The 112,481-nt window shown below is 66.2% G+C and carries 109 protein-coding genes and 1 tRNA gene (2 of these 110 cut by a window edge); 36 read left to right on the forward strand and 74 right to left on the reverse strand.

Annotated elements, in window-relative coordinates; translation table 11 throughout:
- A protein-coding gene (locus BZF59_RS07360; RefSeq protein WP_086607607.1) for an acyl-CoA dehydrogenase family protein crosses the window boundary here: on the reverse strand, positions 1-987 show its 5' portion. Its footprint begins 177 nt before the window's first position; the window shows 987 of its 1,164 coding nt (coding positions 1-987); its start codon is at positions 985-987; the stop codon falls past the left edge of the window.
- A 141-nt stretch (positions 988-1,128) separates the two neighbouring features.
- Between BZF59_RS07360 and BZF59_RS07365 the strand changes: the two genes are divergently transcribed.
- Positions 1,129-2,343 (forward strand): MFS transporter, encoded by a 1,215-nt coding sequence (locus BZF59_RS07365; RefSeq protein WP_086607608.1) that lies wholly within the window; start codon positions 1,129-1,131, stop codon positions 2,341-2,343.
- Here the strand turns inward: BZF59_RS07365 and BZF59_RS07370 are convergent.
- The 4 genes from BZF59_RS07370 to grxC form a co-directional block, all read right to left on the reverse strand.
- Positions 2,338-2,414 (reverse strand) — tRNA-Arg (locus BZF59_RS07370). The two genes, BZF59_RS07365 and BZF59_RS07370, sit on opposite strands and share 6 nt — an antisense overlap.
- A gap of 33 nt (positions 2,415-2,447) precedes the next feature.
- Entirely contained in the window at positions 2,448-2,912 is a 465-nt protein-coding gene (locus BZF59_RS07375; RefSeq protein WP_086607609.1) for a DUF1178 family protein, read from the reverse strand.
- Entirely contained in the window at positions 2,909-3,739 is an 831-nt protein-coding gene (locus BZF59_RS07380; protein ID WP_086607610.1) for a carbon-nitrogen hydrolase family protein, read from the reverse strand. The genes BZF59_RS07375 and BZF59_RS07380 overlap by 4 nt, the downstream gene beginning before the upstream one ends.
- Positions 3,739-4,002: a glutaredoxin 3 gene (grxC, locus tag BZF59_RS07385; RefSeq protein WP_086607611.1), complete on the reverse strand. Its 264-nt coding sequence runs from the start codon at positions 4,000-4,002 to the stop codon at positions 3,739-3,741. Before grxC ends, BZF59_RS07380 begins: the two co-directional genes overlap by 1 nt.
- 162 nt (positions 4,003-4,164) lie before the next feature.
- On the opposite strand from grxC, the gene BZF59_RS07390 reads away from it, so the two are divergent.
- Complete coding sequence (locus BZF59_RS07390) at positions 4,165-4,638, forward strand: Hsp20 family protein (protein WP_211277369.1); 474 nt, start codon at positions 4,165-4,167, stop codon at positions 4,636-4,638.
- Positions 4,639-5,123: 485 nt separating this feature from the next.
- Here BZF59_RS07390 and BZF59_RS07395 read toward each other — a convergent pair whose 3' ends face one another.
- From BZF59_RS07395 to tpiA, 3 genes are all read right to left on the reverse strand, one after another.
- A complete protein-coding gene (locus BZF59_RS07395; RefSeq protein ID WP_086607612.1) occupies positions 5,124-6,761 on the reverse strand; it encodes a CTP synthase in 1,638 nt (545 codons plus the stop codon).
- A 115-nt stretch (positions 6,762-6,876) separates the two neighbouring features.
- Positions 6,877-7,281, reverse strand: coding sequence for a preprotein translocase subunit SecG (gene secG / locus BZF59_RS07400; RefSeq protein WP_425429564.1), 405 nt, complete (start codon positions 7,279-7,281; stop codon positions 6,877-6,879).
- 124 nt (positions 7,282-7,405) lie between these two features.
- Positions 7,406-8,179 (reverse strand): triose-phosphate isomerase, encoded by a 774-nt coding sequence (gene tpiA / locus BZF59_RS07405; protein WP_086607613.1) that lies wholly within the window; start codon positions 8,177-8,179, stop codon positions 7,406-7,408.
- Positions 8,180-8,427: 248 nt separating this feature from the next.
- Between tpiA and BZF59_RS07410 the strand changes: the two genes are divergently transcribed.
- The 11 genes from BZF59_RS07410 (at position 8,428) to lexA (ending at position 19,198) form a co-directional block, all read left to right on the forward strand.
- On the forward strand, positions 8,428-10,362 hold the full coding sequence (locus BZF59_RS07410) for a peptidylprolyl isomerase (protein WP_086607614.1): 1,935 nt from the start codon (positions 8,428-8,430) through the stop codon (positions 10,360-10,362).
- 30 nt (positions 10,363-10,392) lie between these two features.
- Entirely contained in the window at positions 10,393-11,916 is a 1,524-nt protein-coding gene (gene trpE / locus BZF59_RS07415; protein WP_086607831.1) for an anthranilate synthase component I, read from the forward strand.
- Positions 11,913-13,013 carry an alpha/beta fold hydrolase gene (locus tag BZF59_RS07420; RefSeq protein ID WP_086607615.1) on the forward strand — a complete coding sequence of 367 codons (1,101 nt, stop codon included), beginning with the start codon at positions 11,913-11,915 and terminating at the stop codon, positions 13,011-13,013. Before trpE ends, BZF59_RS07420 begins: the two co-directional genes overlap by 4 nt.
- Complete coding sequence (locus BZF59_RS07425; RefSeq protein WP_169712057.1) at positions 13,013-13,888, forward strand: phosphodiester glycosidase family protein; 876 nt, start codon at positions 13,013-13,015, stop codon at positions 13,886-13,888. Before BZF59_RS07420 ends, BZF59_RS07425 begins: the two co-directional genes overlap by 1 nt.
- Before the next feature lie 10 nt (positions 13,889-13,898).
- On the forward strand, positions 13,899-14,222 hold the full coding sequence (locus BZF59_RS07430) for a hypothetical protein (RefSeq protein WP_086607616.1): 324 nt from the start codon (positions 13,899-13,901) through the stop codon (positions 14,220-14,222).
- Between the two features lie 18 nt (positions 14,223-14,240).
- The gene (locus tag BZF59_RS07435; protein WP_086607617.1) at positions 14,241-14,852 is read left to right on the forward strand and encodes an anthranilate synthase component II; all 612 of its coding nucleotides are present in this window, start codon (positions 14,241-14,243) and stop codon (positions 14,850-14,852) included.
- Entirely contained in the window at positions 14,849-15,841 is a 993-nt protein-coding gene (gene trpD / locus BZF59_RS07440) for an anthranilate phosphoribosyltransferase (RefSeq protein ID WP_086607618.1), read from the forward strand. The genes BZF59_RS07435 and trpD overlap by 4 nt, the downstream gene beginning before the upstream one ends.
- A 4-nt stretch (positions 15,842-15,845) precedes the next feature.
- A complete protein-coding gene (gene trpC / locus BZF59_RS07445; protein ID WP_086607619.1) occupies positions 15,846-16,640 on the forward strand; it encodes an indole-3-glycerol phosphate synthase TrpC in 795 nt (264 codons plus the stop codon).
- 3 nt (positions 16,641-16,643) lie between these two features.
- A complete protein-coding gene (gene moaC / locus BZF59_RS07450) occupies positions 16,644-17,117 on the forward strand; it encodes a cyclic pyranopterin monophosphate synthase MoaC (RefSeq protein WP_086607620.1) in 474 nt (157 codons plus the stop codon).
- Entirely contained in the window at positions 17,114-18,313 is a 1,200-nt protein-coding gene (locus BZF59_RS07455; RefSeq protein WP_086607621.1) for a molybdopterin molybdotransferase MoeA, read from the forward strand. The genes moaC and BZF59_RS07455 overlap by 4 nt, the downstream gene beginning before the upstream one ends.
- Positions 18,314-18,508: 195 nt before the next feature.
- Complete coding sequence (lexA, locus tag BZF59_RS07460) at positions 18,509-19,198, forward strand: transcriptional repressor LexA (RefSeq protein WP_086607622.1); 690 nt, start codon at positions 18,509-18,511, stop codon at positions 19,196-19,198.
- On the opposite strand, the gene BZF59_RS07465 is transcribed toward lexA, so the two are convergent.
- Positions 19,192-21,480, reverse strand: a complete 2,289-nt coding sequence (locus tag BZF59_RS07465) for a ComEC/Rec2 family competence protein (protein ID WP_086607623.1) — start codon at positions 21,478-21,480, stop codon at positions 19,192-19,194. The genes lexA and BZF59_RS07465 overlap by 7 nt on opposite strands.
- A gap of 41 nt (positions 21,481-21,521) precedes the next feature.
- Between BZF59_RS07465 and gltX the strand changes: the two genes are divergently transcribed.
- The 3 genes from gltX to BZF59_RS07480 are packed head-to-tail and all read left to right on the forward strand — an operon-like array spanning position 21,522 to position 24,503.
- Complete coding sequence (gene gltX / locus BZF59_RS07470) at positions 21,522-22,958, forward strand: glutamate--tRNA ligase (RefSeq protein ID WP_086607624.1); 1,437 nt, start codon at positions 21,522-21,524, stop codon at positions 22,956-22,958.
- Positions 22,959-23,001: 43 nt separating this feature from the next.
- Positions 23,002-24,288 (forward strand): citrate synthase, encoded by a 1,287-nt coding sequence (locus tag BZF59_RS07475; protein WP_086607625.1) that lies wholly within the window; start codon positions 23,002-23,004, stop codon positions 24,286-24,288.
- A gap of 14 nt (positions 24,289-24,302) precedes the next feature.
- Positions 24,303-24,503: a hypothetical protein gene (locus BZF59_RS07480; RefSeq protein ID WP_086607626.1), complete on the forward strand. Its 201-nt coding sequence runs from the start codon at positions 24,303-24,305 to the stop codon at positions 24,501-24,503.
- Here BZF59_RS07480 and BZF59_RS07485 read toward each other — a convergent pair whose 3' ends face one another.
- The 4 genes from BZF59_RS07485 to BZF59_RS07500 all read right to left on the reverse strand — a co-directional run bounded on the left by BZF59_RS07485 (position 24,504) and on the right by BZF59_RS07500 (position 28,501).
- Positions 24,504-25,901 carry a sensor histidine kinase gene (locus BZF59_RS07485; protein WP_086607627.1) on the reverse strand — a complete coding sequence of 466 codons (1,398 nt, stop codon included), beginning with the start codon at positions 25,899-25,901 and terminating at the stop codon, positions 24,504-24,506.
- A 5-nt stretch (positions 25,902-25,906) separates the two neighbouring features.
- Entirely contained in the window at positions 25,907-26,797 is an 891-nt protein-coding gene (locus BZF59_RS07490) for a hypothetical protein (protein WP_086607628.1), read from the reverse strand.
- Between the two features lie 57 nt (positions 26,798-26,854).
- A complete protein-coding gene (locus BZF59_RS07495) occupies positions 26,855-28,051 on the reverse strand; it encodes a hypothetical protein (RefSeq protein WP_086607629.1) in 1,197 nt (398 codons plus the stop codon).
- A 114-nt stretch (positions 28,052-28,165) separates the two neighbouring features.
- On the reverse strand, positions 28,166-28,501 hold the full coding sequence (locus tag BZF59_RS07500) for an Hpt domain-containing protein (RefSeq protein ID WP_086607630.1): 336 nt from the start codon (positions 28,499-28,501) through the stop codon (positions 28,166-28,168).
- 28 nt (positions 28,502-28,529) lie between these two features.
- Here BZF59_RS07500 and BZF59_RS07505 point away from each other — a divergent pair, with 28 nt between their 5' ends.
- Positions 28,530-31,124 (forward strand): coiled-coil domain-containing protein, encoded by a 2,595-nt coding sequence (locus tag BZF59_RS07505; protein WP_245806060.1) that lies wholly within the window; start codon positions 28,530-28,532, stop codon positions 31,122-31,124.
- Here BZF59_RS07505 and BZF59_RS07510 read toward each other — a convergent pair.
- From BZF59_RS07510 to BZF59_RS07625, 25 genes are all read right to left on the reverse strand, one after another.
- Positions 31,121-31,408, reverse strand: a complete 288-nt coding sequence (locus BZF59_RS07510) for a DUF1467 family protein (protein WP_086607632.1) — start codon at positions 31,406-31,408, stop codon at positions 31,121-31,123. The genes BZF59_RS07505 and BZF59_RS07510 overlap by 4 nt on opposite strands.
- Positions 31,408-33,063: a ribonuclease J gene (locus tag BZF59_RS07515; protein WP_211277370.1), complete on the reverse strand. Its 1,656-nt coding sequence runs from the start codon at positions 33,061-33,063 to the stop codon at positions 31,408-31,410. Before BZF59_RS07515 ends, BZF59_RS07510 begins: the two co-directional genes overlap by 1 nt.
- Positions 33,064-33,086: 23 nt before the next feature.
- Complete coding sequence (locus BZF59_RS07520; RefSeq protein ID WP_086607634.1) at positions 33,087-33,881, reverse strand: type III pantothenate kinase; 795 nt, start codon at positions 33,879-33,881, stop codon at positions 33,087-33,089.
- A gap of 17 nt (positions 33,882-33,898) precedes the next feature.
- The gene (locus tag BZF59_RS07525; RefSeq protein WP_086607635.1) at positions 33,899-34,609 is read right to left on the reverse strand and encodes a biotin--[acetyl-CoA-carboxylase] ligase; all 711 of its coding nucleotides are present in this window, start codon (positions 34,607-34,609) and stop codon (positions 33,899-33,901) included.
- Positions 34,606-36,087: an NADH-quinone oxidoreductase subunit NuoN gene (gene nuoN / locus BZF59_RS07530; RefSeq protein WP_086607636.1), complete on the reverse strand. Its 1,482-nt coding sequence runs from the start codon at positions 36,085-36,087 to the stop codon at positions 34,606-34,608. The genes BZF59_RS07525 and nuoN overlap by 4 nt, the downstream gene beginning before the upstream one ends.
- Positions 36,087-37,640, reverse strand: a complete 1,554-nt coding sequence (locus BZF59_RS07535) for an NADH-quinone oxidoreductase subunit M (protein ID WP_086607637.1) — start codon at positions 37,638-37,640, stop codon at positions 36,087-36,089. Before BZF59_RS07535 ends, nuoN begins: the two co-directional genes overlap by 1 nt.
- A gap of 14 nt (positions 37,641-37,654) precedes the next feature.
- A complete protein-coding gene (gene nuoL, locus BZF59_RS07540) occupies positions 37,655-39,712 on the reverse strand; it encodes an NADH-quinone oxidoreductase subunit L (protein ID WP_086607638.1) in 2,058 nt (685 codons plus the stop codon).
- 7 nt (positions 39,713-39,719) lie between these two features.
- Complete coding sequence (gene nuoK / locus BZF59_RS07545) at positions 39,720-40,025, reverse strand: NADH-quinone oxidoreductase subunit NuoK (protein WP_086607639.1); 306 nt, start codon at positions 40,023-40,025, stop codon at positions 39,720-39,722.
- Entirely contained in the window at positions 40,022-40,645 is a 624-nt protein-coding gene (locus BZF59_RS07550; protein ID WP_086607640.1) for an NADH-quinone oxidoreductase subunit J, read from the reverse strand. The genes nuoK and BZF59_RS07550 overlap by 4 nt, the downstream gene beginning before the upstream one ends.
- 132 nt (positions 40,646-40,777) lie before the next feature.
- On the reverse strand, positions 40,778-41,266 hold the full coding sequence (gene nuoI / locus BZF59_RS07555) for an NADH-quinone oxidoreductase subunit NuoI (RefSeq protein ID WP_086607641.1): 489 nt from the start codon (positions 41,264-41,266) through the stop codon (positions 40,778-40,780).
- Entirely contained in the window at positions 41,263-41,739 is a 477-nt protein-coding gene (locus tag BZF59_RS07560) for a hypothetical protein (protein WP_086607642.1), read from the reverse strand. The genes nuoI and BZF59_RS07560 overlap by 4 nt, the downstream gene beginning before the upstream one ends.
- On the reverse strand, positions 41,736-42,782 hold the full coding sequence (gene nuoH, locus BZF59_RS07565) for an NADH-quinone oxidoreductase subunit NuoH (RefSeq protein WP_086607643.1): 1,047 nt from the start codon (positions 42,780-42,782) through the stop codon (positions 41,736-41,738). Before nuoH ends, BZF59_RS07560 begins: the two co-directional genes overlap by 4 nt.
- A complete protein-coding gene (locus BZF59_RS07570) occupies positions 42,779-43,051 on the reverse strand; it encodes a hypothetical protein (RefSeq protein WP_086607644.1) in 273 nt (90 codons plus the stop codon). Before BZF59_RS07570 ends, nuoH begins: the two co-directional genes overlap by 4 nt.
- The gene (nuoG, locus tag BZF59_RS07575; protein WP_086607645.1) at positions 43,048-45,063 is read right to left on the reverse strand and encodes an NADH-quinone oxidoreductase subunit NuoG; all 2,016 of its coding nucleotides are present in this window, start codon (positions 45,061-45,063) and stop codon (positions 43,048-43,050) included. The genes BZF59_RS07570 and nuoG overlap by 4 nt, the downstream gene beginning before the upstream one ends.
- Positions 45,064-45,261: 198 nt before the next feature.
- Positions 45,262-46,554, reverse strand: coding sequence for an NADH-quinone oxidoreductase subunit NuoF (nuoF, locus tag BZF59_RS07580; protein ID WP_086607646.1), 1,293 nt, complete (start codon positions 46,552-46,554; stop codon positions 45,262-45,264).
- Complete coding sequence (locus tag BZF59_RS07585; RefSeq protein ID WP_143738122.1) at positions 46,544-46,939, reverse strand: hypothetical protein; 396 nt, start codon at positions 46,937-46,939, stop codon at positions 46,544-46,546. Before BZF59_RS07585 ends, nuoF begins: the two co-directional genes overlap by 11 nt.
- Positions 46,936-47,124 (reverse strand): hypothetical protein, encoded by a 189-nt coding sequence (locus BZF59_RS07590; protein ID WP_086607648.1) that lies wholly within the window; start codon positions 47,122-47,124, stop codon positions 46,936-46,938. The genes BZF59_RS07585 and BZF59_RS07590 overlap by 4 nt, the downstream gene beginning before the upstream one ends.
- On the reverse strand, positions 47,121-47,264 hold the full coding sequence (locus BZF59_RS16300; protein WP_169712058.1) for a hypothetical protein: 144 nt from the start codon (positions 47,262-47,264) through the stop codon (positions 47,121-47,123). The genes BZF59_RS07590 and BZF59_RS16300 overlap by 4 nt, the downstream gene beginning before the upstream one ends.
- A gap of 1 nt (position 47,265) precedes the next feature.
- Entirely contained in the window at positions 47,266-47,934 is a 669-nt protein-coding gene (nuoE, locus tag BZF59_RS07595; RefSeq protein WP_086607649.1) for an NADH-quinone oxidoreductase subunit NuoE, read from the reverse strand.
- On the reverse strand, positions 47,934-48,854 hold the full coding sequence (locus BZF59_RS07600) for a hypothetical protein (protein ID WP_143738123.1): 921 nt from the start codon (positions 48,852-48,854) through the stop codon (positions 47,934-47,936). Before BZF59_RS07600 ends, nuoE begins: the two co-directional genes overlap by 1 nt.
- Positions 48,851-50,062: an NADH-quinone oxidoreductase subunit D gene (locus BZF59_RS07605; RefSeq protein ID WP_086607651.1), complete on the reverse strand. Its 1,212-nt coding sequence runs from the start codon at positions 50,060-50,062 to the stop codon at positions 48,851-48,853. Before BZF59_RS07605 ends, BZF59_RS07600 begins: the two co-directional genes overlap by 4 nt.
- Positions 50,059-50,850 carry an NADH-quinone oxidoreductase subunit C gene (locus BZF59_RS07610; protein ID WP_086607652.1) on the reverse strand — a complete coding sequence of 264 codons (792 nt, stop codon included), beginning with the start codon at positions 50,848-50,850 and terminating at the stop codon, positions 50,059-50,061. Before BZF59_RS07610 ends, BZF59_RS07605 begins: the two co-directional genes overlap by 4 nt.
- Positions 50,851-50,856: 6 nt before the next feature.
- Positions 50,857-51,435, reverse strand: coding sequence for a NuoB/complex I 20 kDa subunit family protein (locus tag BZF59_RS07615; protein WP_245806061.1), 579 nt, complete (start codon positions 51,433-51,435; stop codon positions 50,857-50,859).
- Complete coding sequence (locus BZF59_RS07620; protein ID WP_086607834.1) at positions 51,432-51,806, reverse strand: NADH-quinone oxidoreductase subunit A; 375 nt, start codon at positions 51,804-51,806, stop codon at positions 51,432-51,434. The genes BZF59_RS07615 and BZF59_RS07620 overlap by 4 nt, the downstream gene beginning before the upstream one ends.
- A gap of 137 nt (positions 51,807-51,943) precedes the next feature.
- A complete protein-coding gene (locus BZF59_RS07625) occupies positions 51,944-53,395 on the reverse strand; it encodes a coniferyl aldehyde dehydrogenase (protein WP_086607653.1) in 1,452 nt (483 codons plus the stop codon).
- Positions 53,396-53,538: 143 nt separating this feature from the next.
- On the opposite strand from BZF59_RS07625, the gene BZF59_RS07630 reads away from it, so the two are divergent.
- Entirely contained in the window at positions 53,539-54,735 is a 1,197-nt protein-coding gene (locus BZF59_RS07630; RefSeq protein WP_086607654.1) for an acetyl-CoA C-acyltransferase, read from the forward strand.
- 24 nt (positions 54,736-54,759) lie between these two features.
- Here the strand turns inward: BZF59_RS07630 and BZF59_RS07635 are convergent, their stop codons facing one another.
- Positions 54,760-55,254 carry an SH3 domain-containing protein gene (locus BZF59_RS07635; RefSeq protein ID WP_086607655.1) on the reverse strand — a complete coding sequence of 165 codons (495 nt, stop codon included), beginning with the start codon at positions 55,252-55,254 and terminating at the stop codon, positions 54,760-54,762.
- Positions 55,255-55,363: 109 nt separating this feature from the next.
- Here BZF59_RS07635 and BZF59_RS07640 point away from each other — a divergent pair, with 109 nt between their 5' ends.
- Complete coding sequence (locus BZF59_RS07640; RefSeq protein WP_086607656.1) at positions 55,364-56,371, forward strand: 2-hydroxyacid dehydrogenase; 1,008 nt, start codon at positions 55,364-55,366, stop codon at positions 56,369-56,371.
- A 42-nt stretch (positions 56,372-56,413) separates the two neighbouring features.
- Entirely contained in the window at positions 56,414-56,917 is a 504-nt protein-coding gene (locus BZF59_RS07645; RefSeq protein ID WP_086607657.1) for a YkgJ family cysteine cluster protein, read from the forward strand.
- A 210-nt stretch (positions 56,918-57,127) separates the two neighbouring features.
- Here BZF59_RS07645 and BZF59_RS16040 read toward each other — a convergent pair whose 3' ends face one another.
- From BZF59_RS16040 to BZF59_RS07675, 7 genes are all read right to left on the reverse strand, one after another.
- A complete protein-coding gene (locus tag BZF59_RS16040; protein WP_143738124.1) occupies positions 57,128-57,754 on the reverse strand; it encodes a hypothetical protein in 627 nt (208 codons plus the stop codon).
- A 1-nt stretch (position 57,755) separates the two neighbouring features.
- On the reverse strand, positions 57,756-59,195 hold the full coding sequence (locus tag BZF59_RS07650; protein WP_086607658.1) for an NAD(P)H-dependent flavin oxidoreductase: 1,440 nt from the start codon (positions 59,193-59,195) through the stop codon (positions 57,756-57,758).
- A 73-nt stretch (positions 59,196-59,268) separates the two neighbouring features.
- The gene (locus BZF59_RS07655) at positions 59,269-59,961 is read right to left on the reverse strand and encodes a class I SAM-dependent methyltransferase (RefSeq protein WP_086607659.1); all 693 of its coding nucleotides are present in this window, start codon (positions 59,959-59,961) and stop codon (positions 59,269-59,271) included.
- Positions 59,962-60,003: 42 nt separating this feature from the next.
- The gene (gene prfB / locus BZF59_RS07660) at positions 60,004-61,131 is read right to left on the reverse strand and encodes a peptide chain release factor 2 (protein ID WP_086607660.1); all 1,128 of its coding nucleotides are present in this window, start codon (positions 61,129-61,131) and stop codon (positions 60,004-60,006) included.
- A gap of 75 nt (positions 61,132-61,206) precedes the next feature.
- Positions 61,207-61,767, reverse strand: coding sequence for a peroxiredoxin (locus tag BZF59_RS07665; RefSeq protein WP_086607835.1), 561 nt, complete (start codon positions 61,765-61,767; stop codon positions 61,207-61,209).
- A 50-nt stretch (positions 61,768-61,817) separates the two neighbouring features.
- Complete coding sequence (locus BZF59_RS07670) at positions 61,818-64,364, reverse strand: penicillin-binding protein 1A (RefSeq protein WP_211277371.1); 2,547 nt, start codon at positions 64,362-64,364, stop codon at positions 61,818-61,820.
- Positions 64,365-64,432: 68 nt separating this feature from the next.
- Positions 64,433-65,332: an N-acetylmuramoyl-L-alanine amidase family protein gene (locus tag BZF59_RS07675; RefSeq protein ID WP_086607661.1), complete on the reverse strand. Its 900-nt coding sequence runs from the start codon at positions 65,330-65,332 to the stop codon at positions 64,433-64,435.
- A 427-nt stretch (positions 65,333-65,759) separates the two neighbouring features.
- Between BZF59_RS07675 and BZF59_RS07680 the strand changes: the two genes are divergently transcribed.
- Positions 65,760-68,522, forward strand: coding sequence for an Rne/Rng family ribonuclease (locus BZF59_RS07680; RefSeq protein WP_086607662.1), 2,763 nt, complete (start codon positions 65,760-65,762; stop codon positions 68,520-68,522).
- A gap of 4 nt (positions 68,523-68,526) precedes the next feature.
- A complete protein-coding gene (locus BZF59_RS07685; RefSeq protein WP_086607663.1) occupies positions 68,527-69,585 on the forward strand; it encodes a tetratricopeptide repeat protein in 1,059 nt (352 codons plus the stop codon).
- Here BZF59_RS07685 and BZF59_RS07690 read toward each other — a convergent pair whose 3' ends face one another.
- Positions 69,586-70,221 carry a class I SAM-dependent methyltransferase gene (locus tag BZF59_RS07690; protein WP_086607664.1) on the reverse strand — a complete coding sequence of 212 codons (636 nt, stop codon included), beginning with the start codon at positions 70,219-70,221 and terminating at the stop codon, positions 69,586-69,588.
- 87 nt (positions 70,222-70,308) lie between these two features.
- Between BZF59_RS07690 and BZF59_RS07695 the strand changes: the two genes are divergently transcribed.
- Entirely contained in the window at positions 70,309-70,632 is a 324-nt protein-coding gene (locus BZF59_RS07695) for a hypothetical protein (RefSeq protein ID WP_086607665.1), read from the forward strand.
- On the opposite strand, the gene BZF59_RS07700 is transcribed toward BZF59_RS07695, so the two are convergent.
- Positions 70,629-71,375, reverse strand: coding sequence for an SDR family NAD(P)-dependent oxidoreductase (locus BZF59_RS07700; protein ID WP_086607666.1), 747 nt, complete (start codon positions 71,373-71,375; stop codon positions 70,629-70,631). The two genes, BZF59_RS07695 and BZF59_RS07700, sit on opposite strands and share 4 nt — an antisense overlap.
- A gap of 226 nt (positions 71,376-71,601) precedes the next feature.
- Here BZF59_RS07700 and BZF59_RS07705 point away from each other — a divergent pair, with 226 nt between their 5' ends.
- The 3 genes from BZF59_RS07705 to zapE are packed head-to-tail and all read left to right on the forward strand — an operon-like array spanning position 71,602 to position 73,979.
- A complete protein-coding gene (locus BZF59_RS07705) occupies positions 71,602-72,381 on the forward strand; it encodes a succinate dehydrogenase iron-sulfur subunit (protein WP_086607667.1) in 780 nt (259 codons plus the stop codon).
- Between the two features lie 4 nt (positions 72,382-72,385).
- Positions 72,386-72,853, forward strand: a complete 468-nt coding sequence (locus tag BZF59_RS07710; protein ID WP_086607668.1) for a PaaI family thioesterase — start codon at positions 72,386-72,388, stop codon at positions 72,851-72,853.
- A gap of 4 nt (positions 72,854-72,857) precedes the next feature.
- Positions 72,858-73,979 (forward strand): cell division protein ZapE, encoded by a 1,122-nt coding sequence (gene zapE / locus BZF59_RS07715; RefSeq protein WP_086607669.1) that lies wholly within the window; start codon positions 72,858-72,860, stop codon positions 73,977-73,979.
- Here the strand turns inward: zapE and BZF59_RS07720 are convergent.
- From BZF59_RS07720 to BZF59_RS07775, 12 genes are all read right to left on the reverse strand, one after another.
- A complete protein-coding gene (locus tag BZF59_RS07720) occupies positions 73,976-75,871 on the reverse strand; it encodes an XrtA/PEP-CTERM system amidotransferase (RefSeq protein ID WP_086607670.1) in 1,896 nt (631 codons plus the stop codon). The genes zapE and BZF59_RS07720 overlap by 4 nt on opposite strands.
- A 13-nt stretch (positions 75,872-75,884) precedes the next feature.
- Complete coding sequence (gene xrtA / locus BZF59_RS07725) at positions 75,885-76,892, reverse strand: exosortase A (RefSeq protein WP_086607671.1); 1,008 nt, start codon at positions 76,890-76,892, stop codon at positions 75,885-75,887.
- Positions 76,882-78,102 carry a TIGR03087 family PEP-CTERM/XrtA system glycosyltransferase gene (locus BZF59_RS07730; protein WP_086607672.1) on the reverse strand — a complete coding sequence of 407 codons (1,221 nt, stop codon included), beginning with the start codon at positions 78,100-78,102 and terminating at the stop codon, positions 76,882-76,884. Before BZF59_RS07730 ends, xrtA begins: the two co-directional genes overlap by 11 nt.
- On the reverse strand, positions 78,102-79,163 hold the full coding sequence (locus BZF59_RS07735) for a FemAB family XrtA/PEP-CTERM system-associated protein (protein ID WP_086607673.1): 1,062 nt from the start codon (positions 79,161-79,163) through the stop codon (positions 78,102-78,104). Before BZF59_RS07735 ends, BZF59_RS07730 begins: the two co-directional genes overlap by 1 nt.
- Complete coding sequence (locus tag BZF59_RS07740; protein WP_086607674.1) at positions 79,160-80,086, reverse strand: XrtA system polysaccharide deacetylase; 927 nt, start codon at positions 80,084-80,086, stop codon at positions 79,160-79,162. Before BZF59_RS07740 ends, BZF59_RS07735 begins: the two co-directional genes overlap by 4 nt.
- Positions 80,087-80,090: 4 nt before the next feature.
- Positions 80,091-81,266: an XrtA/PEP-CTERM system-associated ATPase gene (locus BZF59_RS07745; protein ID WP_086607675.1), complete on the reverse strand. Its 1,176-nt coding sequence runs from the start codon at positions 81,264-81,266 to the stop codon at positions 80,091-80,093.
- Positions 81,267-81,282: 16 nt separating this feature from the next.
- The gene (locus BZF59_RS07750) at positions 81,283-82,935 is read right to left on the reverse strand and encodes a preprotein translocase subunit YajC (RefSeq protein ID WP_245806062.1); all 1,653 of its coding nucleotides are present in this window, start codon (positions 82,933-82,935) and stop codon (positions 81,283-81,285) included.
- A 2-nt stretch (positions 82,936-82,937) separates the two neighbouring features.
- A complete protein-coding gene (locus tag BZF59_RS07755) occupies positions 82,938-83,951 on the reverse strand; it encodes an AAA family ATPase (protein ID WP_086607677.1) in 1,014 nt (337 codons plus the stop codon).
- A gap of 13 nt (positions 83,952-83,964) precedes the next feature.
- Complete coding sequence (locus tag BZF59_RS07760; RefSeq protein ID WP_086607678.1) at positions 83,965-85,485, reverse strand: XrtA system polysaccharide chain length determinant; 1,521 nt, start codon at positions 85,483-85,485, stop codon at positions 83,965-83,967.
- Between the two features lie 16 nt (positions 85,486-85,501).
- Positions 85,502-86,143, reverse strand: coding sequence for an XrtA/PEP-CTERM system exopolysaccharide export protein (locus BZF59_RS07765; protein WP_086607679.1), 642 nt, complete (start codon positions 86,141-86,143; stop codon positions 85,502-85,504).
- A gap of 197 nt (positions 86,144-86,340) precedes the next feature.
- Positions 86,341-87,567: a pyridoxal-dependent decarboxylase, exosortase A system-associated gene (locus BZF59_RS07770; RefSeq protein ID WP_086607680.1), complete on the reverse strand. Its 1,227-nt coding sequence runs from the start codon at positions 87,565-87,567 to the stop codon at positions 86,341-86,343.
- Positions 87,564-89,105 carry an acyl-CoA ligase (AMP-forming), exosortase A system-associated gene (locus tag BZF59_RS07775; protein ID WP_086607837.1) on the reverse strand — a complete coding sequence of 514 codons (1,542 nt, stop codon included), beginning with the start codon at positions 89,103-89,105 and terminating at the stop codon, positions 87,564-87,566. Before BZF59_RS07775 ends, BZF59_RS07770 begins: the two co-directional genes overlap by 4 nt.
- A 20-nt stretch (positions 89,106-89,125) precedes the next feature.
- Here BZF59_RS07775 and BZF59_RS07780 point away from each other — a divergent pair, with 20 nt between their 5' ends.
- The 4 genes from BZF59_RS07780 to BZF59_RS07795 all read left to right on the forward strand — a co-directional run bounded on the left by BZF59_RS07780 (position 89,126) and on the right by BZF59_RS07795 (position 91,993).
- The gene (locus BZF59_RS07780) at positions 89,126-90,100 is read left to right on the forward strand and encodes a GNAT family N-acetyltransferase (protein WP_245806064.1); all 975 of its coding nucleotides are present in this window, start codon (positions 89,126-89,128) and stop codon (positions 90,098-90,100) included.
- 89 nt (positions 90,101-90,189) lie between these two features.
- Entirely contained in the window at positions 90,190-90,486 is a 297-nt protein-coding gene (locus tag BZF59_RS07785; protein WP_086607681.1) for an acyl carrier protein, read from the forward strand.
- Positions 90,487-90,518: 32 nt separating this feature from the next.
- A complete protein-coding gene (locus BZF59_RS07790; protein WP_086607682.1) occupies positions 90,519-91,208 on the forward strand; it encodes an alpha/beta hydrolase family protein in 690 nt (229 codons plus the stop codon).
- Positions 91,205-91,993, forward strand: coding sequence for a hydrolase 1, exosortase A system-associated (locus tag BZF59_RS07795; RefSeq protein ID WP_086607683.1), 789 nt, complete (start codon positions 91,205-91,207; stop codon positions 91,991-91,993). Before BZF59_RS07790 ends, BZF59_RS07795 begins: the two co-directional genes overlap by 4 nt.
- Here BZF59_RS07795 and BZF59_RS07800 read toward each other — a convergent pair.
- The 9 genes from BZF59_RS07800 to BZF59_RS07840 form a co-directional block, all read right to left on the reverse strand.
- A complete protein-coding gene (locus BZF59_RS07800) occupies positions 91,990-93,192 on the reverse strand; it encodes a class I SAM-dependent RNA methyltransferase (protein WP_086607684.1) in 1,203 nt (400 codons plus the stop codon). The genes BZF59_RS07795 and BZF59_RS07800 overlap by 4 nt on opposite strands.
- Positions 93,189-94,577, reverse strand: coding sequence for an NAD(P)H-hydrate dehydratase (locus BZF59_RS07805; RefSeq protein WP_086607685.1), 1,389 nt, complete (start codon positions 94,575-94,577; stop codon positions 93,189-93,191). The genes BZF59_RS07800 and BZF59_RS07805 overlap by 4 nt, the downstream gene beginning before the upstream one ends.
- Positions 94,574-94,960, reverse strand: a complete 387-nt coding sequence (locus tag BZF59_RS07810; protein ID WP_143738125.1) for a hypothetical protein — start codon at positions 94,958-94,960, stop codon at positions 94,574-94,576. The genes BZF59_RS07805 and BZF59_RS07810 overlap by 4 nt, the downstream gene beginning before the upstream one ends.
- Positions 94,932-96,653, reverse strand: a complete 1,722-nt coding sequence (gene ilvD, locus BZF59_RS07815) for a dihydroxy-acid dehydratase (RefSeq protein ID WP_086607687.1) — start codon at positions 96,651-96,653, stop codon at positions 94,932-94,934. The genes BZF59_RS07810 and ilvD overlap by 29 nt, the downstream gene beginning before the upstream one ends.
- A gap of 41 nt (positions 96,654-96,694) precedes the next feature.
- Positions 96,695-97,411 (reverse strand): N-formylglutamate amidohydrolase, encoded by a 717-nt coding sequence (locus tag BZF59_RS07820; protein ID WP_086607839.1) that lies wholly within the window; start codon positions 97,409-97,411, stop codon positions 96,695-96,697.
- A gap of 142 nt (positions 97,412-97,553) precedes the next feature.
- On the reverse strand, positions 97,554-98,351 hold the full coding sequence (locus BZF59_RS07825; protein WP_086607688.1) for a 4-(cytidine 5'-diphospho)-2-C-methyl-D-erythritol kinase: 798 nt from the start codon (positions 98,349-98,351) through the stop codon (positions 97,554-97,556).
- Positions 98,351-98,590, reverse strand: coding sequence for a hypothetical protein (locus tag BZF59_RS07830; RefSeq protein ID WP_086607689.1), 240 nt, complete (start codon positions 98,588-98,590; stop codon positions 98,351-98,353). Before BZF59_RS07830 ends, BZF59_RS07825 begins: the two co-directional genes overlap by 1 nt.
- A gap of 135 nt (positions 98,591-98,725) precedes the next feature.
- A complete protein-coding gene (locus tag BZF59_RS07835; RefSeq protein WP_086607690.1) occupies positions 98,726-99,235 on the reverse strand; it encodes a hypothetical protein in 510 nt (169 codons plus the stop codon).
- A 13-nt stretch (positions 99,236-99,248) separates the two neighbouring features.
- Positions 99,249-100,898: an electron transfer flavoprotein-ubiquinone oxidoreductase gene (locus tag BZF59_RS07840; protein WP_086607691.1), complete on the reverse strand. Its 1,650-nt coding sequence runs from the start codon at positions 100,896-100,898 to the stop codon at positions 99,249-99,251.
- Between the two features lie 115 nt (positions 100,899-101,013).
- Here BZF59_RS07840 and BZF59_RS07845 point away from each other — a divergent pair, with 115 nt between their 5' ends.
- Genes BZF59_RS07845 through moaB form a run of 3 tightly spaced genes read left to right on the forward strand, consistent with a single transcriptional unit; the run spans position 101,014 to position 104,115 of the window.
- On the forward strand, positions 101,014-101,814 hold the full coding sequence (locus tag BZF59_RS07845) for a uracil-DNA glycosylase family protein (RefSeq protein WP_086607692.1): 801 nt from the start codon (positions 101,014-101,016) through the stop codon (positions 101,812-101,814).
- Positions 101,796-103,568, forward strand: coding sequence for a lytic transglycosylase domain-containing protein (locus tag BZF59_RS07850; protein ID WP_245806065.1), 1,773 nt, complete (start codon positions 101,796-101,798; stop codon positions 103,566-103,568). Before BZF59_RS07845 ends, BZF59_RS07850 begins: the two co-directional genes overlap by 19 nt.
- A 16-nt stretch (positions 103,569-103,584) precedes the next feature.
- The gene (gene moaB / locus BZF59_RS07855; protein WP_086607693.1) at positions 103,585-104,115 is read left to right on the forward strand and encodes a molybdenum cofactor biosynthesis protein B; all 531 of its coding nucleotides are present in this window, start codon (positions 103,585-103,587) and stop codon (positions 104,113-104,115) included.
- 4 nt (positions 104,116-104,119) lie between these two features.
- On the opposite strand, the gene BZF59_RS07860 is transcribed toward moaB, so the two are convergent.
- Positions 104,120-104,662 carry a YcxB family protein gene (locus tag BZF59_RS07860; RefSeq protein WP_086607694.1) on the reverse strand — a complete coding sequence of 181 codons (543 nt, stop codon included), beginning with the start codon at positions 104,660-104,662 and terminating at the stop codon, positions 104,120-104,122.
- Positions 104,663-104,808: 146 nt separating this feature from the next.
- On the opposite strand from BZF59_RS07860, the gene BZF59_RS07865 reads away from it, so the two are divergent.
- Together BZF59_RS07865 and BZF59_RS07870 are read left to right on the forward strand one after the other, a co-directional pair.
- Positions 104,809-105,894 carry a PA0069 family radical SAM protein gene (locus BZF59_RS07865; RefSeq protein WP_086607695.1) on the forward strand — a complete coding sequence of 362 codons (1,086 nt, stop codon included), beginning with the start codon at positions 104,809-104,811 and terminating at the stop codon, positions 105,892-105,894.
- 44 nt (positions 105,895-105,938) lie between these two features.
- Positions 105,939-106,475 (forward strand): YbjN domain-containing protein, encoded by a 537-nt coding sequence (locus BZF59_RS07870; protein WP_158094289.1) that lies wholly within the window; start codon positions 105,939-105,941, stop codon positions 106,473-106,475.
- Between the two features lie 36 nt (positions 106,476-106,511).
- On the opposite strand, the gene BZF59_RS07875 is transcribed toward BZF59_RS07870, so the two are convergent.
- Genes BZF59_RS07875 through BZF59_RS07885 form a run of 3 tightly spaced genes read right to left on the reverse strand, consistent with a single transcriptional unit; the run spans position 106,512 to position 109,036 of the window.
- Complete coding sequence (locus BZF59_RS07875) at positions 106,512-106,946, reverse strand: DUF1330 domain-containing protein (RefSeq protein ID WP_086607697.1); 435 nt, start codon at positions 106,944-106,946, stop codon at positions 106,512-106,514.
- Between the two features lies 1 nt (position 106,947).
- Positions 106,948-107,460 (reverse strand): GNAT family N-acetyltransferase, encoded by a 513-nt coding sequence (locus tag BZF59_RS07880; RefSeq protein WP_245806066.1) that lies wholly within the window; start codon positions 107,458-107,460, stop codon positions 106,948-106,950.
- Complete coding sequence (locus BZF59_RS07885; protein ID WP_211277372.1) at positions 107,453-109,036, reverse strand: long-chain fatty acid--CoA ligase; 1,584 nt, start codon at positions 109,034-109,036, stop codon at positions 107,453-107,455. The genes BZF59_RS07880 and BZF59_RS07885 overlap by 8 nt, the downstream gene beginning before the upstream one ends.
- Before the next feature lie 262 nt (positions 109,037-109,298).
- Between BZF59_RS07885 and BZF59_RS07890 the strand changes: the two genes are divergently transcribed.
- Positions 109,299-110,432, forward strand: coding sequence for an OmpA family protein (locus tag BZF59_RS07890; protein WP_086607700.1), 1,134 nt, complete (start codon positions 109,299-109,301; stop codon positions 110,430-110,432).
- Positions 110,433-110,507: 75 nt separating this feature from the next.
- Here BZF59_RS07890 and dnaE read toward each other — a convergent pair whose 3' ends face one another.
- Positions 110,508-112,481, reverse strand: partial view of a DNA polymerase III subunit alpha gene (gene dnaE, locus BZF59_RS07895; protein ID WP_086607701.1) — the 3' portion only. The gene runs 1,527 nt beyond the window's last position; the window shows 1,974 of its 3,501 coding nt (coding positions 1,528-3,501); its start codon lies beyond the right edge, outside the window; it ends in the stop codon at positions 110,508-110,510.

Here is a 112,481-nt window from a genome sequence, read left to right on the forward strand (position 1 = left end):
GGCTTCCGAGGCGAGCAGCTTGGCCATATTGGCCTCCTCGCCGGGATTGCCGCCCTCGTCATAGACCCGCGCGGCATGGTGCACCATCAGCTCGGCGGCGCGCATCTGGGCGTAGCAGCGCGCGATCGGGAACTGGACGCCCTGGTTCTGGCCGATGGGGCGCGCGAAGACAGAGCGGTCCTTGGCGTAGCCGGTGGCCTTTTCGATGAACCACTTGGCATCCCCGATGCACTCGGCGGCGATCAGGATGCGCTCGGCATTCATCCCGGAGAGAATATATCGGAAGCCCTTCCCCTCCTCGCCCACCAGCGCGCTGGCCGGAATGCGCAGATCGTCGAAGAACACCTCGCAGGACGAATGATTCATCATCGTGCGGATCGGCTTGACGGTCATGCCGTTCCCGAGCGCCTCGCCCATCTCGACGAGGAAGATCGACAACCCCTCCGTCTTGCTGGCCGCTTCCTCGCGCGGGGTGGTGCGGGCGAGCAGGAGCATCAGGTCGGAATGCTCGGCGCGGCTGGTCCAGATCTTCTGGCCGCTAATGACGTAGTGGTCGCCGTCCCTGACCGCGCGCGTCTTGAGGCTGAGCGTGTCGGTGCCGCTGGTCGGCTCGGACACGCCGAAAGCCTGCAAGCGCAGCTCTCCGCTGGCAATGCGGGGGAGGTAGGCCGCCTTCTGTTCCTCCGAGCCGTAACGCAGCAGCGTGTTCATGATATACATCTGCGCATGGGCGGAGGAGCCGTTGCAGCCCGAAGCCTGAATTTCCTCCATGATCACGCAGGCCGCTTCGAGGCTCAGCCCGCTGCCGCCGTGTTCCACCGGGATCAGCGCGGCGAGGAACCCGGCGCGGGTCAGCGCATCGACGAATTCCGCAGGATACTCCCTCACAGTGTCCTTAGCACGCCAGTATTCGCCCGGAAAATCCTCGCACAGGCTCCGCACCGCGCGGCGGATTTCGGCGAGTTCCTGAGTGTCGTGCGCTTGCATGGATAAGCCTGCCTTGAGATCTGCGTCCTGCTGCTAGCCGCCGGACGGGCGAGCGTCCACCTGCCGAGAATGCCAGCGTAATCGATGCGCCATCGAAACAGCACGCTGACAGCGCCGTACCGATCCGATAGGGCGCGCTTGATGTCTCAACCCGCACCCGGCCCTGCCCGCCTCACCCGTTCGCAGGAATGGGCGCTGACCCTGACGATCGCGGTGGTGACGGCCAATGCCTATTACATTCACCCGATCATCGGCGAAGTGGCGCGCGCCTTCGGCGTGGGCGAGGCCGAGATTGGACTGGTGCCGGCGCTCAACCAGCTGGCGCTGGCGCTGGGCATTCTGCTGCTGCTGCCGCTGGGGGACTTCATGTCCAACCGCAAGCTGTGCCTCGTCTTCGTGGCGGCGCAGACGGTTTGCCTTGGCGGGATGGTGCTGGCGCCGGATCTCCTGTTGTTCACCGCTGCTTCCACGCTGCTCGGCTTCGTGACGATCGCGCCCTACCTGATCCCGGCCTACGCCTCCAAGCGCATCGCGCCCGAGCGGCTGGGGCTCGTCACCGCGCAGCTGACCGCAGCGGTGATTTTCGGCATCCTCGTGGCGCGGGTGGGCGCGGGGATCGTGGCCGCCTATGCCGATTGGCGCACGGTCTACATCGCCGCTTTCGCGCTGATGGTAGCGGTGACGGCGCTGCTGCCGCTAGCGATGCGAAGCGAGCCGCCCGCGGCCAAGCGCGCGGAGGCCGGTTACGGCGCCCTGATCGCATCTGTGTTCCGGCTCGCCGCGAGGCACCCCGACACGCAGATCTCCGCCGCGATACAGGGGCTCAACTTCGGCATCTTCACGGCCAGCTGGCTGGCGCTGGCGCTGCACCTGACGAGCGCCGAGATGGGTTATGGCACGGATGATGTGGGCCTCTTGGCAGGCGTCGCGGCGATCAGCGTTTTCACCACGCCGAGGCTAGGCCGCTGGGCCGACCGGGTGGGCGCGCGCAAGGCGCGGCTGGCGGCGGCGGTGGTGCAACTGAGCGGCATCGCGCTGTTCTATCCGCTGGGGTTCAGCATCTGGGGGCTGCTGGTGCCGCTGTTCATCGTTAACATGGTCGGGCCGACGATCGACGTAACTGGACGCATGACATTGTTTACCCTCGCCCCCGAGATCCGTACCCGCCTGACCACCTCCTACATCGTGGCGATGTTCATCGGCGGGGCGATCGGCAGTGCGGCGGGAACAGCAGTGTATGACTGGGCCGGATGGGGCGGCACCTGCGCGCTGATGCTGGCGATGTCGGGCTGCGTGCTGGCGCTGTCCTTCCACGCCGAGCGGCGCTGGCGGCGGTTGCACCCACAAGAGTGGTGACCCCGGCGCGATTCGAACGCGCGGCCCCCAGATTAGGAATCTGGTGCTCTATCCGGCTGAGCTACGGGGTCCCGAGGCGCTTCATAGCACCCCGCGCTTCCCGTTCAATTCAACTTTTCGGGCGGCGCGACCGGGAACGGCAGCGGGGCGACTGGCACGCCTTCCTCGATCAGAGCCTTGGCTTCGGCGAGGCTGGCCTGCCCGTGGATCGGGGCCTCGTCACGCTCCCCATAATGCATCTTGCGGGTTTCCTCGGCGAACTTCTCGCCGACCCATGTCGAAGCCTTGAGCGCCTCGGCCTGCGCCTTGGCGAGCTGGTGCAGCGCCTTTTGCACCTCGGGCGGCATCGGCGTGTTGGCCATTGGGCGCGTCTCGGGCGGCAGCACCTCCTGCCGGGCATTGCCCTTGGCAGGCACGGCAGGCGCCATCGGTGCCTTCACCACTTCGGCACACCCGCAATGCGGGCACGCCAGCAACCCGCGCGCGCGCTGGTCGTCGTAATCGGCTGAGGAACCGAACCACCCCTCGAACCGGTGGCCTTGCGTGCAGGAAAGGTCGAAGACGATCATGACGGGTCAGAACTCAGGATAACACGGCGATTGGCAAGCGCAGGCACCTGCGCGCGAACTTCTGCGACGCGAGCAAGGTCGATCTCGCAAAAGGCGAGCCCCGGCGCTTCCCCGCCCATGTCGAGCAGCACTTCGCCCCACGGGTCGACGACGAGGCTGTGGCCATAGGTCTCGCGCCCGTCCGCGTGGCGGCCGACCTGCGCGGCGGCAATGACGAAGGCCTGCGCCTCGATCGCGCGCGCGCGCAGCATGACATGCCAATGCGCTGCGCCTGTGGGCCGGGTGAAGGCGGCCGGCACAGCGATGGCATCGCAGCGGCGGTTGCCGAGCGCCTCGAACAGCGCGGGAAAGCGGATGTCGTAACAGATCGTCAGGCCAAGCCGCCCGATCGGCGTGTCGTCCACGCTGACCACCGCATCCCCGGCGCGATAGGCGTTGCTCTCGCGCCAGCTCTCGCCGCTTGCGAGGTCAACGTCGAACATGTGCATCTTGTCATAGGTGACCGGCGCGCCCGCGCCGGGCGCAAACACCATCGCGCGGTTGGCGTAACGACCGTCGGGAAGCGCGACCGCCATCGATCCGAGAGCGATCGTCAGCCCGGTTTCCTGCGCCAGCGCGGCCAGCTGCGCAACGTGGGCCGAGGTCTCCTGCGCCACGATATGCGCCGCCCCGCGCGCCCGGTTGCGATCGAGCAGCAGCGACATTTCGGGGGTGAACAGCATCGCCGCCCCCTCCCGCGCCGCCGCCCCGGCCGCATCGGTGATGGTCGCGCAATTGGCCTCGGGATCGATCCCCGAGGTCATCTGGAGCACCGCGATCCGGGTCATCAGCCCGCCAAAAGCGCGTCGAGCTTGCCCGCAGCCTCGAGCGCGGCAAGATCGTCGCTGCCGCCCACGTGCACATCGCCGATGAAGATCTGCGGCACCGTCATCGCATTCGGCGCGCGGGCGAGCATTTCGTCGCGCTTGGCGCCGCCCATGGTGATGTCGTGCTCGGTGAATTCGGCACCCTTTTGGCTCAGCAGGCGCTTGGCGCGCACGCAGAAGGGGCAGGCGAACTTGGTGTAGATGTCGATCTGCGGTGCGGCCATCGTAATCCCTCTTGCCAAAGCATCTTGAAAGCTTGCGCGTGAAAACCAAATAAGCACAGTCACCGCGTTTCGCCAGTCTCGGGAAGCGCGGGGGCACATAGCGGGCGCTGCAATCCGCAGGCCCGCACCCGACCCAAATTGCTCTGGAAGAGGATTTGCACGATGTCACGTTTCGATTTCACCCCCTACCGCCGCTCCACCGTGGGCTTTGATCGCCTGTTCGACCTGCTCGAAAATCAGGCGCGGCTCAACGCGGGCGACAATTACCCCCCCTTCAACATCTCGCGCCGGGGCGAGGACAATTACCGCATCACGCTGGCCGTGGCGGGGTTTCGCCCGCAGGATATCGACATCACCGCGCAGCAGAACCTGCTGGTGGTGCAGGGCCGCAAGCGCGAAGAGGGCGATGACGGGCAGGAGCTGATCCATGTCGGCATCGCCAACCGCGGCTTCGAGCGTCGCTTTGAACTCGCCGATTTCGTCCGGGTCGAGCGCGCCGATCTTGCCGATGGCCTGCTGATCATCGACCTGGTGCGCGAAGTGCCCGACGCGATGAAGCCGCGCAAGATCGCGATCGGCGGCACCGCCACGCTGACCGCGGTGCCCACGGACGATGACGCCGCCAGCGCGGCCTGAAACTTTCTATCGGGAAGATAAGTTTAGGGGGCGGATCTCGCAATCCGCCCCCGCGACTTGCGCCGCCTCACCTGCTCCTATCCGTCCGGGTCGCAGAAGACGGACAAGAGCAGGTAAGCTCGTTTCAAAGGCTTCGCTTCGAACTCGGACCGAGCCATCCCTGCAAGAGCGACCCGCCGAAGGTTCGTCTTAAGCGACGAAGCCCTGTCAAACCGTGAAGAAGTGCCTCCCTGTAATTCGGAATGGCAATAACACGCAAGGGCAATCTACGAAACTTGTAAGGATACGACATTGAAATCCAGACTTCGGTAACAAAGGATTGCAATGCGATTTCGTAATATCAACTAGGCTGTCGCGCTGATCGATCCGCCAAGCTTCCGCAAGGCCACGCGGCGCCCGGTGAGGCGGCGGCCATCGAGGTTAAATGCCTCTGCTTGTTCGAATTTCGGCCGCTCCTGGCGCACCGCTCCCCGGCACCGGCTGGCCTAGACCAGACGCGACTGTTCCAGCGCAGCGGCAATGAAGCCGGCAAACAGCGGGTGCGGATCGAAGGGCCGCGACTTTAGCTCGGGGTGGAACTGAACGCCGACGAACCACGGGTGATCGGGCCGCTCGACGATTTCAGGCAGCAATCCGTCGGGGCTCATGCCGGCAAAAATCAGGCCCTGCTTTTCCAGCGGCTCGATAAAGGCGCTGTTGACCTCGTAGCGGTGGCGGTGACGTTCGGAGATGACCTCCGCGCCGCCATAGATGCGCGAGGTGTGGCTGTTGGGGCTGAGCTTGGCCGGATAGGCGCCGAGCCGCATCGTGCCGCCGAGGTCGCCGCCCTCTTCGCGCTGCTGGAGGCCTTCCTTGGTCATCCACTCGGTGATGATGCCGACCACCGGCGTGTCGGTGGGGCCGAATTCGGTCGAGGTGGCATTCTCGAAACCCGCGGCGCGCGCGCCTTCGATGCAGGCCATCTGCATGCCGAGGCAGATCCCGAAGAACGGCACGCCGCGCTCACGCGCAAATCGCACCGCCGAAATCTTGCCCTCGCTCCCGCGCTCGCCGAAACCGCCGGGTACGAGAATGCCATGCATCGGTTCGAGCGCGGCGATGATCGCGGAATCGTCATCGCCTTCGAAAATCTCGGCATCTATCCACCTGATGTTGACCTTCACGCGGTTGGCGAGGCCGCCGTGCACCAGCGCTTCATTGAGGCTCTTGTAGGCGTCCTGCAACCCGACATACTTGCCGACGACGGCAATGGTGACTTCGCCTTCGGGGTTGAAGTGACGGTCGGTCACATCCTCCCACGCCGTAAGGTTCGGCGCAGGCGCATCGGTGATGCCGAAAGCGCGCAGCACTTCGGCATCGAGCCCCTCAGCGTGATATTGCTGCGGCACCGAATAGATCGAGGGCGCATCGAGCGCCTGAATCACCGCCTGCGGGCGCACGTTGCAGAATTGCGCGATCTTGCGCCGGTCGCTTTCCGGGATCGGATGCTCGGCGCGGCACAGCAGGATGTCGGGCTTGATCCCGAGGCTGGCGAGCTCGCGCACCGAGTGCTGCGTGGGCTTGGTCTTCAGTTCGCCCGCCGCCTTGATATAGGGCACCAGCGTGACGTGGACGCTGACGGTCTGGTGCGGTTCGAGCTCGTTCCGAAGCTGGCGGATCGCCTCCATGAAGGGCAGCGATTCGATATCGCCCACCGTCCCGCCGATTTCGCACAGGATGAAATCATGGTCGCCCTGATCGGCGAGCGCGAATTCCTTGATCGCGTCCGTCACGTGCGGGATCACCTGCACCGTCGCGCCAAGATAGTCACCGCGGCGTTCCTTTGCGATGATGTCGCGATAGACGCGGCCCGAGGTGATGTTGTCGCTCTGCCGTGCGGAAACGCCGGTGAAGCGCTCGTAGTGCCCGAGATCGAGATCGGTCTCGGCCCCGTCATCGGTCACATAGACTTCGCCGTGCTGATAGGGGCTCATCGTGCCGGGATCGACGTTGAGATAGGGGTCGAACTTGCGGATGCGGACCTTGTAGCCGCGCGCCTGCAGGAGGGCCGCCAGAGAGGCTGCCATGAGACCTTTGCCGAGCGAGGAGACCACGCCGCCGGTGATGAAAATGAACCGCGCCATGGGAGTTGGGCCTTAAGCGTCAGGAGGGATTCGGAGCAAGCGAATTGACGCGCCAAATCGCGCGCCATCCACAGTGCCGGTGGCGGCAGGCCGCAAAAACGCAGCCGCGGGGCGATTATTGGGCGGGCTGACCCGTGGGCGCCGGGGCGGCCGAAGGCTGCGCGGCCGGGGCATCGCGAGCGGGAGCCGCCGGCGCCTGGGCCGGGGACGTTTCACCCAGCACATCGGGCAGAGCGCCCGCTGCCGGGGCATCGCGATCAAGCGTTGTCGTCACGTCGCCGACCTTGCTTTCCCGCACCGCCAGCGCGGCGAGTACGATCGACAGGGTCACGAAGGCAATCGCCAGCCACTTTGTCGCGCGCGACAGGAAATCGGCCGCACCGCGCGCGCCGAAAGCGCCGCCCGGGCTGCCGCCGCCGATCCCCAGACCACCGCCTTCAGAGCGCTGCATCAGCACCACGCCAACCAGCGCGGCGGCCACCAGGGCCTGAATCACAGTAAGGAAGATGAACAGGGACATGAAACGCTTCTCGTGGCCGGGGGCGATGGCTCGCCCGGGTGAATAGATTGCGCGCCATGTAAGCGTGCAAGCGCCGCGCGGCAAGCCCGGGCGGGCGCGCCGCGCGACATAGCCTGGAGGTCGCCTAGTTCGCCGAAGGCTCGCTGGCGGCGAGCGCGATGCCCATCAGGCTGTCGGCGGTCAGGCTTGCCCCGCCCACCAGCGCGCCGCCAACCTCGGGGACGGCGAAGATTTCGGCCGCGTTGTCGGGCTTGACCGAGCCACCATAGAGGATCCGCACCTCGCTGCCCTGCTCTTCGCCGAACAACTGGATCAGCAGCGCGCGGATTTCGCCATGCATTTCGGCGATGTCGTCGGTGGTGGCTGCGGTGCCGGTGCCGATCGCCCAGATCGGTTCATAGGCCACGGTCAGCCGCTCGGCGACATCGGCCGGCATGGCGTCGGCCGGAGGGAGCGAGGCTTTGAGCTGGGCCTTCACGAAGGCGACGGCCTTGCCCGATTCGCGCGTGTCGGCGCTTTCGCCGCAGCACATGATGATCTTCAGCCCCGCCGCCAGCGCCGCCTCGGCCTTGGCGCGCACCAGCGCATCGGTCTCGCGGTGGTTCTGCCGCCGTTCCGAATGACCGAGGATGACGAAGCTTGCCCCCGCATCCGCGACCATCGCCGCCGAGATATCCCCGGTATGCGCGCCGCCATCGGCCTCGTGGCAATCCTGCGCGCCGACTGCGATCTGCTCGGCCTCGCGGTGGATCGGGTGGATCAGGGTGTAGGGCGGCGCGAGCGCGACTTCGACCTTCATGTGCCGCTGGGCCGCACGATCGATCGTGCGCGCCTCCGACAGCATCGCGCGGGTGCCGTGCATCTTCCAGTTTCCGACGATATAGGGTCGGCGGGTCATGTTCTGCCTTTGCACTCTGAATAAAATGAGAGGGTTGGCCCGGGGCCGCGTGATTCTGTGTCGTGCTGTATCGCCCCGGGGCCGCGTCCGCTAGCCGAGGACGCTGCGCTAGTCAAAACGCGCGCGAACCTGTTGCCGCGCGGTCGCAGGGCCTCTAAAGCGCCTCAGCGCCGCGAATGCTTCGCAGCGCGCGCCGCAGGGCCTTGGCGCTCTGCCACTTGCCAGCCTCCCGTGGGGTCGACCGACAGATGATTTCGTTTTTCCGCCGCTTCTTCCAGTCCAAGATCGGTCTGCCGATCGTCCTTGCCTTTCTCGCGCTAATCGCTCTGGCGTTTGCCGCCTCCGACATCAGCGGGTCGAGTTTTGGCGGGGCCGTGTCCAACTCCGACAAGATCGCGGTCGTCGGGGGCGAGGGCATTCCGGTGTCCGATCTCACCCTCGGCGCGAATACCGCGGTGGACCAGCTGCGGAGGCAGAACCCGACGCTGACCATGCCCGAATTTGTCGCCGAAGGCGGGCTGGACGAGGTCATGCGGCAGCTGATCGATCGCTACACCATCGGTGCCTATGGCGAGAAATACGGCCTGCGGGGCGGCGAGAATCTGGTCAACAGCGAGATTCTCAAAATTCAGGCCTTCAAGGGGCTGACCGGTGAGTTCGACGAACAGACCTATCTGGCAGCGCTTGCCCGTCAGGGACTGACCCCGGCGATGTTCCGGCGCGACCTGTCCGACGGGATGATCGAGCAGCAATTGCTCGGCCCGGCCGTCGCCGCGCCGCGCCTGCCTGAAAAGATCGCCGCGCAATATGCCGCGCTGGTGCTCGAAAAGCGCAAGGGCGAGATCGCGCTGATCCCCAGCGCCTCCTATGCGCCCGCTGCTGGCCCGTCCGAGGCGCAGCTGACCGCGTGGTACAAGGACAACCGCACCAAGTTCATCCGCCCCGAGCGCCGAACGCTGCGCTTTGCCGTGTTCGGGACCGATACGCTGAAGGTCAATGCCACGCCCACCGCGGCGGAAATCGCCGAACGCTACAAGCGCGATGCCGCCCGTTTCCAGGCGAGCGAGACGCGCGCGATCACCAGCTTCGTGGTGCCCACGCAGGATGCCGCCAGGTCGCTGGCCGCGCGCATCCGTGGCGGCGCGGCGCTTGAGAGCGTTGCGCGTGAAGCCGGGTTCACCGCCTCCACCGCCGAACCGCGGGATCGCGAAGCGATGGCGGGCGCCACCAGCTTCGCCTTTGCCGAAAGCGCCTTCAAGGCCGCCGAAGGCGCGATTGTCGAGCCCGCGCAAGGCACGCTGGGCTGGTATGTGGCGCGCGTCGACAAGGTGGTGCGCACCCCGGCGCGCACGCTGGCACAGGCCACGCCCGAGATTACCGAGCAGCTCACCACTGAAAAGCGCGCCGCCGCGATCGGCGATCTGACCGCCGAAATCGAAGCCGAGATCGACGGTGGCACTGCGCTGGCCGAAGTCGCCAAGACCTATGGCCTTACCATCGAGACTACGCCTGCCCTGCTCGCCAACGGACAGGCCTTCGGGCGGCCCGATGTGCAGATCGTGCCGCAGCTGGCCGCGGTGCTCCAGACCGCCTTCCAGATGGAGGAAAGCGAGCCGCAACTGGCGCAGGTGCAGGCCGATCAATTCGTGATCTTTGAGGTCGCCCGAGTCGAGGAAGCCAGCGCCCCGCCGCTCGCCGAAGTGCGTGATCTCGCGATTGCCGGGTGGAAGCGCGCGCAAGGCGCGATCCTCGCCAAGCAGGCGGCCGAGCGGATCACCGCCAAGGTGCGCGCCGGCACGCCGCTCGCCGCTGCGCTCGCCGCCGAGAACAAGTCCGGGTTCGAGCGCGAATCGATCAATCTCGAACGCCGCGAACTGCTCTCGGGCCGCCAGCCCCGCGTCGCCCCGCCGCTGGTGCTGATGTTCAGCATGGCCGAAGGCACGGTCAAGCCGCTCGAAGGCCCGCGCGATCTGGGCTGGTATGTGGTGTCGCTCGAGGACATCACCATCCTGCCGATCGCCGAAAACAGCGATGTCGTGCAGCAGACCCGCCAGCAGCTGGGCGCGGCGCTGAGCGATGAATATCGCGGGCAGACGATCACCGCGATGCGCAAGGATCTGGGCGTCACCCGCAATGAAGGCGCCATCGCCGCGGTGCGCAAGCAGCTCGCCGGCGAACAGTAAGCGCGCAAGTCCTGTGATCGTAACGTGAGCCTGACTGCGACTGGCCTCCAGCCCGAAAACGCCGCCGCCGCCTGCGTGAGCCTGCGCGACGGGCGCCCGGCGCTGGTGTGGCGCAGGATCATCGCCGACAGCGACACGCCGGTGGGCGCGGCGCGGCGGCTGATTGTGCCGGGGCGCGGCGACTTTCTGCTCGAGTCGGTTGAGGGCGGCGAGGTGCGCGGGCGCTACAGCCTGCTCGGGCTTGATCCCGATCTGGTGTTCCGCGCGCGGGGCAATGCTGCCGAAATCAACCGCGACTGGAAGCTGGATCCTGAGGCCTTCAGCCCGCTTGAAGGCGATGCACTGGCCGAACTGCGCGCTCTCGCCGCTGCTTGCCGGGTCGATCCCATGCCCGAGGGCCTGCCTCCCGCCCTCGCCTGCCTCGTCGGCTATCTCGGTTACGAGACAATCGGGCTGGTCGAGACCTTGCCGCGCGCCGCCGACAGCCCGCTCGATCTGCCCGACATGCTGTTCGTGCGTCCCACGGTCATTCTGGTGTTCGACGGCCTCACCAACGCGCTGTTCGCCATCGCGCCGATCTGGGAGGCGAGCGATCCCGAGGCTGCGGTGGTGCGCGCAGGCGAGCGGATCGATGCGACGCTGAGCCAGCTCGGCACCGCCCTGCCCGTTGCCGCCGGCGAGGCGGTGCCCGATGCGCTCCCCGACCTCGCCCCGGTGATCGCGCCGGATGACTACAAGGCGATGGCCCTGCGCGCGAAGGATTACATCCTTGCAGGCGACATCTTCCAGGTGGTTCTGGCCCAGCGCTTCACCTGTCCCTTCACCCTGCCCCCGCTGGCGCTCTACCGCGCGCTGCGGCGGGTGAACCCCTCGCCCTTCCTCTATTTCCTCGACCTCCCCGGCTTCGCGCTGGTCGGTTCCTCGCCCGAGATCCTCGTGCGGGTGCGGGAGGGCGAAGTCACGATCCGCCCGATCGCGGGGACGCGCCCGCGCGGCAAAACCCGCGAGGAGGATGACGCCAACGAAGCCAGCCTGCTCGCCGATCCCAAGGAGCGGGCCGAGCACCTCATGCTGCTCGATCTAGGCCGCAACGATGTCGGCCGGGTGGCGGCGGCGGGGACGGTGGAGGTGACCGACAGCTTCACCATCGAGCGCTACAGCCACGTGATGCACATCGTCAGCAATGTCGTGGGGCGGCTCGACCCTGCTAAGGACGCGCTCGACGCGCTGTTTGCGGGCTTTCCGGCTGGCACCGTCTCGGGTGCGCCCAAGATCAGGGCCTGCGAGATCATTGCCGAACTGGAGCCCGAAACGCGCGGCGCCTATGCGGGCGGTGTGGGCTATTTCGCGCCCGACGGCTCGCTCGACAGCTGCATCGTGTTGCGCACCGCGGTGGTGAAGGACGGGGTGATGCACGTGCAGGCGGGCGCGGGGATCGTCGCCGATTCCGATCCCGATTACGAACTCGCCGAATGCCGCGCCAAGGCCGGCGCGCTGATCGCCGCCGCGCGCGAGGCAGTACGCGTGGCGGGCGAACCGGGGTATGGGCAATGAGCACAAGCGTAATCATCCGGCTTTTCGTTGCGATCCTCATCGCGCTCGGCCTGCCGCTCGGCGCGCTCAGGGCCGAGGACTGGGTCGCCAAGGCTGACGAACGCACTATCGTGCTCAATGATTTCGTGTTCGGCACCGGCGACACTCTGCCCGAAATCACCATGCACGCGCTCACGCTGGGCACACCGCACCGCAACGCCGAGGGCGAAATCGACAACGCGGTGATGCTGCTCCACGGCACCGGCGGCGATGCGACCTCGCTGCTGCAACCCCATTTCGGCGACGCGATGTTCGGCCCGGGCCAACCGCTCGATATCACGCGCTATTACGTCATTTCCCCGAGCAACCTCGGCCACGGGAAGAGCAGCAAGCCCAGCGACGGTCTGCGCGCCGCCTTCCCGCGTTACGATTATGACGACATGGTGCGCGCGCAATACCGAATGCTGACCGAGGGGCTCGGCGTCAGCAGCCTCGAGATGATCCTTGGCACCTCGATGGGGTGCATGCATTCCTTCGTCTGGGGGCCGAAGTATCCGGGCTTTGTCAAAAAATTCGTGCCGCTTGCCTGCAACGCGGTCGAGATTGCCGGGCGCAACCGGGTGATGCGCCAGATGGTGATCGACGGTTTCCGCATGGATCCCGCCTATAACGACGGCAATTATGCCGATCCCGCCGATCTGAAGGTGGGTCAAGCGGTCGCGAGCAATGTGCTGCTGCTGGCGGGGAGCAATCCCTATCGCATGGACGCCGACTACCCCACCCGCGCCGCCGCCGAGCAATTCTATGCCGCGCGCCGTGAAGCCGCCGCCGCGCGCCCGGTCGATCCCAACGACACGATCTGGCAGTTCGATTCCTCACGCAACTACAACCCCGCCGCGCGGTTGCACGAAATCACCGCGCCGGTGCTGTGGATCAATTCGGCGGATGATTTCATCAATCCGCCCGGCCTCGGCAATCCGGCGGCGCTCGCTTCGACCATGCCGCGCGCGCGCTTCGTGCTGATCCCGCCGAGCGCGCAGACTTATGGCCACGGCACGCACAGCCGCCCGCACCTGTGGATGGACGAGTTGCTGCGCTTTCTGAAAGAGAACCCGTGATGCGGATCGGGGTGGTTCTCTGCCTGCTGCTGGCCCTTGCCGCCTGTTCCGAGCAACAGGGTGGCGAGGCGCTGGTGACGACGCGGCTCGACGGGTCGGACAGCGAAGACAGCGTCACGCCCTCCCCCACCGCCACACCGGCGCTGGCCGCCGGGCCTTCCGCGTGCCGCCAAGTTGTGTTCGAGACCGTGCCGCTCACCGATTGCGTCGCTGACCCCGCCACGCACCGCATCGCGATGGCGAATGTCGGCGCGGACAAGCAGCCCTTCGGCTCGCTCAGCGCCTTTGCGGCTAGCGTCGACCCCAGCGACATTGCTTTCGCGGTCAATGGCGGGATGTATGGCGACGACCTCAGGCCCATCGGCTACTTCGTCCAAAACGGCGAGCGTCTGTCGGAACTGAACCGCGCCAATGGTGACGGCAATTTCTACATGAAGCCCAACGGGGTGTTCTTCGGCACCGGCAGCAAATGGCGCGTGCTGGGGAGCAACACATTCTTCGACACCGTAGGCGACCGCCCGGAATTCGGCACGCAGTCCGGCCCGCTGATGCTAATCGACGGCAAGATGCACCCCGAGATTCAGGACAACGGCCCCTCGAAGGCGATCCGCAACGGCGTGGGTGTCGACGCGAGCGGCAAGGCGCATTTCGTGATCTCCGACGCGCCGATTAGCTTCGGCCAGCTTGCCCGTTATTTCCGCGACGAACTGAAGGTGAGCAATGCGCTTTACCTCGATGGGCAGGTGTCTAGCCTGTGGGACCCGGCCACCGGGCGCATGGACAAGGGCCGCGTCGGCCCGATCATTGTGGTGACGAAGCGGGAGGCGGCAACGCCGGAATCAGTTCCGAGCGCCAATGTGCCGCCAGCAGGGTAGCTCGCTTGCGATGGCTATTGATGCTCTCTGGATTTTGCTGATCACAAGCGCCGTCGCAGCGTTCGACTATTACTTCAGGTCTCTCTTTCGCTTCTCGCCCGATTTTTTCGTCAACCATTGCCTTGATCCGCGCGTGCAGACGTTTTTCGATACTTACGGAAAATTTTTCCGATTTGGCGGGCTTGGGATACTCTGGCTAGGCTTGCTCGGTTGTTACCTATTTCGAGAGAGCGACGACGCAAATTTTCTCTATGGCAGCTTCATAACTGTCTTGGTCGGCGCAATCGTGCATCAAGGCGAGCAGGGTTGGCTGTTCCTTATGAAAAAGAAGTGATTTAGGCAGCATGTTTCCATGATCCTCGTCATCGACAATTACGACAGCTTCACCTTCAACCTCGTCCATTACCTGATGGAGCTGGGGGCCGAGGTACGCGTGGAGCGCAATGACGCGCTGACTGCGGTCGAGGCGCTGCGGACCAATGCGGCGGGGTTCCTGATCTCGCCCGGCCCCTGCACGCCCAACGAGGCGGGGATCAGCCTCGATCTGGTCGCGGCCTGCGCGGATGCGGGGAAGCCGCTGATGGGCGTGTGCCTCGGCCATCAGGCGATCGGGCAGCATTTCGGCGGACGCGTCCAGCGCGGCGGGCTAATGCATGGCAAGACCTCTCCGGTGACGCATGACGGGACGGGGGTGTTCGCAGACCTGCCCTCGCCTTTCATCGCGACGCGCTATCACAGCCTCGAAGTGGTCGATGTCCCCGCCGAACTGGTCGCCAACGCCCATGCCGAGACTCCCGGCAGCGATCATCCCTCCGTGATGGGCTTCCGCCACGCGACCCTTCCGATCCATTCAGTGCAGTTCCACCCCGAAAGCATCGCCACCGAGCATGGCCACGCGCTGCTCGCCAATTTTCTCAAGGCCTGCGGGATGGAGCCCGCGCTGCCCGCAAGGCTGACCGCATGAGCACCCTCCCCGACATCACGGCCCCGCTCTCCGAGGCCGAGGCCGAAGCCGCCTTCGGCACCCTGCTCGATGGCAGCCCGTCCGAAGACGAGATCGCCGACTTCCTCGTCGCCCTCTCGGCGCGCGGCGAGACGGCCGACGAGATCGCGGGCGCGGCACGGGCCTTGCGCGCGCGGCTGATCCCGATCGACGCTCCCGACGGCGCGATCGACGTCTGCGGCACAGGAGGCGACGGGCACCACACGCTCAACGTCTCGACCGCGGTCAGCCTCGTGGTCGCGGCTTGCGGCGTGCCGGTCGCCAAGCACGGTAACCGCGCGGCGTCATCGAAAGCGGGCGCTGCGGACACACTCGAAGCGCTCGGGCTCGATATGGACGCCGCCGGGCGCACGGCAGAGAAAACCCTCGCCGAAATCGGCATCTGCTTCCTCTTCGCCAAGAACCACCACCCGGCGATGGCGCGGATCCAGCCCATTCGGGTGCGGATCGGCCAGCGCACCATCTTCAACCTGATGGGGCCGCTCTCGAACCCTGCAGGCGTGACCAGCCAGCTGATCGGCATCGCCCGGCCCGCCTATGTGCCGATCTATGCCGGCGCGATGGCGCGGCTGGGCACCGGCAAGTCGCTGATCGTGTCGGGCGACGAGGGGCTCGACGAGTTGAGCCTCGCCGGCGGGAACGAGGTCGCGGTGGTGACCGGCAATGCCGTGCGCCTGGAGCGGGTGGATGCCAGTGCCGCAGGCCTCCCCCATGCCCCGATCGAAGCGATCCGCGGCGACGATGCGAAGCACAACGCCGCCGCATTGAAGGCCCTGCTGATGGGCAGCCCCGGACCCTATCGCGACGCGGTGCTGTTCAACGCGGCAGGCGCGCTAACCGTGGCCGGGCGCGGCGCCGACTGGCCCGAACGAGCCGCCATGGCCGCCGAGGCGCTCGACAGCGGGGCCGCACTGGCCTTGCTCAAGCGCTGGATTGCGCTAGCGAAGTGACCCGATGAACAAGCTCGAAGAAATCTGCGCCGCCAAGCGCGAAATTGTCGCCGCCCGCAAGCAGGCGATCAGCGATGAGGCGCTCACCCGCGCCGCACGCACCCAGACCGTGCCGCGCGGGTTTGAGGCTTCTCTGCGCGCACGCGCCGCAGAAGGCTATGCGCTGATCGCGGAGATCAAGAAGGCTAGTCCCTCCAAGGGCTTGATCCGCGCCGACTTCCGCCCCGCCGAACACGCTGCCGCCTATGCAGCGGGGGGCGCCGCCTGCCTCTCGGTGCTAACCGACGCGCCCTATTTCCAGGGGCACGAGGATTACCTCGTCGCCGCCCGCGCCGCCTGCGCGCTGCCGGTGCTGCGCAAGGATTTCATGGTCGATCCGTGGCAGTGTCTCGAAGCGCGCGCGATCGGGGCCGACGCGATCCTGATCATCGTCGCCGCGCTCGAAGACGGCGCGATGGCCGAAATCGAGGCCGCCGCCACCGAACTCAGCATGGACGTGCTGGTCGAAGTCCACGACGAGGCCGAGCTGGAGCGCGCCGCCGCCACGCTGAAATCGCGCCTGATCGGGGTCAACAACCGCGATCTCAAGACCTTCACTACCAGCCTCGCCACGACCGAGCGGCTTGCGCCGCTGATGCCCGAAGGCACGCTGATCGTTGGCGAGAGCGGGATCAACAGCCACGCGGATTGCCAGCGGCTCGAAGCGGCGGGGGTGCGCACCTTTCTGGTCGGCGAGAGCCTGATGCGCGCTGACGATATTGCGAGTGCCACGAGGGCGCTGCTCGGGGCAGAAGCGTAAGGCATGGGCAAGCTCACCCACCTCGGCGAAGACGGCGCGGCACATATGGTCGATGTCGGGGCTAAGCCCGCCACCGCGCGCCGCGCGGTCGCCTCGGGGCGGATCACCATGTCGCAAGAGGCAATCGCCGCGATCCGTGAAGGCAATGCGCCCAAGGGCGATGTGCTGGGCACTGCGCGAATCGCCGGGATCATGGCGGCCAAGCGCACCGGTGAGCTGATCCCGCTGTGCCACCCGCTCGCACTCGATGCGGTCAATGTCGAATTCGCCTATGAGCAGGACGGCATCCGCGCCACCGCCACCGCCTCGCTCACCGGCAAGACCGGGGTAGAAATGGAAGCGATGACAGCCGTTTCCGTGGCGCTCCTCACAATCTATGACATGGCCAAGGCGATCGACAGGGGCATGGTGATCGAAGGCGTGCGCCTGATCGCCAAGAGCGGCGGCAAGTCAGGCGACTGGACCGCCGCGCCGTGACCCCGCTGCTGAGCCTCGAGGAAGCGCAGGCCCGCCTGCTCGCCCTCGCGCCGCAGCGCCCATCGAGCGTGATGGGCCTCATGCCCTTCGATACGCGGCGCTACCTCGCCCAGGACATCACAGCGCGACGCACCCAGCCTGCGGCCGATCTCTCGGCGATGGATGGCTACGCAGTCGCGCCCGGCCTCGGCCCATGGCAGCGCGTGGGCGAGAGTCGTGCCGGTTTGCCCTTCGGCGGCACGCTCGCCAGCGGGCAGTGTGTGCGCATTTCGACCGGCGCCGTGGTGCCTGAGGGCACGCAGAGCATCGTGCTGCAAGAAGATGCCGCTGTTACGGGCGACGCCATCAGCGCCACCGAACCGCCCTCCCCCGGAAAGCACATCCGCAAGGCTGGGTTCGACTTCCGGCAAGGCGATGTGATCCTCAAGCGCGGCACAGCCTATTCGCCTGCGGTGCTCGCGCTGGCGGCCTCGGCCGGTCATGCGGAGCTGCCGTTGACCGAGCCTCCCGGTGTTGCGGTGCTCGACAGCGGGGACGAGCTGGTCGCCCCCGGCGCGCCCTGCGCCCTGCACCAGATACCGGCGAGCAACGGGCTGATGCTGGGCGCGATGCTCTATCCCTATGTCGGACGGGTCGACATCCTCGGCCCGGTCGCCGATGACCCGGCGGCGCTCGCCGCCGCGCTGGAACGCGCCGAGGACAGCCATATTCTCATCACCAGCGGCGGGGCGTCCGTGGGCGACCACGATCTGATCCAGCAGGCGCTGAAGGACTGGGGCGCCAGAATCGATTTCTGGCGCGTTGCGCTTAAGCCGGGCAAGCCGCTGATGGTGGCCACGCGCCCAAGCCGCAGCGGGCCTGATCTGGTGATCCTCGGCCTGCCGGGCAATCCGGTGTCGAGCTACGTCACCGCCTTCCTCTTTGCCCTGCCGCTGGTGCGCGCGAGCATGGGCGATCCCCATCCCCTGCCGCGCGCCGTCACCATGGTCGCAGGTGAGGACCTGCCCCCGACCGAGCGTCGCCGCGAGTTCCTGCGCGCGGTGATCGAGGGCGACCGCGTGCGGCTCGCCGGATCACAGGACTCCTCGGCCTTGCTCGCGCTGGCGCAAGCGGACTGCCTGATCGACCGTCCTGCGGGCTCACCAACACTGAAGGCAGGCGAGCCCGTACCGGTGTTCCTGCTCCGAAATGGCTGAATTCCGCGGCTCCCGAGTTGGCGGCGCTTGACTTGACCGTACGGGTTGCCTAATTGTTCTTTGTTCGTTCACCTTAATGACGGACAGACCGTGCAGGCAAAGCACCTCGCAAAGGGTGCCTCTTGGCGCACACAAGGGATTGGCACGTTGCGCTGGTAAGGCGCGGCGTGGGTGCGACCACAGGAGAATAATCCAATGCTGACCGCAAAGCAGCACGAATTGATCCGTTTCATCCAGCAGCGTCTGGAAGAGACCGGAATCTCGCCGAGTTTCGAGGAAATGAAGGAAGCGCTCGATTTGAAGAGCAAGTCGGGCGTGCACCGGCTGATTTCCGCACTGGAGGAGCGCGGCTTCCTCCGCCGCCTGCCCAACCGCGCGCGTGCGCTCGAGGTGATCCGCGAGCCGGGCGATACGACGCCCGCCCGCGCTGCGCCGCCAAGCGACAATGTAGTGCCGATGGTTCCCCCCGCGCAGCGGGTGAGCCAGGCGGTGGCAGCCAATGACGTGGTCGAATTACCTCTGCATGGCCGCATCGCGGCTGGCGCGCCGATCGAGGCGCTCGAAGGCCAGTCGACGCTCCCCGTCCCTGCCGCCCTGCTCGGCCCCGGCGAGCATTACGCGCTCGAGGTTTCCGGCGACTCGATGATCGAAGCCGGGATCTTCGATGGCGATTTCGCGCTGGTTCGCCGCACCAACACCGCGCGCGACGGCGAAATCGTCGTGGCGCTGGTGCGCGGCGAGGAAGCGACGCTCAAGTACCTGCGCCGCGAAGGTGGCAAGGTGCGGCTCGACCCGGCCAATGCGACCTATGATCCGCAGTTCTACCGCCCCGACGAGGTCGAGGTTCAGGGCAAGCTGGCGGGGCTGCTGCGCCGCTATCACTGAGATGTTCGGGGCCGAGGAGCCTCGGCGCGCCACCAACCGTGTGCGCCCTGCCCCTCGGCCACCGACGTGATCCTCTCGGCGGACAAGTCGATCGCCAGCCCGCCCGATTGCGTGAGCATCCGCCGGTCGGCCTTGAGCCAGTGCGGACGACATGAGCGCGGGAGAAAGCGCTCGGCAACGACGATATCGGCCTCGGCACAGGCCGCGGCGAGTGCGCGCTCCTCGACCTGAGTGCGCCCCCGTCCAAGTAACAGCACCCAGTCGCGACCGTCACGGGTGATGGTGAAGGTGCAAAAGGCTGAGGAACAGCGCGCACCGGGCCAAGACGCAAGCGGCACCGGGTCTGCGCTGACCCCGGCCAGCTCCATGAGGTTGTCGCGGGTATAGGTCGAGCGGCCGTCTCGCAGGGTCAGCAGACGTGTGGTGCCGCCGGGCCCCGGCATGGTGATCCCTACCTGCTGCCCGTCGCCAGCGATCAGCAGATCGGGCACCGGGGTTGCAGCGACCATTGCACTCGCCAGAGCCACCGGAACCAGTCCCGCAAGCCGCACCCGCCCGCGCCACAACGCAAGCCACAGGCCCCCCGCCGCGAAGAGCGTGACCGTGACCCCGCCGATTTGCGGCATCAGGCGTACTGCCCCTGCCTGCCCCGCGGTGAAGTGCGCGATTCCCAGCAACAGATCGAGCGAACGCTCCACCAGCCACCACGCCGGCGCGCCCAGCCCTAGCGTGTCGAGCAGCAGGCCCACCGCGATCAACGGCATTGACACGAAGGTCACCAGCGGGATCGCCACGACATTGGCGAAAGCCCCATAAACCCCGGCGCGGTGGAAGTGGAACAGCACGATCGGCGTCAGGGCCAGCTCGATCACCACGCCGGTGACGAACAGCATGACCACCCTGCGCCCGTAGCGCGCCCACAAGGGCTCCTCGCGAGCGGCGAGGAAGGCGCGCACCGGTGCGCTGTTGGAGAGGGCGACGATCGCCAGCACCGCGGCAAAGCTCATCTGGAAGCTCGGTCCAATGGCGCTCTCGGGCCACAGCAGCAGCACGAAGCCCGCCGCCAGCGCGACCATCCGCAGCGACAGCGCCTCGCGCCCCAGCGCCAGCGCGCCCAGCACCAACAATGCGGCGACGCAGCTGCGGACCGTCGGCACCTCGGCCCCGGTCAGCAGGGTGTAGCCCACGCCGGCAAGCGCCCCCACACCCGCCGCCACCACCGGCAGCCGCACCCGCAAGGCCAGCGCCGGCCACAGCGCCAGCAGCCGCAGCGCGAGAATGTAGGCCGCCCCCACCACCGCGCTCACATGCAGCCCGCTGATCGAGAGCAGATGCGTCAGCCCGGAATCGCGCATCGCGATCTCGTCGGCCTCGCTGATGCTGCCGCGGTCTCCGCTGGCGAAGGCGGCAGCGATGGCTCCCGCCGATCCGTCGACCCGCGAGCGCACGTGCGCGGCAAGCCAGCGCTGGAGCGCGGCGAGCCCGCCCGCCTCGGGCGCCGGGCGCAGCACTTCGAGCGGGCCGATCATCGTCCCGGTCGCCGCCAGCCCCTTGAACCACGCCGCGCGGGCAAAATCGTAGGCGCCCGGCAGCATCGGCGAGGCGGGCGGCATCAGCCGCGCCCGCAGCCGCACCACTGCGCCCTCGGCAAGGCCGGGAGGAACGCCATCCTCGCCGAAGCTGGCGAGCGGCACATTGATCCTGACCTTGCGCGCCGTCCCCGTCTCGGCATCGCGGATGGCGAGAGTGACGCGCAGCCGCTCGTCGGCGGGCTGGTCCTCGCGCTCAAGCACCGCGCCATCGAGCAGCACCACCGCCGGGCGCGCGATCGGCTCAGCCCCAACCATGGCCGATCGCGCCCAAATCACCGCGATCCCGAAAGCGAACACCAGTCCGCAAGCCATCAGAGCAAGCCGTAGATTGGCGCGGGTCTCGTCCGCGACCGTGCCCGGCCGCCACACCGCCAGCGCGCCCAGCGCAAGCCCTGCCCCGCCCGCCATCGCCGCGCACCATTGCCACATCTCGGGCAGCGCGAACCAGGTGATGATCCCGCTGGCAAACACCACCGCCAGCCAGGGTGCGCGGTCGAACCCGGCGCGGGCGAGAAACCCCTCTGCCGCGTCGGTCAGACCGCCGCCCATGCTGGACAATCCGCCCGCTCTTTGCCAAGGGCGCGGCACCCCTTCGCCAGCGGCATCGCTGCCGCCGGGATCGTCCCCCATCGGAATGATCGGCACATCGCGCATCGGCTTGTCCCCCGACCGGCCCGGCGTTTCGAACATCTGGCGCCAAGCCGCTCAAAGTGAACAGGAATTATCAGCTCATGGCAAGCGAAAGCAGCATCGACGCCGCGGCCCCCAAGGCCGAAGTGGTCACCCGCTTTGCCCCCTCGCCGACCGGCTACCTCCATATCGGCGGCGCACGCACGGCGCTGTTCAACTGGCTCTATGCCCGCCACCATGGCGGTCGCACGCTGCTCAGGATCGAGGACACCGACCGCAAGCGCTCCACGCAGGACGCGATCGACGCGATCATCGACGGGCTCGCCTGGCTCGGACTCGATTACGATGCCCCCCCGGTGTTCCAGTCCGACCGGGCCGAGCGCCACGCGGAAGTAGCCTGGCAGCTGCTCGAAGCGGGCCACGCCTACAAGTGCTTCGCTACCTCCGAAGAGCTCGAAGCAATGCGCGAGGAGCAGCGCGCCAACAAGAAGCCGCTGCGCTATGACGGGCGCTGGCGCGACCGCGATCCTTCCGAGGCTCCTGAGGGCGTGCCCTTCACCATCCGCATCAAGGCCCCCAAGGGCGGCGAGACAACAATCCAAGACCGCGTGCAGGGCGCGGTGACGGTGCGCAACGAGGAAATCGACGACTACATCATCCTGCGCGCCGACGGCACGCCGACCTATATGCTCGCGGTAGTGGTCGACGATCACGACATGGGCGTGACCCACGTGATCCGCGGCGACGATCATCTCAACAATGCTTTCCGCCAGCTGCCGATCATCCGAGCCATGAACGCGATCGAGGGCAATTGGCCTGATCCGGTCTATGCCCATATCCCGCTGATCCACGGCAGCGACGGCGCGAAGCTGTCCAAGCGTCACGGCGCACTGGGCGTCGAGGCCTATCGCGATGAATTCGGCATCTTGCCTGAGGCGCTGTTCAACTACTTGCTGCGCCTCGGCTGGGGTCACGGCGACCGCGAGGAGATCACCCGCGAGGAAGCTACGCAGCTGTTCGATCTCGATGGCGTGGGCAAGAGCCCGTCGCGCTTCGACTTGAAGAAGCTCGAAAACCTCAACGGCCACTATCTGCGGGAGGCTGACGACGCCCGGCTGGCAGCGCTGGTGGCCACCCGGATCGGCGAGGATGCCGATGAAGCGCTGCTGACCCGCGCCATGCCGGTCCTCAAGCTGCGTGCGAAGAACCTCAACGAACTTGTTGAAGGGGCAGCATTCCTTTTCGCCAAACGCCCGCTCGGAATGACCGAGAAGGCGGCCGCTCTGCTCGAGGGCGAGGCGCGCACCATCCTGCGCAGCCTTTGCAACGCACTTGCAGCGCAAAACGACTGGACAAGCGAAGCGCTCGAAGCCACTACGAAGGCGCTCGCCGAGGAGCAGGGATTGGGTCTGGGCAAGCTCGCGCAGCCGATGCGCGCAGCGCTGACCGGCACCACCACCTCACCCGGTATCTTTGACGTTCTGGTCCTGCTGGGCCGGGACGAGGCCCTAGCCCGGCTGAACGCACAGGCGGCATAACCTGCGGGGGCAGGGCCGACACAACTTGGACAGGAGAAACATCGTGGCAGATAAGCTGGCGAAACTCGAAATCGGGGGCAAATCCTTCGACTATTCCGTGCTCGAAGGCAGCACCGGGCCGGATGTGATCGACATCCGCAAGCTCTATGCGCAGACGGGTGCTTTCACCTTCGACCCCGGCTTTACCTCGACCGCCAGCTGCGAAAGCGCGCTGACCTATATCGACGGTGATGAGGGCGTGCTGCTGCACCGCGGCTACCCGATCGGCCAGCTGGCCGAAAATTCGAGCTTCATGGAAGTCAGCTACCTGCTGCTGAACGGTGAACTGCCGAGCCAGGACGAGCTCAACGACTTCACCTACACCATCACCCGCCACACCATGCTGCACGAGCAGTTGATGACCTTCTACCGCGGGTTCCGCCGCGATGCTCACCCGATGGCGATCATGTGCGGCGTGGTCGGTGCGCTTTCGGCCTTCTATCACGACAGCACCGACATCTCCGATCCCGAGCACCGCAAGATCAGCTCGCACCGCCTGATCGCGAAGATGCCGACGATCGCGGCGATGGCCTACAAGTATTCGGTCGGCCAGCCCTTCATCTACCCCGACAATTCGCTGAGCTACACGGGGAACTTCCTGCGCATGACCTTCGGCGTTCCGGCCGAGCCCTATGAGGTGATCCCGGCGGTCGAGCGGGCGATGGACCGGATCTTCATCCTCCATGCCGACCACGAGCAGAACGCCTCGACCTCGACCGTGCGGCTTGCAGGTTCGTCGGGCGCGAACCCCTTTGCCTGCATCGCGGCAGGTATTGCCTGCCTGTGGGGCCCGGCGCATGGCGGCGCCAACGAAGCGGCGCTCAACATGCTCAAGGAAATCGGCACGCCGGACAAGATCCCGCACTATATCGAGCGCGCCAAGGACAAGAATGATCCGTTCCGCCTGATGGGCTTCGGGCACCGGGTTTACAAGAATTACGACCCGCGTGCGACCGTGATGCAGAAGACCGTGCGTGAGGTCTTCGATGCGCTGAAGGTCACTGATCCGCTGTTCGAAACGGCGCTGCGGCTGGAAGAGATCGCATTGAACGATCCCTATTTCATCGAGAAAAAGCTGTTCCCGAACGTCGATTTCTATTCGGGGATCATCCTCTCGGCGATCGGCTTCCCGACCACAATGTTCACCGCGCTCTTCGCGCTGGCCCGCACCGTCGGCTGGGTGGCGCAGTGGAACGAAATGATCAGCGACCCCGGCCAGAAGATCGGGCGTCCGCGCCAGCTCTACACCGGCCCGACGCAGCGCGACTACGTGCCGCTCGCCGCGCGCTGAGAGACTGACCTCGCATGATGATGCTCCGGGCGGCAAGGACATTTCTTGTCGTCATGGGCATCATCTGGACGCTTCAGGGGCTCGGCTGGCTCAACTGGCCTCAGGGCAGCTTCATGCTGGCCGAGCGCCAATGGGCTATCTACGGCGGTCTGACAGCAATGGCGGGCGCGGGCCTACTGCTGATCGCGGCGCGCGCGAGCAGGCCCCGGGAGTAGCTAGGCCGACGGCAATTCGAGCCGGAACAGCGCCCCGCCGCCGGGTGCAACCTCGACCGTGAGGCTGCCGTCCATCGCTTCGGCCAGACGGCGCGAGATGTAGAGGCCGAGGCCCGATCCTCCATCCCGGCCACCGGCATTGTCGCGGCCCAGACGCTCGCCCTTGTCGAAAATCCGCTCCGCCTGTTCGGCCGTGATGCCCTTCCCCTGATCCGCGACCGTCACCGCGACCCTGCCCTCCCCCGCCGTGTCGGCGCTGATCGTCACCGTGCTGGCGGGGGGCGCATAAGCGATCGCGTTGCCGATCAGATTGATGAGGATTTGGAGCACCCGGCGGAATTCGGCGGTGGCAACCGCCGCGCCGCGCTCGCCCTCGATGACCAGCAGCGTCTCCCGGTTCTGCGCGCGCACGCCGAGGATCCCCGCCGCCCGCCCCGCCGCGTCGGCGAGATCGACCGGCTCCTTCGCGGTGGCAAAGCCGGGGGTCTCGACAACTTCGAGATCGGCCAGATCGTCGAGCATAGCCGCCAGATGCTGCCCGGCACTGGCGATGGTGCCGGCATAATCGCTGTATTCGTCGCGCAAAGGCCCGGCGAGCCGCGCGCGGATGGTCTCCGCATTGGCGATGATGCGGGCGACCGGCTGACGCAGCACCGGGGTCAGCGCGGTGCCGACGAGCCGCGCCGGCGAGGCATCGGGCGTCTCGTCGTTGGAAAGCTCCACGGGCATCTCGGCAAGCGGCTCTTCGGCGATCAGCAGCAGTTCGAAACCCGCCGGGCTCTGCGCGTCCGGACCGAGTGGGATCAGCCGAACCCGCCAATGGCGCAGCGACCCGGCAAAGCTGCACATCGCCCCGTCGAGCAACCGCCAGTGCAGCGGCTGATGATGGGTGATGCCCTGCAGTTCGACCAGCTCGCTCCACACCTGCCCCGGCGTTGCGAGTGCTGCGGCCTGCAAGCCGAGCGCATCGGGCGCGCGGGCGCTCAGCACCACAATCCGCTGGCGCGCATCGAGCCGCGCGCTGACCTCGGCGGTGGCGCGGTCTATCGCGTCGAGCCTTTCGGCAAATTCGCGGGCGCTCGGCGGGGTGACATTGCTGCGCTGCCAGTTCTCGACCAGCACCTCGCAGCCCCCGCCATCCTCGGGCCCAAGCGGGTGGATGCGGGCAAAGCCAGACACTTCCGCGTCGCCATCGAAGGCGGAAAAGCTGCGCGCGATCTTCAATCCCATAGAGCGCGCCTGCTGCACCAGTGCCAGCAGTTCGGGAATCGCCAGCGTGCCCGGAATGTCGCCCCCGCAGCGCTCCTGCAACTCGGCGAGCGGCGCGTCGGCGCTCATCAGGCGCCCCTGCGCATCGATCAGGCCATAGGCGCCCAGCAGGCTGTCGGTCTGATCCATCGCGTTCACAAGGCCAGCCCGATCAGCGCGGCGGCGCGGGCTTCAGTGAGATCGGCAAAGCCGCGCGGCAGGCGGGCGGCGGGATCGAGCAGCGTCAACTGGCGCTCGGCGGCAGGCAGGCTCTGCCCGGCCGCGCGCAGCATCAGCGCAAGCCGCAGGCCCTGCCCCTCGTGACACGCCAGCACCGCCTGCGCGCGCGGCTGACGCGCAGCAGCGGCCAGCGCACTGGCGAATAGCGCAAGGCCCGCATGATCAATCGCCAGCGCCGCCAGCGCCCCGCGCCGCATCGCTGCCACAAGCCGTGCCAGCAGGCCGATCCGGCTCGCCGCCTCGTCATAGCCCGCCTGCACCTCGGCCCCGCCCGCCCCTGCATGAGCGATCAGGTCATGGAACAGTTCGGCCGGAAGCTCGCTCAGCGGCAACTCCATCCGCCGCGCGCTCTGCACGAAGCGCGATTGCGCGGCGAGCGTGCTCATGGCGAGGCTGGCGATGGCAGTATCTTCCGCGGCGATCAGCTCCTGCAACAGCGGGCTCAGCACCGGGTCAATGGCGTGGCGCTGCTGGAGCTTTTCGGCAAGCAGGCTCTCGGTGGCAAGTGCATGGCAATGGGCGAGCAGTGCCTCATGCGCCATCAGCCGCTCGGCGAGAGGATCGCGCTCGGCAGGCGAGGAAAGCCGCGTCGCCGGATCGTGCCCTCCGGCTGCCGCCAGCAATTGCGCCGCCAGATCGCCGACCATCCCGCGCACCCGCGCCAGGATCGCGTCGCTCATCAGCCCATTGGCCTCACTCATGAGAAGATGGCGCAGCACGGGGACGACAGCACCCAGCGCGCGGGACTCGCGCGCGAGTGCGTCCGCAAGGATCGCCTCGACAGCAGGGTCGGCGGCCAGGTCCATTCCGTGTTTGTCCATCCTTGCAAGGGATACGCCCCGCATAGTTAAGACCGCGTTAGATCACATTGGCGGCTTACGCAGCAGCAAAGCTGCCAATAGCCCCAAGGCGAGACACCCCAGCGCTTCCGTCAAAAGCCCGAAAGCCGCCGCTAGCGCGAGGGCGAACAGCAAGGCAGCCCGGTCGCCCGCGATCACCGCCAGCGCGCTGCCCTCTCCCCGTGCAACCAACCGGGCGAGGCCGATCACGATGGGGCCGAGCACGGCGAGCGGCTGCCACACGGGCCAGGGCGCCAGCGCAAACCACAGGCACACCGCCGCGAGCGCATCGACCGCCAGCGCCAGCGGGCCCGAGGGCCCGCGACCAGCGCCGCGTCGCTGCAAACCGGCCACCAGCGCGCTCTGATAGGCGGCAATCTGGCCCGCAAAGGCGCCGAGACCCGCCAGCGCCAACCCGGCCGCCGCAGGCCCGAAGGCTGACGTCATGACGCCAGCGAGCAGCACCACCAGCGCGACTCCGCCCGCCAGCGTTATGCCTTGGGCAAGACCCTTGGGCGCGAGCGCTCTCACCACCAGCGCCGCCAGCCCCGCCAGCGGCGCGCGCCAGTCGGGCGGCGACGCGGCACGGGCGATCATCCCACGCTCGGCCTCGCGCAGCCGCGCGGGATCGGCAGCGAGCAGCCAGCGGCCGTCGGCCATATCAGCGGCGGAGAGATCGCGGCAGGGCGTTCCGGCTTGCAAGGCGAGCCGCAGCAGCAGGCTGATCGCGTCGGAATCGGGCGGAAAATCGGCCAGCTGCTGCACCGACGCGCCGCGCATCGCCAGCACCCCGGCCCAGCGGCGCGTAGCGTCGATCCGCTCGAAATCATCCGCGTGAGCGGCGGCCAATGGGTGATCGGAGGGCAAAGCGGCAACCGCCCTCCGCCACGACCCCGCATCGCCCAGCACCGCGTGCACTGCCGCCGAATCGGGAATGAGCCCATCCGCCACGATAATCAGATCATCCTCGGCCCTGACCAGCGCAGGTAGCGCGGCAAAGCTCTGGAGCGCATGGAACCCGATCCCGCGGCTTTCCAGATCGTGCTGCACGGCGAGCAGTTCGGGCGATGGCCCCTCGGCAAGGCACAGCACACGCTCCACGCCCAGCGCCTCGAGCAGCGCCGCCTGCCACGCCAGCACCGGGCGACCGGCGAGCGAAAGCGCGGCGCGCGGGCGCCCGTCATCGCTCCGGCGAAGTGCGGCCATCAGGCCGATACGCATGCTTTTGATTGTCCCCTCGCCTTGCGGTTCAAGCCAAAGGGATTGGCGGTTTGCGCGTCGCTGTTCAAGCCGGGATGCACGGCACCTGCCTCGCGGCAGGAACGGCGCAGCGGATCAGCGGCCCGCGCTGCGGCGCAATTCGGCGGCCTGAGCGCGGGTAAAGCGCGCCAGCACGCCTTCGACCTCGCGGATCGCCATCGGCTCGCCGGGGGCTGCGTGGAGGGCAATTTCGGCGGCCTGAAGCAGGTCTTCGGCGTTGAAGCTTGCGGCGAGCCCCTTCAACCGCATCGCCGCGACGTGCCAATTGCCATCGCAACGTGCGCGCTTGAGAAGATCGAGCTGGCGCGTCGCGCTTTCGATAAAGGCCGCACGCAGCTCGCGCAGCAAGGCGGCATCGTCGCCGGCTGCTGCCGCCAGTGTTGCATCGAGGGCGCCGTGATTGAATGCCATATCCAACGGCTTAACGCGAATTGGGTTAATGCGGGGTTTATCCCGATTCCGGCTGTGGTATGACAGCGGGATGGCAGAACGGCACCAGATGCGCGCCTTGGGGCGCGGCAGCAGCGAAAACGGTTCGGGCGAGGCAGCTTCGGGCGCGGACGAGGCAATGCACGCGGGCGGCGGAGAGACGCTCGATCTGGGCGAATACGCGGCGGACGATGCCGCTGACGACGCGCCGGTTTCAGGCGGCGCGCGCTGGCTCGCGCCGGTGCTGGCGGGCCTTGTGGTGGCCGGGTGGAGCGGATTCTTCGTCTGGGCACATCTCGCCGCCATGCAGGCCGGGGCCGCCCCTGCGCAATGGGCCGAGTGGGTGGTGCAATGGGCCGTGCCGGTCGGTCTCGTCGGGATCGCCTGGCTGCTCGCCATGCGCAACTCGCAGGCTGAAGCTCGGCGATTTGCGGCCACTGCTGCACATATGAATCGGGAGAGCGCGGCGCTCGAAGCGCGGCTCAAGATCGTCAACCGCGAGCTCAGCCTGGCGCGGGAGTTTATCAGCGCACAATCGCGCGACCTCGAAGCGCTCGGCCGGATCGCGGCGGAGCGGCTGTCCACCCATGCGGGCGAATTGCAGGCGCTGATCGTCAGCAACGGCGCACAGGTCGACAGTATCGCCATCACCAGCGAAACCGCGCTCGGCAACATGAACCGTTTGCGGGACGATCTGCCGGTGATCGCCAACGCCGCGCGCGATGTGGCCAACCAGATCGGCAGCGCGGGCCGCGTGGCCGAGGATCAGCTGGCGCGTCTTTCCGGCGGTCTCACGCAGCTGACCGAAGCGGGCGCGACAAGCGAGACGCAGGTTGCGCGCCTGACCGGGCAGATCGGCGACGCGATCGGCCAGTTCGAAGCGCAAGGCACACGGGTCGAGGCGCTGATTACCGAGCGCTTCGGGGCGCTTCAGAGCGAGGCCGAAGCCTATCGTCAACGCCTCGCAACGCTCGAGGAAGAGGCGCTTGCCGCGCAGGCCGCCCGCGCGGCTGCGGCAGCCGAGGCGACCGACAGCATCGCCGCGCGCCTCACCGAAGCTACCGCCAGCGCGCAGAGCGGCTTTGCCGCCGCAATCAGCGCGCTGCACGATACCATGGTCGAAAAGCTCAAGTTGGTCGATCAGCTCGACCGCAGCACCGGCTCGGCGACCGCCCAGCGCATGACCGAACTGCGCGACGAGGCGCTGCGGATCGACAACCAGCTGGCCGAACGTGCGCGTCAGTTCGAAGAGGCGATCCAGCAGCGCCAGGCCGCGTTCGAGACGCACGAAGCGCAGGCGAGCGAAGTGCTCTCACAGCGCCTCGCCGCGCTCGACGATGCCCTTGCCCAGCGGCGCGAGGCACAGCTGGCCGAGATCGCGCAGCTGGTCGCGCATGGCGAGACGCTGACGGCCCGCGCAGGCGAGCTTGGCGCGCAAATTGCCGCGATCGATGCCTCGGCAACGACCGTGAGCGCCAATCTGGGCTCGGGCATAAGCACGCTGGCGCAGCAGCTGGCCGACAAGCGCGCGGCGCTTGCCGCGACCGAGGCGCAGCTGGCGCAGCTTACCGACAGCGGCGTGCGACTGCTCGAAATCCTGCAATCGGGCGCACGCACCTGCGAGACCGATCTCACGCAGGCGATCGGCGGTGCCAGCGGTGCGCTCGAAGAAGTCGAAGCGCGGGCGGGCAAGGTCGAGGCGCTGATGCTGCGCAGCACCGAGGCGGGCAGCGACCTGTCGGACTATCTGCTCCGCACCCGCGCCGATATCGACGCCGCAGAAATCGCCATCGCCAGCTTCAAGTCACGCCTCGCCGAGGACAGCGAGGATGCGCTCGCCAGGCTGCAAGGGCTGCGAGGCGGCTTTGCCCGATTGGCGGAGGAAAGCGGCACACTCGCGGGCGAGACACAGGATGCCTTGCGTCAAGCGCTCGCCGCGCTGGAGACCGCGATCACGCAGGCCTTCGCAACGCTCGAAGGCGGCACCCGTGACAAGGCCCGGACGCTCGCCGAAAACCTCGGCGCGGAGGCGGTCGAAGTGCTCGAACGCAGCCTGCGCAACGAGACGGCGGCGACGCTCGGCAAGCTCGAGCAATCCGCCGCCCATGCCTCGGGCGTCGGGCGCGAGGCGGCGATCCAGCTGCGCGACCAGCTGGTCAAGGTCAACGAGCTGACCGGCAATCTCGAACAGCGCGTCACCCGCGCGCGCGAATTGGCCGAGGAGCAGGTCAATAACGACTTCACCCGCCGCATGGCGCTGATCACCGACAGCCTCAACTCCGCCGCGATCGACATTACCAGCGCGATCGCGACCGAGGTGACCGACACGGCGTGGGACGCTTACCTGAAGGGCGACCGCGGCATCTTCACCCGCCGCGCGGTGCGCCTGATCGACAATGGCACCGCCCGCGACATCGCCGCGCTCTACACCAGTGACGAGATGTTCAAGGCCAATGTCAGCCGCTACATCCACGATTTCGAGGCACTGCTGCGCCAGACGCTCTCGACCCGCGATGGTCACGTGCTGAGCGTGACGATGCTGGGATCGGACATGGGCAAGCTCTACGTCGCGCTTGCACAGGCGATCCAGCGCCTGCGGACCTAATCGGAGGGCGCCGCACCCGGCGGCTTGGGCAGGATGTCGATATCCGCCGCAGTGATCCAGCCATTGGTGTAGTTGGCGACGAACAGCGCCGTCAGCACCGCGGCGATCACCCCGGCGCGCGCGGCAAGCCGGCCGGGGCGGAAATTGACCGGCGCGCTCTCGGCTTGTCCCGGCACCTTCTCGACACCCGCTTCGTCAGCGGTCTTCACGCCGAACGGCAGCATGAGAAAGCCGGTCATCACGAAGAACAGGAAATAGATCGCAAGGATCGAAGTGATCGCCATCAGGCCGCCGCCCCCGGCATGACCACGCGCACCTGCGGCCGCTTGCCCGACCAGCGCTGCGCCGCACGGCGGGCAGCGAGGCGCGCGGCTTCGCGGATCGCGCCCTCGTCCTTGGCGTCGCGGCCCTTGAGGCGGCCAATCGCGGTCAGCACATCGTTCGCAGCTTCTTCAAGGAAATCGGGCAGGTCTTCATCGAGCGGCAGGCCCACCGCTTCGATCACCGGACGGCTCCCACGCGCGAGCACGACCACGACCACGCCTTCGCCCGCGATCCGGCGGCGCATGGTGATCGCATCGCCATCGGCAGGCGAGATGATGTCGCCATCGAGCACCAGACGACCGGCGCGCACTTCCGCGAGCTTGCCCGGCTTTCCGGGCGCGAGGCGGACGATGTCGCCGTTCTTCTGCACCACCTGCGCCGGGATGCCGCAGGTCTTCCCGAGCCGCGCCTGTTCGGCCATGTGGCGGATCTCGCCGTGGACGGGCACGAGCACCTCTGGCTTGAGCCAGCTGTAAAGCGCCTCAAGCTCCGGCCGCCCCGGGTGGCCCGAGACGTGGATCAGCGCCTGCCGATCGGTCACCATCTCGATACCGCGCGCGGCAAGCTGATTCTGGATCTTGCCGATCGCGATCTCGTTGCCCGGGATCTGGCGCGAGGAGAATAGCACCACATCGCCCGCGACCAGTTCGATCGGGTGATTCATGTCGGCCATCCGGCCGAGCGCGGCGCGTGGTTCGCCCTGCCCGCCGGTGGCGATGATCAGCACTTCGCCGCGCGGCAGGCCCATCGCGGTGTCGAAATCGATCGGCTTGGGGAAATCCTCGAGATAGCCATTATCCTGCGCCACCTCGATGATGCGGTCGAGCGAACGGCCCGCGACACACAGTTGCCGCCCGGTCTCGCGCGCGACCTCGCCCAGCGTCTGGAGCCGTGCCACATTGCTGGCGAAGGTAGTGACGACCACGCGCTTGCCCTTGTGGCGCGCGACTTCCTCCATCAGCGCCTTGTGCACCGCGCCCTCGCTGCCCGAGGGGTTGGGGTTGAAGACATTGGTGGAATCGCACACCAGCGCCAGCACGCCTTCCTCGCCGATCTCGCGCAGTTCTTCCTCGGTGGTGGGCTCGCCGATGATGGGGTCATCATCAAGCTTCCAGTCGCCGGTGTGGAAGATTCGCCCGTGCGGCGTGTCGATCAGCAGCGCATTGCCCTCAGCAATCGAGTGCGCGAGCGGCAAGTAGGTGATGGTGAACGGCCCGAGTTCGATCTCGCCGTGATCGTCCTCGATGATGTTGAGTTCGACCTGGCCGAGCAGGCCGGCCTCTTCGAGCTTCCGCGCCACCAGATCGGCGGTGAAGGGCGTGGCATAGAGCGGCACGCCCAGCTCGCCCGCGAAATAGGGCACCGCGCCGATGTGGTCTTCATGCGCGTGGGTCAGGACGATGCCGATGAGGTCCTTCGCGCGCTCCTCGATAAAGTCGAGATCGGCGAAAACCAGTTCAACGCCGGGATATTCGTTGCCCGAGAAGGTCATGCCGAGATCGACCATGATCCACTTGCCCTGACAGCCATAGAAATTGACATTCATGCCAATCTCTCCGGAGCCGCCGAGGGCAAGGAACAGCAATTCGTCTTCGGGGGTAAAATCTTTTTTCACAATGTCTCTTACGTTGCGCAGGCTCAGGCGGTTTCGGCCTGGCGGGCGAGGATGGCGAGGCCATCAAGGGTGAGATCGGCATCGACGTGGTCGAAGATGTCGGTCGCGTCATCGAACAATATGGCGAGCCCGCCGGTCGCTACAACCTTTGCCGGACGGCCGATTTCGACCTTCATCTTGGCGACCATGCCCTCCATCATCGCGACATAGCCCCAGAACACGCCGATCAGCATCTGGTCTTCGGTGTTGCGACCGATGACGCTGCGGCTGGCGGGTGCCTTGATCGCGATGCGCGGAAGCTTGGCGGTTTTGCCGACCAGCGCGTCGAGCGAGAGATTGATCCCCGGCGCGATCGACCCGCCCTTGTAGGCGCCGGTGAAGTCGACCGCCTCGAACTTGGTGGCGGTGCCGAAATCGACGACGATCAGGTCGCCGCCATACTTGTGGTGTGCGGCGAGGATGTTGAGCGCGCGGTCGGCGCCCAGCGAGGACGGCTGATCGACATCGATCTCGAACCGCCACGCCGCCTTGCCCTGCCCGGCAAACAGCGGGGTGATGCCGAAATATTTCTGGCACAGCACAGTGAGGTTGTGGTCGGCACGCGGCACCACCGATGCGACGATGATCTGGGTGATCTGGTCGCGCTCGACCCCCTCGATCTTGAGCAGCTGAAGCAGCCACACGGCATATTCGTCCCCCGTGCGGCGCGGATCGGTGGCGATGCGCCAGCGCGCGCGGATGGTGTGGGTGCCATCCGCGTTCAGATCGAACAGGGCAAAGACGACATTGGTGTTCCCGACATCGGCGGCGAGCAGCATGGGGGGCGGTCCTTCTCTCAGGAAATGTCGCCAGCGCGAATGACACGTTCGCTGCCATCCGCCAAGCGCAGGCGCAAGGCGCCGTCACTTTCCTCCAGCCCCGCGAAGGAGCCGGAGAGCACCGAGCCATCGGTGTCATGGACGGTTACCGGGGAGCCCTGCGCGTGGAGCGACTGCCCGAGAAAGGCGTGGAGCGTCGGCAAGAGTCCATAAGTGCGCCAGCCTGCGAGCCTGCGGTCGAAGGCGGCGGCGAGGCTCTCGGCGAAGCTTTCGAGCGACGGCGGCGCACCGACATCGGCGAGTGCTGCGGTCTTGCGTCCCTCGACCTGCGGGGCCTTGGCGAGGTTAACCCCGATGCCGACGACGATATGCCCGCGCACCATCTCGAGCAGAATGCCTGACAGCTTGCCGCCATCGAGCAAAACGTCGTTGGGCCATTTCAATGCGAGCGGCGCATCGTCGCCCAGCGCCGCGGCGGCAGCATCGCGCACGGCGAGCGCGGCGACGAAGCTGAGCGTGGCAGGCGGCGGCCCGCCCTCACCGACCGCAACGACGGTCGAGCCCATGAAATTGCCCGCCCCATCGAACCATTCGCGCCCCTGCCGCCCGCGCCCGGCGGTCTGTCGGCGGGCGACCAGCCAGTGCCCTTCTGCCCAGCCCTCCCCGCTGCGCAGCGCGGCGGCGAGGTCGGCATTGGTCGAGCCAGTCTGTTCGGTGAGCGTGATCAAACCAGAACGATGAAGAGCGACCGGGCCGCCTTGTCGGCCAGATCGGTCAGCGACGGCGTCAGCAGGTAGCCCAGCGGCGAGATGATCAGCGCGGTCAGCCCGAGCAGCACCCAATGCCCCGTCTCGCTCTTGCCGGTGACGACGCCAGCGGGCTCATCGAAGAACATAACTTTGACGAATTTGATGTAGTAGAACGCCCCGATCACGCTCGCCGCGATGGCGATGGCGCCGAACGCCACAAGGCCTGCCTCGATGGTCGCCTGAAACACCACGAACTTGCTGTAGAAGCCGAGCAGCGGCGGGATGCCGGCAAGGCTGAACATGAAGATCAGCAGCGCCCAAGCGATTGCCGGACGGGTGACGGACAGCCCGCGGATGTCGGCAAAGGTTTCGAACAGCTCCCCGTCCTCACCCCGCAGCATCAGCAGCGCGACGAAGCTGCCGATGCTCATCGCGACATAGATGAACAGGTAAACCAGCATCGCGCTCGCGCCGTCGACATTGGCGACCGCGAGGCCGAGGAGGATGAAGCCGATATTATTGATCGAGGAATAGGCCAGCAGGCGCTTCAAATTCTCCTGCCCGATCGCGCCGAGCGCGCCGAAGATGATCGAGGCGAGTGCCATGAACATCACGATCTGCTGCCAGGCCTGCACCTGACCGCCGAAGACTTCGAACACCACGCGCGCAGTCAGCGCCACGGCGGCGACCTTGGGGGCAGTGGCGAAGAAGGCGGTGACGGGCGTCGGAGCGCCTTCGTAGACGTCGGGCGTCCACATGTGGAACGGCACGGCGCTGATCTTGAAGGCGAGGCCGGAGAGCACGAAGATCACGCCAAGCAACGCGCCGGTGCCCATGGTGCCGCTCAGCCCCGCGCGCACCGCGTCGAACGCCGTGCCGCCGGTGAAGCCATAGAGCAGGCTCATCCCGTAGAGCAGGATCCCCGAGGCCAGCGCGCCAAGCACGAAGTATTTGAGCCCCGCCTCGCCCGAACGCGTGTCTCGGCGCAGAATCGCGGCGAGCACGTAGGCCGACAGGCTGTTGAGCTCGAGCCCGAGATAGAGGCTCATGAAATCATTGGCGGAGACCATGATGCTCATGCCCACGGCCGCGAACAGCACCAGCACCGGATATTCAGCGCGCATCCCGCGTTCGGTGCCCGCCGTAGGGCCAGCGAAGAAGGCCGGCGCAACCATCAGCGCGGCGATCGCCGCGAGATAGATCAGCGCCTTGGCGAAGAGCGCAAAGCTGTCGACTTTGAGCAGCCCGCCAAAGGCAAGCGTGGCCGGGCCATCGGTGCCGAAATGCAGCCCCGGCACCAGCAGCACGCCAGCAACGAACAGCGCAGTGGCCGCCGCAATCGCGATCTTGCGCGCGGCCTTGTCACCGCCCCACGCGGCGAGCAGCAGCAGCACGAGGCCGGTGCCGGTCAGCACCAGTTCGGGAAGCGTCAGGGCAAAGGAAGGGACGAAATCCATCAGTGCGCGCCCTCCCCGGCGGCGTTGTCATGGTGGGGCAGCGCGTTCGCCGCTTCGGCGCGGGGCGTGCCGGGCGCAAGCTGTGCGTCGGAAGCCGGGGCAGCAGCGGAAAGCCGGGCTTCGAGCACCGCGATATCCTCGCGCATCGGGGCGAGGAAGCTTTCGGGATAAACCCCCATCCACAGCACGGCGGCGGCGATCGGAGCCATCATGATCCACTCGCGCGCAGAAATGTCACGCATCGCGGCGGCGTCTTCATTCACCTGCCCGCCGAACGCGACGCGGCGGTAGAGGTAGAGCATATAGGCCGCACCCAGAATGATCCCGGTCGTGCAGATCAGCGCGACGAGGCTCGATGTCTGGTAGATACCCGCCAGCGACAGGAACTCGCCGACGAAGCCGCTGGTGCCCGGCAGGCCGATGCTCGCCATGGTGAACAGCAGGAAGAACAGCGCGTAATAGGGCATGTTGATCGCCAGGCCGCCGTAACGCGCGATCTCACGGGTGTGCAACCGGTCGTAGATGACCCCGACACAAAGGAACAACGCCCCCGACACGAGCCCGTGGCTGAGCATCACGATCATCGCGCCCTCAAGCCCCTGCACGTTGAACGCGAACAGGCCGACGGTGACGATCGCCATGTGCGCGACCGAGGAATAGGCGATCAGCTTCTTCATGTCGGCCTGCACCAGCGCGACGAGCGAGGTGTAGACCACCGCGATCATCGATAGCGCGAAGACCAGCCAGGCAAACTGAGCCGAAGCCTCGGGGAACATCGGCAAGCTGAAGCGGATGAAGCCATATCCGCCGAGCTTCAGCAGCACGCCCGCCAGAATCACCGAGCCGGCGGTAGGCGCCTGCACGTGTGCATCGGGTAGCCAGGTGTGCAGCGGCCACATCGGCACCTTAACCGCGAAGCTCGCGAAGAAGGCCAGCCACAGCCATGTCTGCGCCTCGGCCGGGAAGGGATATTGCATCAGCGTCGGGATGTCCGAGGTGTCGGCCTGCGCCACCATCCAGAACATCGCGATCAGCATCAGCACCGATCCGAACAGCGTGTAGAGGAAGAACTTGTAGCTCGCGTAGATGCGGTTGTCCCCGCCCCACACGCCGATGATCAGATACATCGGGATGAGGCCGGCCTCGAAGAAGACGTAGAACAGGAACAGATCCTGCGCCGCGAAGGTGCCGATCATCAGCACCTCCATGAACAGGAAGGCCGCCATGTATTCGCCCACGCGCTTTTCGATCGCTTCCCAGCTGGCAAGGATGCAGACCGGCATCAGGAACACGCTGAGCATGATCAGCAGCAACGCAATCCCGTCGATCCCCAGCGCATAGCTGAAGCCCGCGAAGAGCTCCGCGCGCTCGGTGAACTGCCATTGCGGGCCGCCGATCTCGTAATTCGACCACAGCACGACGCCGAGCGCGAAGGTGACAAGCGTCGCCCCGAGCGCGATCCAGCGTGCGGCGTTGGCGCCCGAAAACAGGCACGCCAGCGCGCCCGCCAGCGGCACGAGCATCATCAGCGACAGGATGGGAAGGCCTTCCATTACGAAGCGCGCTCCTAAAGCAGAACGTAGGTGACAGCGGCGACCAGCCCGAGAAGCATGATCAGCGCATAGGTGTAGACGTAGCCAGATTGGATCGACTTGGCCGCAGTGGCACTGCGGTCGACCACCCAGGCGATGCCGTTGGGGCCGAAGCGGTCGATCGTGCCGATATCGCCGAGCTTCCAGAAGGCGCGTCCCAGCGCGAAGGCGGGCTTCACGAAGATCGCGTCATAGAGCTCGTCGAAATACCACTTGCGATAGACGAAGTTGTGCAGCGCACCGAAGGTCGCGACGAACTTTGCCGGGATGTCGGGCTTCGCGATATAGGCGACATAGGCCCCGGCCAAGCCGATCAGCATCACCACGGTCGCGGTCAGCTTCACCCACAACGGCACACCGTGCATCGCATGGATCAGGTCTTCATTGTAGAAGATCGCGCCGTTCCAGAAAGCTTCGCCGTCGATGAACTGCGTGTGGAACACGAAGCCCGAGAAGATGGCGCCGAGGCTCAGGATGGCGAGCGGAAGCAGCATCGAGACGGGGCTTTCGTGGGGGTGATAGCCCGCCGTGCCTTCATGGTCTTCAGGTGAAGGAACGTCGTGATGCGCGTCGTGTCCGGCATCTTCCTGCCGCGGCGCATTGTCGTGATCGGAATCGTGATGACCATCGTGAACGGCGTGCTGGATATGCTCCGACTGCGCCCAGCGCGGCTTGCCCCAGAAGGTCAGGAACATCAGGCGCCACGAATAGAAGCTGGTGAGCAGCGCCGCGACCGCACCCGCCCAGAAGGCGAACTGCCCCGCCCCGTTATGGCGCGCGAAGGCGGCTTCAAGGATCGCATCCTTTGAATAGAAGCCCGCAAAGCCGAACGCGCCCAAGATGCCGACGCCGGTGATCGCGAGCGTGCCCGCCATCATCGCCCAGAAGGTAACCGGGATCTTCTTACGCAGGCCGCCATAATAGCGCATGTCCTGCTCGTGATGCATCGCGTGGATCACTGAGCCCGCGCCGAGGAACAGCAGCGCCTTGAAGAAGGCGTGGGTGAAGAGGTGGAACATCGCCGCGCCATAGGCGCCCACGCCAGCGGCAAAGAACATGTAGCCCAGCTGCGAGCAGGTCGAATAGGCGATCACCCGCTTGATGTCCCACTGCGTTGTGCCGATGGTCGCGGCAAAGAAGCAGGTGGCAGCGCCAACGATGGTGACAATGGTGAGCGCGGTCGGCGCGGTCTCGAACATCGGCGAGAGGCGGCACAGCATGAACACGCCCGCGGTCACCATGGTCGCGGCGTGGATCAGTGCGGAGACCGGCGTTGGCCCTTCCATCGCGTCCGGCAGCCAAGTGTGGAGGCCGAGCTGCGCCGACTTGCCCATCGCGCCGATGAACAGCAGGATGCACAGGATATCCATCGTGTAGAGGCGCATGCCGACAAAGGTGATCGTCGCGCCGCTCATCGCCGGAGCCATGTCGAGGATCGCGGGGATCGAGGTCGTCTGGAACACCAGATAGGTGCCGAAGATGCCGAGCATAAACCCGAGGTCACCGACGCGGTTGACCACGAAGGCCTTGATCGCGGCGGCCCCTGCGCTGGGCTTGCGGAACCAGAAGCCGATCAGCAGATAGGACGCAAGGCCCACGCCTTCCCACCCGAAGAACATCTGGACGAGGTTGTCCGCCGTCACCAGCATCAGCATCGCAAAGGTGAACAGCGAAAGGTAGGCGAAGAAGCGCGGCTGATCCGGGTCTTCCTCCATGTACCCCCAGGAATAGAGGTGGACGAGCGCCGAAACCGAGTTGATCACCACCAGCATGATCGCGGTGAGGGTGTCGACGCGCAGGCTCCAATCGAAGCTCAGCGTGCCGCTTTCGACCCACTTGAGAACCGGCAAGACTGTCGCCGTCTCGCTCCCGCCGAGGAAGCCCAGGAAGATCGGCCAGCTGAGCCCCGCCGACAGGAACAGCGCGCCGGTCGTCACCGACTTGGCGGCAACATTGCCGATCATGCGATTGCCGAGGCCCGCGACAAGCGCAGCCAGCAGCGGCCCGAAAACGATGATAAGGATCGAATTCACTGCGAAATCACCCCTTCATCCGGTTGATATCGTCAACCGCGATCGAGCCGCGGGTGCGGAAATAGATCACCAGGATCGCGAGCCCGATCGCCGCCTCGGCCGCAGCCACAGTCAGCACCAGCATCGCGAAGATCTGGCCCGTCAGGTCGTTGAGGAAGGCGCTGAAGGCGACCAGATTGATGTTCACCGCCAGCAGGATCAGCTCAACCGCCATCAAGATGACGATCACGTTCTTGCGGTTGAGGAAGATCCCCAGGACGCCGAGCACGAACAGGATCGCGCCCACGGTGAGATAATGTTCGATGCCGATCACAGCTCGACCCCTTGGCCCACTTCGGGGCTCTTCATGACGGTTGCATCCTCGGGACGGCGACGGATCTGCTTGCCGACATCCTGCCGCGCACGCGCGCCGGGCTTGGGCGGCTGGAAGGTCAGCACGATCGCGCCAATCATCGCGACCAGCAGGATGATCCCCGCGATTTCGAACAGCACAATGTAGCGGCCGTAGAGCAACTCGCCGAGAGCGGCGATATTGCTGGTGCCCTCGGGCTGTGCGGTCACGCCATCGGGCGTCCCGAGGGTGAGGCCGCCCGCATTGTAGGCTCCCACGGCCAGAAGCAGCTCGGCGAGCAGCACCGCCGCGATCAGCAGCCCCAGCGGCGCATTGCGGCTTAGCCCCGCGCGCATCGCGGCAAAATCGATGTCGAGCATCATCACCACGAACAGGAACAGCACCGCCACCGCCCCCACATAGACGATCACCAGCAGCATCGCGATGAACTCCGCGCCCAGCAGCACCATCAGGCCGGCCGCGTTGAAGAACGCGAGGATCAGCCACAGCACCGAATGCACGGGGTTCTTCGCCATGACGACCATCACGGCGCTGGCGACGACGATGGTCGCGAAGAAATAGAAGGCGATGGCCTGTATCATGATGCGTCTCCGCCGATCCGTCTCCCCGGTGAAAACCGGAGTCCAGAAAGCGGCATTTGATCCCTTAGTCCAAGTCTGAGCCCCGGCAGGACGCCGTGGCCCGTGATCCCCGTTGCCTCGTCGCCGCGCGCCCTAGCGGTAGGGTGCGTCGGCTTCAAGGTTGGCCGCGATGGCCCGTTCCCATTTGTCACCATTCGCGAGCAGCTTGGCCTTGTCGTACAGCAGCTCCTCGCGGGTTTCGGTCGAATATTCGAAGTTCGGCCCCTCGACGATCGCATCGACCGGGCAGGCTTCCTGGCAGAAGCCGCAGAAGATGCACTTGGTCATGTCGATGTCGTAGCGGGTGGTGCGGCGGCTGCCGTCTTCACGCGGCTCGCTCTCGATGGTGATCGCCTGCGCGGGGCACACGGCCTCGCACAGCTTGCACGCGATGCAGCGTTCCTCTCCGTTCGGGTAGCGCCGCAGCGCATGCTCACCGCGGAAGCGGGGCGAGAGCGGGGCTTTCTCGAAGGGGTAGTTGATCGTCACCTTGGGCTTGAAGAAATACTTCAGCGTCAAGGCATGCGCCTTGAGGAATTCCCAGAGGGTGAACGATTTGATGAGGTGGGAGACCGAAGTCATTCCGGTAATTCCTTGCTCACTGCCGAAACCTCGAAATTGCAAAAACCGACAAACCTCTCGACGCTCTTTTGCTCCGCTCCAAACGCGGGATAGCGAAAGATGGAGATGGTGCCCTTCGGCGAGAAGGGCTCGTTGAGCGTCACTCGGTGCCTCCGCTCCATAATCGTGCCCAAAAACCAGGCCCTGCTCTCGCTCGGCTGGAAAGAACCCTTAAATTTGCCGGACAGACCGGTATCCTCAGGCGCAGACATCAGCAGAACCACTTGTTGGCCGCCTTGAGGAAACCTCTGCCAATCGCCAATCAGCCCTTCGAGCTGAAAGGTGCGACCTGCTTCATCATGCATCGCGCATTCGAAACTGCCGCTCTTGAACGGAAGCGGCGGCGAAGGCGGCGAAACCGGGGTTCGCTCCTGCGCGGCGGCAGCGCTCGTAATCGCAAGTGCGACAGACAGGGTGACAGGAGCTAACCTCATCCGAAATGCCCCGTCGCCATGAGATAACCGGACGTCACAGCCACAAACAGCAGGCTCATCGGCAGGAACACTTTCCACCCGAGGCGCATCAGCTGGTCATAGCGGTAACGCGGCACGGTCGCCCAGATCCAGCTGAACATGAAGAAGAACATGAAGGTCTTGAGCAGGAACCAGATGATCCCCGGCACCATGTAGAGCACCGGAATGTCGAGCGGCGGCAGCCACCCGCCCCAGAACAGCAGCGTGTTGAGCGAGCACATCAGCAGGATGTTGGCATATTCGCCGAGCCAGAACAGCGCGAAGCTCATCGAGGAATATTCGGTCTGGTAGCCCGCGACGAGCTCGCTCTCGGCCTCGGTAAGGTCGAAGGGCGCACGCGCGGTTTCAGCGAGCGCGGAGATGAAGAACACCACCCACATCGGGAAGAGCAGCGGGTGCACCGCATAGGCGTTGATCAGCCCGAGCCCGAAGCCCTGCTGCGCGTTCACGATGCCCGAGAGGTTGAAGGTGCCGGCAAACAGCACCACGCACACCAACACGAAGCCGATCGACACTTCGTAGGAGATCATCTGCGCAGACGCGCGCATCGCCGAGAAGAATGGGTATTTGGAGTTCGACGCCCACCCGCTCATCACCACGCCGTAAACCCCCATCGAGCTGATCGCGAGGATGTAGAGCAGACCGACATTGATGTCCGAAATCACCACGCCCGCATCGAACGGGATCACCGCCCAGGCCGCCAGCGCGACGGTGAAGGTGATGATCGGCGCGATCAGGAAAATGCCCTTGTTTGCCGCGGACGGGATGATGGTCTCTTGCAGGAAGACCTTGAGGCCGTCCGCGAAGGACTGGAGCAGCCCGAACGGCCCGACCACGTTGGGCCCGCGCCGCATCATGATCGCGCCCAGCACCTTGCGGTCGACATAGATCACCATCGCCACGCTGAACATGACGAGCAGCGAGACGATCAGGATCCCCGCGAACGTCGCGACGGTCCAGGCCCATTCATAGCTGAGGCCGAGGGATTGGAAGAAGGCGGTCATTCCGCAGCTCCCATCAATTTGTCGTGAATAGCCACCAAGGCGTGAAGCACGGCAGCGCCAATCAAAAGGTAGATCGCTTGATGTACGACGTAGAGGGCGGCACGAGACTTCTCATACCAGCCAATGATCTCATTAAGCTCCACCTGCCCCGTATCGCCAAGCCGAGTAACGACATACCACTCATTCGAGAGGCTCCATAAGAGGAATACCGGAACGAACGCATATAGTATAAACGGCAGGCGCCTGAGGAATTGCGGGAGCACGATCATTCCGCAGCCTCCTTAACGTCCGCCCCGTGCAGCAGTTCATCCGAACAACGCTGCATCACCTCGCTCGCGCGGGCGATGGGGTTGGTGAGGTAGAAGTCCTTGATCGGGTAGCCCGCAAGCTCGCCCTCGAACTTCGCGCCGCTGTCCGCCTTGGGCAGCGCTCCGTAATCTGCGAGGCCCTCTTCGCCCAGTGCGGGCACGGCGGCGATCATCTTGGCCTGAAGTTCCGAAAAGCTGTCGAAGCCGACGCTGACACCCACGCTATCTGCCAGCGCACGCAAAATCGTCCAATCCTCGCGCGCGTCGCCGGGGGCGAACACGGCCTTCTCCGCGAACTGCACCCGGCCCTCGGCGTTGACGTAGGTCCCGTCCTTCTCTGCGAAGGACGCGCCCGGCAGGATGATGTCTGCGTGATGCGCGCCCTTGTCGCCGTGATGGCCGATATAGACCTTGAGGCTCTTGGCGTAGGGCGCATAGTCCATCTCGTCCGCGCCGAGGCTAAGCAGCACCTTCGGCGAAGCGGCGACGATGTCGCCCATCCCGCCCGGCAGCGTGAAGCCGAGCATCAGCGAGGCCATCCGCGCCGCCGAGATGTGCAGCACGTTGAAGCCGTTCCAGCCATCTTTCACGAGCCCGAACTTGTCGACCAGCTTGAGCGCCGCCGGAAGCGCGCCCTTGGCGAGCGCCGCCGCGCCGAGGATCACAGCCGGGCGCTGGGCTGACTTCATGACGTCACCCAATTCCTTGGGGATGCGGTTCAGCAGCTTGAGGTCCGAGCCGAGGAAGGTCGCCTTGTAGGTCGGATCCCACTCGGGGCCGATGATGTAGACCTTCGCCCCCGCCTTCACCGCCTTGCGCAGGCGGACGTTGAGCAGCGCGGCTTCCCAGCGGACATTGCTGCCGACGATCAGGATCGCGTCGGCGGTCTCGATGCCCGCAAAGGTCGAATTGAAATTCACCGCCGCGAAGTTCGACACGTCATAGGTCATGCCGGTCTGGCGCGCTTCGGTCAGGTTCGAGCCGCAGGCATTGACCAGCGCCTTGGCGGCGAACATCGTCTCGGCATCGAGCAGGTCGCCCGCGACCGCCGCGATGCTGGCCTTGTCGCCTTCGAGCGAGGAGGCGATCATCCCGAAAGCCTCGGTCCACTCGGCGGGCTGGAGCTTGCCCTCGCGGCGCACCCAAACGCGGTCCAAGCGGCGCTTGGTGAGGCCGTCGACCTGGTAGCGGCCCTTGTCCGACAGCCATTCCTCGTTGACGTCGTCATTGACGCGCGGCAGCGCGCGCATGACTTCGCGGCCCTTGGAGTGGAGCGTGATGTTGGCGCCCACAGCGTCCGAGACGTCGATCGAGAGCGTCTTCTTCAGCTCCCACGGCCGCGCCTCGAAGGCATAGGGCCGCGAGGTCAGCGCACCCACCGGGCACAGGTCGATGACGTTCGCCGACAATTCGTGCGCCGCCGCCTGTTCGAGATAGGTGGTGATCTGCATGTCCTCGCCGCGGTACAGCGCGCCGATTTCGTCCACGCCCGCGATCTCTTCCGAGAAGCGCACGCAGCGGGTGCAGTGGATGCAGCGGGTCATGATCGTCTTGATCAGCGGGCCCATGTACTTCTCGGTCACTGCGCGCTTGTTCTCGTGGTAGCGCGAACCGCCGCGGCCATAGGCGACCGCCTGATCCTGCAAATCGCACTCGCCGCCCTGATCGCAGATCGGGCAATCGAGCGGGTGGTTGATGAGCAGGAACTCCATCACGCCTTCGCGGGCCTTCTTGACCATGGGCGAGTCGGTGCGGATTTCCTGACCATCGGCAGCGGGCAGCGCGCAGGAGGCCTGCGGCTTGGGCGGCCCGGGCTTCACCTCGACGAGACACATGCGGCAGTTGCCCGCGATGGAGAGGCGCTCGTGATAGCAGAAGCGCGGGATTTCCTTGCCCGCAAGCTCGCACGCCTGCAGCACAGTCGCGCCCGCCGGGACCTCGATTTCCTGACCGTCTACGGTGACTTTAGGCATTGCGGATGCCCTCTTCTCTTTTTTCTCTTATTCTTGCGTTCGTTTCGACCGCAGCTCCAGCAGCGATCACGAAACACCCAAGCATAATCAGCTTCGACGCGTCGGCCACAATCACACCAAATGACTGTGGGAATCCGCCAACCAAGAGAACGCCAGCTCCCACGGCAGAAATGGTGACGCCAATGCGTTTTAGAGCGCTCACTCCGCCGCCTCCGCGAACTTGGCGTTATGCTCATTGATCCGCCGCTCCAGCTCAGGCCGGAAGTGGCGGATCAGGCCCTGGATCGGCCATGCGGCGGCATCGCCGAGCGCGCAGATGGTGTGGCCTTCGACCTGCTTGGTGACTTCCTGCAGCATATCGATTTCCTCGATCGCCGCGTCACCCGTGCGCAGGCGCTCCATCATGCGCCACATCCACCCCGTGCCTTCGCGGCAGGGGGTGCACTGGCCGCAGCTTTCGTGCTTGTAGAAATAGGATAGGCGGCTGATCGCGCGGACGATGTCGGTCGACTTGTCCATGACGATCACCGCTGCCGTGCCGAGGCCCGAGCCGAGTTCCTTCAGCCCGTCGAAGTCCATCGGGGCATTGCGGATCTGCGCGGCGGGCACCAGCGGCACCGAGGAGCCACCGGGGATCACCGCCAACAGGTTGTCCCACCCGCCGCGGATGCCGCCGCAGTGCTTCTCGATCAGCTCCTCGAAGGGAATGCTCATCGACTCTTCCACGACGCAGGGCTTTTCCACGTGTCCGCTGATCTGGAACAGCTTGGTGCCCTTGTTGTTCTCGCGCCCGAAGGAGCTGAACCACGAGGCCCCGCGCCGCAGGATCGTCGGCGCGACCGCGATGCTTTCGACGTTGTTCACGGTGGTCGGGCAACCATAGAGCCCCGCGCCCGCCGGGAACGGGGGCTTGAGGCGCGGCTGGCCCTTTTTGCCTTCGAGGCTCTCGATCATCGCGGTCTCTTCGCCGCAGATGTAAGCGCCCGCACCGCGGTGCATGAAGACGTCGAAGTCGTAGCCCGAACCGCAGGCGTTCTTGCCGATCAGCCCGGCGTCATATGCCTCGGAAATCGCCTTCTGAAGCGTCTCGGCCTCACGGATATATTCGCCGCGGATGTAGATATAGGCCGCCCGCGCGCGCATCGCGTAGCCGGCGACCAGCGCGCCTTCGACCAGCTTGTGCGGATCGTGGCGGATGATCTCGCGGTCCTTGCAGCTACCCGGCTCGGATTCGTCGGCATTGATGACGAGGAAGCTCGGCCGACCGTCACGCGATTCCTTGGGCATGAAGGACCACTTGAGCCCCGTCGGGAAGCCCGCTCCGCCCCGTCCGCGCAGGCCCGAGGCCTTGATTTCCTCGATAATCGCGTCCTGCCCGCGCGCGAGCAGCGCCTTGGTGTCGTCCCAATCGCCGCGCGCCTGCGCTGCCTTCAGGCTCCATTCCTGGAACCCGTAGAGGTTGGTGAAGATGCGATCCTTGTCAGCCAGCATTGCGCATTGTCCAGTTACGCCAGAATTTCCACGCCACCATGGTCACCAGTCCGGCCGCGAGCGCCACGCGCCACAGCGGAACTGGGGCTTCCCCGCCGACACCCGCCAGCAATCCGGCGGTGAACAGAACCCCGACCGCGATGACGAGGTGGAACATGATGATCGAAAACTTTTCGCCTGCATCGCGCCGGTCCCACAGGATTGGCGGACCCCGCTCGGCGAGCGCGCGTTCGTCACGCGGCTGCACGCCAATGCTGAGCGCGAGGCAGGCCACAGCTGCGAACAGCCCGGCGAGGTTCTGGCTGTTCTTGTCGATCAGGAAAAGCAGGGCCACGCCAGCCAGCCAGAACGCGCCGGAGAGGATATGCCGAGGAGTGAGCGTCATGGCCGCCTGCCCTCCCCGCCCTGCGCCTTCGCGCGCCTGATGCGCACCAGCGAAATCACCTGAAACATCAGGCCCATGCCCATCACGATCACGCCCATCTCGTAGGGCCCGGTGACGGTCAGCACCGCGCCCAATGCAAAGCCGGTGAGGCCAAGGATCGCGAAGAGCAGCGTCAACCCGTTCATCCGATCGCTCCTTGCTGCCACAGCCCGGCGAGCACAGCGATGATAAGCAGGATCACGCCGACGCGGACCAAGCCCATCAGCAGCTTGTAGGCAATGAAGCCCAGCAGCAGCGCACCGAGGAGGGAGGCGACCGTTTCCACCTTACCACGCGCTCCGATAGTCGTGGTTCTCGCTCACCATATCCGTGAGTGTGGTCGGCCCGCCCGCAGGCTCGGAGGTGTGGCGACCCGGCTCCTGCGTACCGGTCTTCGGCTGCTGGCCCGCTGCCAGCGCATCTAGCACCGCGTCGAGGCGCTCGGGGGTCAGGTCCTCGTAATTGTCGTCGTTGATCTGGACCATCGGCGCGGTGGCGCAATTGCCCATGCATTCGACTTCGGTGAGGGTCCAGAGGCCATCCGCCGACACCCCGCCCTTCACCATCCCGCGCTTCTTGCACGCGCTCATGATGTCGTCCGATCCGCGCAGCATGCAGGGCGTGGTGCCGCACACCTGCACGTGGAATTTGCCGACGGGCTTCAAGTTATACATGAAGTAGAAGCTGGCGACTTCGAGCACGCGGATCACCGGCATGTCGAGATACTTGGCGACATACTCGATCACCGGCAGCGGCAGCCACCCTTGCGTATCGGTCTCCGCCCCGACCTGCCGCTGGGCAAGATCGAGCAGCGGCATGACCGCCGAGCGCTGACGCCCTTCGGGATACTTGGCGATGTGCCAATCGGCGGTTGTCTTGTTCTCCGGCGTCCACGCAAAGCCACCCCAGCGGGCGCGCAGTTCGGGGGTATCGGGAGCGGGGGTACGGTCAGCCATCAGTTTCCACCGGCCTTGGAAGAGAGCGATTTCTGTATTTTTTCAACCACCGCAGCGTTCACATAATTGAACTGGATCGAGGCGATCTTCGCATCGCGGAAGAACACCATGGCGGCATAGCCGTGTCCCATCTGCTCCGAGAGCACCCGGCAGGTGTGGATGAAAAAGGGGTCACCGGGCACGCTGTCGTTGCGGATCTGCCTGCACTCGACATTGTCGGGCTTGCCGAGATTGGCGGTCAGCCAGGCGAGCTGTTCGTTGGCCCCGGACAGCCCATCGCCGTCCATTTCGGCAATGAAGGCGCTCTGGACGATATCGCGATAGCCGGTGGTGAAGTTGGCATTCGGTGCCAGCGCCGCCGCATCGGTCAGCACGCCAGCCTTGAGCTGCGGCTCCAGCGCCTTGAGCGCGGCAAGTTCGGCGGCGGCGGTCTTCTCGACACGGGCCTTGCGCGCTTCCGGGCTTTCTCGATCCATCAGGGCCGGCATCGGCGGCGGGAGCATCGGTTTCATCCGCGGGGCAGCCGCCCGCTTGGCGATGCGCGCAGCGTCAGCCGGATCGACCACTTCGATGTAGGAGCTGTCGGGATCCTTGCCGAGCTGCGCCTGATATTCGCCCGCCGCGCAATCCCAGCGGTAGGTGTAGAGCTTGAAGCTCGTGGTATTCAGCGCAGCGATCTGCTTTGCCGGGCAACCGATCACCAGATCGACGAAGGCGGCAGGCGTGCGCACCATCCGGTCTTCGTCGTTCAAGGCGAAGATGCCCTTTATCCGCCCGATCGCTCCATTGCGATCCTTGGCTTCGAGCGCCGCCACGAGACCATCGACCTCGGGGCCTGCTGAAACGGGCACATGCTCCTCGGCCGCCGCCGGAGCAGTAGCCGCAAGCAGGGCAAAGATGGCCGGGACGGCGGCTTTCACCGGTCACACTCCCCGAACACCACGTCGATCGCGCCCAGAATGGCGGTCGCGTCGGGCAGCATGTGGCCCTTGGACATGAAGTCCATTGCCTGAAGGTGCGAGAAGGCCGTCGGGCGGATTTTGCAGCGGTAGGGCTTGTTGGTGCCATCGCTGACGAGATAGACCCCGAATTCGCCCTTGGGGCTCTCGGTCGCCACGTAAACCTCGCCTGCCGGAACGTGGAAGCCTTCAGTGTAGAGCTTGAAGTGGTGGATCAGGCTTTCCATCGACTGCTTCATCTCGCCGCGCTTTGGCGGGGAGACCTTGCCGTCGGTCGAGGCAATCGGCCCCTGCGGCATATCGCGCAGGCACTGGCGCATGATCTTGGCGCTCTCGTAGACTTCCTTCACGCGCACCATGAAGCGGTCATAGCAGTCCGAATTGGTGCCGACCGGAATGTCGAATTCCATGCGGTCATAGACGTCGTAGGGCTGGCTCTTGCGCAGATCCCACGGAATGCCCGCGGCGCGGATCATCGGGCCGGAGAAACCCCAGGCAATCGCGTCTTCGCGCGACACGACGGCGATGTCGACGTTGCGCTGCTTGAAGATGCGGTTGTCCATGACGAGGCTCATCGCGTCCTCGAACAGCTGGAAGAAGCGATTGTCGAGCCAATCGCCGATGTCGACCAAGAGCTTTTCCGGCACGTCCTGATGGACACCGCCGGGACGGAAATAGGCCGAGTGCATCCGCGCGCCCGAGGCCCGCTCGAAGAAGTTGAGGCAATCTTCGCGCAGATCCATGATCCACAGGTTCGGCGTGAACGCGCCGACATCGAGGATGTGCGCGCCCATGTTGAGCATGTGATTGCAGATGCGGGTCAGCTCGGCGAACAGCACGCGCAGATATTGCGCGCGGATCGGCACTTCGATGTTCAGCAGCTTCTCGATCGCGAGCACATAGGAATGCTCCTGCGCGAGCGGCGAGCAGTAATCCAGCCGGTCGAAATAGGGCAGCGCCTGGAGATAGGTCTTCTGCTCGATCAGCTTTTCGGTGCCGCGGTGGAGCAGGCCGACATGGGGGTCGATCCGCTCGATCACCTCGCCGTCCAACTCCATCACCATCCGCAGCACCCCGTGCGCGGCCGGGTGCTGGGGGCCGAAATTGATCGTGTAATTGGTGATGACCTCGCCTTCAGTGGTCGGCGATTCTTCGAGATTCATGCTCATCGTCCACCCTCCTTCGAGGTGGCATCGGGGGCGCCCGGCGCGGGCTTGCCGCTGTCCTTCTTGTCTGGCGCAGGCCGAGCGACGGGCTTGGCCGCCGCTTCGTCCGCCTTCTTGCCCGCCCCGGTGTCGGCGGGCTTTTCGGTGGTCTTGGGATCGGCAACGGGCGGCGCGCCGCGCGACTTTTCGTCACCCGGCAGCACGTAGTCCGCGCCTTCCCACGGGCTGAGGAAATCGAAGCTGCGCATTTCCTGCGCCAGCTCGACCGGCTCGTACACGACGCGCTTTTCGTCCTCGGAATAGCGCAGTTCGGTGTAACCCGTCATCGGGAAGTCCTTGCGGAACGGGTGTCCTTCGAAGCCGTAATCGGTGAGGATGCGGCGCAGATCGGGATTGCCGGCGAAGGTCACGCCGAACATGTCGAACACCTCGCGCTCAAGCCACCCTGCATTGGGCCACAGCGTGGTGACGGTCGGCACGGGCGTGTCCTCGCTGGCCGAGCACTTGACCATAACACGGTGGTTCTTCGTGAGGCTCTGAAGCATGTAGACGACTTCGAACCGCTCCGGGCGGCTCGGGTAGTCGGCCCCGGCAATTTCCATGAGCTGCTGGTAGGCGTGATCGTCGCGCAGGATGCGCAGCACCTTTTCCATCGCGTCGCGCTCGACCCGGAAGATCACCTCACCGTGGGCCTCGTGGGCCTCGATCAGCCAGACCGAAATAGTCTCGCTGATGGCGTCGATCACGCCTTCGTTCGAAGCGAAGCGCGGTGCGGAATGCAGAACGGCCATGCGCCCTTACCTTTCGATCGTGCCCACGCGGCGGATCTTCCGCTGCAATTGCATCACGCCATAGAGCAGCGCTTCGGCAGTCGGCGGGCAACCGGGGACATAGATGTCCACCGGAACGATCCGGTCGCAGCCGCGCACCACCGAATAAGAATAGTGGTAATAGCCGCCGCCATTGGCGCAGCTGCCCATGCTGATCACATACTTGGGGTCCGACATCTGGTCGTAGACCTTGCGCAGCGCCGGGGCCATCTTGTTGCACAGCGTGCCCGCCACGATCATCACGTCCGACTGGCGCGGGGACGCGCGCGGCGCGGCGCCGAAGCGCTCCATGTCGTAGCGCGGCATGTTGACGTGGATCATCTCGACCGCGCAGCAGGCAAGGCCGAAGGTCATCCACCACAGGCTGCCGGTGCGGGCCCATTGGAACAGATCTTCAGTCGAGGTGACGAGGAAACCCTTGTCATTCACCTCGGTCTGCAGCGACTTGAAATAGTCGGCATCAGGCTGGCGCACCTCGCCGCCCTGCGCGGTGGTGAGCTTCGAGATGTCGGGCAGTCCTTGGGGAGGAGTAACGATGGTATTCATTCCCAGTCCAACGCCCCTTTCTTCCATTCATAGGCAAGGCCCACAGCGAGGATGAAGAGGAACACCATCATCCCCGTCCAGCCCACCCAGCCCGTCTTGCCCAGGCTGACGGCCCAGGGGAACAGGAAGGCGGCTTCGAGATCGAAGACGATGAAGCTAATCGCCACGAGATAGAAGCGCACGTCGAACTGGCTGCGCGCATCCTCGAAAGCCGGGAAGCCGCATTCATATTCCGACAGTTTTTCCGCATCCGGATTGTGCACGCCTGTCAGGCGCGACACCGCCATCGGTGCGACCACAAAGAGCACCGACAGCCCGAGCGCAACGAGCACGAATAACAGTATCGGGAGATACTGACTGAGATCGACCACAGCGATGTCCAAGCTATTAATCCCGAGGTCGCCCTAAGCCTGTCAGCCGCGCGGTGCAAGCCTGCGACTCAGGGAAAAGCCCGTAAGGATGTTGCAGGAAATCGAACAGAGCTTGCGGCGCTCCGTCCCGCCCCCGCCTACTTCATCATGCGCGCCGCGGCCGCCTCGGTTGCCTTGCCGTAAGGCGGCTTCAAGCCGCCGAGCTTGGCAATGTCGATCTTGGGCTGGTGATAGACGGCACGGGCGTGGCTGAATTCGCGGAAGCCCTCGATCGCGTGATAGCTCCCCATGCCCGAAGGCCCGACGCCGCCGAAGGGCAGATCCTCCATCGACACATGGAACACCACGTCATTGGTGGTCACCCCGCCCGAGATCGTGCGGGTCAGCACGCGCTCCTGCTCGCCCTTGTCCTCGCCGAAGTAATAGAGGCCGAGCGGGCGGTCGTGTTCATTGATGTAGTCCACCGCCTGATCGACCGCCTTGTAGGTCATCACGGGCAGGACGGGGCCGAAGATTTCCTCCTGCATCACGGTCATGTCGTCGCTGACGCCGCGCAGCACGGTGAGCGGCATCTTGCGCTGGTTGGCGTTGGCGAAATCCTCGCCCGCCGGATTGACCTCGATCACCTCCGCCCCCTTGTCGCGTGCGTCGGCGACCAGGCCCTGAAGCCGCTCGAAATGGCGGTCGGAGACGATCGAGGCATAGTCGTCATTGTCGAGCAAGCGTGGATACATCGCCGCCGCCGCTTGCGTGACACCCGCGACTGCCTCATCGGCCTTGTCTTCGGGCACCATCAGGTAATCGGGCGCGAGGCAGATTTGCCCCGCGTTCATCATCTTGCCGATCGCGATCCGCTCACCCGCCTTGGCGAAATCGGCGCTGCGACCCATGATCACCGGCGACTTGCCACCCAGTTCGAGCGTCACCGGCACGAGGTTCTCCGCCGCCGCCTGCATCACGCGGCGGCCCGTCGCGGTCGATCCGGTGAAGACGAGGTGATCAAAAGGCAGCGAGGAGAACGCCGCCGCAACTTCCGGACTGCCGGTGACCACGGCAACTTCCTCGGGCTGGAAATATTGAGCCGTCAGCTCGGCCATCAGCTCGCTGGTGCGTTCGGTGAATTCGGAGGGCTTGATCATCGCCCGGTTGCCTGCAGCGAGCACCTGCATCAGCGGGCCGAAGGCGAGCTGTACCGGGAAGTTCCACGGCGAGAGGATGCCGATAACGCCCTTGGGCTCGTAACGGACCTCGGCCTTGGCACCAAGCAGGCCGAGCGGGAACTGAACTTTCCGCTTTTCAGGCTTCGACCAGCTGTCGATGTGCTTCAATGCGTGATTGCCCGCACCCACCGTCGCCGCGATGTCCGTCAGCATCGACTGCGCATACGAACGGTTGCCGAAATCGGCGCTCATCGCCTTGGCGAATTCCTCGCCATGGTCCTTGATCAGGGCGATGGCGCGCTTGATCCGGTCCTTGCGCTGGCTCAGCGGTTCGGGGCGCGAGGCGGTGAAGGCGGCGCGCTGGTGCGCCAGCAGGGCTTCGAGTTCTTGGCGGCGATCATCGGCCATGTCGTTCTCCCGTTCGGACATGATGGGTTTTTATTTGCGACGCGTTGTCGCGCAAAGCCGCCCACCTGACAAGCATGTTGCCGCGCCCCGCACGCAATTGCCATTGCCGCAATGCAGCATTAGAGCGGGGCGCAAGGACATAATCCCACAGGAAGGACGACCCCATGACCCAGCTTTCCCCCGCCGATCCGATCGTGATCCTCTCCTATGCCCGCACCCCGATGGGCGCGATGCAGGGCGCGCTGGCGGAGGTTTCGGCGACCGATCTGGGCGCGGTTGCGGTCAAGGCGGCAGTGGAGCGCGCCGGGGTTTCGGGTGACGAGATCGACCGCGCCTATATCGGCTGCGTGCTCCCCGCCGGCCTCGGCCAGGCGCCCGCGCGTCAGGCGGCGATCAAGGCCGGCCTCCCGCTCAGCGTGCAGGCGACCACCGTTAACAAGGTCTGCGGATCGGGGATGCAGACCGTGATCATGGGTGCAGAAGCGCTCGCCAGCGGCACCATTGATGTCGTCGTCGCGGGCGGCATGGAGAGCATGACCAACGCGCCCTACCTCCTGAAGAAGCACCGCTCGGGCGCGCGGCTGGGGCACGATACTGCCTATGACCACATGTTCCTCGACGGGCTGGAAGATGCCTACGAACAGGGCCGCGCGATGGGCACCTTCGCGCAGGACACCGCCAACGCCTATCAGATGACCCGCGAGGAGATGGACGCCTACACCATCGAATCGCTCGCCCGCGCCAACAAGGCGATCGCCAGCGGCGCCTTCGCCGATGAGGTGGTGCCGGTGACGGTCAGCACCCGCGCGGGCGACGTGGTGGTCGAGCATGACGAGGCCCCCGGCAAGGGCCGCCCCGACAAGATCCCGCAGCTGAAGCCCGCCTTTGCCAAGGACGGCACGATCACTGCGGCGACCTCCTCCTCGATCTCGGACGGTGCCGCCGCGCTGGTGCTGACCCGTGCAAGCGTCGCTGAGGCCAAGGGGCTCGCCCCGGTCGCCCGCGTCATCGCCACCGCCGCCCACGCGCAAGCCCCGGCGCAGTTCACCACCGCGCCGATTCCGGCGATCCAGAAGGTGCTGGAGCGTGCCGGGTGGAGCGTCGAGGATGTCGATCTGTTCGAAGTCAACGAGGCCTTTGCCTGCGTCGCGATGTTCGCGATGCGCGATCTCGGCATTCCGCACGAGAAGATCAACGTAAACGGCGGCGGCACCGCGCTCGGCCACCCGATTGGCGCGTCGGGCGCGCGGATCATCGTCACGCTGATCGCAGCGCTGAAGGCGCATGGCAAGAAGCGCGGCGTTGCCAGCCTGTGCATTGGCGGGGGGGAAGCGACCGCCGTGGCGATCGAACTGGTCTGATAAATCGCGTTCGCCGGGCGGTGCCTAGCCGCCCGGCAGCGCTTCCGATCCCCACAGGCGCGCGGCGCTGATCCAGCCCTTGCGCCCGGCGATATCGATGTCGCACCAGCCCTCGCGGCAGGATTTCACCGCACCAATCACGCCGGGTTCGGCCCGCCACTTGACCACCGCGGCGCTGTTCGGCTCGGCCTTGATCTCCGCGAGCCCCTTGCCGATCACTACGCCGCCACGCTCGGGATTGAGCTGGCTCGCCGCGATCCAGCCCTGCGTGCCCTCGTGGTCCTCGACCAGACGCCAACCCTCTCGCACGCGCACCACCTTCACCGGCAGGCCTTTGCGCTGATAGACCCAGCTCACCGGATATTCCCCACTCGGCCCGACCCGCATGTTGACGGTCTCGTAGCGCAGGCTCGCCCAATAGGGTACGGCCCTGTCCTGCGCGCGGAGCGGTGCGGTCACGGCGGCGGCGGCGAGCATCAGCGCGAGGCCGACGAGCGCGAAGAAACGGAATCCCTGCATGAGCCAGCGATAGCGCCTCGATGACCACGGATTCAAGCCCACCGATTCCTGCAGCGCGTGCAATTCCTTGCCTTGACCGCCACAGGCCTGTGGCATTAGCCCCGCATCCATGACCCAGCGCCCCACCCGTCCGCTTGCCGCCGCACCCCGCGTGATCGTCACCCGCCACCTAATGCCGGCGGTCGAGGCGCGGATGCGCGAGCTCTTCGATGTGGTGCTGAACGAGACCGATGTGCCCATGACCCGCGATCAGCTCGCCGCAGCGATGCAGGATTGCGACGTGCTGGTGCCGACCGTCACCGACAAAATCGACGCCGATCTGATCGCAGGCGCGGGCGAGCGGCTGGGCCTGATCGCCAGCTTCGGGGCGGGGACCGAGCATATCGACCTCGCCGCCGCCGCCGCGCGGCGGATCATCGTCACCAACACGCCGGGCGTCTTCACGGACGACACCGCCGACCTTGCGATGGCAGGCATCATCGGCGTGCCGCGCCGCATCCGCGAAGGCACCGCGCTGGTGCGCAGCGGGAAGTGGACCGGCTGGGCACCCTCGGGCCTGCTGGGTAGGAAGCTGGCGGGCAAGGTGCTCGGCATCATCGGTATGGGGCGCATCGGTCAGGCGGTCGCACACCGCGCGCGGGCCTTCGGGCTGGAGATCGCCTATTACAACCGCAAGCCTCTCCCCGAAGCGCTCGAACGGATGCTGGCTGCGCGTTACGTTGCGGATGTCGATGCGCTCATGGCTGAGGCGGATATCCTCACGCTCCACTGCCCGCTGACCGAGGAAACCCGCCACCTCATCGACGCGCGCCGGATCGCGCTGATGAAGCCCGGCAGCTCCATCGTGAACACCGCGCGCGGCGAGCTGATTGATCAGGAGGCGCTGATCGCCGCGCTCGAATCGGGCCACCTCGCGGGTGCGGGGCTCGACGTCTACCCGGACGAGCCGCACGTCGACCCGCGCCTGATCGCCCACCCCAATGTCATGACCCTCCCCCACATCGGCAGCGCCACCGCCGAGGGTCGCGAGGATTCGGGGCACAAGGTGATCGCCAATATCCGCATGTGGGCCGACGGCCACCGCCCGCCCGATCAGGTGCTGACGGCGCTGATCTGAACGATCTGGACGCGCGACAAAAGCGCGCCATACTCGCGCGCCATGGCCGAGACGGATCTTTGCACCCGATGCGGGCTGTGTTGCAGCGGTGCGCTGTTCGATTTCGGCCCGCTGAAAGCAGAGGAAGTCGATCAGGCGCGGGCCGATGGTCTGGCCGTGCTGGAGGCCGAGGGCGAATTCGGCTTTGCACTGCCCTGCCCTGCGCTCGATGGCGCGTGCTGCACCACCTATGACACCCGCCCGGCCACCTGCCGCGCCTACCGCTGCAAGCTGCTGCGCGCGTTGGAGGCCGAGGACCTGACCTTTGCCGAAGCCGCAGAACGCGTCGAAGAGGCGCGCGCGATGATGGCGGCGCTCACCCTGCAATTGCCCCCCGGCATGACCGTCACCGACCTGCGCCGGATGCGCCGCCGGTCCTTGGCTACGGACGACACCGCGCCGCTGATGGCACCGCCGCATCTGATGATCGCGCTGGGGATGCTCGACCTCGTGCTTGACCAGCACTTCCGAAAGGCCTCGGAACGCCAGATCATGCCGCGCGCCTGAGACCGGTAAGGCGCTCAGGCGCTTGCCCAGATCGTGGATCACCCGCGCGATCGCCGAGCGCCTCGATCCCTGCTTATGGCAGAGCGCCGCGAAGATCCGGGCCACAAAGTGATCGCCAATTTCCGAATTTGGATCGATGAGCATCATCTACCCGATAAGGTTCGGACCGCGCTGATACGCTAAGCGGCCAGCGCAAGACAAAAGCCAATACTATTTTGATCTTGCCTCAAATACCCAGACGGTTGCGGTCTCAATAAGCAATGTTTTGAAGCGGGCTTCATAATCGTGCATTTCAACACGCAACTTTTTTGCCTTGATCGAATATGGTTGCAATGAACGCCAAACATTCCACTCATCTCGACAAGAGGAAACTGCTGCCTTCGCAAGAGTCTCTGGCTGTGAAGACTGCGATGCCCACAGATTAACCTTATCACGAACACAGTCACCAAGCTTCATGGTGGCCATATCGGCCCGCGACTGCGCAAAATCTTCTTTTACAAAAAGATTTCCGATATTTTCGATGTAGGCCACTCTGACTCTGTCCCGAAACTCTATCACCAGCGTTTCCGCTTCCGCAACTAAATCTTGGTTGCTGGTGAGAATTTTCCGCATCTCGTCGAAATGCACATCACATTTTTGAAGCGCGAAATCGACAATCCATGGTGCTTCCGGCTCAAATAGATGCTCTTTGAGCACTTCCTTTGTTTGAATGTCCATACATGAAAATGCTGCATCCATAGCTAAATTATTGGCCGCGAGTGCTTCTTCGAAATCAGCAACAATCTGATCCGACGACTGCACTGTAAACAGCAAAAGCCATGGTGCGAACGAACTCACATCAATCGCCCGACAATATCCGCTCGACCAGTTCGCCTACGCTCGGCGTGTAGCCGTTCGAATAGAACGGGTCCTGCTTGAAGCGATAGGCGGCGTGGCCGGCGAAGGCGAGGTTGTTGTCGGGATCGTCGCCGTGGGCGATGTCCTGCAGGGTCTTCTGGATGCAGAAGCTACGCGGATCGGCGAGGCGGCCGGTGGTGTAGTCGTCGTGATCCTTCCAGCTCGAGAACTGGCAGTGCGACAGGCAACCCATGCAGTCCTGCTGATCCTTGCGGATCGTGTCACGCGCGTCCGGCGTCACGAAGACGACAGTGTTGTCCGGCGTCTTCAACGGCTCGGAATGCCCGGCGCGCATCCACATTTCGGCGCGGGTCTTGTCCTCGGGCTTCACCCAGAAACTGCGCGCCTTGCCGTCTTCGCCAAGCTGCACCGTGCCCTCTTGCTCGCCGCGCTTGAAGAACGGGATCTGGCGTTCGGAGCGGTGCATCAGATCATAGAGGAACGGGGTCTTCACCGCGCTGGAATAGAATCCGGTGGGCGAGAACTTGTGGAGGAGCACATCGCCCGGTTCCACGGTGCGCAGCATGTCCTTCCAGATCTGCGGGATCGGGCTTTCCTGCGTCAGCAGCGGGCGCGTGCCGAACTGGAAGGCGATGGTGCCGAGCTCGGGATTGTCGATCCAGTCGTTCCACTCGCGCAGGAACCATACCCCGCCCGCCATCACGATCGGCACGGAGTCGGGCACGCCCTCGATCCGCATCATGTCGCGCAGGGTCTTGACCCGCGGATAGGGATCTTCGGGCTTGGTCGGGTCTTCAGCGTTGCTGAGGCCATTGTGCCCGCCCGCCAGCCAGGGGTCTTCATAGACCACCGCCGCCATCAGATCGGGCACCTTGTGGTAGCTCCGCTTCCACAGCGCGCGGAAGGCACGGCCGGAGCTGACGATCGGCAGGTAGCAGACGTTGAAGCGCGCAGCGATTTCGGCGAGCTTGTAGGGCATCCCCGCGCCGCAGGTGACGCCGGTCACCATGCCGCGGGTGTTTTCCAGCACGCCTTCGAGCACGGCCTGCGCCCCGCCCATTTCCCACAGCACGTTGATGTTGATCGCGCCCTTGCCACCCGCGATTTCGTAGGCCTTCTTCACCTGCGTGGTGGCGCCGTCGATGGCATAGCGGATCAGTTCCTGATGACGCTCTTCACGGGTGCGGCCGTGATAGACCTGCGGGATCGGGTTTCCGTTGTCGTCGTAGCTGTCGGCATTGACCGCGCTGACCGTGCCGATACCGCCGGCAGCCGCCCACGCGCCCGAACTGGCATGATTGGTCGCTGAAACACCCTTGCCGCCTTCGACCAGCGGCCAGACTTCACGCCCGCCGTAGATGATCGGGCTCAATCCCTTGAACAATGAAAACTCCCCTTCGCGCCGTCCCGTGGCGCGCATTACGGATTGGTCACATAGATGCGAGATACGCGCGCCGCAACGCTTGAGACGCCTTGCTGTTCTACCCGTTTTGCTACCCGGCGTCGCAAACCTTGATCGCATCAGGCGCGGTGCGTTTGGGCCCGCGCTGGAAACGCGCGAAATAGCCCTTGATGTCAGGGCGTTCGATATATTCGGCCAGCACATAGCCGACCGCCTCGAATTCGCAGAACAACAGCGTATGCGGCAGGCCATGCGTGCCGACCCTGCTGTCGGTTTCCACCACCACGATCTGACCGCCGCCGTTCAGCGCGGGCCACATGTTCCACAGGAAGGCGTAAGGGTCGGTCACTTCGTGATACATGTGGACCATGAAGATCCGGTCGAAACTGTCGGGCGGCAGCTGCGGATCGTCCACATCGCCAAGCTTGATCGAAATGTTCTCGAGCCGCTCCTTCTCGACCCGGCGGCCAAGCCGTTCGAGCGCTTCGCGGCTGATGTCCTGCGCCAGCACCCGGCCATCGCCGCCGACCCGCTCGGCCAGGCGGACGGTGTAGTAACCCTCGCCCGCGCCGATATCGGCCACGGTCATGCCGGGGCGGATATTGGCGAGGTCCATCACCACCTTGGCCTCGTTTCGCTCGTCACGCGCGTCCTCGTTGGAGAACTGGTTGGAGACGACCTTGGCAATCGGGCGATCGGGCTTGGGAAAAACCGCCTCGGTCGCATTCGGGCCGGGAACAATCGGCACAACGTTGTCGCAGCCCGCGAGCGCGAGCGCGGCCATCAGCGCAGCACCGGAGGCAAGAGCGTGCGCCCGCATCCGCGCCTACTCCACGTCCTCGATCTCGACCGTCTCACCCGTCACCCGCTGCGCGAGCGCGGCCGAGATGAAGGGATCGATCGCCCCGTCGAGCACCGCATCGGGCGAGGTCGAGACCACGCCGGTGCGCAGGTCCTTGACCATCTGGTAGGGCTGCAAGACGTAGGACCGGATCTGGTGGCCCCAGCCAATGTCGCTCTTGGCGGAATGCTCGGCGCTCGCCGCTTCCTCGCGGGCGCGCATCTCCGCCTCGTAGAGCCGCGCCTTCAGCATATTCATCGCGATTTCGCGGTTCTTGTGCTGGCTGCGATCCTGCTGGCTGGCGACCACGATGCCCGAGGGCTGGTGGGTGATGCGCACCGCAGAGTCGGTCGTGTTGACGTGCTGTCCGCCCGCGCCCGATGCGCGATAGGTGTCGATCTTGAGGTCGGCGGGGTTGATGTCGATCTCGAAGGTATCGTCGATCACCGGATAGACCCACACGCTCGAAAAGCTGGTGTGGCGCCGGGCCGAACTGTCATAGGGGCTGATCCGCACAAGCCGGTGGACGCCGCTTTCGGTCTTGGCATAGCCATACGCGCCGTCACCCTTGATGAGCAGCGTCGCCGACTTGATCCCGGCCTGCTCGCCCGCCTGATATTCGACCGTTTCCACCTTGAAGCCGCGCCGCTCGGCCCAGCGGCCATACATGCGGAAAAGCATTTCAGCCCAGTCCTGGCTCTCGGTCCCGCCTGCGCCGGCATGAATTTCGAGATAGGTGTCGTTCCCGTCGGCCTCGCCTGAAAGCAGAGCCTGCACCTTGTCGGCATCGGCCCGATCGGCCAGCGCCGCGAGCGTCTTGAGCCCATCCTCGACGATGCTGTCCTCGCCCTCGGTCTCACCCATTTCGATGAACTCGATCGCGTCGGCCATCTCGGCCTCGATTTCGCGCACCGTGTTGACCGCCGTCTCCAGCGTCTTCTGCTCGCGGCTGATCGCCTGCGCCTGCTTGGGATTGTCCCACAGCTTCGGGTCCTGCACCCGCGCGTTCAGTTCGTCGAGGCGGCGCAGCGCGCGATCCCAGTCGAGCGACAGGCGCACCAGCGCCAGCGCCGCTTCGATCCGGTTGATATAGGCTTGGGCCTCGGCCCGCATGGTTGATCCTTCAGTCGTGCCAAAAAGTCGGCACCGCTTAGCGGCGGCGGCGCGATTGTAAAGCGCCGCCCCGCCTTACTTCTTCAGCGCGCGCACCGCCGCAAGGGTCTTTTCGACATGGCCGCGATAATCCGCGTTGGAATGCACGGCGACGATCCGGCCATCCTGCGCGATCACATAGGACGTGCGGGTGGTAAGGCCCGAATTGCCCATCGCCACGTCATAGGCGGCGATGATTTTGGCGCTCGCCACACCCACGGGGAAGGCATCGCGGCATTCCTCGCGGCTGAAGCGCTTGAGCGTGGCGATATCGTCGTTCGACAGGCCGATCACGCTCGCGCCCGCCGCCTTGAACTGCGGCATCGCCTCAGCAAAGGCATTGGCTTCGAGCGTGCAGCCCGAGGTGAAGGCCTTGGGATAGAAATAGAGCACCACCGGCCCCTTCGCCAGGGCAGCCGAAAGGTTGAAGCCGAATTCCTTCCCCGCCAGCGCGGCGTTGGTGGCAAAGGCCGGGGCCTTGGTGCCCTTGGGCAATTCGGCCTGCGCCGCTGTCGGCGCGGTGAGCGTGAAAGTGGCAGCGCCAAACCCGGCAAGGGCGAGTGCGGCGAGCGGAGCGGTGATGAAACGGTTGGTCATGCCGCCTTCAACCCGCCAGTCCCGTCTGCGGTTCCAGCCCATTGTCGCGATCAGTCGATCCCGCCGGTATCGATGAAGTCGACCGGCTCGTCGATCGGCTCGTCCACCACTGCGCTTTCGGCATTCTTGCGACCGGCGCGGATCAGCGCGATGATCTCGTTGCGCTTGGCGGCGATAGCGTCCTGCCGGGTGTAGCGCTCTGGCTCGGTATCTGGCTTGAAGGCTTCCCAGATGATCGCCGATTTGGGATCGTCGGTCGGCCAGCCATCGAAGACGCGCTTGCCGCTGCGCCGGTCGACCCGCACCATCTGCACGCCCTGCGGCGCGACCGGGGGCAGATCGGACCACTTGGATTTGGTCTTTTCGATCAGGCTCTTGATGATCGGGGCGGAGATCGTGCCGCCATAGGCATAGCCGCCCATGTTGCGGGGCTGGTCGAAGCCCACATAGGCCCCGGCGACCATCCGCTGCGTGCCGCCGATGAACCACACGTCCTTGGGACCTGTGGTGGTACCGGTCTTGCCGAAGAGCGGCAGGTTGAGCGAATTCAGCACCGTCGCGGTGCCGCGGCTGACCGCACCGCGCAGCATGTGCATCACCTGAAAGGCGGTGCGTGCGTCCATCGCCTGCGCGCCCCTGATGCCCAGACGCGGCATCGGCTTGCCGTCCCACTTGGCCATGTTGCAGCCCCGGCAATCGCGGGTATCGGCGCGCCACAACACCTTGCCGCGGCGGTCCTGCACATAATCGATCACGGTCGGCGGAATGAGCTTGCCATGGTTGGCGAGCGCTGAATAGGCCGCGACCATCTTCGTCAGCGTGGTCTCCCCCGCCCCGAGCGCGGTCGAGGGATAGGCCGGGAATTTGCCGATCCCCATCTTCTCGATTTCCTTCACGACATTGGGCATCCCCGCGGTCATGCCGATCTGCACGGTCATGATGTTCTGCGACTGCTCGAGCCCGTAACGCATCGGGTACTGCCCACCCCGGCCCGAGCCGCGGATGCACTTCTCGCCGAGGTTCGCGCCCTGATAATAGCAGAAGCGGTTGTTATCGACCTGGGTCGAAGGGGTCATGCCGCTATCGAGCCCGGCGGCATAGACGAAGGGCTTGATGGTCGACCCCGGCTGACGCATCGCCTGCGTCGCGCGGTTGAAGTCCGACAAACGGTGGTCGAAGCCGCCCTGCATTGCCAGCACCCGGCCCATCTGCGCATCTTCCACCACTAGCGCGCCCTGCGCTTCGGGGATGGTGCGCACCTGCCAGCCATTACCAGAGGGGCTCGCCGCGATGACGTCGCCCGCCTTGAGGGCATTGGGAAGGCCGCTGAGCGGAAACTCCTTGCCATCGGCAAAGCCGATCCGTGCCGACTGGCCGCTGCGCTGCGTCACTACGCCCACGCGCCAGTCCTTGTAACTGATCCCGAGCGGCGAGGATTGCAGCTGCCCGGCCCAATTGCCCTTGCTTACATCGATCGTCGCGATCGGCCCCGCCCAGGCGCGCCCGCCGTGATAGCGCAGCAGGCCTTCGCGCAGCGCATCGCGCGCGGCGATCTGCATTTCGGGATCTAGGCTGGTGCGCACCCACAGCCCGCCTGCATAGACCGAATTGGGCCCGCTCTCCGCAGTCTCGCCGAAACGCTCGATCAGCTCGCGGCGCACTTCCTCGAGGAAATAGCCCGCATCGACAGAACGCTCGCGCCGCTGGGTGACAAGACCCAAGGGCTTGGCCGCCGCCGCGCGCCGCTCCGAGCCGGTGATGAAGCCGTTCTCCTCCATCTGGCCGAGAACGAAATTGCGCCGTTCGAGCGCCGCCTGCTCCTGCCCCTTGCGGCCATAGCGTTCGGGCGCCTTGGGCAGGATCGCGAGGAAGGCAGCCTCGTGCAGTTCAAGCTGGTCGACATCCTTGTCGAAATAGGCCCGCGCCGCCGCCTGAACCCCAAAGGAACGCCGCCCCAGTGGGATTTCATTGAGGTAAAGCTCGAGGATTTCCTGCTTTGTCAGCGCACCCTCGATCCGCCCGGCGAGGATCATTTCCTTCAGCTTGCGGGTGACCGAATATTCGTCGCCCAGCAGCAGGTTCTTGGCGACCTGCTGGGTGATGGTTGACCCGCCGACCGCGCGCTTGGTGCGCGCCGGATTGAGGTAATCGACCACCGCGCCCGCCGTGCCGAAATAGTCGATCCCCCCGTGGCTGAAGAAGGTCTTGTCCTCGGCCGAGAGATAGGCCTCGATCAGCAGTTCGGGAAAATCGGCATATTGCAGCTGCACGCGCCGCTCGCGCGCATAGGAGTGCACGATTTCGCCATCATGGCCGCGCACCACCGTGGGCAGCGGGGTTTCGTAGGTCAGCAGAGCCTCGGCCTCGGGCAGGTCGCTGGCGAGCCAGACGAAGACCGCGATCCAGATCGTCAGGAACAGCCCGAATGCGATCGCCGCCAGCTTGAACAAGCGGCTCTGCCGCCAGCGCGCGGCGAACCACGCCAGCACACCGCCAAGGTCGCGGTTGACGCGGTAGCGCGCATAGGCCCAGCCCGAGAGCGCAGCGCCATCCGCGCCAGGAACGTCAGCGGCAGGAGAGGCGGTCGGTTCAGTCATCGGCGGGCGGCAACTAGCACGCTCAAGTTGTCCAAGGCTAGCCGCAATCCGAACACAATGCCTGTCTTTCAGTTCGCATCAGCGCCGGCATCGCTGCGCCGGGCGAAGTAGACCTGCACCGCGCGCGCCAGCACGCCGGCATATTGCGCCCGGCCCTCTGCCGTGGTCAGACGCGCACGGTCAGTGCGGTTGGTGACGAAGCCGCTTTCGAACAGCACCGAAGGCACATCGGGCGCGCGCAGCACGGCGAGCGCAGCCGAGCGGCGCGGCTGGGCGTGGAAGGCGACCCGGTCGCTGCCTTCACGCAAAATCAGTCCCAGAAATTCGGCCGCATTGTCCTGCGTGCGTTGCTGCGACAGTTGCACCAGAATCGCGCTGACCGCCTCGCTTGTGCCTTCGATGGCGATGCCGTTGAGGCGATCGGCATTGTTCTCGCGCGCGGCGAACCGGGCTGCCGCCTCGCTCGAGGCTTCGTTCGACAGGGTGTAGATGCTCGCCCCGCTGACATCGTCGCGCTCCCCGGCGGAGTCGGCATGGATCGAGATGAACAGATCGGCATCGAGCAGGCGGGCGATCTCGGGCCGGTGCGCGAGCGGCAGGATGCGATCATCGCTGCGGGTCAGCGCAACCCGGATCCCGCCGGCCTTGAGCAGCTCGTCGCGCAGCGCCAGCGCGATGGCGAGCGTGATGTCCTTTTCGCTGACCTTGCGCCCCTCGGCATCGGTCCCGACCGCACCCGGATCGCGCCCGCCATGCCCGGCATCGATCACCACCAGCGGGCGGGCGGGATCGTCGGGCCCGGCGACCTCCGGCAGATCGACCGCCACGCCCGCCGCTCCGAGCGGAACCGTCACCACATAGTCGCGGCCCCAATGCGGCACCGGGATTGTCAGCCCGAGCGCAGCCGCACCTCCGAGCACAAGGGCCGGAACCAGCAGCACGATCAGCAGCAGGGTGCGATAACTCATTACACCGCTGGCTTACGTTCTTGCGCGAAGGAAACGCAATAGAGTTGCGGGGTTTGCCCCACAGTGCTAGCGATGTTGTCGGAGATGTCGGATCAAGGCGCGCTGCGCCTATTCTGCCCACCTCCCGCACCGGGGCACCATCTTTCTCTCCCGCTCCCGGTATCAAGACAGGTTGATGCAGTGACGATACGTTTTTCCCGATCGACAAGCCCGCAGCGCCTCTCGCGCTCGCGTGTCGTTTCGGGTCAAGACGCGGCGATCGGCCGCACGTTCGACATTGCAGACACGAGCTTCGCGCTCGCCGCCGCTGGCGGTCATGGCGCGATCATCCCTTCCGGCACGGCTTTCGGGCAGGCCGGTTCCCCACAATATGCGCGTCCCCTTCCCCTGCTTACGCGGGCAAGGCCGGGCGCATGGAGACTATTCAATGGCAACGCGCATGCTTATCGATGCGCGCCACCCGGAAGAAACACGGGTGGCGGTTCTGCAAGGCAACCGGATTGAGGAATTCGATTTCGAATCTGCCGAACACAAGCAGATCAAGGGCAATATCTACCTCGCCAAGGTAACCCGGGTCGAACCTTCGCTGCAGGCGGCCTTCGTCGACTTCGGCGGCAATCGCCACGGCTTCCTCGCCTTCAGCGAAATTCACCCCGACTATTACCAGATTCCCAAGGCGGATCGCGACGCGCTGCTCGCCGAAGAGGCAGAAGCGGCCGAGGAAGAAGAGCGTCTGCGCGCCGAAGATGAGGATGAAGGCATCTCGCCCGGCGCCGAGTATGACGCCGAGGACGACAGCGGCGAAGCGCTGGCCGAAGATTTTGCCGAGAACGGCGTCGAAGAAGTCGACACCTCCGACAAGGACGATGTCGCCACCATCGAAGGCGGCGCATCCGACGAAGACGGCTCCGATGACGAGAGCAGCGAAGACAGCGCCGAAGACAGCGACACTGGCGAAGAGCGTGGGCGCCGCGGGCGTGGTCGCCGTCGTCAGAGCAAGAGCGGTGACAAGGGCGGCAACGACAAGGGTGGCCGCAGCCGCGCCAAGCAGGTCGACGAAGTGCGCGCCAAGCGCATGGCGCTGCGTCGCCGCTACAAGATTCAGGACGTGATCCAGCGCCGTCAGGTGCTGCTGGTCCAGGTCGTCAAGGAAGAGCGTGGCAACAAGGGTGCGGCGCTGACCACCTATCTCAGCCTCGCCGGGCGTTACACCGTGCTGATGCCCAACTCGTCGCACGGCGGCGGGATCAGCCGCAAGATCAGCTCCACCAGCGATCGCAAGCGGCTGAAGGACATGGTCTCCGATCTCAAGCTGCCGCGCTCGATGGGCCTGATCGTGCGCACGGCGGGCATGAGCCGCACCAAGCCCGAGATCAAGCGCGACTTCGATTACCTCGCCCGCGTGTGGGACGAGATCCGCGAGAAGACCCTCGCCTCGGTCGCGCCCGCGCTGATCCATTCGGACAGCGACCTTATCAAGCGCGCGATCCGCGACATCTACAACAAGGAAATCGAAGAAGTCGTCGTCGAGGGCGAGGAAGGCTACAAGTCGGCCAAGGCCTTCATGAAGCTGCTAATGCCAAGCCACGCGCGGCGGGTGAAGGCCTACTCCGATCCGGTGCCGCTGTTCCAGCGCTATGGCGCGGAAGACCAGCTCAAGGCGATGTATGATCCGATGGTGCAGCTGAAAAGCGGCGGCTATCTGATCATCAACCCGACCGAAGCGCTGGTATCGATCGACATCAACTCCGGGCGTTCCACCAAGGAACACGGGATCGAGGCGACCGCGCTTCACACCAACCTTGAGGCGGCGCGCGAAATCGCCCGCCAGCTGCGTCTGCGCGACATGGCCGGTCTGGTCGTGATCGACTTCATCGACATGGAGTATTCGAATAACGTCCGTAAGGTCGAAAAGGCCATGAAGGACGCGCTGAAGAACGATCGCGCGCGCATTCAGGTCGGACGCATCAGCTCTTTCGGCCTGATGGAAATGAGCCGCCAGCGCCTGCGCACCGGGGTGCTCGAGGCGACCACCCGCGAATGTCCGCACTGCGATGGCACCGGCCTCGTCCGCACGGCATCCTCGGCGGGCCTGTCGGCGCTGCGCCTGATCGAAGACGAAGCGGCCAAGGGCAAGGGCACGCTGATCCGTCTGGGTGCCAGCACCGAGGCGGCGATCTACCTGCTCAACGAAAAGCGCGCCGATCTGGTCGAGATCGAACAGCGCTACGGCGTCAGCGTCGAAGTCGTCCCCGAAGGTGAGGACGAAGGCGCGAAGATGAGCGTTGCGAGCATGGGGCCGCGCCCGGCGCAGGCCCCCAAGTTCGAACCGATCATCGACGATGATGACGAGGACCTGCCCGAGGAGGAGGAAGACTTCGCCGAGGAAGAGGCCGAGGCCGAGGAGCGTCAGCCCCGCAAGCCCCGGCGCGAGCGGGCCGACAATGACGATGGCAGCGATGACAATGGCGGGCGCAAGAAGAAGCGCCGCCGTCGCCGTGGCGGACGGGGCCGCAATCGCGACCGCGAGGATGGCGCCGAGGGCGAAGCCGCTGACAACGATGCCGCGGATAACGACGCCGACACTGACAGCGATGACGGTGAAGAGCGCACCGACACCCAGACGGGTGACGATGGCGCAACCGACAGCGAAGGCCGTCCCAAGAAGCGCCGCCGTCGCGGCGGTCGCGGGCGCAAGCGCCGCGATGGCACCTATGAAGGCGACGCTGGCGAGAACGGCGAAGGCGGCGAAGGCGGCGACAATGGCGACGCGGTGAACACCGACGAAGCCGAAGCCCCGCAAGCCGAGCCCGAAGCGCCAGTCGAATCGGCTCCCGAAGCCCCGGTCGAAAAGCCCAAGCGGGTGCGTGCGCCGCGCAAGAAGAAGGTTGCTGAACCGGTGGCCGAAGATGTGCCCGCCGAACTCGCCCCCGAGATCGCTGCCGAAGGCGCCGAGGCGACTGCCGCTCCGGAGGCCGAAGCCGTGACCGAAGGGGAACCCGCACCGGCGGAAAAGCCCAAGCGCAAGCGTGCGCCGCGCAAGGCCAAGGTGGCCGAGGCCGAACCTGCCGAAACCGCCGAGGCCACCGCGCCTGCCGGTGCTCCGGCAGCCGGGGACGCTTCCGACCAGACCGATGGCCCGGCCGGTGAGCCGCGCCGCGGCTGGTGGCAGCGCACCTTCGGGCAGTAAGCCAATGATTGGGCGGCGCGCAAAAGGGCTCCACAGCGCTTTTGCCGCCGCCCTCATTGCATTCGCGCTGGCCGTTCCCGCAACGGCCCAATCGCAGCGCCCCAACGCTCCGCCCGCCAAGTCAGCGGCGCAGGCGGCCTATGACAAGGGCGATTACGCCACCGCCCGCAAGCTGTGGCAGGAGGCCTGCGATGCGGGCAGCGCAGGTGATTGCTACGAACTCGGCATCGTCTATCGCGACGGCGAGGGCGTGGAGCCCGACCGGGCGCGCTACGTCGCGCTGATCACCCGCGCCTGCGACGCCGATATCGCGGTTGCCTGCTACAATCTCGGGCACGAGGAACTGCGGGCGGTCGAAACGGGCACCGGCACCGCCTCCCTCGAGCAGTTGAGCAGAGGCCTTGCCTTCTACCGCCGCGCCTGCACGCTCGGTCAGCCCAAGGCCTGCACCAACCTCTACTTGCATCTTTCGCGCGAGGCGGCGGGCGGGGATGGCACCGCGCTTGCCGATTTGCGCCAGCTGTGCGTCGACGGGACGGGCGCGGCTTGTTTCGGCCTCGCCAGCCTTTACGACATCCACCTCGACGCGAAACTCGGCAACGATCCCGAGGCCGCTAATGCGGCGCTGTTGCTGGGTTGCGAGCGGATGGATTACGACAGCTGCCAGAACCTCGCCTGGCATTACGACCACGGCTTCGGGCTCGAGACAAACCGCGTGCGGGGATCGGCGCTCTATCACCTCGCCTGCGATGACGACCCAGGGTTCCTGTGCCCAATGGTCCCCGGCAGCGCCGTCGCCGCCTTGCCTGACCGCAAGGCGCCGGTGCAACGCCAGTGGCAACGCGCGGCGGGGGCCTACCGCGCGGCGTGTGACGACGGGCTGGCGATGGGCTGTTTCGGCTATGCCCGCTTGATCGCCAAGAGCGGCCGCGGCGCCAAGGAAGCGGAGACGATGCGCAGCTGGCTCGGCCGCGCGCTCACGCTCTCTCCGGGAATGCCGATCGCGACCGAGCTGCTGCGACGAGTCGACGCGGGCGAATTGCCCGCCGCGCCGCTGCGCTGATCAATCCGCCTCCCGGCGCGCCACACCCCATTCCATCCACCCGGCAAAGCGCGGCGCCTTTGGGGTGTAGCCCTCCCCCAGCGTTTCGACGGCAAAGCCCGCACCGGCAAGTGCGCCTGCAATCGGACGAGTGAGGTGACAGCCGCCCGCGAGCCGTTTCCACACCGGCTCGATCCGCTCCTGCCACCCGCGCACCCCCGCATCGGGCGCGCGGCCATGTTCGAGGAACAACACTTCGCCGCCGGGTCGCAGGATGCGCCGCAGCTCGGCCATCACCTGCCGCGGATCGTCCACCGAACACAAGGTGAAGGTGCAGACCACGCAGTCGAAGCGCGCATCGTCGAAAGGGATCGCCTCGCCCCGCCCCTGCCGCAAGTCCGCCGCCCAGCCCTTCTCCCGCGCCGCCGCCCGCGCACCGTCGAGCAGCCCGGGGTGCGGATCGATCCCCGCATAGGAGGTGATCGCCGCAGGATCGTAGAAGCCATGATTGATCCCGCCCCCGCAGCCCAGCTCGAACACGTCGCCCCGCGCGCGCGGCACCACCGCCGCGCGGCGCTTCATCACCTGCCCCTGCGAACAGGCGCAGGTGATGAGCCGCGGCATGACGTTCGCCTCGTACCAGCTTGCCAGTCCCATAATTTCCTCCGCGTGCTCTTTCCCCGCGCTGCAAGGCGTGGCACGTTGCGATGCAATTGCAAACAGGCTCTGGAGGGATGCTGCGCAATGACCACCAATAGCAGGGGCGACAGCAGCGGCGATAGCACGCGCAGCGCGGCGCCATCCTCATTCCGGTTCCACCCCAACCTGTGGCTTGGCGCAGCGATGCTGTTCGCCTTCCCGGCACTGGGCATGGCGATGAGCGACGAGGTCAATTGGGGCCCGGAGGACTTCGCGGCGATGGCGCTGCTGCTCGGCCTGCTGTGCGGCGCGATCGAGGCGGCGCTGCACTTCCTCGATTCGCCGCGCTGGCGGATCGCCGGGATCGGGCTTGCGGTGCTGCTGTTCCTGACGGTGTGGGCGCACTTTGCCGTGGGAATATTCAGCTAAGCGGGCACTTCGTCTCCGCGGAAATCGAAAACCCTCCCCGATTGCGCCGGGGTCAGCCGCGCAAGGACATCGAGTAGATTGGCGGCCGCATCCTGCGGCGCAGTCAGCTGGCCTTCGGGCAGGCCCGACTGGAACGGCTCCGACAGCGCAGAATCGACCGTCCCCGGATGCAATCCCACCACCACGCCGTCGGGATGGGTGCGGGCCATCTCCAGCGCGAAGTTCCTGAGCAACATGTTGAGCGCAGCCTTGGACGCGCGATAGGAATGCCACCCGCCAAGGCCATTGTCCGAAATCGAGCCGACCCGCGCCGAGAGCGCGGCGAAGGTGAAACCCTGTCCGCGCGGCATCAGCGGCAGCATGTGCTTGGCGATCAGCGCGGGGCCGATGGTGTTGAGCGCAAAGACCTCGGCCATCACCGCGGGATCGAGGCGCTTGTAGGTGCGCTCCGGCCCCGTGCCGTCGGCCAGCGTCAACACGCCGGTCGCAGCGATCACCCATCCAGGCGGATCGTCGCGCATCGCCTGTGCGGCGGCGGCGATGCTGGACTCGTCGGTCAGGTCGAAAGCGAAGGGGCGGATCGCAGGCCCCTGCGGCCCCTCGCCCCGGCGCGATCCGGCGTGGATCACCTCGCAGCCGCGCGCGGCAAGACCCGCGCACAGCGCCGCCCCGATTCCGCCCGAAGCCCCGAATACCGCCGCGCTGCGCGGTACGCGCGCTGCGCTCTGTCCTACATCATCCATGTCGGATAAAGGCCGGGGATGGGTCACCGGTTCCTGCCTTTCTTCCCTCTCCTGCGCACGCCCTTGGGGAGCCTCCGGTTTTTTGTTCCTGGACAGTGTCTCAATGTCTCCAACACGCCCGCTGCTGTGCCGCGCTCAACCCCTGTTAAAAAGGCTGCAACAGCCCCGGCTTGCGCGGGGGCGCAATGACGTTAGATAGGGGCCGACACGCAACCGGGATCACGTAATGGCCACCTTCACTCTGCCCAAGAATTCCAAGATCAACACCAACGGGAAGACGCACAAGACGTCCGCTGGCCGCGTGAAGGCGTTCAAGATCTACCGCTACGATCCCGATTCCGGCCAGAACCCGCGCTACGACAAGTTCGAGATCGACCTCGACCAGTGCGGGCCGATGGTCCTCGACGCGCTGTTCAAGATCAAGAACGAGATCGACCCGACGCTGACATTCCGCCGTTCGTGCCGCGAGGGGATCTGCGGGTCGTGCTCGATGAACATCAACGGCAAGAACGGCCTCGCCTGCACCACCGCGATCGAGGACTTGAAGGGCGAGATTCGCATCACCCCGCTGCCGCACATGGACGTGATCAAGGATCTGGTGCCGGACTTCACGCACTTCTACGCGCAATATGCCAGCATCCGCCCGTGGCTTCAGACTGTCTCGCCGACGCCGAGCGGCAAGGAGCGGCTGCAATCCCCCGAACAGCGCGAGCAGCTGGACGGCCTCTACGAGTGCATCCTGTGCGCCTGCTGCTCGACCAGCTGCCCGTCCTACTGGTGGAACAGCGACAAGTTCCTCGGCCCGGCGATCCTGTTGCAGGCCTATCGCTGGCTGGCTGACAGCCGTGACGAGATGACCGGCGAGCGCCTGGATGACCTCGAAGACCCCTTCCGTCTCTATCGCTGCCACACCATCATGAACTGCGCGAACGTCTGCCCCAAGGGCCTTAGCCCCGCAAAGGCGATCGCCGAGACCAAGAAGATGATGGCCGAGCGGGCCATCTGATCCGGTGAGTTTCAAGGACGAGGTGTTCGAACACGGGCCGTGCCCGGACAATCCCGGCTGGCACCGCTGGGATCTGAAGGACGAAACGCTGTTCAACGGCGCGGTCATGGGCAAGCTCATCACCCGCGTCGATGAAGATGGGAAGGCGCGCCTGCGCATGTTTCCCGAGCGTCGGCACACCAACCTGCAAGGCGTGATCCACGGCGCGATCACGCTATCGCTGATCGACATTTCGCTGTTCGTGACGATGCACCGGATCGGCACCGGCAATGCCGGCCCCTCGGTAACGCTCGAGCTTTCGACCCAGTTCGTCGGCGGCGGCGATCCCGAGCGGCCGCTCGACGCCGTGACCGAGATCGTGCGCGAAACCGGCAAGCTGGTGTTTGTGCGCGGGATGGTGGTGCAAGACGAGGATGTCGTCGCCAGCTTCTCGGGCATCGTGCGCAAGATGCAGCCGCGCGCCCAAGCCTGACGCTGTGCCGGGATTGCTCGCCCGCTACGACGCGCTGATCGCCAGCGGAGAGCTGCGCGCCGACGCAGACCAGCGCGCAGCCGCCGAGCGGCTGGCGCGGTTGCAGGACGAACTCGAAGCGCCGCGGCCCAAGCGCGGGCTGATCGCCCGCCTCACCGGGACTGCCCCCGCATCGACCGACCCGCGCGGTGTCTACCTGTGGGGCGGCGTGGGTCGCGGTAAATCGATGTTAATGGACTTGTTTGTCGATACCCTCGGCATCGAACACAAGCGCCGGGTCCATTTCCACGCCTTCATGCTGGAGGTCGACCGTCTGGTCGCAGAAGCGCGAAAGGCGAAACGTCAGGACCCGCTGATGGCCGTAGCTCTTCGCATGACGGAGCAGGTCCGTTGCCTCGCCTTTGACGAGATGGTCGTGAACAACACAGCCGATGCGGCGATCATGGGGCGCTTCTTCAAGACACTGATCGAAACCGGCACAGTGATCGTCACCACCTCCAACCGGCCCCCGCGCGACCTCTACAAGGACGGGCTCAACCGCTCGCTGTTCCTGCCCTTCATCGATCTGGTCGAGGCGCGCATGGATGTGCTGAGCCTGAACGGGCCGACCGACTACCGGCTCGACCGGATCGGCGATCTTGCCACTTGGCACGCGCCGATGGGCGTTGCGGCCACGGCACAGGTGCGCGAGGCCTTCTTCCGCCTCACCGACTTCGACCCCGACGATGCCGCCCACGTGCCGAGCGGCGAGCTCGACCTCGGCGGCGGGCGGACGCTGCACGTGCCCAAGTGCCTGAAGGGCGTGGGCGTGTTCAGCTTCAAGAAGCTGTGCGCTGCCAACCGCGGGGCCGCCGATTACCTCGCCATCGCGCGGGCGTTCCATACCGTAATCCTCGTCGGCATCCCGCGTATGGGCCCGGAGAACCGCAACGAGGCGATCCGCTTCACAAAGCTGATCGACGCGCTTTACGAACACCGTGTGAAGCTGTTCGTCACCGCCGCCGCAGCGCCCGAAGAGCTCTATCAGGCGGGCGACGGCGCCTTCGAATTCGCCCGCACGGTCAGCCGTCTGAATGAGATGCAGAGCGAGGCCTACATGGCGCTCGGCCACGGGGCGGAAGACTAGCCGCTGACGCCCAGCTGGCCGAGCGACTTCTCCAGCATCAACAGCTGCCACAGGGTTCGCGAATGATCCGCGCGACCTGCGATATGCGCCTCGGCCAGCGCGGCGATGGCCTTCGCATCGAAGAACCCGGTTTGCGCCAGACTGCCCGAGGCGATCCCCCGTGAGGCCCCGGCAAGCGGGCCCCTGAGCCACTCGGCGATCGGGGTGACGAAGCCCTGCTTGGGCCGGTAGAGGATGTCGCTGGGCAGGTAGCGTTCGAGCGATTTCTTGAGCAGATATTTGCCCGTGCCGCCCTTCACTCGCATCCCTTCGGGCAGTCGCGCGGCGAATTCCACCAAGCGGTGATCGAGCAGCGGCTCGCGCGCCTCAAGGCTCACCGCCATGCTGGTGCGGTCGACCTTGGTGAGGATGTCGCCGGGCATCCAGAACATCAGGTCGGCATATTGGGCCCGGTCGAGCCCGGAGCGGCCTGGCGCGGCGCGCATCAGCGCGATCAGTTCGTCCTCGGCGCGGAAACCGTCGAGGCTGGCGGCGAAGCTGTCCGAATAGAGCGCCCGCCGCGCATCCGGCAGCGTCACGGAAAGGCCGCGCGCATAGCCCTCCTCGCCGCTCTCGGCCAACGCCAGAAGGGTGGCCTTGGCGCGGAGCGGGCGCGGGGCCCAGTCGGCCTTGGGCCAGGCGCGGCCAAGAGCACCGAACAGCGGGGCGCGCAGGCCAGCAGGCAAAATGCTACGCGCACGTTCCTCGTGATGGTGGAACACCTGCCGCCGATAGCCGCCGAAGGCCTCGTCCGCCCCGTCGCCCGAGAGCGCGACCGTCACCCGCTCGCGCGCGAGCTGGCACACGCGCCATGTCGGTAGCGCCGAGGCATCGGCGAAGGGCTCATCGAACATCGCGGCAAGCTGGTCGATGGCCGAGAAATCGTCGGTCGCGACGATCCGCTCGGCATGATCCGCGCCGAACTTCGCCGCGACCTGACGGGCATAGGATGTCTCGTCATAGGCGGCGACATCGAAGCCGATCGAGCAGGTCTGCACCGGCGACGCGCTGGCCTCGCTCATCAGCGCCACTACGCCTGAGCTGTCCACGCCGCCCGAAAGGAATGCTCCCAGCGGCACGTCAGCGACCATGCGCGAACGCACGCCCTCTCGCAAAAGGTGAACCAACTGCGCCGAAAGGTCGGCCTCGCTGCCCTTCTCGCGCGAAGTGAAATCCATGTCCCACCAGCGCTGCGGACGGCCCGGGGCCTTGCCCTGCTCCAGCAGCCGGAAGTGGCCGGCGGGGAGCTTCTCGACGCCTGTCAGGATCGAATGCGTGTCGGGGACGTAGCCCCACGCCATGTAGGCCTCCACCGCGCGCGGATCGATCCGGCGGCGCAGCAGCGGATGCGCGAGCAGGCCCTTTAGCTCGGAGGCAAAGGCGATGCTGCCATCCGACAGCGCGGCGGTGAACAGCGGCTTCACCCCGAAGCGGTCGCGCGCAAGGAACAGCTGCCGCTTGTCCCGGTCGAACAGCGCGAAGGCGAACATCCCGTCGAGCCGCGACAGGCAATCGGGCCCCCAGCGTTGCCAAGCCGCAAGGATAACCTCGGTGTCGCCCGAGGTGCGGAAGGTGAAGCCAGCCTGCTCCAGTTCGGCTCGCAAAGCACGGAAATTGTAGATCTCGCCGTTGAAGACGATCACCGCGCGGCCATCGGGCGAATGCATCGGCTGCGGCGATCCGGCGAGGTCGATGATCGACAAGCGGCGGTGGCCCAGCCCCACGCCGAGATCGGTCCACACCCCCGCCCCGTCCGGCCCGCGGTGCGCGAGCGCGTCGCACATCCGCTCGACCCGCACGGGATCGACCGGCTTGGGGGTTTCGGCGTGAAAGATCCCGGCAATTCCGCACATATCGGGCGGGGGCCTAGAGCAGCGCGGCCAAGGCGGCAATCGCGGCGAGCGCGATGATGGCGAGGCCCGCACGCGAAGGCGCAAGCGTCAGCGCCTCGGCGCGCGCTAGCCAGCGCCAGCGGGCGATGGCCTCGGCGCGCCAGCCATAATCCTCGGGCTCGCGGTCGAAGAAGCGCCAAGCGCCGCCCAGCATCGCCGCGACCACGATGGCGAAGAAGATCCAGCCATAGACGATATGGTCGAACCCGCTGGCCTTCTCCGCGCCGACGAACTGCGCGACATAGATCGTCGCCCAGGCACGCACCCCGTTGGCGAGGATCGGGACGATCACGCAGGCCGCGAGGAACAGCGCCCGGTCGCGCCAGCGGGTGAAGCGGGTGAAGGCGACCAGCACGCCGAGCGTCACCATCGCGATCAGGAACTTCACCCCCGAACACGCCTCGGCCACGACGAACAGCCCTGCCGGGGTGTCGATATAGATGCCCTCGACCTGCGCGGCGACGCCGCTGGCGTGGGTCAGGGTGATGGCGATCTCGGCGGTGATGGTTTGCAGCGGCGGGATGATCTCGTCACCGAAGGGCACCAGAAAACACGCCAGCCCCAGCGGCAGAGCGATGAGCGCCGCAACCCGCAGGCCGAGGATGGTGACCACCGCGGCCTGCACCGCGCCGACCGCCCCGGCCTGCGCGATCAGATTGATCCCCGCAGCCTCGCCCGCCCCCCACACGCCGAGCGCGGCGGCCACCGCGATCAGGCCAGGCGCGAAGGGGCGCGGGGTGAGCGCCGCCAACTCATCTTCCTTGAGCGCCACCGCCCAGGCGATGACAAAGGGCATCAGCAGCAGGTGGCTATAGGTGTCGATGTTCCACCACTGGTGCAGCATCTGCCCCCAGCTTTGCGCAGTGACGGCGATCAACGCCGCGACCGCGAGCCCGAGCGCGGCAAGCGGCCCGCGCCATGCCACTGGAAGCGCGCCGCTGGCAGCTGATGGCGCGCGGGCGACGGCGGCTTCAGGCGGCATGGCGCTGGCCCTCCGCCGTCTTGCCGATGAGGCCCTCCAGCGGGGCGAGCATCGCCCCCCAGCCATGGAAATCAAGCACGAAGCGCCGCGCAGCCGCGCCGATTGCGTCGGCAGCCTCCCGGTCGGCAAGCAGGCCCGCGATCCGCGCAGCCATCGCCTCATGGTCGGGCGGGCAGACGAGCCACTGCGCGCCGTCGGTGGCGGCGATCCCGGTGGCGGCCTCGGATGTGAGGACCACAGGGCGGGCCATTGCCATCGCCTCGAGCACCTTGTTCTGCACCCCGCGCGCGATCAGCAGCGGGGCAAGCACCGCGTCGGCGGCGGCGATGAAGGGTCGCACATCGGGCACCTCTCCCCAGACATGCACGCCGGGCATGCCGTGATGGGCCATCAGTGCGCGGGTGGGATTGCGCCCGACGACATGGAACATCGCCTGCGGGAAGCGCGCGCGCAGGCGCGGCAGCAGCGCCTCGATCACCCACAGCGCGGCCTGTTCGTTGGGGCGGTAGTCCATCTGGCCGGTGAAGGTGAAATGCGGTCGCGGCTGCTGCGCGATTACCGGGTGCAGGGCGCTCGCAGAGGGGTCGAAAAAGGCGGCGTCGATGCCGTTGCCGATCACCTGCACATTGACCTTGCCCGGCGTCGTAAGCCGGCTGCGATAGAGCGCCGCTTCGGCCTCGGAGATCAGGATCGTCGCATCGGCGCGCTGGCCGAGCCGCTCTTCCTCGCGTGCCAGCAACCGCGCCTCGCGGGCGTTGAGCCACGGGCGCTCGCCCGCCGCGGCGTAGGATTCGAACTTGGCGCTGTCGACATCGCACAGGTCGATGACAACACGGCCCGCGAACTCATCGGGCACATATTGCCCCATCTGCCCGGAGAAGACGACGATTGCGTCGATCCGTTCGCGCGCGATGGTCTCCCGCACCCACGCCGCCAGCCTGCGGCTGTGAAAGGCGGTGAGGCTGACAGGCTTGCCGGTCAGAACCGCCTCGGCCCCGGCTAGCGGCAGCGGCTTGGTGCGAGGCGCAACGCAGTGCGAGGCGGCGAGCTCGGCCAGCGCCCGTTCGGCTGCAGCATCGCCATCGCCGAAGCAGCCGACATGGACCGGGCCGAGCCGCGCGAGTGCCTTGAGCAGATGGTGCGAGCGGATGCGGTCGCCCCGATCGGGCGGGAACGGCACGCGGTGGGCGAGGAACAGGACGCCGCCCATCACGCGAGCCCGCGCGCGATCCATGGCCCCACGGTGTTGGCGACGGGCAGCGGCAGCTTCTTCCAGAGCTCGATCTTCCGGCTGTAGCTTGCATCGGTGGGGTCGATATTGCGCGGCGGTGCGCCCGGCGCGGTCCATGCCGCATAGGTGAGCGGTACGGGCTCGAAGCCCCAGTTCTTCTTGAAGGCAAACGGCCCACTCCCCGTCTTGGAGCGCCCGAAATCGAAGCGGGTCATGCCCTGCCGGCGGGCGTGGCGCATAATCTCGTAATACATCACCTCGTTGGCGCGGGCGGCGCGGGCTTCGAAGACGCCGCCCCCCCAGAAGGGCAGCACCGCGCCGTCGTGATAGAAGCTGAGCACGCTCGCCAGCGGCCGATCGCCCTGCCACACAGTGAGGATGTCGCTGTGCGCGGGGAAGGCCTCCAGCATCGCGCGGAAAAGCCCGCGCGGGAAGACCGGGGTGCCGAGATTGCGCACGCTGACACTGTAGCAGGCGTAATGCGCGGTCAAATCCTCGCGCCCGCGACCTACCGTGATGCGGTGGCCGAAGCCGAGCCCCTTGCGCACCTCGGCGCGGGCCTTGCGCGGGATGGCGAGCAGTTCCGCATCGTCATCGCCCGCGAGCGCGCGTTCGAAGCCGCAATGCTTGTCCGACCAGCTCTCCCAGCCCTGCGGCACGGGCCCGCCGCGCAGTTCGATCCCGGCAAAGCCGCCGCGCGCGGCATGGCCCTCAGCCGCGTCAGCCAGTGCCTGCGCGGTGCCATCGCCTTGCGCGATGATCCCGCCGCCAACCCCGAACCCGCTCGACACCAGCGCCTTGCCGAACAGCGCCGAGCGCACCTCGGTGAGCGGCAGCCAGCCTGTCAGCACGCCCATGCGTTCGGCCACGAGCCCGGCAGCGCGCTGGCCGGAGCCCGCCGCCACGCCCGCAAGCCAGGCCGGTCGATGAAACAAGCTTGCGCCCGTCTCGGCGACGAAGCCATCGATCCGGCGCAACAGCGCGGTATCGGCGAAATCGACCGCGCGCACTGCCTCGGCGATTTTCACCGGCGCGTTCATGCCAGCGCGTCCTCGGCCCGTTCGGGCAGCACCAGCGGCTCGGCGCGCGCCGCCTCGCGGTGGGCGACCAGATCCATCCGGCCCCAGCGGAATTCATGCACCAGATCGCGCAGCTTTTCGGCCATCCGGGCAAGGCCGGTATAATGGCGGAAGCGCGAACGCAGCGGCGCGTGGCCCACCCGCGGTTGATCGGGATCGACCTCCCAGGGGTGGAAATAAAACATCGCCGGGCGGCCCTCGCGCCGGTTCACCTGCCGGATCGCCCAGCGCGAAAAGCCATAGGGCAGCACCCGGAAGAAGCCCCCACCCCCCGCCGCCACGCGCCGTCCGCCGAGGATTGCGGTGGTCACCGGCAATTCGATCATCGAAGACCACGGCAGCGGCTTGAAGGCAAAGCGGGGCGCTTCGGGCCAGCCATAGTGATCGTGCACCACCGGCGCGACGCTGGAGGAATAGGCATAGCCCTGCTCGGCCAGTTCAGCGAAGGCCCAGGGGGTGCGCCCATCGATCGAAAAGCTCGGCGCGCGGTAGCCCGTCACCGCAACCCCGCTGCAATCTTCAAGAATGGCCCGCGCCTTGCGGATATCCTCGGCAAATTCGGCGCGGGTGAAGGTGAACACCCGCGCATGGTCATAGCCATGGCTGGCGATCTCGTGCCCGGCGTCGACGATGCGGCGGATCATGTTGGGATGGCGCTTCGCCACCCAGCCCAGCGTGAAGAAGGTCGCGCTGACATCGGCCTCGGCGAACAGGTCGATCACGCGGTAGACATTGTCTTCCACGCGGGTCTTGATCGAATCCCACTCGCCCCGCGCGATCACATTTTCGAAGGCGCCGACCTGAAACCAGTCCTCGACATCGACCGACAGGCCGTTGACGATCCCCGGAAGCGGGCTGGAAGGGTCGGGAAAAGGTGCGTTCATGGCCTCAGGCGGCCCTGCGCGACGGGTCTTCCTCGAGCCATTCGATCAGCATGGTGAGCACGTGGCGGAAGGATTGCTCCTGCTCCTCGAGCCGGGCTTCGATCCGTTCGAGCGCGGCGGCGAGCCGGGCTTCGGCGATCTGCACGTCCTCGGGCGAGAGCGGTTCGCCCCCTGCCCCGTGCTGGCTCATCCCGGCGGCCTGCAATTCGCTGATCGCCGCTTCGAGCTCGGCGGTGCGCGCGTCACGCTCGGCCAAGAGCGCGGCGACTTCGGTTGCGGGCAGGCTGCCCTCGGGCGCATCAGTGGCTGCCGGAGCCGCGGAAGCCGGGGCCGAGCGCAGATCGCTGCCGCCGCGGGCGCCGCGGTTCTGATCGGCCGCCATCTCGGCAATCACGTCATTGAGCATGGAGAGGGTCAGTTCCTCGCGCTCCTCGATCACGCCGAGCAGCAGCAAGCGGTTCATCACCTGGTTGACCCGGCGCGGAATGCCGTCGGTGTGGCGGTAGAGGCCATCGAGCAGCCCCTCGGCGAAGGACGGCCGCCCGTCCCACCCGACATGGCTGAGCCGGTGGCGGACGTAATGCTCCACCTCGCCGCTATCGAGCGCTTCGAGATGGTGCGAGGCGATGATCCGCTGCCGCAGCTGCTCCAGCCCCGGATGGTGCGCGAGCGTGCGGCGGAATTCGGGCTGGCCGAGCAGCAGGCTCTGAAGCAGCGGGTGCGAACCGAGCTGGAAATTGGAGAGCATCCGCAGCTCCTCCAGCGCGCCCAGATCGAGGTTCTGGCACTCGTCCACCACCAAGAGGCAGCGGCGACCCGCGCGGGCTTCGTCCTGCAGGAAGCGCTCGATCGCGCCCAGAGCGCCGGCCTTGTCATGGCCTTCGACCTGAAGTCCGAAGGCCTGCGCTACGACATGCACGATCTCGGACCCGTCGAGCGCCGAGGTCACCACCTGCCCCACGGTCAGCGCCGTGGGATCGATCCGCTCCATCAGGTGCGCCACCAGCGTCGATTTGCCCGCGCCGACCTCGCCGGTGATGACGATGAAGCCCTCACCCTGCGCCAGGCCATAGCCGAGATAGCTCATCGCCTTCTTGTGGCTGACACTCTCGAAATAGAACTGCGGATCGGGGGTCAGCTGAAAAGGCCGTCCGCTGAAGCCGTAGAATTGTTCGTACATGAGCCGCTTGTCCCAATCAGAAATTGTAGCGCAGGCCGACCAGCGCGGTGGCGAAGGCGAAGTCCTCGGCGGTGAATTCGCTGTCGAAGTAATCGACCGCAATCGCCGCCCGGCCGACAAGGCGCTGGGTGATGGACTGGTTGTAGGCGATCGAGCCGCCGAGCGCGGTCACGTCATTGCCCGTCCCCGCCGCGTCGAACCAGTTGACGTAAGCGTTGGTGGAAATGTCCGCGCTCTGCCCGATCTGGCGGGAGAATCCGCCGGTGAGGTAGTAGCTTTCGTCGGTGAGCCCATTGGCAGGCGCGAGCGCAGTGCCCGCCGCCGCGATGAAGGTGCGCCGGTCGTAGCCTGCGCCGATGGCAGCGACGGTGCGGCCCATGTTGCGCTGGTAGGATGCCAGCACCCCGCGCCCGCGGAAGGCCGCCGCGCGGACCGAGCCGAGGCCGCCGATCAGCGCCTGCCCTTCGGTGCCGCTGACAAGGCCGCCGAAATCGCCGGTGACGGGATTGCGGATCGCCTCGAAATCGCTGCCGAGCCGGGCCAGACCGTTGTTCAGCACGCCGCCAAAGCCGCTCACCCCGTCATAGGCCGACACGGCAAAGGTGCTGCGCTGGCTGGGGGCGTAGGTGAAGGTGCCGTAATAGGTGGTCGAATCATAGCGGCGGCCAACGGCGGCCTGAAGATTGGTGCGCGATGACGGGCGCCAGAGCACGCCGACGTCCCACAGCAACCCATCGACATCGAAGGCGATCTGGCGCGGCGCGGACGTATCGGTGACGAAGCGGCCATCGGCCCCCACCACCGGGTTGCCATCCGCATCGCGCAGCGCATCGCGGCTGGAGATTTCGACATCCTCGTAGCCAGCACCCGCCACCAATGCGAGCGTGCGGCTGACGGGCACCGTCACATCGCCGCGCACATAGAGATCGCGCACCCGCTGGTCGAGCGTGTCGATATCTTCCTGAAAGCCGCCTGCGGTGACCGCCAAACCCACCGGCAGCACCTCGCCGGGACGAACGCCCGCGCGCAGTTGGCCGAGATAGGTCACGCTCTCATCGAACACGTCGACCGCATCGCCCGCCTGAGTCACCAGCGCATCGTCGGCCTCGAACCGATTGTAGCCGACCCGCGCCACGCCCTGCACGTCGACCACGCCGACGCGGGTGTTGAGACTGGGCCCGGCATAGAGGCTGTAGATCCGGCTTTCGGCATCCTCGCGCACCAGCGGATTGGGGGTCGCCCCGCCGCCACCGTCGATGCGGCTGCGCGAGGCGAGCGCACCGGCCTCAAGGCTGAGCGTGTTCGGCACCAGCGCCAGCGTGCCGCGCGCGACCCCGCTGATGGTGTCAGTGTCGACGCTGTCGTCGCCGTAGCCGATGTTGCGCTCGTAACGCAGCGAGACCGCCGCGCCCGAATTGCGCCCCTGCACGTTGATGTCGACCCCGGCGGCGACCTGCGTGAAGGTGACGACGTCATCGCCCGGGGTGAGCTCGGCCGAGACCACTTGCGAGACTTCGATATAGGGCTGCACCACGCGATTGCCGCGCTGGCCCGAGGGCTGGCCACCCAGACCGGGATTGCCCTGCGCCTGTGCAAATGCGGGCGCGCTGCCGGCGGCTGCCGCAAGCACGACCAGAATCAGCGCCGGATTGAGGGAGCGGGAACGCATGATTATCTTCCCTTCGTGCCATAGGAGCCGAAGCGCCGCCCGGAGGGGCTGTAGCGCGCGGCATTCAGCAGCAATTTGATATCCGCGCAGGCCGAAAGCAGCTGCTGCGCATCCTCCAGCGCGGCGCGGCTCGTCTCGTCGGCGCGCACCACCAGCAGCGCCTGGCCGACATGCTGGGCGAGTTCGGCGGCAGGCGAGGCGGCAAGCGCGGGGGGCGTGTCGAAAATCACGATCCGGTCTGGCGCGCCCTCGGTGAGGCGGTCGAGCACCTCGGCGGTGCGTGCGCTGGCGAGGTACTCGGCATCGCGCGAGCTGGCGAGGCCTGCGGGCAGGACGAAGAGCCCGTCAATATCGGTGCGGATCACCAGGCTCTCGGGCCGGATCGCCGGATCGGCCAGCGCGTCCATCAGGCCCTGTTCGGCTTCGATCCCGAGCCGTTCAGTGACACTCGGGCGGACCACGTCGGCATCGACCAGCAGCACCTCGAGCCCGCGCTCGGCGGCGAGTGCGATGGCGAGGTTGACGGCGCAATAGGTCTTGCCCTCACCCTGATGCGGCGAACACACGAGGATGCGCCGCGCGAGAGCGCTGGCTCCGGCGCGGGCATCGGCGAGCAACTCGCGCTTGACGATGCGGAACTCTTCCAGAAGGCCGGTGACGGTGTCTTCGGGCACGATCAACCCGCCATCGCGCAGGGTCTCGCGGTCGATGGAGACGGAAGGCCCGCAGAAGGCGACCGCGCGCGGCGGCGCGGGGGCCGGAGCGGTTTCGGGGGTGGCAGGCTCGGCCACCGGCGGCGGCGGGATTTTGGCGAAGGCTGGCGGCGCAGGTTGGGCTGCGGCTTGCGGTTGCGGCGCAGGGCGGCGCAGCGCCTGCGGCACCGGCGGCACGTCGATCGGCACGGGGGGCAGCTTCAGCCCCTCGCGGCGCGGATCGAGCCCGAAGGCGGCATCCGCACGTTCGAACAGCGACGCGGGTCTTGCGCCCTCGCGGTTGATCTTGCCCTGATCGGTCATCGTCCGTTCCCCCTCACGCAACCGACCCGACCGAGACGACCTCGATCGCGAGCAGGATCACGAACATCGCGCCAAGCCCGGCGCAGGCCCCGGCGAACTGCTTCAAGCGCTTCTGCTCGATTGCGCGCGCGGCGTCCGAGACGGTGAGCGAGATCGACCCGATCACCGGCAGACCAAAGGCGCGCTCCAGCTTCTGCGGCGTCGCAAAGCTCGATTTTAGCTGCCCGAGCGCATAGGCCGCCGCCACGCCCGCACCGAGGCCGACGATCAGCACGCCCAGCAGCAGGAGCGGGCGGTTGGGTGCAGCGGGCTTCTGCGGAACGCCGGGTTGCTGGATGATGTCGAACCGGAACTGGCTGGCCTTGTCCTCAACCTTGCCGCGCGTGCGCAGCGCCTCGCGGTCCTGCAGCAGCTTTTCGTAGTTCTGGCGCAGCACGTCGTAATCGCGGCTGATGCGATTGGCTTCGGCGGCAACCGTAGGCTCGCTCGCTTGGCTCGCCATCAGCGCGGCGAAGTTGCTCTGGATCGCGGCGCGGCGGGCCTGCAGCGCCTCGACGCTCGCCTGCCGCTCGCTCTTGATCGCGATCAGCGAGGCATAGGCCGGGTTCGGCGTGCCGCCCGCGTCATCGCCCGCCGCTGCCGCCTGCTTGGCGAGGATCGCGACCTGCCTGGTGGTCGAGACCACATCCGGGTGGCTGTCGGTCAGCCCGCGGGCGCGCAGTTCGGCCAGCTGGGTCTGGGCCTGCTGCAACGCGGCGCGCGGGCCGGTCGCCTGCGGGCCGCCCGCGATCGTGCGCGGGGTGCTCGCCAGCTGTGAGGAAATCGCCGCCAGCCCGCTTTCCGCCGCCGCCAGATCGGCATCGACATTGCGCAACTCGCTGCGCGCCTGCTGCACCTTGTTCGAAAGGCTGTCCGACCCGCCGACCAGATCGGGGTATTGCGCCTCGAAGGCGAGCCGGCGCTGTTCGGCCTGCTCCAGTTCCAGCTTGCGCTCGTCCAGCTGGCGGTCGAGATCGCCGATCGCGGTGCTGATCCCGGTGCGGCTGCCGATCACATATTCCTCGCGCATGATGTCGAGCAGCTTCTGCACCACATCGCGCGCCAGCACGGCGTTCTCGGCATCGCTCAGATCGCTCCGGCCGATGGTGGCAGTGATTTCGAACAGGTTGTCCTGCTCGCTCGTCACCTTGACCTTCTTCTCAAGCTCGGCGGTCGCGGCATCAAGCGCGCCGCGTTCGGTGATCCCTTCGCCCAGACGGGTCGAAGTGATGACCTTTTCAAGGTTCTTGGCGCTGGAGAGCGTCTGGCGGATCTCGGCGATCTGTTCCTTGCTGTTGCCGGCAATGCCGAGCTGCTTGGACAGATAGTCCTCGACGTTGACGTAGACGCGCGCCTTGGATTCGTAGCTGTTCGGAATCATGCTCACGACCAGCCACCCCAGCAGGCACACGCCCCACGCGGTCGCAATCGCGATCCAGCGGCGGTGCCACACCGACCAAAGCGCCGCGCGCAACTCGTCGAAGATCTCGCTCATGCCCGGTCAGCCTCCCTCAGAACCGGCTCTCGGGGATGATGATCGTGTCGCCCGGCTTGAGCATGACGTTGGCCGAGGCATCGCCCTTGCGGATCAGATCGGACAGGCGCAGGCGATATTCGGTCTGAGTGCCCGCCTCGCGGTTCAGGCGGATCAGCTTGGCGCGGTTGCCCGCAGCGAATTCGCCCAGCCCGCCGACCGCGATCATCGCGTCCAATGCGGTCATGTTCGCGCGGAACGGCAGCGAGGCCGGCTGCGGGGTCGCGCCGATGATGCGCACCTGCTGGGTGAAGTTGCCCTCCGGCGTGTTGACGATCACCGAGACGATCGGCTGCTCGATATATTTCGACAGTTCGCCGGCGATGTAGTCCTGCAGCTCGGTCGCGGTCTTGCCGACCGCCGGGATGTCCTGCACCAGCGGGATCGTCAGGCGGCCGTCGGGACGCACGCGCACCTTGTCGGCGGAAAGCTCGGGATTGCGCCAGACGTGGATGGTGATCTCGTCGAGCGGGCCGATGGTGTATTCTTCGGATGGCACGATGCTGCCATCGCCGTAGCTGGCGGGCGGAAGTTGCTTGCCCCCTGTCGAACAGGCGCCAAGCAAGGCCGCACCGAGAGTGAGCGCGGCGAGGTGCTTCAGAGGCAGACGGTGGGGCATTGATCGATCCTTGGCCATTCGGGTGCGGGAGGCCGTGCACGATGCAGGAGCGACCTGCGACACGAACCGCCCGGATATCGGGGTTCTTGTCGCTGGAAATGGTGAACAACTGGTTAGTTATACAGAGCCAAATCAGGCTGCATCCCGAAACGGGACAGCGGTTTGGCGGGGGTTAACGCGCGCCTGATCCGGCGCCGTCAGACCAGCATTTCCGCCGCCGGGCCGTGGCCGAGAAAGGCTGATGGCGAGGCTGTCGCTCCGTAAGCCCCGGCACAGAACACTGCGACCAGATCGCCCATCTCGGCGCGCGGCATCATGGCATTGTCGGCAAGCCGGTCGAGCGGGGTGCACAGGCAGCCGACGATGTTGACTTCCTCTGTCGGCTCCGCATCGTAACGCGTGGCAATCGCAGAAGGATAGTTGCGGCGCACCACGGTTCCGAAATTGCCCGAGGCCGCCAGCTGGTGATGCAGACCCCCGTCGGTGACGAGGTAGGTCGTTCCGTGGCTCTCCTTGCGGTCGATAATCCGCGTGAGATAGACCCCGGCCTCGCCAACGAGATAGCGGCCCATCTCCATGCACAATTCGGTTTCGGCCAGCGCGGGCGGCAGCTGCACCACCCGCTCGGCAAGCGCCGCGCCGACCCTCGGCAGATCGACCGGGGTGTCGCCGGGGAAATAGGGAATACCCAGCCCCCCGCCCATGTTGAGCTTCGGGCAGCCATGGCCGATCGCCTCGGTCAGCTCACCCGCCAGCGCCAGCACATTGGCCTGCGCTTCGATGATGGCATCGGTGCTGAGGGTCTGGCTGCCGGTGAAGATGTGCAGGCCCCGCCATTCCGCCCCTTCGCCGATCAGCCGCTTTGCCAGTGCGGGAACCTTGTCCGCGTCCACCCCGAACGGCTTGGCCCCGCCGCCCATCTTCATCCCCGATCCGGTCATGACGAAACTGGGGTTCACCCGGATCGCGATGCGCGGCGCAATCCCGAGCCGCCGCCCGATGGCGAGCGCGCGCATCCCCTCGCCTTCGCTCTCGCAATTGAGCGTCACCCCGGCGCGGATCGCTGCCTCCAGCTCGTCGTCGCGCTTGCCCGGCCCGGCAAAGCTGATCCGGCGCGGGTCTATTCCAGCGGCGACGCACAGCGCCAGCTCGCCCGAAGAGGCGATGTCGAAGCCGTCGACCAGCCCTGCCATATGCGCGATCACTGCAGGGTGCGGATTGGCCTTGACCGCGTAGTTCACGCCCACCCGCTGCGGCAGCGCCGCACGCAGATCGGCCATGCGCGCATCCATCAGCGCGCGCGAATAGACGAACAGCGGCGTGCGTCCGGCCTCGGCGACCAGATCGCTTGCGGACCTGCCGCCGATGGCGAGTTCGCCGCCGAGCGTGTCGTATCCGGCAGGGATCGGGCCGACGGGCTTCATGCAGCAAATTCCTTGTTGAGTTCGGCAGCCAACGCGCTGCGATCAATTTTGCCGTTTGGATTGATCGGCATCATCACGCGCCAGTGGATCATCTGCGGCTGCATGAAATTGGGCAAGTCCCGCTGGAGCTGCTTCACCAGACCCTCGCGCCCCGCCTCGTCACCGCGCACCACCAGATGCACCGCCTGCCCCAACCGCGCATGGGGTACACCGAGCGCGACAGCCTCGGCCACAAGACCGGTGCCGAGTGCCGCCTCCTCGATTTCCTGCGGGCTGATGCGGTTGCCGGCGCTCTTGATCATCGCATCCCGGCGACCGGCGAAATAGAGCAGCCCATCCGCATCACGCCGCACCCGATCCCCCGACCATACCGCCATCCCGCCATAGGTTGAGGCCGCAGGCGCAGGCCTGAACCGCTCGGCGGTCCGCTCCGGGGCCTGCCAATAGCCCTGCGCCACCAGCGGCCCGCAATGGACGAGCTCGCCTTCCTCACCGTTGGCAGCAACCTCGCCCGCATCGTTGATGACGAGAATCTCTGCGAAGGGGATCGCCTTACCCATTGAAGTCGGGTGCGAATCGACCAGCGCCGGGTCGAGAAAGGTCGAGCGGAACGCCTCGGTCAGCCCATACATCGGAAACAGTCGCGCATCGGGAAACAGGCCTCGCAAGGACCGCACCAGTTCCACCGTCAACGCACCCCCGCTGTTGGTGAGCCGTCTGAACGTCGCGCGCGCCTCATCCGGCCAGTCGATCTCGGTCAATTGCACCCATAGCGGCGGCACCGCGGCGAGCGTGGTCACGCCGTGCTTCGCGCAGGCCTTGGCCACATCCTTGGGGAAGAGGAAATCGAGCGGCACCACGCTCCCGCCCGCATACCAGGTGGAAAGCAGCTGGTTCTGCCCGTAATCGAATGACAGCGGCAGCACCGCCAGCGTCACATCGTCTTTGGCGAGCCCGAGGTAATGCGCGACACTTACCGCACCCAGCCAAAGGTTGGCATGGCTCAGCATCACCCCTTTCGGCCTGCCGGTCGAACCAGAGGTATAGATGATCGCGGCCAGTTCTGAAGGGTCAGCCGCAGACGGAGGCAGTTCCAGCCCCGCCCCCTCGGCCGCCGCCAGCGCCTCGGCCTCGCCCAGCGCCGCGCAGCCGGCGGACAGATCGCCCGGTTCCAGCGAGGCAAGCCGCGATCCCGTGCCGATAAGCAGTCGCGCACCGCTGTCGGCGAGGATATGCGCCGCCTGCGCGCGCTTGAGCAGCGGATTGATCGGCACATGCACCAGCCCGGCGCGCGCCGCTGCCAGTGGCAACAGGCAGGTGAGTTCACCCTTCGCCGCCCAGCTCGCCACCCGCGCGCCCTTCTCGGGCACCATCCGCGCCAGCCACCCGGCAAGGCGCGCAACACGCAACCTTAACTGCTTGTGGTTAAGCGTGCCCTCGCGCAGCACCAGCGCCGGAGCCTCCCCAAGCCCCGCCGCCACCGCCCGTTCGGCGAGATGGTCGAGCGGCTGCGGGGCGGGATCGGGCAGGTGCGGCATGGTCGGGAGCATTCTTTCACGTGATCGAAACGCGGTATCACGATAGCGTTAAGGTCTTGCAAGCGCTCTCTGCCCCCGCAGATGCCGCGCCGTTCGATCGTGCGGAGTGGTTTGCGCTGCTGGCCGAGACCGGTCTTGCCCCGATGATCGCGGTCGCGGGCGAGGGTTCCGAGGTCGCCGCGCTTGCCCTGACCGAAAATGCGGGGCGGATCACACCCTTGCGCAACTGGTACAGCTTCACCTGGCGGGCGCTGGCTCCGGCGGGCGCTGTGGGCGACCGGCTGCTGGAGGCGATCGCACGCCAGCTCAAATCGCGCGGCTGGCGGGTGACACTCGAACCCGTGCCGGGCGAGGATGGATCGGCCGAAAGGCTTGCCCGCGCCTTCCGCGTCGCCGGCTGGCAGGTGGCGGTCGAGCCCTGCGATATCAATCACATCCTCCCCGTGCAGGGCCGCAGCTTCGCCGAATATTGGGAGACCCGCCCCGGCCCCTTGCGCACCACGCTGAAGCGCAAGGCGAAGAAGGTCGATGTCGAGGTGCTGACACATTTCGACGCTCAGGTCTGGGCCGATTACGAGGCGATCTACGCCGCCAGCTGGAAGCCTGCCGAGGATCAGCCTGCAATGCTGCGCGCCTTTGCCGAGGCCGAGGGGGCGGCGGGCCGCCTGCGGCTGGGCATCGCCCGGGCCGAGGATGTAGCGGTGGCCGCACAATGCTGGACGGTCGAAAATTCAATCGCCTATATCCACAAGCTCGCGCATCTTGAGAGCCACAAGCCGCTGTCGGCAGGCACCACGCTTACCGCTGCCCTGTTCCGCCATGTTATCGACATCGACAAGGTCGCGCTCGTCGACTTCGGCACCGGGGATCAAAGCTACAAGGCTGACTGGATGGAGGAGGTGCGCCCGCGGTTCCGCATCGATTGTCTCGACCCGGCAAACCCGCGCAGCTGGATGCCGCTGGCCAAGCGGCTGGTCCGGCGCGGCGCTCCCTGAACGCCCCCCTATCGGTTGCAATGCTTGCACCCGGCCCCGCGCATGGCTAAGCCCCGCCGCCACAGCCTGTCACAGGGATTTGGGCACAAATGACGACCGTACCGAACATCGACAACGCAGCCGAGGAGGCCGCGCTCGAGCGCGAATTGAAGGCCTTGATTGCCGATGTGCTGGGGCTCGATCCCGAGCAGGCGGCGGCGTTCGAGACGGATTCGGGACTGTTCGGCCATCTGCCCGAACTGGATTCGATGGCGGTCGCGGGCCTGCTCACCGAGATGGAAGACCGCCTCGGAATCGTGATAGAAGATGACGATGTCGACGGCGAGATGCTTGAAACCTATGGCGGTCTGCTGGCCTTCGCCCGCGCGAAGCTTGGCCGGGCCTAGGCCCGTGTGACGCCCGCGCGGGTGCTTTTCGCGTGATCGCAACCTGGCATCCCCCGGCCCGGAACGGCACTGCGCCTGCGGAGGAATTGCTGGTCAGCTTCGACCGCAATCGCGCAGTGCGGGTGCTGGTGTGCCCGGCGTGGTTCGACGAAGCCAACAAGCTGCGGCGCTTTACCGTCGAAGTGATGCGCCGGCTGGATGCGGCGGGGATCGACAGCCTGCTGCCCGACCTTCCCGGCTGCAACGAAAGCCTTGTGCCGCTAGTAAATCAGACACTTGACGGTTGGTCTTCAGCCATGATGGCAGCCGCCGAGGCGCTGCGGGCGACCCACGTTCTGGCGATCCGTGCTGGGGCGCTAGTGGCACCCTCGGGCCTGCCGGGGTGGCACTGTGCGCCGCAATCGGGCCCGAAGCTGCTACGCGGCATGATCCGTGCGCGCATCATCGCCGCACGCGAAGCCGGTCTGGCCGAGACGAGCGAAGGTCTGATGGCGACGGGACGCAACAGCGGGCTCGTGCTCGGCGGATGGCACATCGGCGCGGATCTGTTCCGCGCGCTCGAAAGCGCCGAGCCGGTTCTCGCCCCCGGCCAGTCGGCCGTTGACCAGAGCGCGCTCGGCGGCCCCGGCCTGTGGCTCCGCGCCGAGCCTGACGAGGATGCCGGGCAGGCCGACCGGCTGGCCGCGCTGATTGCCGAAAGTGTCGGGATGTCAGCGGCATGACGCGGCTTTCTCTGACCTTCGGCTGCGGCAGCCTCACGCTGGTCGGCACGCTCGACACCGCTCCGGCAAGCACCGGCCTGCTGATCGTGAGCGGCGGCAACGAGATCCGCAGCGGCGCTTTCGGCGGACAGGCTGAGCTTGCAGCGCGGATCGCCCGCGCAGGCTTCCCGGTGTTCCGCTTCGACCGCCGCGGGATCGGCGACAGCGAGGGCGAGAATCGCGGCTTTCGCAATTCCACCAGAGACATAGCCGCCGCTCTTGATGCTTTCCGGGCGATGGTGCCGCAGCTTTCGCGGGTGATCGCTTTCGGGAATTGCGACGCGGCTTCGGCGCTGATGCTGGCAGGCGGCGCGGGGTGCGATGGGTTAATACTGTCCAACCCCTGGACGATCGAGCCGGGCGAAGGCGCAGCGGCGGACGACACCCCGCCCCCTTCGGCCCTGCGCGCGCGGTATCGCGAAAAGCTCGGCAATCCGCGCGAGATCCTGCGTCTCGTCAGCGGCGGGGTGAATCTCGCCAAGCTGGGACGCGGCATCGTCCACGCGCTACGCCCGCCGCCGCCACCGTCCAGTCTGGCGCAGGAGATGGCCGCGGGCCTTGCGGGCTTTTCCGGCCCGGTGCGCATCCTGATCGCCACCGCCGACCGCACCGCGCAGGTGTTCGAGGAGGGCTGGGACGCGGCCGACCCGCGCATTGGCCGCTGTGAAGGCGCGGGCCATGCCTACGTCGAGCCGCAGCACCGTGACTGGCTGGAAGCGCAAATTCTTGCGAGCTTGCGCGCCTAACGTTCGAAATAGCTGGTCAATTCCACATGGGTTGACCAGCGGAACTGGCCAACGGGTCGCAGCTTTTTCAGCCGGAACCCGGCCTCGACCAGCACCGCCGCATCGCGCGCCCAGCTTGAGGGGTTGCAGCTGACATAAACCACCCGCCCCACCGTGCTGCGCGCGATTTCGGCGATCTGCGCGCGGGCGCCGGCGCGCGGGGGATCGAGCAGCACAGCATCGAAGCGGTTCAACTCCTCCGGCTGCAAGGGCGCGCGGAACAGGTCGCGGTGCAGCGCCAGCACCTGCCCGCCGCTCATCGCTCCAGCGGTCTTGCAGGCGAGATGCGCCGCCCGCTCGGCCTCGACCGCGAACACCTTGCGCCCGCTCTCGGCGCGCAGGCCAAACGCAAATGTGCCAAGCCCGGCAAACAGATCGGCAACAAGCCGTGCGCCCGCCAGCCATTGCGCCGCATCGGCCACCATTCTGCTTTCCGCATCGGCGGTGGCTTGCAGGAAGGCCCCCGGCGGCAGGCTGACCGGCACGCCGCCCAGCGTCACCGTCACCGGCTCTGGCTCCCACACGGTCTCGGCACCGTAGCCCTGATCGAAGGTAAGCCGCGCAAGCCCCTGTTCGCGCGCGAAATCGAGCGCGGCCTCGGTCGGCCCCAGCCCTTCGAGCGGGAAGTGCGAAAAGCCCGCCTCGACCCCCTGGTCGGCCAGTGTCAGGTCGATCCCGACCATCGCCTTGGGCCCATGCGCTGCGACGAAAACGCGCAGCGGCGCGGTCAACGCGGCCAGCGCGGTATGCAGCACCGGGCACTCGGCCAGATCCACCACCCGGTGCGATCCGCCCTCGCGATAGCCCAGCACCGCGGCGCGCGCCGTGCGGAGGCCGTGAAGCCCCGCGCGGCGGCGGCTATGCGGCGGCGAGAGGTGGACCGGCAGCACCTCTTCCGCCGCGATCCCCTGCCCGCTCGCGGCATTCAGCACGCGGTCGCGGACGAAATCGGTCAGCGCCGCATCGTCGGCGTGTTGCAACTGGCAGCCGCCGCAGACCGCGAAATGGCGGCAGGCTGGCGCGACATGATGCGGCCCCGGCGTTATCGCGCCGGCCTCGTCCACCAGATCGCCCGGCACGCCGCCTGCGACATGGCGGCCAGAGGCGGTCACGCCGTCACCCTTTGCGGCGATGCGGATGATGGGGTCTGCGCTGGTCACAGTGAGGCCGCTAGCGCCTCTGACACGGCCTGCGCAAGCTCTTCGGGGGTGAAGGCCGGGCCGCACAGGCGCGCGGCCTCGCCGTGCGACCACACCGCCTCGCAGGCGGCGGTGAAGGGGTCGCGCCCGGTCGCCATCCGGCTGACGGCGATGCCGGCGAGCACATCGCCCGTACCCGCCATCGACAGCCAGCTCGGCGCAGGCGGCGCGAGCGCGAGGCGACCGTCGGGTGCGGCGATCACGGTGTCGGGCCCCTTGGCGCAGATCACCATGCCGCTCGCCCGTGCGAGAGCCTGCGCACGGTTGCGACGCCCCTCGGCCACCACGTTGAAGGTGCGGCAGAGGGTTTCGAGCTCGCCGTCATGCGGGGTTGCGAGCGTGGGCGCCTTGCGTTCGCAAATTTCGCTGCCGAGCAGGCGCAGCCCTTCGGCATCGATCACCAGCGGGTGCTCGCTCGCCACTGTCTGCGCGAGCCGGGTGCGCGCGGCATTGTCGGTGCCGAGCCCCGGCCCGATCAGCACCGCGCCGATCCGTTTGTCACCAAGCGCCTCGGGCAGCGCCTCCCCTGTCGCCGGGATGCTGGCGGGGAGATTAGCCGGGCAGGTCTCGGCGAAAAGTTTCACATAGCCCGCCCCGCCGCGCTGCGCCGCGAGGCTGGCGAGCACGCTCGCGCCGGGCATCGCGCCCGCAATGATCGCGCAGAGCCCGCGGGTGTATTTGTGCGCATCGGGCGCGGGCGGCGCGAGCCGAGGCCGGCCGATCAGCTGCGCGGCGCCCTCCACCGCCGCGATCCCGATCGGCACGAGCCGCATCTGCCCCATCAATGCACGGCCCGGCAGGCTCCAATGCGCGAACTTCCACGCGCCGAGCGCCAGCGTGAGGTCGAAATGCGGGAGGCGCTCGTTCAGCACCGCGCCACTGTCGCTGGCGATGCCCGAGGGCACGTCGATCGCCACCCGATAGCGGTGCCGCGCCGCCAGATCGCGCAGCAGCAGCGCGTGCTCAGCGGAGAGCGGCCGGGTGAGGCCCGATCCGAACAGGCAATCGACAACGACATCCCCACGCGCGCCGCCCGCTGTGCCAACCGGGCCGTTCCAGCGCCGCCTGGCTTCCTTCGCCGCATCGGTCGCGGGAGCGAGCGGGGCTATGACCGTCACGGCATTGCCCGCCTCGCGTAAAAGCCGAGCGATAACATAGCCATCACCGCCATTGTTGCCGGGGCCGCACAGCACTGTCACCGCCCTGCCGGCAGCGATACGGCGGATCCACTCGGCCGCCCCGCCCGCGGCGGTCTCCATCAGCGCCGAGACGCTCACCCCCGCATCGAACAGCGACTGTTCGGCGGCGCGCATTTGGGCGGCGGTGAGAACCTGCGCGGCGGTCACTGCACGGGGTCGGGCCCGCTACCGCCCTCTTTCAGCAGAGTGATTGGGAACCTGTATTCTTCGCCTTCGAGCGCAATAAGATACAAACCATCGCCTTGCCATCGTTCTTCAATGATCACCTCCGCACCATCAGCGAGCCTGAGCCCCAGATCTCCAGGCTCCTCGATCCGAACGAAGCGCCTGAAGCTGCCTCCGGGGTGATGAATTACGAAACTATCGTTTGAGACGCGCTCGAGGACACAATCGGGCGATAGTTCGGTACCTTCTCCGATGGCGCATTCGATGGTGTCCCCCGGCGGCGGCGGGCTGTCTGCCGCGCTGCAGCCCGCCAGCATCGCCGCAAGGCCGATCGCGCTAGATATCCGCAAAGACATGGGTTTCATCCTTGGCGCCGGGATGGGTGAGCGCGCCGTAGCGTGCCTTGCCCACCGTCTGACTATAACGCCACAGCGCGCCCGACTGGTAATCATGCGCCCGCGGGGCCCAGGCCTTGCGACGCTCGGCGAGCACGTCCTCGGCCACGTGGAGATCGATGGTGCCCGCCTCAGCATCGATGGAGATGATATCGCCATCCTCGACCAGCGCGATCGGGCCGCCGTCCGCCGCCTCGGGGCCGACATGGCCGATGCAAAAGCCGCGTGTCGCGCCCGAGAATCGCCCGTCGGTGATCAGCGCGACCTTCTCGCCCATGCCCTGCCCGTAGAGCGCGGCGGTGGTGGAGAGCATCTCGCGCATGCCGGGGCCGCCCTTGGGCCCTTCGTAGCGGATCACGATCACCGCACCTTCCCTGATCTGGCGCGCCTCGACCGCGGCGAAGCAATCCTCCTCGCAATCGAACACCTGCGCGGGGCCGGTGAATTCGAGCCGCGCCATCCCGGCGACCTTCACGATCGCCCCGTCGGGCGCGAGGCTGCCCTTGAGGCCGACCACGCCGCCCGTGGGGCTGAGCGGGGTCTTCACGTCGTAGATCACCTTCTGATCGGGGTTCCAGGTGACCTGATCGATGTTCTCGCCCAAGGTCTTGCCGGTCACGGTCATGCAATCGCCGTGGAGCAGGCCGTTTTCGAGCATCGTCTTCATCAGCATGTAGACCCCGCCCGCGTCATACATGTCCTTGGCGACATAGCGCCCGCCGGGTTGCAGATCGGCGATGTAGGGGGTGGTCTTGAAGATTTCGGCGACGTCGAACAGGTCGAATTCAATTCCCGCCTCGCTCGCCATCGCGGGGAGGTGCAGGCCGGCATTGGTCGAACCGCCCGTCGCCGCGACCACCCGAGCTGCGTTTTCAAAGGCTTCACGGGTGCAGATGTCACGCGGCCTGAGGTTCTGTGCCAACAGCTCCATCACCTGCTTGCCCGCCGCGGTCGCGATCTCGGCGCGGTTCTGGTAGGGCGCGGGGACCATGTTGCTGTTAGGCAGCGACAGCCCGATCGCCTCGCCCACGCAGGCCATGGTGTTGGCAGTGTACTGCCCCCCGCACGCCCCGTGCCCGGGACAGGCGACCTTTTCAAGCGCGATCAGATCCTTGAGCGGGCAATTCCCCGCCGCATATTGCCCGACCGCCTCGAACACGTCCTTCACGGTCACGTCCTTGCCGTCATAGGTCCCCGGCAGGATCGAGCCGCCATAGACGAAGATCGAAGGCACGTTCAGCCGCAGCATCGCCATCATCATGCCCGGCAGGCTCTTGTCACATCCCGCAAAGCCCACCAGCGCGTCATAACAGTGCCCGCGCATCGAGAGTTCGATGGAATCGGCAATCACCTCGCGGCTGATCAGCGAGGACTTCATCCCCTGGTGGCCCATCGCGATGCCATCGGTCACGGTGATGGTGTTGAACCGGCGCGGGGTGCCGCCGCCTGCGATCACGCCCTCGCGGCAGACGTCGGCCTGCGCGTTGAGGGTGGTGTTGCAGGGCGCAGAGTCGTTGCCCGCGCTGACCACGCCCACGAAGGGGGCGGCGATCTCTTCCTCGGTCATCCCCATCGCGTAGTAGTAGGAGCGGTGCGGCGCGCGCTCAGGGCCGACCGAGACGTGGCGGCTGGGGAGCTTCGACTTGTCAAACTTCTGCGACATAAGATTTCCCGTAGACAGCGATTTGCGACATGCCCTTGCCGTCAGGCGAGCGCCAACGCAACCCTTTGCGCAACATCCGCCAATAGCGCGGCCCAGCGCGCGTGGTCGGCGGGGGTCTGCGTGAGATCCTGCCGCAGCTCGACGCCGAGATAGGGGCGGCCCTCGGCCTCTGCATGGCGGTTCATGGTGTAGTTGAGATCGCGCCCCGAATAGGGGAGGTTGTCGCCGACATTCAGCCCCTCGGCTTCGAGCAGCGGAATGGCGATCCGCGCGGCGCGGTCATCGGTGTTGTAGAGCACGCCGACCTGCCACGGGCGCGCTTCCTCGCGGCTGGCGAGCTGGGGTGTGAAGGAGTGGAGCGAGAGGATCAGCGCCGGTTCGCTGGCGGCCAGCCACTCGGCCAGCGCGGTGTGATAGGGGCGGTGGAAGCGGTTCAGCCGCGCTTCCCTGTCCGCGCCGACATTGCCGGGGATCGGATGCCCGTCGCTCGCCTCGGGGACGAGGCCGGGGGCGTCCTCCTCGCGGTTGAAGTCGCAGACGAGGCGGCTGACCGCGGCGATGTGAGCGGGGATGGCGTGTGCTTTCGCCAGCAGCTCGGCGATGTCCTCGGTGCCGATGTCGAGGGCGATGTGATCGTGGAGCAATCGCGCGGGGACACTGAGGTCGATGTCGGCGGGAGCGGCGTTCGAGGCGTGGTCGGCGACGCAAACGATGCCGCCGGGCACGGGTGTGCCGATCTGGCGGTAGGGGGCGGTCAAAGCCCCACCTCCGTTCGCCCTGAGCTTGTCGGCAGCGAAGCTGTTCCGCAGGAACAACGGCCGTTCTTCACTTCGGCCGCAGAAAAGAAACAGTGCGGTGCTTCGACAAGCTCAGCACGAACGGGTTCAGAATTAAGCATTCTCACCGCAGCCGCCCCGCCATGGTCCACCAGCCCTTCGGCATCGCCGCCGCCGCCGCATCGCGGGCCTCGGGGGTGTCATAGAGCGCAAAGCAGGTGGCGCCCGAGCCGGACATGCGGGCGAGCCACGGGTTTGTGGCGGCCAGCGCCGCCAGCACCTCGGCGATCACCGGGCACAGCGAAATGGCCGGGGCTTCGAGGTCGTTGCGCCCTTCCCTCGCGATCTTCGACGCGGGGCCTTGCGGCAGGACGCCGCGATCCGCGCCGTCCCACGCCTTGAACACCGGGCCGGTCGAAAGCGGCACGCGCGGGTTGACCAGCAGGACGGGGGTTCCGGCGAGGTTGTCCTCGACCGCAAGCTGCTCGGTGCCGGTGCCGAGGCCGATATGGGTGCGGCTGAGGACGCAGGCGGGCACATCCGCGCCGAGCTTCGCCGCGCGCGCCTGCCAGTCGTCAGGCAGCCCGTGGAGCGCCTCGACGATCCGAAACACCGCCCCCGCATCCGCCGACCCGCCGCCAAGGCCAGCCGCGACGGGGAGGTTCTTCTCCAGCGTCACCGCGAGGCCTTGCGGGCGCGGTAGGGCGTTCAGGGCGCGGGCGACGAGGTTGTCGAAGGGATTGTCCAGCACCCCCGCAAACTCGCCGAGCGTGGTGACGCTATCCTGCGCGGCAGGCGCCGCGCTGAGCACATCGCCCGCATCGACGAAGGCGAACAGGGTCTCAAGCTCATGATACCCGTCCTCCCGCCGCCTGCGGACATGCAGCGCGAGGTTGATCTTGGCGTAGGCGGTTTCGCGCATCACGTGTTCCGGTCGATCCGTTGGCCGACTGTCCACTCGGCCACATCCCAATCATAAACCGCGCCGGTCGCCGCCTCGACCGCATACCAGCCAAGCAGCACGCTCCCGCAGCCTTCCGGATCGCGGCAATAGGCGTTGACGCGCAGCAGATAGTAGCCGGGGTTATTGTCATCTTTGCCGCCGTCGCAGCTTGCCATCTGCTCTGCGCGGTAGGTCTTGTTGGCAGCGAGCACGGACATGACGCGCACGCACGCCTGATCGTCGGAGGTGACAGCTTTCTCCGCATCGACCGGCGCGCAACCAACGAGCGACGCCGCGACAAGGAGCGCGAGGTTGATCTTGGCGTAGGCGGTTTCGGTGAAAATGGCGTGGCCCTAGCGGTAGAAATTGCACTCGATGCTCTCGAATTCCCCGAGCGTCGGTTTGTAAATGATCGTGATATAGTTGCAGTGGCCGCCAAATTGCATCGGTAGATCTTCAGTTTGCGCATGCCAACGCGAGGATCCCACCGGCGCGAATTGCGACATGATCTCAGCTATCCTGCGATTCTCTGCCTCGATATGGGCGTCCGAGCATGTTTCCCATTGAATGTTCGGACGGTCAGCTCCATTTTCCTGAATGAACCGCCCGCACTTCATGCCCTTTTCATAGGGCGGACGCGGACGCCAGTAGACTGCCATCACAGCGCCATCAGACAGTTTCACGTAATTGCGTGAGTATTCCGAAAGCGGTTTCGCGCCCTCGGGCAAGACGATGACGGACTCGATATGGTTGCTGATCGTGAGTTGCTCGGGGCTTCCCTGTGCGGCGACGGGAGCCGCAACCAAAGCGGCGAGGACTATGGCCGCGCCCGATACGACTGCCTGCCCGATCCTCGCCCTCATGCTCAGCCCTCCCTCACATATTCGGATAGTTCGGCCCGCCGCCGCCTTCCGGCGTCACCCAGTTGATGTTCTGGTTGGGGTCCTTGATGTCGCAGGTCTTGCAGTGGACGCAGTTCTGCGAGTTGATCTGAAACTTGGGCTCGCCGGATTTCTCGTCGACCAGCCATTCGTATACCCCCGCCGGGCAGTAGCGCGCCGAGGGGCCGCCGTAGACCGCCAGCTCGCTTTCCTTCTGCAATTCGAGGTCCTTCACCTGCAGGTGGCAGGGCTGGTCTTCGGCGTGGTTGGTGTAGCTGTATGCGACGTTGGTGAGGCGGTCGAAGGTGATAACGCCGTCGGGCTTGGGATAGTCGATCTTCGGATAGAGATCGGCGCGGCCCGTTTGCTCATAGTCGCGGTGGTGCTTCATGCTGATCGGCAGGCCGATCTTGAGGGTGCGCATCCACATGTCGATGCCCGCCAGCACCGTGCCGATATCCCCGCCGAATTTGGCAACCGCAGGCTCGGCATTCTGGACGACCTTGAGCTCGTCGGCGATCCAGCTGGAGCGGACGGCCGCGTCATATTCCATCAGCTCGGTCTTCTCGTTACCCGCCGCGATCGCCGCCGCGATGCTCTCGGCCGCCAGCATCCCGCTCTTCATCGCGGTGTGGCTGCCCTTGATGCGCGGCACGTTGACGAAGCCCGCCGCGCAGCCAATCAGCGCGCCGCCGGGGAAGGCGAGCTTGGGCACGGACTGCCAGCCGCCTTCGTTGATCGCGCGCGCGCCGTAGGACACACGCTTGCCGCCTTCGAGATATTCGCGGATCGCCGGGTGGTTCTTCCAGCGCTGGAATTCCTGATAGGGCGAGACCCAGGGGTTCTTGTAATCGAGCGCGGTGACGAAGCCCAATGCCACCTGACCGTTCGCCTGATGGTAGAGGAAGCCCCCGCCCCAGCTTTCGCTTTCGGTCAGCGGCCAGCCCTGCGTATGGATCACGCGGCCCGGCTTGTGCTTCTTGGGGTCGATGTCCCACAATTCCTTGATGCCGAGGCCGTAGACCTGCGGCTGGCAGTTCGCTTCGAGGTCGAAGCGCTTTTTCAGCTGCTTGGTAAGGTTGCCGCGCGCGCCCTCGGCGAAGAGGGTGTATTTGGCGTGGATCTCCATGCCGGGCTGATAGTCGCCCTTGTGGCTGCCATCGGCGGCGATGCCCATGTCCTGCGTGATGACACCGGCGACCGCGCCGCTTTCATCGAACATCACTTCAGCGGCGGGGAAGCCGGGGAACACCATCACCCCCAGCCCCTCGGCCTGTTCGGCCAGCCAGCGCGCAAGATTGCCGAGGCTGCCGGTGTAGCAGCCCTTGTTGCTCATCAGCGGCGGCATGATCGCGTGCGGCATCGAGGTCTTGCCGGTCTTCGACAGCACCCAGTGCCAGTTGTCGGTGACCGGGGTCTGCGCCATCGGGCAGCCCATGTCGCGCCATTCGGGGAAGAGTTCGTCGAGCGACTTCGGATCGACCACCGCGCCCGAGAGGATGTGCGCGCCGATTTCCGAACCTTTTTCGAGCACGATCACTTCAAGCTCGGCGTTGATCTGCTTGAGCTTGATGGCAGCGGCCAGACCCGCCACCCCGCCACCGACGATCACGACATCGCAGGGCATTGATTCACGTTCGACCATCGGGCTTTCCTGATCCTTGCAAGGTTTGGGCGCGCTCGCCGCACATTCCGGCGAATTGGCTATGGCTTGCACTTGCTAACTGGGGTTCCCCCCGTCAAGACCCCGCATTGTTAGCATGACCCGTCCCGAGCTCTCCCTGGCACGTGAATTCGAAGCGGCGCTCGCCTGGTGGCGGGACGCGGGGGTGGACTGCGACTTTGTCGATGACGCTACGGCGTGGTTGGCCGATGCCGCCCCGCTAGAGCGCGATGCAGCGAGTGCAGGACGGCCTTCCGCAGACGGAGCGCGCACCGCGCCGCCCGGCGCTATCGCTGCATCCGCCGCGGCCACCGCGCCTGCCGCTGCCGCCAGCCCTGCCACACCGCGCCGCGATCTGCTGGGCGATTCGCCGCCGCAAAGCCTCGCCGCCTTCCACGATTGGTGGCTCACCGCCCCCGCACTCGAAACCGCGCGTGCCTTCCCCCGGATCGCGCCGCGCGGCGGCCCCGAACCGGCGTTGATGGTGCTAGTGCCTCAGCCCGAGGAGGCCGACCGCGACATCCTGCTGAGCGGGCCGCAGGGGCGGCTGCTCGCCAATATCCTCGCCGCGATGGGGCTGGCGGAGGACGCGGTCTATATCGCCGCTGCCCTCCCCAGCCACACGCCGATGGCCGATCTGGCGACGATCGCCGCGAGCGGGATGGATGCGGTCACCGCGCACCACATTGCTTTGGTGAAGCCGGCCCGGCTGATCGCCTTTGGCACCGGCCTTGCGCCGATGCTGTCCGGGCACAGCGAACAGCCTTTACGTGAAATCAACTATACCGGGGGCAAGGTCCCGGTGCTGTCGAGCGAAACGCTCGATTCCCTGATGGACATGCCCCGGCTCAAGGCCCGGTTCTGGCGGAGATGGATGGAATGGTCGGCCACACACTGAAGCGCCCCGGCGTGGCGCTGGCGGCAATGGTGCTGGCGGCGGTCGGCCTCCATGCGCCTGCCGCCGCGCAATCGGGCGATCTGGTCGCGCGCTGGAACGGCGCGACTCCGGCCGATGGCGCGGTGGGCCCAGTGCTCACCCCCGATGAGCGTGCCACCTATCGCCAGCTCTTCGCCGCGATCGATGCCGAGCAGTGGGACGTGGTCGAAAGCCTCATCGCCCAGCGCCGCGACGGCGTGCTGACGCAGGCTGCGCTGGCTGAGTATTATACCCACGCCAAGAGCCCCAAGGTTTCGCCCGAGCAGATCACCGCTTGGTTTGCCGCCGGAACCGATCTGCCGCAAGCCGAACAGCTGGCGAAGATGGGGGCCAAACGCGGCGTGACCGCCCTGCCCGCCCTGCCTGCCGCACAAGGCATGGCGCGCCAGCCCTATGCCCCCAAGCGCATCCTGCCGCGCAGCGTCACCGACGGGACCATGCCTGGCGAAACCGCCAGCGCGATCCTCGCCGCGATTAAAGGCGACAATCCCGCCGAAGCCCAGCGCCTGCTGGCCGAGGTCGATCCTCTGCTCTCCAGCGATGCCCGCGCCGAGTGGCGCCAACGGGTGTCGTGGAGCCACTATATCGAGAACAATGACACCGCCGCGCTCGAACTCGCGCGCACCACTGCCGAGGGCAGCGGGCCGTGGGTGGCCGAGGGCGCGTGGGTCGAAGGGCTTTCGGCCTGGCGGCTGGGCCATTGCTCGCTTGCCGCCGACGCCTTCGTCAGGGCGGCCGGCAGCGCCGAGAATGTCGAACTGGCCGCCGCGGGCCATTACTGGGCGCATCGCGCGCTGGTGCGATGCCGCGAGCCCGGTCAGGCACAGCAACACCTCAGCGCCGCCGCGCAATACGACGAGACGCTCTACGGGATGCTCGCCGCCGATCAGCTCGGGGTGGAGCTGCCCGCCCATGCCGCGCCGCAGCCCTTCAGCAAGGATGACTGGGCCGAGCTTGCCCAGCGCCCCAATGTCCGCGTCGCCGTGGCGCTGACCGAGATCGGGCGGCCCGGCTTGGCCGATGAAGTGCTGCGTCACGAAGCGCGGATTGGCCCCGCCTATCAATATGCCGCGCTCGCCCGGCTGGCACGCGAGCTTGGCATGCCATCGACCCAGCTGTTCATGGCGCACAACGCTCCTTACGGCACCAGCAGCGATCCCAGCTTGCGCTTTCCGGTCGCGCATTGGCAGCCGGTGGGCGGCTGGCAGGTCGATCCGGCGCTAGCCTTTGCTCATGCCTTGCAGGAGTCCAATTTCCGCGCCAGCGCCGTCAGCCCGGCCAATGCGCGCGGCCTCATGCAGATCATGCCGGGCACCGCGCGTGACCACTCGGGTCGCCTCAGCCTCGGCGCTTCGTACGAGGATCTGAACGACCCGCAGGTCAACCTCGCCTATGGCCAGCGCCATCTCGAGATGCTGCGCGACAGCCCCGCGACCGGCGGCATGCTGCCCAAGATCATGGCCGCCTACAACGCGGGCCTCACCCCCGTCGGGCGCTGGAACTACGAGATCAACGACCAGAACGATCCACTGCTGTGGATGGAGTCGATCCCCTATTGGGAAACGCGCGGCTATGTCGCGATCGTGATGCGCAATTACTGGATGTACGAGCGCGCCGCCGGGGTGCCCTCGCCCAGCCGCCGCGCGCTGGCGCAAGGGCGCTGGCCGGAATTCCCGCGCGCTGCTACCACCCGCTCGGCCAGACTGGAGCCGTAAGCGGGAGAGACGCAGCGTGGCGATTGACGAAAGCCGGACCTTCAAGCCGATCAACATCGCCGTCCTGACCGTTTCGGACACACGCACGCCGGAGACCGATACCTCGGGTGATATCCTCGCAGGGCGTGTGACGGGCGCGGGTCACCATCTGGCGGCACGGATGATCGTCAGGGACGACGCGGCGCTGCTCGCCGCGCAGTTCGAGGCGTGGATCGAGGATCCGGCAATCGATGCCGTGGTCAGCACCGGCGGCACCGGCCTCACCGGACGCGATGTGACGCCCGAGGCGCTCGCCATGATCGCAGACGCGCGCGACATCCCCGGCTTCGGCGAGCTGTTCCGCTGGCTCAGCCTCAAGACCATCGGCACCAGCACCATCCAGTCGCGCGCCTGCGCCGTCGTGGCGCGCGGCACCTATATCTTTGCACTGCCCGGATCGAACGGCGCGGTGAAGGACGGGTGGGACGGCATCCTCGCCGAGCAACTCGACAGCCGCAACCGGCCCTGCAACTTCGTCGAACTGATGCCGCGATTGAAAGAGGTTTGAGCGTTCAGAGGAATACCGCTCCTTCCGGGTCGATCACAGCGGCGCATATGCGAAAATCTTCTAGCTGCGCTTCGGAAAACGGGCGTTTCAAGAGATATAGCGGTCGCTTCTTGTCTTGGCCGTAGAGCTTGATGAATGTGCTGGTCTCGATCACTCGATGAAACGTTGACCATTCCAGCCTGATGCTGCCGCCTTGTCCTTTTAGCTCCAGTCCCCGCAAGTCCCACGACAGCAGAGCTGACGATCCGACCTCGCTCCCTTCGTCCACCAGCGCACGCGCCTTCTTCGTATAACACCAGTAGTCCCTGACGTAAAAAAGCATTGGGCTTAGCGAAACCACGTAGAACATCGGGTAGGTATAAAAGCGCGGGTCGAACACGTGAAACTGCCAGACAAAGAAGGCATATAAGGGTAACCCTACCAAAAGCAGATTGCGGAGATCGAACGCATCCTCGGCAAAGGTGCTCCTTGCCAAGGCCAATCCCTCTTCTGGGAGCCAGTTATAGCTAATCTGCCTTTCCATATCTAAGACGATGGCACAGAACACTTTAAACCCATGTTAAAAGGGTAATTTTTCCATGCGTTGCGTAGGCCTCAAGGTAAGGCCCGATTGCCCTTTTGCCTCTCCAAGACCCCTATCATACCCCACTCACCTCCCAATTTCTGCTTGGCAACCCCGCCTTTGTTCCGTAAATGTTCCACGTGAAACATTCGGGCGTAAAAGGACGTGGCGCACAATCCGGGGCGGTCTCCGCCCGCTTCGGGCTGGCGGAGCGCGAGGTGGATGGCGACTGGCGCGACCATGTCGAAACGCTTGATGGCCCGCCGGTCAAGCTGCGCACCAACGTCACAGAGGAGCGGCCCAAGTCGATCCTCACCTTCAACCAGTCGCCCGATGTGCCCTTCGACCGCTCGATCAACGCCTATCGCGGCTGCGAGCATGGTTGCGTCTATTGCTTCGCGCGGCCCACCCACGCCTATCACGACCTCTCACCCGGCCTCGATTTCGAGACCAAGCTCTTCGCCAAGCCCGAGGCGGCGGCGCTGCTGCGCAAGACCCTTGCGAAGAAGGGCTATACGCCCCGGCCCATCGCGCTCGGCACCAATACCGATCCCTATCAGCCGATCGAGCGCAGCTACCGCATCACCCGCCAGATTCTCGAAGTCTGCCTTGAGACGCGCCACCCTGTCACCATCACCACCAAGTCAGACCGGGTGATCGACGATGCCGACCTCTTGGCGGAACTGGCGCGCGCCGATCTGGTGGCGGTGTCGATTTCGGTGACTAGCCTCGACCCGGTGCTTTCCGCCAGGCTCGAACCGCGCTGCGCTGCCCCGGCCAAGCGGCTTGCGGCTTTGGGGCGGTTGGTTGAGCTCGGAGTGCCGGTGCATTGCTCGCTCTCGCCCGTCATCCCCGCGATCACCGACGAATTCCTCGAAGGCATCGTCGCCCGCGTGGCGGAGCTGGGGGTCAAGAGCGTCGGCTGGATTCCGCTCCGCCTCCCCCACGAAGTCGCCCCACTGTTCCGCGAATGGCTCGCTGTCCACTACCCCGATCGCGCGGGCAAGGTGATGAGCATTGTCAGGAAGATGCGGGGTGGGCGCGACAATGATCCGAACTTCCACAGCCGCATGAACCCGCAAGGCGTATGGGCCGATCTGATCCGCGCGCGCTTTCGCGTCGCGTGCCGGAAGGCGGGGATCGAAAAGGCGCGCATCGTGCTCGACACCTCGCAATTCCGCCCGCCGGAAAGCGATAGGCAGATGCGCCTTCTTTGATTATGTCCGCTGACGGACACGTCTTCACTCAGGGGGAAATTATCATGCGTAGGATGGGAATTCTGGCCGCGGCGGCGCTCGCCACGGGCGGGCTGGCAAGCGCGGCGCAGGCACAGGGCAGCGAGACGATTCAAGTCTTCACCCGCGCCGATCTCGAACGCGCGCTGACCAATCTCAACGCGACCTTCGAGAAGCAGGAAGAATACCGCAATATCGACATCACCTTCGAAGACTCGATCCTCGCCGACGCCCTGTTGCTCGCCTGCGAGGACGAGGAGACGGAGAAGAACTGCTACGGCACCTCGATCCTCGCCACCTTCGAAAATCCCGAAGGCGCCACCCGCGAGACCATTCTCAAGGCGATCAACACCTATAATTACAACGAGAATTTCGGCCGCGCCTATCTCGACGATGAAGACACGATCTCGGTGCGGTTCTACATCATTTCGGACGGCGGGATCACGCGCGAGAATTACGAGACGCAGATCAGCCTGTGGACGAGCTCGCTGAACAACTTCTTCGGCTACCTCTACCCCGAGGCTGCGACCGAAGGTGAAGCTGAAGCCGCCACCGATTCGTGATGGGCTGAGCGGGGTGCGGCAACCCGCGCCCCGCTATCAGCCAAACCCCCCGCCCGCCTCGCCCGGCGCAAACCGCATCAACCGGCTGTCGATCAGTGCGGCGGTGCGGTTCACCACCGCCTGCTGATACTCCGCGTCCTTGATCATCGCGAAGAACGCGCCCGCATCGGGGTATTGCGCGATGAAGCCGTCGTGCCAGTCCTTGTCGCCCGGCCCGGTCACCATCGTCTCGAACCGCCCGCGCCACACAATGCTGCCGCCGACGCGCTGGAAGATCGGGCCGCTGGTCTTGCCATATTCCTCATAGGCGCGCCGGCCGCTCCAGCCCTTGCCCGCGTGTTCGTGCCCCCCGGGATATTCGGCCAGATCGCGGTAGCGCAGAAGGTTGAGCATGTGGATCGGCCTGTCGCGCGGCAGGTCCTTGAAGGCGGCAAAATTCTCCGGCGATGGATCGATGTAGAACTCAGCCATTTTACCATCCCTCTCCCGTCAGGTCGCATTGCATGTAGACCGTATCGAGCTTGCGCCCGAACTTGAAGCCGACATTGCGCATCCGCCCCGCATGGACGAAGCCCAGCTTGCGGTGCAGCGCGACCGAGGCCGGCTCGCCCCCGCCAATCACCGCGATCATCTGCTCGAACCCGCATTCGCGCGCCGCCGCGATCAGGTCACCGAGAAGCCGGGCGCCGATACCCTGCCCCCGCGCAGTATCGGCGATGTAGATGGAGTTCTCGCAGGTGCGGGCATAGGCAGCGCGCGGACGGAACTGGGTGGCGTAGGCATAGCCGAGCACCACCTCGCCCTGTTCCGCGACCAGGAAGGGCCAGCCCTGCGCCGCCACCTCGGCGATCTTCACCGCCCATTCGCCCACGCTCGGCCCCGCGCTGTCGAAGGACGCGGTGCCGTGCGCGACATGGTAATCGTAGATTGCGCAAACGGCCTGCGCGTCATCGGCACGCGCAGGCCGGATCGCAACGTCAGCCAAGCGTGTAGTCCGCAAAGCGATCGCGCAGGTCTTTCTTGCTGATCTTGCCGGTGGCGGTGTGCGGGATGTCGTCGACGAATTCGACCGCATCGGGCAGCCACCACTTGGCGATCTGCGGCTTCAGGTGTTCGATTACGTCGTCGGCGCTGACCTCGACCCCCGCCTTCTTCACTACGAACAGCACCGGGCGCTCGTCCCACTTGGGGTGGGTGATGCCGATGCAGGCCGCCTCGGCCACGCCCGGATGCCCACAGGCGGCGTTTTCCAGCTCGACCGAGCTGATCCACTCGCCGCCCGACTTGATCACGTCCTTGGTGCGATCGGTCAGTTGCAGCGTGCCGTCAGGGTGGAGGATGCCGACATCGCCGGTGTCGAACCAGCCATCATTGCCGACCGCGTCAGTTTCCGCCTTGAAGTAGCGCTTGATGATCCACGGCCCCCGGATCTGGAGCGCGCCGCTGGTCTTCCCGTCGCGCGGCAGTTCGGTCGCCATGTCGTCGAGATCGACCGTGCGCAGCTGCACGCCGAAGATCGGGCGGCCCTGCATCGCGGTCTTCTCGATCTTCTGTTCGAGCGTGAGGGTATCCCAATCCCAGGTCGGCCCGCCGACCGTGCCGATGGGGGAGGTCTCGGTCATCCCCCAAGCGTGCTGGACGCGGGTGCCGTTCTTCATCAGCCGCTCGATCATGAATTTCGGCGCCGCCGAGCCGCCGATCGTGGCCGCTTTCAGCGGTGGCAGGTCGAGGCCCTCGCGGTCGCAATACTGGAAATGCGCCAGCCACACCGTCGGCACGCCCGCCGAATCGGTCACGCCCTCGCGCAGCATCAGATCATGCAGCACCGCCGGGTCGTTGACAGCCGAGAACACGAATTTGATCCCCGCCATCGCGCCCGCATAGGGCAGGCCCCAGCTCGCCGCGTGGAACATCGGCACAACGGGCAGCATCACCGAGGCGCTCGAGAAGTTGAACGCCGCCGATTGCAGCCCCGCCATCGCGTGCAGGATGGTCGAGCGGTGTTCGTATTGCACGCCCTTGGGATTGCCGGTGGTGCCGCTGGTGTAGCAGATCATGCAGGGGTCGGTTTCCGGCCCGGTGACCCATTCGAAATCGCCATCTTCCGCGCCGATCCAGTCCTCGAAGGCCGGAGCGTAGTCGCCCGAATCATAGCAGATATAGTGTTCGACCGTGGGCCAGCGGCTCTTCATCCGGTCGACGATCGGCTGGAACGCCGCGTCATAGCACAGCACCCGGTCTTCGGCGTGGGTGACGATATATTCGAGCTGATCGTCAAACAGGCGCGGGTTCACCGTGTGGAGCACCCCGCCCATCCCCGCCACGCCATACCAGCTGACGAGGTGGCGTGAGTGGTTCATGGCGAGGCTCGCCACCTTGTCGCCGGGCTTCAGGCCAAGCCGCTGGAGCGCCTGCGCCATCTTCAGCGCATCGCGGCGGATGCCGGCCCAGTCGGTGCGGGTCTCGCTGCCATCGGCCCAGCGGCTGACGATCTCGCGCCCGCCCGCCTCGCGCGCCGCGTGATCGATCACCGCGGTGACCCGCATCGTCCAGTCCTGCATAGCTCCAAGCCTTGATCCGGCCATTGTCTCTTGTCTCCCATCAGCGAGCGTCGCGGCGCGCTCTTCGTGTTCTAGGGCCTAACAGTGCCCGTGAAAGCAGCCAATCGCAATCATCTCGTCGCCTCTGCAACACAATCTGTCGCAGGCATGAAACATTGTCATCGGGATCGCCTTGTTCCCTGCACATCAACCACAGGCGCCAATGATTGGCGAATTGCGCGTCCGGCTACCGGAACGGCAACCTTTTGCAGGAACACACAACATGAAGTCGACATCTCTCCTTCTAGCCACCGCGGCCATGACCATCGCCGCACCGGCCTTTGCGCGTGAAGGCCAGCCCTATATCGGCATCAACGGCGGCGTGATCCTTGAAGATCAGGTCGATGTCGATACCGTCACGGACCCGGCCATCAACCTGGCCTTTGCCGACACCAAGACCGGCGTCGATGCGGACATCGTGTTCGGTTACGACTTCGGCGCTTTTCGTCTCGAAGCGGAAGGCGGTTACAAGCAGGCGGGCTACGACGGCCTGACCGTGCTGAACTCCGCCATCCTTCCCGACGGGCTCACCGTCCCTTCGGGCACGGTCGTCCAGAACCAGCGCGATCTCAAGATTTACAGCGGCATGATCAATGCGCTGGTCGAATTCGGCAACGACGACGGCTTCCAGGTCTTCGGCGGCGGCGGCGTCGGTATCGCCAACATCGATCTCCCGGTGCAGGTCGCCGGTGTCGGCACGGTGGTCGACGACAGCTCGACCGATTTCGCCTGGCAGCTGCTGGCCGGTGCCCGCGTCGCGCTGAGCGACAATGTCGATCTCGGCGTGAAGTATCGCTATTTCGTCGCCAACAATTTCGGCTTCCAGGCGGCGAACGGCGCCCGGTTTGAAACCGACTTCGATTCGCACTCGGTGCTCGCCAGCCTGACCTACAACTTCGGTGGCCGTCAGGAGCCTGCGCCCGCTCCGGCCCCCGCACCGGCTCCGGCCTACACCCCGCCGCCGCCGCCGGTGGTTGCCGCACCCCCGCCGCCGCCGGCCCCGGTTTGCAACTCGGGTCCGTTCATCGTGTTCTTCGACTTTGACCAGTCGGACATCACCCCGGCGGCCGCGAACATTCTCAACAGCGCCGCGACCGCCTATGCCAATTGCGGCACGGCGCGCGTGATGCTGGCGGGTCACACCGACACAGCCGGTAACGCCGCCTACAACGTGGGCCTGGCCGAGCGTCGCAACGCCTCGGTCAGCTCCTACCTCGCGAGCCGCGGTGTCCCCGCCGGGCGCATCAGCAGCGAAGCTTTCGGCGAAACCATGCCGAAGGTTCCGACCGCCGACGGTGTGCGCGAGGCCCAGAACCGCCGCGTGGAAGTGACCTACGGCCCGGGTTCGGGCATGTAAGCCACAGGTTCCAAGGAACACGAAGAAAGGGGCCGGAGCAATCCGGCCCCTTTTTTGTGCCCCGCGTGAATGGTGTCAGGCGACCAGCCTGAGATTGCTGCGCTTCCTGAGCGGCACCAGCGAGACGCGCCCAATGCCGTCGACCGCCGCGAGCCGCTCCGCGAGCTCTCCCGTCAGCACGAAATTGCGCCCGAGCCGCATCTCCACCTCGCCCCCATCGGCGAGCGTGAGGCGCACCACCACCTCGCCCGATCCGGTCGGCCGCTCGCCGCGTGCGGCCTCAAGCTCGATCTGGAGTTCGCGAAGGGCTTCGAGGTGGGCGATATCGGCGGTCAGCTCCATCGCTGTCGCGCCGACCACTGCCGCCAGTGGCCGCGCGCCGCGCACGGTGAGGCGCGGGGGTTCGTCAGGGTTGGGGCTGTCGAGCTCGACCGTCAGCAGCAGGCACTCGCCCGCCTGCGCCCAGCGTTCGAAATCGGGCACCAGCGCTTCTTCAAAACAGGCGGCGGAGAACTGCCCCGAGGAATCGGAGAAATCCGCGCGCACGAAGGTGCCGCCCTTGCGGGTGCGCGCCTTGGTGATGCCTTCGACCAGCACCGCCATCACCGCAGAGCCGCGCCCGCCCACCGGTGCGCCCGCCTCCATCAGGCTCTGATAGGTGCGCGCGCCATTGGCCGAGGCGGCCTCGCGATATTGCTGCACCGGGTGAGCGGAGAAGTAGAAGCCGAAATTCTCGCGCTCCTTCGCCATGCGGTCGGTGCGGCTCCATGGCTCGCAGGATTGCAGGCGCAGATCTTCGGCAGGCCCGGCATCGCCGCCGAACAGCCCCGCCTGCCCGCTCGAACGCTCCCGGATCGCGGCATCGGCGACCGCCATCAGCAGATCGGCATTGGCAAACAGCAGCGCGCGGTCGGGCTCGAGGCCGTCGAAGGCGCCTGCGCAGATCAGTCCTTCGAGCTGGCGGCGGTTCATCGTGCCCTGCGGCACCCGCTCGAACAGGTCCTTGAGGCTGGCGAAAGGCCCGTTCGCTTGCCGTTCGGCAACGATCGCCTCCATCGCCTTTTCGCCGACGTTGCGGATGCCCGCGAGGGCATAGCGCACCGCATAGCCCGTGTCGGTCTGCTCGACGGTGAACTCGGCTTCCGAGGCATTGATGCAAGGCGCCAGCACCTCGACCCCGCCCTGCCCGTTGGGATAGCGGCGCGCGTCGTCGACGAAGACGTTCAATTTCTCCGACTGGTGCATGTCGAAGCACATCGAGGCGGCGTAGAATTCCTCCGGGTAATGCGCCTTCAGCCAGCCGGTCTGATAGGCGAGCAGCGCATAGGCCGCCGCGTGCGACTTGTTGAAGCCGTAGCCTGCAAACTTGTCGATCAAGTCGAACAGCTCGTTGGCGCGCTTCGCTTCGATGTCCGAATTGGCCTTGCACCCTTCGACGAAGCGCCCACGCTGCGCGTCCATCTCGGCCTGCACCTTCTTGCCCATCGCGCGGCGCAGCAGGTCCGCGTCGCCGAGCGAGTAACCGGCCAGCACCTGCGCGGCCTGCATCACCTGTTCCTGATAGACGAAGATGCCGTAGGTTTCGGCGAGGATGCCTTCCAGCTTCGGGTGCGGATATTCGATCGGCACGAGCCCCGCCTTGCGCTGGCCGAACAGCGGGATGTTGTCCATCGGGCCGGGGCGATAGAGCGAAACGAGCGCGATAATGTCGCCAAAATTGGTCGGCTTCACCGCCTTGAGCGTGCGGCGCATTCCTTCGGATTCCAGCTGGAACACGCCCACGGTGTTACCGGCCTGCATCAGGCTGTAGACCGCCTGATCGTCGAGCGGCAGCGCGCCCAAATCGATGGTAATCCCGCGCGCCTCCAGCAGGTCGACCGCCTTGCGCAGCACCGAGAGCGTCTTCAGCCCGAGGAAATCGAACTTCACCAACCCCGAGCTTTCGACATATTTCATGTCGAACTGCGTCACCGGCATATCCGAACGCGGATCGCGGTAGAGCGGCACCAGCTGCGCCAGCGGCCGGTCGCCGATCACCACGCCTGCCGC

This window comes from Erythrobacter donghaensis (assembly GCF_002155425.1).
GTDB classification, from domain to species: domain Bacteria; phylum Pseudomonadota; class Alphaproteobacteria; order Sphingomonadales; family Sphingomonadaceae; genus Erythrobacter; species Erythrobacter donghaensis.

Excerpts from the sequence above, each read along its gene's own strand:
- tpiA (WP_086607613.1), bottom strand. The coding sequence starts at position 8,179 with ATGACCCGCCGACCCTATATCGTCGGAAACTGGAAGATGCACGGCACC.
- BZF59_RS07495 (WP_086607629.1), bottom strand. The coding sequence starts at position 28,051 with ATGCGTATCGGCCTGATGGCCGCACTTCGCCGGAGCGATGACGGGCGC.
- BZF59_RS07755 (WP_086607677.1), bottom strand. The coding sequence starts at position 83,951 with ATGACCGATCAGGGCAAGATCAACCGCGAGGGCGCAAGACCCGCGTCG.
- BZF59_RS07500 (WP_086607630.1), bottom strand. The coding sequence starts at position 28,501 with ATGGCATTCAATCACGGCGCCCTCGATGCAACACTGGCGGCAGCAGCC.
- BZF59_RS07570 (WP_086607644.1), bottom strand. The coding sequence starts at position 43,051 with ATGATCGTGCTCCCGCAATTCCTCAGGCGCCTGCCGTTTATACTATAT.
- BZF59_RS07630 (WP_086607654.1), top strand. The coding sequence starts at position 53,539 with ATGACCCAGCTTTCCCCCGCCGATCCGATCGTGATCCTCTCCTATGCC.
- BZF59_RS07625 (WP_086607653.1), bottom strand. The coding sequence starts at position 53,395 with ATGTCCGAACGGGAGAACGACATGGCCGATGATCGCCGCCAAGAACTC.
- BZF59_RS07380 (WP_086607610.1), bottom strand. The coding sequence starts at position 3,739 with ATGACCCGGATCGCGGTGCTCCAGATGACCTCGGGGATCGATCCCGAG.
- BZF59_RS07585 (WP_143738122.1), bottom strand. The coding sequence starts at position 46,939 with ATGACGCTCACTCCTCGGCATATCCTCTCCGGCGCGTTCTGGCTGGCT.
- xrtA (WP_086607671.1), bottom strand. The coding sequence starts at position 76,892 with ATGCCGCCTGAAGCCGCCGTCGCCCGCGCGCCATCAGCTGCCAGCGGC.
- BZF59_RS07640 (WP_086607656.1), top strand. The coding sequence starts at position 55,364 with ATGACCCAGCGCCCCACCCGTCCGCTTGCCGCCGCACCCCGCGTGATC.
- BZF59_RS07395 (WP_086607612.1), bottom strand. The coding sequence starts at position 6,761 with ATGGCGCGGTTCATTTTCATCACCGGCGGCGTGGTCTCCTCGCTCGGC.
- BZF59_RS07700 (WP_086607666.1), bottom strand. The coding sequence starts at position 71,375 with ATGGATGATGTAGGACAGAGCGCAGCGCGCGTACCGCGCAGCGCGGCG.
- BZF59_RS07425 (WP_169712057.1), top strand. The coding sequence starts at position 13,013 with ATGCGGATCGGGGTGGTTCTCTGCCTGCTGCTGGCCCTTGCCGCCTGT.
- gltX (WP_086607624.1), top strand. The coding sequence starts at position 21,522 with ATGGCAAGCGAAAGCAGCATCGACGCCGCGGCCCCCAAGGCCGAAGTG.
- BZF59_RS07665 (WP_086607835.1), bottom strand. The coding sequence starts at position 61,767 with ATGACCAACCGTTTCATCACCGCTCCGCTCGCCGCACTCGCCCTTGCC.
- nuoN (WP_086607636.1), bottom strand. The coding sequence starts at position 36,087 with ATGGATTTCGTCCCTTCCTTTGCCCTGACGCTTCCCGAACTGGTGCTG.
- lexA (WP_086607622.1), top strand. The coding sequence starts at position 18,509 with ATGCTGACCGCAAAGCAGCACGAATTGATCCGTTTCATCCAGCAGCGT.
- BZF59_RS07750 (WP_245806062.1), bottom strand. The coding sequence starts at position 82,935 with ATGCGTTCCCGCTCCCTCAATCCGGCGCTGATTCTGGTCGTGCTTGCG.
- BZF59_RS07420 (WP_086607615.1), top strand. The coding sequence starts at position 11,913 with ATGAGCACAAGCGTAATCATCCGGCTTTTCGTTGCGATCCTCATCGCG.
- BZF59_RS07770 (WP_086607680.1), bottom strand. The coding sequence starts at position 87,567 with ATGAAGCCCGTCGGCCCGATCCCTGCCGGATACGACACGCTCGGCGGC.
- BZF59_RS07885 (WP_211277372.1), bottom strand. The coding sequence starts at position 109,036 with ATGCAGGACTGGACGATGCGGGTCACCGCGGTGATCGATCACGCGGCG.
- nuoH (WP_086607643.1), bottom strand. The coding sequence starts at position 42,782 with ATGACCGCCTTCTTCCAATCCCTCGGCCTCAGCTATGAATGGGCCTGG.
- BZF59_RS07680 (WP_086607662.1), top strand. The coding sequence starts at position 65,760 with ATGGCAACGCGCATGCTTATCGATGCGCGCCACCCGGAAGAAACACGG.
- BZF59_RS07720 (WP_086607670.1), bottom strand. The coding sequence starts at position 75,871 with ATGTGCGGAATTGCCGGGATCTTTCACGCCGAAACCCCCAAGCCGGTC.
- BZF59_RS07730 (WP_086607672.1), bottom strand. The coding sequence starts at position 78,102 with ATGGGCGGCGTCCTGTTCCTCGCCCACCGCGTGCCGTTCCCGCCCGAT.
- nuoF (WP_086607646.1), bottom strand. The coding sequence starts at position 46,554 with ATGCTGGCTGACAAGGATCGCATCTTCACCAACCTCTACGGGTTCCAG.
- BZF59_RS07810 (WP_143738125.1), bottom strand. The coding sequence starts at position 94,960 with ATGAAACCCATGTCTTTGCGGATATCTAGCGCGATCGGCCTTGCGGCG.
- BZF59_RS07645 (WP_086607657.1), top strand. The coding sequence starts at position 56,414 with ATGGCCGAGACGGATCTTTGCACCCGATGCGGGCTGTGTTGCAGCGGT.
- BZF59_RS07695 (WP_086607665.1), top strand. The coding sequence starts at position 70,309 with ATGACCACCAATAGCAGGGGCGACAGCAGCGGCGATAGCACGCGCAGC.
- BZF59_RS07550 (WP_086607640.1), bottom strand. The coding sequence starts at position 40,645 with ATGATACAGGCCATCGCCTTCTATTTCTTCGCGACCATCGTCGTCGCC.
- trpD (WP_086607618.1), top strand. The coding sequence starts at position 14,849 with ATGAGCACCCTCCCCGACATCACGGCCCCGCTCTCCGAGGCCGAGGCC.
- BZF59_RS07505 (WP_245806060.1), top strand. The coding sequence starts at position 28,530 with ATGCGGGGTTTATCCCGATTCCGGCTGTGGTATGACAGCGGGATGGCA.
- BZF59_RS07830 (WP_086607689.1), bottom strand. The coding sequence starts at position 98,590 with ATGTCCGTGCTCGCTGCCAACAAGACCTACCGCGCAGAGCAGATGGCA.
- BZF59_RS07490 (WP_086607628.1), bottom strand. The coding sequence starts at position 26,797 with ATGGACCTGGCCGCCGACCCTGCTGTCGAGGCGATCCTTGCGGACGCA.
- BZF59_RS07765 (WP_086607679.1), bottom strand. The coding sequence starts at position 86,143 with ATGCCCCACCGTCTGCCTCTGAAGCACCTCGCCGCGCTCACTCTCGGT.
- BZF59_RS07485 (WP_086607627.1), bottom strand. The coding sequence starts at position 25,901 with ATGGATCAGACCGACAGCCTGCTGGGCGCCTATGGCCTGATCGATGCG.
- BZF59_RS07775 (WP_086607837.1), bottom strand. The coding sequence starts at position 89,105 with ATGCCGCACCTGCCCGATCCCGCCCCGCAGCCGCTCGACCATCTCGCC.
- grxC (WP_086607611.1), bottom strand. The coding sequence starts at position 4,002 with ATGGCCGCACCGCAGATCGACATCTACACCAAGTTCGCCTGCCCCTTC.
- nuoE (WP_086607649.1), bottom strand. The coding sequence starts at position 47,934 with ATGGCTGACCGTACCCCCGCTCCCGATACCCCCGAACTGCGCGCCCGC.
- BZF59_RS07560 (WP_086607642.1), bottom strand. The coding sequence starts at position 41,739 with ATGAGGTTAGCTCCTGTCACCCTGTCTGTCGCACTTGCGATTACGAGC.
- ilvD (WP_086607687.1), bottom strand. The coding sequence starts at position 96,653 with ATGTCGCAGAAGTTTGACAAGTCGAAGCTCCCCAGCCGCCACGTCTCG.
- prfB (WP_086607660.1), bottom strand. The coding sequence starts at position 61,131 with ATGCGGGCCGAGGCCCAAGCCTATATCAACCGGATCGAAGCGGCGCTG.
- BZF59_RS07610 (WP_086607652.1), bottom strand. The coding sequence starts at position 50,850 with ATGGCCGTTCTGCATTCCGCACCGCGCTTCGCTTCGAACGAAGGCGTG.
- nuoG (WP_086607645.1), bottom strand. The coding sequence starts at position 45,063 with ATGCCTAAAGTCACCGTAGACGGTCAGGAAATCGAGGTCCCGGCGGGC.
- nuoI (WP_086607641.1), bottom strand. The coding sequence starts at position 41,266 with ATGACTTCGGTCTCCCACCTCATCAAATCGTTCACCCTCTGGGAATTC.
- BZF59_RS07655 (WP_086607659.1), bottom strand. The coding sequence starts at position 59,961 with ATGGCCGCGCTCGCGCTCGCGGGCTGCGACAACGTTGTGCCGATTGTT.
- BZF59_RS07735 (WP_086607673.1), bottom strand. The coding sequence starts at position 79,163 with ATGAACGCGCCGGTGAAAATCGCCGAGGCAGTGCGCGCGGTCGATTTC.
- BZF59_RS07465 (WP_086607623.1), bottom strand. The coding sequence starts at position 21,480 with ATGTTCGAAACGCCGGGCCGGTCGGGGGACAAGCCGATGCGCGATGTG.
- BZF59_RS07520 (WP_086607634.1), bottom strand. The coding sequence starts at position 33,881 with ATGCTGCTCGCCGCCGATGTCGGGAACACCAATGTCGTCTTTGCCCTG.
- BZF59_RS07435 (WP_086607617.1), top strand. The coding sequence starts at position 14,241 with ATGATCCTCGTCATCGACAATTACGACAGCTTCACCTTCAACCTCGTC.
- BZF59_RS07410 (WP_086607614.1), top strand. The coding sequence starts at position 8,428 with ATGATTTCGTTTTTCCGCCGCTTCTTCCAGTCCAAGATCGGTCTGCCG.
- BZF59_RS07840 (WP_086607691.1), bottom strand. The coding sequence starts at position 100,898 with ATGGTCGAACGTGAATCAATGCCCTGCGATGTCGTGATCGTCGGTGGC.
- BZF59_RS07785 (WP_086607681.1), top strand. The coding sequence starts at position 90,190 with ATGACGACCGTACCGAACATCGACAACGCAGCCGAGGAGGCCGCGCTC.
- BZF59_RS07870 (WP_158094289.1), top strand. The coding sequence starts at position 105,939 with ATGCGTAGGATGGGAATTCTGGCCGCGGCGGCGCTCGCCACGGGCGGG.
- BZF59_RS07375 (WP_086607609.1), bottom strand. The coding sequence starts at position 2,912 with ATGATCGTCTTCGACCTTTCCTGCACGCAAGGCCACCGGTTCGAGGGG.
- BZF59_RS07635 (WP_086607655.1), bottom strand. The coding sequence starts at position 55,254 with ATGCAGGGATTCCGTTTCTTCGCGCTCGTCGGCCTCGCGCTGATGCTC.
- BZF59_RS07705 (WP_086607667.1), top strand. The coding sequence starts at position 71,602 with ATGGCCACCTTCACTCTGCCCAAGAATTCCAAGATCAACACCAACGGG.
- BZF59_RS07670 (WP_211277371.1), bottom strand. The coding sequence starts at position 64,364 with ATGACTGAACCGACCGCCTCTCCTGCCGCTGACGTTCCTGGCGCGGAT.
- BZF59_RS07365 (WP_086607608.1), top strand. The coding sequence starts at position 1,129 with ATGTCTCAACCCGCACCCGGCCCTGCCCGCCTCACCCGTTCGCAGGAA.
- BZF59_RS07690 (WP_086607664.1), bottom strand. The coding sequence starts at position 70,221 with ATGGGACTGGCAAGCTGGTACGAGGCGAACGTCATGCCGCGGCTCATC.
- BZF59_RS07825 (WP_086607688.1), bottom strand. The coding sequence starts at position 98,351 with ATGCGCGAAACCGCCTACGCCAAGATCAACCTCGCGCTGCATGTCCGC.
- BZF59_RS07615 (WP_245806061.1), bottom strand. The coding sequence starts at position 51,435 with ATGAATACCATCGTTACTCCTCCCCAAGGACTGCCCGACATCTCGAAG.
- BZF59_RS07875 (WP_086607697.1), bottom strand. The coding sequence starts at position 106,946 with ATGGCTGAGTTCTACATCGATCCATCGCCGGAGAATTTTGCCGCCTTC.
- BZF59_RS07685 (WP_086607663.1), top strand. The coding sequence starts at position 68,527 with ATGATTGGGCGGCGCGCAAAAGGGCTCCACAGCGCTTTTGCCGCCGCC.
- BZF59_RS07760 (WP_086607678.1), bottom strand. The coding sequence starts at position 85,485 with ATGAGCGAGATCTTCGACGAGTTGCGCGCGGCGCTTTGGTCGGTGTGG.
- BZF59_RS07745 (WP_086607675.1), bottom strand. The coding sequence starts at position 81,266 with ATGTACGAACAATTCTACGGCTTCAGCGGACGGCCTTTTCAGCTGACC.
- BZF59_RS07795 (WP_086607683.1), top strand. The coding sequence starts at position 91,205 with ATGACGCGGCTTTCTCTGACCTTCGGCTGCGGCAGCCTCACGCTGGTC.
- trpC (WP_086607619.1), top strand. The coding sequence starts at position 15,846 with ATGAACAAGCTCGAAGAAATCTGCGCCGCCAAGCGCGAAATTGTCGCC.
- BZF59_RS07535 (WP_086607637.1), bottom strand. The coding sequence starts at position 37,640 with ATGGAAGGCCTTCCCATCCTGTCGCTGATGATGCTCGTGCCGCTGGCG.
- BZF59_RS07865 (WP_086607695.1), top strand. The coding sequence starts at position 104,809 with ATGTTCCACGTGAAACATTCGGGCGTAAAAGGACGTGGCGCACAATCC.
- BZF59_RS07605 (WP_086607651.1), bottom strand. The coding sequence starts at position 50,062 with ATGAGCATGAATCTCGAAGAATCGCCGACCACTGAAGGCGAGGTCATC.
- BZF59_RS07740 (WP_086607674.1), bottom strand. The coding sequence starts at position 80,086 with ATGAACGCACCTTTTCCCGACCCTTCCAGCCCGCTTCCGGGGATCGTC.
- secG (WP_425429564.1), bottom strand. The coding sequence starts at position 7,281 with ATGTCCCTGTTCATCTTCCTTACTGTGATTCAGGCCCTGGTGGCCGCC.
- BZF59_RS07850 (WP_245806065.1), top strand. The coding sequence starts at position 101,796 with ATGGTCGGCCACACACTGAAGCGCCCCGGCGTGGCGCTGGCGGCAATG.
- BZF59_RS07430 (WP_086607616.1), top strand. The coding sequence starts at position 13,899 with ATGGCTATTGATGCTCTCTGGATTTTGCTGATCACAAGCGCCGTCGCA.
- BZF59_RS07480 (WP_086607626.1), top strand. The coding sequence starts at position 24,303 with ATGATGATGCTCCGGGCGGCAAGGACATTTCTTGTCGTCATGGGCATC.
- moaC (WP_086607620.1), top strand. The coding sequence starts at position 16,644 with ATGGGCAAGCTCACCCACCTCGGCGAAGACGGCGCGGCACATATGGTC.
- BZF59_RS07675 (WP_086607661.1), bottom strand. The coding sequence starts at position 65,332 with ATGAGTTATCGCACCCTGCTGCTGATCGTGCTGCTGGTTCCGGCCCTT.
- BZF59_RS07845 (WP_086607692.1), top strand. The coding sequence starts at position 101,014 with ATGACCCGTCCCGAGCTCTCCCTGGCACGTGAATTCGAAGCGGCGCTC.
- BZF59_RS07650 (WP_086607658.1), bottom strand. The coding sequence starts at position 59,195 with ATGCGCGCCACGGGACGGCGCGAAGGGGAGTTTTCATTGTTCAAGGGA.
- BZF59_RS07390 (WP_211277369.1), top strand. The coding sequence starts at position 4,165 with ATGTCACGTTTCGATTTCACCCCCTACCGCCGCTCCACCGTGGGCTTT.
- BZF59_RS07890 (WP_086607700.1), top strand. The coding sequence starts at position 109,299 with ATGAAGTCGACATCTCTCCTTCTAGCCACCGCGGCCATGACCATCGCC.
- BZF59_RS07835 (WP_086607690.1), bottom strand. The coding sequence starts at position 99,235 with ATGAGGGCGAGGATCGGGCAGGCAGTCGTATCGGGCGCGGCCATAGTC.
- BZF59_RS07510 (WP_086607632.1), bottom strand. The coding sequence starts at position 31,408 with ATGGCGATCACTTCGATCCTTGCGATCTATTTCCTGTTCTTCGTGATG.
- BZF59_RS07590 (WP_086607648.1), bottom strand. The coding sequence starts at position 47,124 with ATGAACGGGTTGACGCTGCTCTTCGCGATCCTTGGCCTCACCGGCTTT.